Raw genomic sequence first — 115,343 nt, forward strand, 5'->3', positions numbered from 1 at the left:
TGACCCAACCAGCCGGCTTCATCTACGGCACCAGCCTGGCCCAGTTGCAACAGACCATCCGCCACGGTCGCCAAGGTCACATGCCTGCGCAGAGCGAACTGCTCGGCAATGACAAGGTGCAACTGCTGGCAGCCTACGTCTACAGCCTGTCCCACAACAGCAGCAACAAGCCTCAAGCTGCAAGCGACAAGTAAAAGATCAACGGCAAGCTGCGAGTCTTCACTTGCAGCTTGCCGCTTCAAACTTCCCCTCTGCTTCTTTGCGACCAAGTGTCGCACCCTCCTCCCCCGCCACGTTTGCACCGATCCGAATCAGGTCTAGGCTTATTCGCAAATGGGCTGGTACAGATCGCTCGCTGACCGATCCATTCGTGACATTCGAAAGCTTTTGTCCGATGACAGGCCGTAAGGGCTGGTTTATACCGGCTGTCGACTCGATGACCACCTGTCAGTTGATCAATGGGCTTCAACACACTCGGTTACAAGTAACTCGATAGCTCGAGTTTTTTACCCGCTGCGACATTTTGTCCGAGGGCATTTTTTGTCCCTACTCGGCATAGGGAAAGGCCGCAGAATCAGGCATGGAACGCATTGACGCAGGTCATGGCGCGTTGCAATGACCCCCTGCTTTCTCCATACTTGCGACCGATTTTTATCCCTAATAAAACACCCAAACCGTGGAACCTTAGAATGAGCACAGCAATCAGTCCGACTGCTTATAACTATAAGGTAGTCCGCCAGTTCGCCATCATGACGGTGGTCTGGGGGATCCTTGGCATGGGGCTCGGTGTCTTCATCGCCTCGCAACTGGTATGGCCGGAGTTGAACTTCGGCCTGCCGTGGACGACGTTTGGACGCCTGCGCCCGCTGCACACCAACCTGGTGATCTTCGCCTTCGGTGGATGTGCATTGTTTGCCACCTCTTACTATGTCGTGCAGCGAACCTGCCAGACGCGACTGATTTCCGACAGCCTTGCGGCCTTCACCTTCTGGGGATGGCAAGCGGTGATCGTCGGTGCCATCGTGACCCTGCCCCTGGGTTACACCACCACCAAGGAATACGCCGAACTGGAATGGCCCCTGGCTATCCTGCTGGCGATTGTGTGGGTCACCTACGGCCTGGTGTTCTTCGGCACCATCACCAAGCGCAAGACCAAGCACATCTACGTGGGCAACTGGTTCTACGGTGCCTTCATCGTGGTGACCGCGATGCTGCACATCGTCAACCACGCCTCCCTGCCGGTCAGCTTCTTCAAGTCCTACTCGGCCTACGCCGGTGCGACCGACGCGATGATCCAGTGGTGGTACGGCCACAACGCCGTGGGCTTCTTCCTGACCACCGGCTTCCTGGGGATGATGTACTACTTCGTACCCAAGCAGGCCGAGCGCCCGATCTACTCCTATCGCCTGTCCATCGTGCACTTCTGGGCGCTGATCACCCTGTACATCTGGGCCGGTCCGCACCACCTGCACTACACCGCGCTGCCGGACTGGGCCCAGTCCCTGGGCATGGCCATGTCGATCATCCTGCTGGCTCCGAGCTGGGGCGGCATGATCAACGGCATGATGACCCTCTCGGGCGCCTGGCATAAGCTGCGCACCGACCCGATCCTGCGGTTCCTGGTGGTATCCCTGGCGTTCTACGGCATGTCGACCTTCGAAGGCCCGATGATGGCCATCAAGACCGTCAACTCGCTGTCCCACTACACCGACTGGACCATCGGCCACGTACACGCCGGCGCCCTGGGCTGGGTAGCGATGATTTCGATCGGCGCCCTGTACCACCTGATCCCGAAAGTCTTCGGTCGTCAGCAGATGCACAGCATCGGCCTGATCAATACCCACTTCTGGCTGGCTACCATCGGTACCGTGCTCTACATCGCCTCGATGTGGGTCAACGGCATCACCCAGGGCCTGATGTGGCGTGCAATCAACGATGACGGCACCCTCACCTACTCCTTCGTCGAAGCGCTGCAAGCCAGCCACCCGGGCTTCATCGTTCGCGCCCTGGGCGGCGCGTTCTTCGCCGGCGGCATGCTGATCATGGCGTACAACGTGTTCCGCACCGTTCGCGCCTCTAACCCGGCTGAAGCTGAAGCCGCTGCTCAGATCGCTGTAGTTGGAGCTCACTGATGAAGCATGAAGTAGTCGAGAAGAACATTGGCCTACTGGCCTTCTTCATGGTCATCGCCGTCAGTATCGGCGGCCTGACCCAGATCGTCCCGCTGTTCTTCCAGGACGTCACCAACAAGCCGGTGGAAGGCATGAAGCCACGCACCGCGCTGGAACTGGAAGGTCGTGATGTGTACATCGCCAACGGCTGTGTCGGCTGCCACTCGCAGATGATCCGTCCGTTCCGTGCCGAAACCGAACGTTATGGCCACTATTCGGTCGCTGGTGAAAGCGTCTGGGATCACCCATTCCTGTGGGGTTCCAAGCGCACCGGCCCTGACCTGGCCCGCGTCGGCGGTCGCTACTCCGATGACTGGCAACGCGCGCACTTGTACAACCCGCGCAACGTTGTCCCCGAGTCGAAAATGCCGGCCTATCCGTTCCTCGTAGAAAACAAGCTCGACGGCAAAGACACCGCGAAAAAAATGGAAGTCCTGCGCACGCTCGGCGTTCCCTACACCGATGAAGACATCGCCGGTGCCAAGGATGCTGTGAAGGGCAAGACCGAAATGGACGCGCTGGTGGCCTATCTGCAAGGCCTGGGCACCATCATCAAAAGCAAACGGTGATCTAGATGGATATCGGGATGATTCGTGGCCTGGGCACCCTCGTCGTGATGGTGGCCTTCGTCGGCCTGGCACTGTGGGTATTCAGTCCCAAGCGCAAGTCCGAGTTTGAAGACGCGACCTTGCTGCCGTTCGCGGATGATCCCGACGCCATCAAGCACGTCGAGCAAGCTTCTAGGAGTAACAAAGAATGACTACGTTCTGGAGTCTGTACGTCACAGTCCTCAGTCTGGGTACCATCTTCGCCTTGACCTGGCTGCTGCTGTCGACCCGCAAGGGCCAGCGCGCCGAGCAGACCGACGAGACGGTCGGCCACTCCTTCGACGGGATCGAGGAGTACGACAACCCACTGCCCAAATGGTGGTTCATGCTGTTCGTCGGCACCATCGTCTTCGCCCTGGGTTACCTGGTGCTGTACCCGGGCCTGGGCAACTGGAAAGGCGTCCTGCCGGGCTACAACTATCTCGATAACGAGAAGCAGACAGCATTCGCCAACGGCCAGTCCGGCTGGACCGGCGTGCACGAGTGGGAAAAGGAAATGGCCCGCTCCGACGCCAAGTTCGGCCCGATCTTCGCCAAGTACGCTGCAATGCCGATCGAGGAAGTCGCCAAGGATCCGCAAGCCCTGAAAATGGGTGGCCGCCTGTTCGCGTCCAACTGCTCGGTCTGCCACGGCTCCGACGCCAAGGGCGCCTATGGCTTCCCTAACCTGACCGACGCCGACTGGCGCTGGGGCGGCGAGCCGGAAACCATCAAGGCCACCATCATGGGCGGTCGTCACGCCGTGATGCCGGCCTGGGTGGATGTGATCAAGGAACAAGGCGTCAGCGACGTTGCCGCCTATGTCCTGACCAACCTCGATGGTCGCAAGCTGCCGGAAGGCATCAAGGCCGACCCGGCCAATGGCCAGAAGCTGTTCGCCGCCAACTGCGCGGTCTGCCACGGTCCGGAAGGCAAGGGCACCCCAGCCATGGGCGCGCCTAACCTGACTCACCCCGCAGCGTTCATCTACGGCTCGAGCTTTGCGCAGCTGCAGCAGACCATTCGCCACGGTCGCCAGGGCGTGATGCCTGCCCAGGAACAACTGCAAGGCAATGACAAGGTTCACCTGCTGGCCGCTTATGTCTACAGCCTGTCCCACGGTGCCAAGCAAGCTGACGCCGAATAAGCGCCAAGCTTGAAGGCAACACCCGACGGCCCCGCCAATGCACATTGGCGGGGCCGTTTTTATTCAAGCGCTGCCCTTATCCGACATCGACCTGGACAATCGTCCGAACCAACAATTGCACCGCGCCATTGGCTGCTCCGCGCAAGATTCGAAAGGCACCGGGAACAAAACAGTCCATACTCCACAAGTCAATTGATTCAGGTCACTACACCATCGATTGATTTCCCCCAACGCGACCAAAGGTCGCACCATTGCAACGGAGCTAGAGGCGTATCATTGCGCCACTGCAACACCCTTCTGACCCCGGTCGGCACGTACTGACCGAGGCGTTTTTCCACTGCCGTGGGATGCAATGATGAGCAATCAGATTCCTGTACACGATGTAACCCCTCCTGCCAAAAACGCCAACAAAAGCGTCGACCTCTACGCCTCCAGGGAAAAAATCTACACCCGCGCCTTCACCGGCCTGTTCCGCAACTTGCGGATGGTGGGCGGAGCCGGCCTGTTCCTGCTGTATTTCGGCACCGTCTGGCTCAACTGGGGAGGCCACCAAGCCGTCTGGTGGAACCTGCCGGAACGCAAGTTCTTCATCTTCGGCGCCACCTTCTGGCCCCAGGATTTCATCCTGCTATCGGGCATGCTGATCATCGCGGCCTTCGGCCTGTTCTTCATCACCGTCTACGCCGGGCGTGTCTGGTGCGGCTACACCTGTCCGCAGAGCGTCTGGACCTGGATCTTCATGTGGTGCGAAAAGGTCACCGAAGGTGACCGCAACCAGCGCATCAAGCTGGACAAGGCGCCGATGAGCGCCAACAAGTTCCTGCGCAAGTTCAGCAAGCACAGCCTCTGGTTGCTGATCGGCTTCGTCACCGGCATGACCTTCGTCGGCTACTTCTCGCCGATCCGCGAACTGGTCATCGACTTCTTCACCGGCCAGGCCGATGGCTGGTCATATTTCTGGGTCGGCTTCTTCACCCTGGCCACCTACGGCAACGCCGGCTGGTTGCGTGAGCAGGTGTGCATCTACATGTGCCCCTACGCCCGCTTCCAGAGCGTGATGTTCGACAAGGACACCCTGATCGTGTCCTACGACCCACGCCGTGGCGAAGGCCGCGGCCCACGCAAGAAAGGCGCCGACTACAAGGCCCAGGGTCTGGGCGACTGCATCGACTGCACCATGTGCGTCCAGGTCTGCCCGACCGGTATCGATATCCGCGACGGCCTGCAGATCGAGTGCATCGGCTGCGCGGCCTGCATCGACGCCTGCGACAGCATCATGGACAAGATGGACTACCCTCGCGGGCTCATCAGCTACACCACCGAACACAACCTTTCGGGGCAGAAAACCCATAAACTGCGTCCGCGCCTGATCGGCTACGCCCTGGTGCTGCTGGCCATGATCAGCCTGCTGGTCACCGCGTTCTTCATGCGCTCCCTGGTGGGCTTCGACGTCAGCAAGGACCGAGTCCTTTACCGCGAGAACGCCGAAGGCCGGATCGAGAACGTCTACAGCCTGAAGATCATGAACAAGGACCAGCGCGACCATACCTATGTACTGGACGCCACCGGCCTGCCGGACCTGAAGCTGCAGAGCAAGCGCGAAATCCACGTGGTGGCTGGCGACATCGTCAGCATGCCAGCGGAGCTGTCGATCGCTCCGGACCAACTGCCATCGACCACCAACGAGGTGAAATTCATCCTCAAGGACATCGACGATGACAGCGTCCAGATCGAAGCCAAGAGCCGATTCATCGGCCCACAAATTCGTTAAGAGAAATGACCATGCCTACAGCCGTTGCCACAAACCCCTGGTACAAGCACCTCTGGCCCTGGATCATCATCGGCATCCTCGCCTGCTCGGTCACCCTGACCTTGTCCATGGTGACCATTGCCGTGAACAACCCGGACAACCTGGTCAACGACAACTACTACGAGGCCGGCAAAGGCATCAACCGCTCCCTGGATCGCGAACTGCTGGCCCAGACCCTGAAGATGCGCGCCAGCGTGCACCTTGACGAACTGACCGGCGAAGTCGAGCTGCGCCTGAGCGGCAACAGCCAGCCCAAGACTCTCGAGCTGAACCTGATCTCCCCGACCCAGCCGGAAAAAGACCGCAAGATCGTCCTGACCCGTAGCGAGACCGAGCATGGCCGCTATATCGGGCAGGTCAACGACCAGGTCGAAGGTCGGCGCTTCGTCGAGTTGCTGGGCGTCGAAGGCGACAAGACCTGGCGCATGTTCGAAGAAGAACAGGTCAGCCATGACAAGGACCTGCTGCTGGGCGACGAGCCCCTGCAAGGTGCTGAAGATCTGAACTGATCGACACCCGCCATACATCGCCGGCCTGACGCCTCCCTGCCCCCCGGGCAGGAGTCGACTGGCCGGCGATGAGTTTTTCCCAGAGCCAAAAGACTGCCGATGACCACGCCACTGCCTTGCTACCACTGCGCCCTGCCGGTTCCTCCCGGCAGCCGGTTCACCGCCGTCGTGCTCGGCGAATCCAGGGAGTTCTGCTGCCCGGGTTGCCAGGCGGTCGCGGAGGCGATAGTCGCCGGCGGCCTGGAGCATTACTACAGCCATCGCAGCGAAGCCTCGGCCAACCCCGAGGCCTTGCCGGTACAACTGGTGGACGAACTGGCGCTGTACGATCGCGCCGACGTGCAACAACCCTTCGTCCGCCATGAGGGCGAACTGGCGCAGACCACCCTGCTCATGGAAGGCATCAGCTGCGCCGCCTGTGGCTGGTTGATCGAGAAGCACCTGCGCAGCCTGCCAGCGGTGGCCGAGGCCCGCCTGAACCTGTCCAATCACCGCCTGCATGTGAGCTGGGCCGACAGCGAGCTGCCACTGAGCCAACTGCTCGCCCAACTGCGGCATATCGGCTACGCCGCCCATCCCTATCAACCGGACAAGGCCTCTGAGCAATTGGCCGGGGAAAATCGCCTGGCCCTGCGCCAACTGGGAGTAGCAGGCCTGCTCTGGTTCCAGGCAATGATGGCAACCATGGCCACCTGGCCGGAATTCAACATCGACCTGAGCCCGGAGCTGCACACCATCCTGCGCTGGGTCGCGCTGTTCCTCACCACACCCATCGTCTTCTACAGCTGCGCGCCGTTCTTCAAGGGCGCCATGCGTGACCTGCGCACTCGCCACCTGACCATGGACGTCTCGGTCTCTCTGGCCATCGGCGGCGCCTACCTGGCAGGCATCTGGACCTCCATCAGCGGAGTGGGCGAGCTGTACTTCGACGCGGTGGGCATGTTCGCCCTGTTCCTCCTCGCTGGCCGCTACCTGGAACGCCGGGCTCGGGAACGAACCGCAGCGGCCACCGCGCAACTGGTCAATCTGCTACCGGCCTCCTGCTTGCGCCTGGACACGAACGGCCAGAGCGAACGCATCCTGCTCAGCGAATTGCGCCTGGGCGACCGGGTGCTGGTGCATCCTGGTGCGGTCCTGCCGGCAGACGGCAAGATCCTCGACGGTCAGTCGAGCGTCGACGAGTCGCTGCTCACTGGTGAGTACCTGCCACAACCACGTAGCCAGGGCGATACCGTCACCGCCGGCACCCTGAATGTCGAAGGCGCGTTGACCGTCGAAGTCCTGGCGCTGGGCCAGGACACCCGCTTGTCCGCCATCGTGCGCTTGCTGGACCGGGCCCAGGCCGAGAAGCCGCGCCTGGCGGAAATCGCCGATCGCGCGGCACAGTGGTTTCTCCTGCTGTCCTTGATCGCAGCCGCCGCCATTGGCCTGCTGTGGTGGCAACTGGATGCCCCAAGGGCATTCTGGATCGTCCTGGCGATGCTGGTGGCGACTTGCCCCTGCGCACTCTCCCTGGCGACCCCGACCGCCCTCACCGCCGCCACCGGCACCCTGCACAAGCTTGGCCTGCTATTGACCCGCGGCCATGTGCTCGAAGGCTTGAACCAGATCGATACAGTGATTTTCGACAAGACCGGCACCTTGACCGAAGGACGCCTGGCCTTACGCACCATCCGCCCGCTGGGAGAGCTGTCCAGCGACGCATGCCTGAGCCTGGCCGCGGCCCTGGAGAATCGTTCGGAGCACCCTATTGCCCGGGCTTTCGGCCGCGCACCAGTGGCCGCCGAAGAAGTCACCAGCAGCCCAGGCCTGGGCCTGGAGGGCCTGGTGGAAAACCAGCGCCTGCGCATCGGCCAACCGGCATTCGTCTGTGAGCTCAGTGGCTGCCCGGTTCCGTCGATGCCTGATGAGGCCGGTCAATGGCTACTACTGGGTAACGAACAGGGCGCCCTGGCCTGGCTGGTGCTCGATGATCGGCTGCGTAGCGACGCACCAGCGCTGGTAGCGGCCTGCAAGGCTCGCGGCTGGCACACCCTGCTGCTATCCGGAGACAGCTCGCCGATGGTCGCCAGCGTTGCCGCCCAACTGCAGATCGACGAGGCCCGTGGTGGCCTGCGCCCGGACGACAAACTGCAGGTCCTGCAACAGTTGCACCAGCAGGGACGCAAGGTGCTGATGCTCGGCGACGGGGTCAACGACGTGCCGGTACTGGCCGCCGCCGATATCAGCGTGGCCATGGGTTCGGCCACGGACCTGGCCAAGACCAGCGCCGACGCGGTACTGCTGTCCAACCGCCTCGACGCCCTGGTGCAAGCCTTCAGCCTGGCACGCCGGACGCGCCGGGTAATCATCGAGAACCTGCTGTGGGCCGGGCTGTACAATGGCCTGATGCTGCCATTCGCCGCCCTTGGCTGGATCACTCCGGTATGGGCGGCGGTCGGCATGTCCATCAGTTCCCTGACCGTGGTGCTCAACGCCCTGCGCCTGACCCGCATGCCGCGCCAGGCCGACAGCGCCGACGCCCCAACAACCCGCCCGCTGCCGGCCTAAGCCGCCGGGCCTGGAGTCCAGATGCCTGCTCTCTACGTGATGATCCCGGCCGCGTTGCTGATCGTGGCCATCGCCATCTACATCTTCTTCTGGGCCGTCGATAGCGGTCAGTACGATGATCTGGACGGTCCAGCCCACAGCATCCTGTTCGATGACCAGGACCCCAGCCATACCGCCGCGGTCGACCAGGCCAAGAACCAGGTCGCGCAAGACGCCGACAGCCTCAAGAAGCCGGAGCCACCTCATGCTTGAACTGGCTCCACTCCTGGTCTCGGCGCTGATTCTTGGGCTCCTGGGCGCAGGGCACTGCCTGGGCATGTGCGGAGGCCTGATGGGCGCCCTGACCCTGGCCATTCCCAAGGAGCAACGCAGCCGCCGCTTTCGCCTGCTATTGGCCTACAACCTGGGACGCATTGGCAGCTATGCCCTGGCCGGCCTGCTGCTGGGGCTGGCAGGCTGGGCGGTAGCCAATAGCCCGCTGGCACTGTTCATGCGCACACTCGCCGGGCTGCTGCTGATCGCCATGGGCCTGTACCTGGCTGGCTGGTGGAGCGGCCTGACCCGCATCGAGGGCCTGGGCAAGGGGCTGTGGCGACACATACAACCAGTGGCCAACCGCTTGCTACCGGTCTCCAGCCTACCCCGTGCCCTGCTGTTGGGCGCACTCTGGGGCTGGCTACCCTGCGGCCTGGTGTACAGCACCTTGCTATGGTCGGCGAGCCAGGGCAATGCCCTGGACAGCGCCCTGCTGATGCTGGCCTTCGGCCTGGGCACCTGGCCGGTCCTGCTGGCTACCGGCCTGGCGGCGGAGCGGGTCACGGCCCTGTTGCGCCGCCGTAGCGTACGCCTGGCCGGCGGCCTGTTGGTCATCCTCTTTGGTATCTGGACCCTGCCAGGTCCACACCAGCACTGGTTGATGGGCCACTGAAGCCTTCGCGAAGCGCTACCCCAGCCGCCTGGGAACACCCTTGATACAAATCAAGATGGCTTCAGCCCCTACCCCCTAGACTCGCGAGCATTGCCAGCCTATCCGGGGGAATTCCCGCATGCTCGACGCCATTCGTTGGGACACAGATCTGATCCGCCGCTACGACCTGGCGGGCCCACGCTACACCTCGTACCCGACCGCTGTGCAATTCAACAGCCAGGTCGGCGCCTTCGACCTGCTGCACGCCCTGCGCGACAGCCGCAAGGCCCAGCGCCCGCTGTCGCTGTACGTGCACATCCCGTTCTGCGCCAACATCTGCTACTACTGCGCCTGCAACAAGGTCATCACCAAGGACCGCAGCCGTGCCCTGCCCTACCTTCAACGGCTGGAACAGGAGATGCAGTTGATCGCTTGCCACCTGGCCCCCAACCAGCGGGTCGAGCAACTGCACTTCGGCGGTGGCACCCCGACCTTTCTCAATCATGATGAACTGCGCCAGCTGATGGCCTTGCTGCGCAAGCACTTCAACCTGCTTGATGACGACTCCGGCGACTACGGCATCGAGATCGACCCCCGTGAGGCCGATTGGTCGACCATGGGCCTGCTGCGCGAGTTGGGCTTCAACCGAGTCAGCGTCGGCCTGCAAGACCTGGATCCGGCCGTGCAGCGAGCGGTCAACCGCCTGCAGAGCCTGGAGGAAACCCGGGCAGTGATCGAGGCGGCTCGCACCCTGCAATTCCGCTCCATCAACATCGACCTGATCTATGGCTTGCCCAAGCAGACCCCGGAAAACTTCGCCCGCACCGTGGATGAAGTGATCAGCCTGCAACCCGATCGGCTCTCGGTGTTCAACTATGCCCATCTGCCGGAGCGCTTCATGCCGCAACGCCGGATCAGCAGCACCGAACTGCCGGCACCCGCGGAGAAATTGCAGATGCTGCAACGCAGTATCGAGCAGTTGACCGCTGCCGGTTATCGCTACATCGGCATGGACCATTTCGCCTTGCCCGATGACGAGCTGGCGATTGCCCAGGAAGAGTCGACCCTGCAACGCAACTTCCAGGGCTACACCACTCACGGCCATTGCGACTTGATTGGACTTGGCGTATCGGCCATCAGCCAGATCGGCGATCTGTACTGCCAGAACAGCAGTGACCTGACGCACTATCAAAACGCTTTGGCAGGCGCCCAACTAGCCACTAGTCGCGGCTTGGTCTGTAATGCCGACGATCGTCTGCGCCGTGAAATTATTCAACAACTGATATGCAACTTTAGTCTTAAGGATGGTCTGAAGTAGCCATGTATTTCCCCGGCATACCACCTAGCGCAACTTTTAAACTCGCCAAATGATCAAAAAACAATCAATTCGACGAGTATTTCTTACGTTTTCGCCACCCGGACCCCACTCCGGTGGCCATTTCCCGCATTACAGGCGCACCTCTCCTGCATTCGTCAGTAAATGTCGGCGCGCCATCCACAGGTTCGACAGAGCGAACAGTGTCACCAGTTGCGCCGTGTTTTTGGCCAAGCCGCGAAAGCGCACCTTGGTGTAACCGAACTGGCGCTTGATTACCCGGAACGGATGCTCGACCTTGGCGCGCACCTGAGCCTTGGCCTTTTCAATCTTGCGCTTGGCTTTGTACAGCACGCTGCGCTTATCGAGTTTTTTGTAGGTGCTGCGGCGTGCCGCCACCTGCCAGATAACTTCACGTCCTTCATGCTCGGGCCGCTTTTCGACACCGGTGTAGCCTGCATCGGCGCAGACCACGTTTTCGTCGCCATGCAGCAATTTGTCCACCTGGGTGACATCCGCCACATTGGCCGCCGTGCCCACTACGCTGTGCACCAGACCCGATTCGTCATCGGCGCCGATGTGGGCCTTCATGCCAAAATAATACTGGTTTCCCTTCTTGGTCTGGTGCATTTCCGGGTCGCGCTTGCCGTCCTTGTTCTTGGTCGAACTGGGCGCATTGATCAGCGTTGCATCGACGATGGTGCCCTGGCGCAGCGACAGGCCGCGGTCGCCCAGATAGCCATTGATGACAGCGAGGATGCCGGCCGCCAGCTCGTGTTTCTCCAGCAAGCGGCGGAAGTTGAGAATGGTGGTTTCGTCGGGGATGCGCTCCAGGTTCAGCCCGGCAAACTGGCGCAGGATCGTGGTTTCGTACAGCGCTTCCTCCATCGCTGGATCGCTGTAGCCGAACCAGTTCTGCAGCAGATGCACACGCAGCATCGCCATCAACGGGTAGGCCGGACGGCCACCTTCACCTTTCGGATAATGTGGCTCGATCAAAGCAATCAAGCCCTTCCACGGCACCACCCGATCCATCTCGATCAGGAACAACTCCTTGCGGGTTTGCTTGCGCTTGCCAGCGTACTCGGCGTCGGCGAAGGTCATCTGCTTCATCGGGAAACTCGGTGGGTGGGGTCGCGGTATTTTGCCAAATCAGAAAGTCTTTTTCAGAGTTTCCTTAGCAAAAAAGCGGCGTACAAACCTAATCACAAGCGCGATTAAAACACTTCGACGAGCGATAAAAGATGTCATGCCTCCCTCGCCGGCAAATGCTCTAGTCCCTCAGGACTCGGCGGCTTGGGGCTTTTTCCTCGAGCCCTGGATCTGCGACAACTCGGCCAAGGTGGAGGTCAAGCGACAGATCGCATCCTGATCTTCCTTGAACAGGGCCCGATAACAATCAAGCACCTGTTCCTCCATCTGGCTCAACCTGCCAGCCACGACTGGCGTCCGTTCACTGGTCAGTACATAAAGAACATCCACTCCCTTTGCCGCTACCCGGGACAGATAATCTGCCTTGGGTGCGCGATCGCCACTTTCGTACTTACCCTGGGCGTTGGCTTCCACCCCGCCGATTTCACCAAAGACTCTCTGCGACAGTCCAAGGCGCTCCCGCTCCTGCCTCAACCGCAAACCGATTCCACTCATTTGGATGTATGATCCCATCAGATACACCCCAAGGGGTGTCATACTCTTCAAGCCTTGAACAAAATTGAACGGTTTTGAACTATGCCCGGTATCCGCACTGCCGCACAAGCCAAGGCCTGGCTGGAACATCAAGGAAAATCGGTTCAACAGTTCGCCCGCGAACATGGGGTTGATCCGGCCACGACCTACCAGGTGCTGGCAGGCCGCAAGAAAGGCAAACGAGGGGAAGCACACAAGGTTGCGGTGCTATTGGGAATGAAGGACGGCATCATTCTGGATGAAGTGCCAGTGGTGGACCCGGCCCTGATCTGAGCCGGCCTGCCGTTCAGCCCGGGCGGCTGTCGCCGGCTTCGCTGGAGACCGAGCGCTCCATGCGCCAGAAGCAATCGTCGTCGCCCACCACCTGTAATCCCATGCGCTCATACAGGCGTTGTGCCGGGTTGCCCTTGAACACGGTCAGGCGCAGCAACTGCCGGCGCTCCCGACACGCCATCTCCATCATCCGCTGCAGGCTCCATGTCCCAGCCCCCTGCCCGCGCCAAGCCGGCAGCACATGCAACTCACGGACATAGAGCGCCCGCAGATCACGACTCAGGCTGACGAAACCCAGCGTTTGGTGGTCCTGGCAGATCAACAGGTTTTCACGACCGGCCCAGGCCACATCGAAAGCCTCGTCAAGCCAGAGCAGCTCATGACGGATGTAATAACCCAGCATTGTGGAGCGGGTCAGCTCCCGGGCAAATACCAGGTCCGTCTCGGCGGCCGGACGCAGTTCGAATCGGCTCATTGCTCGAGCGGCAGCACTTCGGCCTGCCACCGCCCGGCCTCGCCACGAACGATCAGCAACGCCTCGCCAGTCCCCTCCACCGCTGCCAGCAGCTCCCCCGTGGGGCCCCAGGCCGCACTGCGCCCGGCACAGGTCCAGCCGCCACTGGGGCCACCATGATTGGCCATCAGCACCAGTAGTCCATGCTCCCCGGCATAGCCTTGCAGCAGTGCGCTGTCAACGGCATGGCCGCCCTCGCTGATCAGCACGCCCGCAGCATAGACATCGGCCCCAGCCTGCGCTGCCGCCTGCACATGGCTGGCATGGCTGAAGTCTGCACAAACCGCCAGGGCAATCTGGTGCTCGGCAAATGCCAAGGGAGCCCCACCACTGCCTGCGGCAAAAGCGCGCTCCTCCCCGGGATGCAGGTGCTGCTTGCTATAGACCGCCAGCGAGCCGTCAGCCCCCAGTACCAGCGCACCGATCAGTACCGGCCCGCCATCGACCAGGCGAATCGGCATCCCCACCACCGTAGTCATGTGCAGCTCCCGAGCCAGGTCGCGCACCGGTTGCAGTACCGGCGAATCCGGAGCCACCGCCAGCTCGGCCGCCAGTTGCGGCTCATAACCGGTGAGCGACAGCTCGGGGAATACCAGCAACTGCACGCCCTGCTGCGCCGCCAGGCACATCAAGCGCTGGTGCCCGGTGAGGTTGGCCGGCAGGTCGCCAGCAATGGATTCCGATTGGGCAGCGGCAAGGGTCAGCAAGGTCATGGACAGTCCTTTTTCGAGCAGCGACGGGGGTAACCAGGCAGGTGCCGCGAGTGTCGCACAAAACCCCCAGTGGATTAATCCATAGTCGCGAGTCCCCCTGCGCCATAGAAATTACTGATTGAATCGCCGCCCCAGCCTCTAGTAAGCTCGCTGCACTTCACGGAGAAACCCCATGCTGTCCCAGACCCTTTCCCTGCATCGCCACACCGCCTGCGCACTGCGCTCGGTTGCGGCTGCCTGGGTCACTGGCAGCGCGGCGGCGAGCTTTTATTTTGGGTATTGGTTTAGCCACTGGCGCGCCTGATACCCAACCGGCGCCCATAAAAACGGGTCGCCCACCAGAGAATTCTCAACCCCCGGTCGGCCTCCCGACCGGGGGTTTTGTTTTTCCGGGGCTTGGATCTTCAACCACGATTTTTTGCGACACACCGAACTTACCGAGGATTGCACCATGAACTACGCCACCTATTACCGTTACGACATGTTTTCCACCTGGCGATTTAGCAGCCTCCGCTCGGGACAGCCTGCCGCCTCCGATCGGTCACCTACCGGTGGCAATTGCACACTCATGGCCAGTACGGCCAATTGTCGAACACCCCAGTAGGGCCGCGCGCGGGACATCACCCGCCGCCCGCCCAGGAAGACCGCACATGAATTCGTCCGTATCCGCTCTGTCCCTGTCCGCTCAAGCCAGCGCCAACGAACCCCTGACCCAGCGCCTGCCCAGTTCCCTGGAACTCAAGCAGCACCTGCCGCTATCCACGGCCCTGAGCCAGCAAGTCAGCACCCATCGCCAAGCCATCCGCGCCATCCTCCAAGGCCAGGACCCACGCCTTCTGGTAGTGGTCGGCCCCTGCTCCATCCACGATCCGCAATCGGCCCTGGAATATGCCGCCAACCTGGCCCGGCTGTCCGCGCAAGTGAGCGACCAGATGCTCCTGGTGATGCGCGCCTACGTGGAAAAACCCCGTACCACCGTCGGCTGGAAAGGCCTGGCCTACGATCCGCACCTGGACGGCAGCGATGACATGGCCGGTGGCCTGGCCCTGTCCCGGGAGCTGATGCGCGAGATGCTGCGCCTGGGCCTGCCGATCGCCACCGAGCTGCTGCAACCCATGGCCGCTGGCTACTTCGACGACCTCTTGAGCTGGGTCGCCATCGGCGCACGCACCACCGAATCGCAGATCCACCGGGAAATGGCCAGTGGCCTGGAGATGCCAGTGGGCTTCAAGAACGGTACCGACGGCGGCGTCGCCATCGCCTGCGACGCCATGCGCTCGGCCGCCCATCCGCACCGCCACTTCGGCGTCGACAGCCAGGGCCATCCGGCGATCATCCAGACTGCAGGCAATCCCGATACCCACCTGGTGCTGCGCGGCGGCCACCGTGGACCGAACTACGACCGCCAGAGCATCGCCCAGGTCCAGCGCGACCTGCACAAGTTGAAGATCCCGGCGCGGATCATGGTCGATTGCAGCCACGCCAACAGCGGCAAGGACCCCGCGCGCCAGCCGGCAGTGTTCAACGACGTGCTTGAGCAGCGCCTGCAAGGCGACGCCTCGCTGATGGGCGTGATGCTCGAAAGCCATCTGTTCGAAGGCTGCCAACCGCTGAGCGGCAACCTGCGCTACGGCGTCTCGATCACCGACGGCTGCCTGGGCTGGGACACCACCGAGCAACTACTGGGCAACGCCGCCCAGCAACTACGAGCACAGGCCGCTAGCGCCTGAGCATCGGCGCAGCCACTGTCGCGAACGACGACAGTGGCTGCAGACGGCTTCGAGCGTCAAACCGGCGGTCGTGGCGGTAACGGCTTGAAGGAACTTTGACAGGAAATGGCCACCTGATTCCGGTAGTCTCTGCACTTTCTTGAAAGGAGCAATTCCCATGGCCAAAGCCACTGCCCGTCACATCCTGGTTGCCAGCGAAGCCAAGTGCAACGAACTCAAAGCCGAAATCGAAGCCGGCGCCGACTTCGCCGACGTGGCGAAGCAGCACTCCACCTGCCCTTCCAGCCGCGACGGCGGCAACCTGGGCTCTTTCGGCCCAGGCCAGATGGTCAAGGAATTCGACACCGTGGTATTCAGCGCCCCGGTCAATGTCGTGCAAGGCCCGGTGAAGACCCAGTTCGGTTATCACCTGCTGGAAGTCACCAGCCGCCAGGACTGATCCTCAGCCCAGCGTTCGTTCCAACGGCCTGCCTCTCGGCGGGCCGTTGTCTTTATGAAACCTGTACGCACCAAGACAGATGCGGCTGGCCAGTCACGCGCCGCTAGCGTAAAAATCGTGGTCAACGATCACCCGGCTCTTAAGGCTGACAATGCGACTGCTTTCCCCTACCGTACTGTTCATCGCCCTGCTGCTGGGCGCCACAGGTGCCCAAGCGGTACCGCAACATGCCATGACCGTCTACGGCGAACCCGCCAAGTATCCCCAGGGTTTCAGCCACTTCGACTACGTCGACCCCCAGGCCCCCAAAGGCGGGACCCTGCGCCGCTCGGCCATCGAGATCGGCCGCTTCGACCACGTCCTGCCCTATATCGACAAGGGCATCGGCGTATCCCAGCTGGACGGCCTGGTGTATGCCCCACTGGCCCTGCGCTCCCTGGATGAACCCTACACCGTCTATGGCCTGGTGGCCGAGAAGATGGAGCGCGCCGAGGACGGCCTGTGGTTGCGCTTCTACCTCAATCCCAAGGCCCGTTTCGCCGATGACACGCCGATCACCGCCGAAGACGTGCGCTACAGCTACGACCTGTTGATGACCCAGGGCAGCATGCGTTATCGCACCCAGTTCGCCGATGTCAGCGGCGTCACCGTGGAGTCGCCACGGGTGATCCGCTTCGACTTCAAGAACAACGAGAACCGTACCCTGCCCCTGGATATCGCGACCCTGCCGGTGTTTCCCGAACACTGGTGGAAGAGTCGCGACTTCGCTGGCGGTGGCGGCTATGAAGCGCCCCTAGGCAGCGGCCCCTATCGCGTGGGCAAGGTGGACTCCGGCAACAGCATCACCTTCATCCGTAACCCCGACTGGTGGGGCAAGGACCTGCCGGTCAGCCGCGGCCTGTACAACTTCGATCATTTGAGCGTCGAGTACTTCGGCGACATCGACGTCGCCCGCCAAGTGCTGCGCGGCGGGGCCTACGACTACAACCGCGAGTTCTCCGCCACCGGTTACTCCATCGGCTACGACAGCCCGGCCCTGACCGACGGGCGCCTGCAGAAGGCCCATCTGGCCCAGGCCGCACCGCAACCGGCCCAGGGCTACGTATTCAACCTCGACCGCCCGGTGTTCCAGGACCGCCGCACACGCCAGGCCCTGGCCATGCTCTGGGACTTCGAGTGGAGCAACCGGCAGATGATGCGCAACCTGTACATCCGCCAGCAGAGCTTCTTCTCCAACACCCCGCTGGCGGCCCGCAGCCTGCCGGACGCCGAGGAGTTGAAGATCCTCGAGCCATTGCGCGGGCAGATTCCCGACGAGGTCTTCACCCAGGTGTTCGAAGCACCGAAGACCGACGGCAGTGGCGTACTGCGCGACAAGCAATTGCAGGCCCTGTCCCTGCTGGAACAAGCCGGCTGGAAGCCTGAGGGCGACAAACTGGTCAATGCCCAGGGCGAGCCCCTGGCGTTCACTTTCCTGATCACCCAGGGCTCCATCGAGCGCCTGTTGCTGCCCTACAAGCGCAACCTGGCCCAGATTGGCATCACCCTGAACATCCGCCGCATCGATTCCGCGCAGTACGTCAACCGGCTGATGGCCCGCGACTACGACATGATCGTCACCGGCTACCCGGTGTCCACCTCGCCCGGGCTGGAGCTTTACAACTACTATGGTTCCGCTGCCGCCAACGACCCGGGCTCGAACAACCTCATGGTGCTCAAGAACCCGGCGGTGGATACCCTGGTCAACGGCCTGGTCAAGGCCACCAGCCAACCGGAAATGCTGCGCTACGCCCATGCCCTGGACCGGGTGCTGCAATGGAACTACTACTGGATCGCCAACTACTACCCACCCGGCACGTCCACCGTCTGGTGGAACCGCTTTGGCAGGCCCAAGGTACCGGCCAGCAACGACGAAGCCATCGAGACCTGGTGGGAAGTCAGCCCCACCCCGCTGACCAATGAACAGATGGCCGCCGAGCTCGCGCGCCGTAACAAACCCGGAGCACGCCCCTGATGCCGGCCTATATCCTGCGGCGCTTGCTGCTGATCATCCCGACCCTGCTGATCATCCTTCTGGTGAACTTCGTGATCGTCCAGGCTGCTCCCGGCGGCCCGGTGGAACAGGCCATCGCCCGCTTGCAGGGCATTGGCGGCGGCGGTGTCGGTGGCTCCGCCGACGCCATGAGCAGTGGCGGCTCGCGAGCCAGCCGCGGCCTGGACCCCAAGCTGATCCAGGACATCGAGAAACAGTACGGTTTCGACAAGCCGGCCCATGAACGCCTGTGGCTGATGCTCAAGAACTACGCCCAGCTGGACTTCGGTAAGAGCTTCTTCCGTGGTGCCACGGTCACCGACCTGATCCTGGAAAAGATGCCGGTGACCATCTCCCTGGGGCTGTGGGCAACCCTGATCACCTACCTGGTGTCGATCCCCTTAGGGATTCGCAAGGCGGTGCGCCATGGCAGCCACTTCGATATCTGGAGCAGCACCGCGATCATCATCGGCTACGCCATGCCGGCCTTCCTGTTCGCCATGTTCCTGATCGTGCTGTTCGCCGGCGGGACCTCGCTGAACTGGTTCCCGGTGCGCGGCCTGGTCTCGGACGATTTCGACCAGCTGAGCACCCTGGGCAAGATCGCCGACTACTTCTGGCACCTGGTGCTGCCCGTCAGCTCCCTGGTGATCGGCGGCTTCGCTACCCTGACCATCCTCACCAAGAACAGCTTCCTCAACGAAATTACCCGCCAGTACGTAGTCACCGCCCGGGCCAAGGGCCTGAGCGAACGCCGGGTGCTGTACGGCCATGTGTTTCGCAACGCCATGCTGCTGGTGGTCTCGGGCATTCCCCAGGCCTTCATCAGCGTGTTCTTCGCAGGCTCGTTGCTGATCGAGGTGATCTTCTCTCTCGATGGCCTGGGACGCATGAGCTACGAGGCCGCGGTCTCCCGGGACTATCCGGTGGTGTTCGGCTCGCTGTTCATCTTCACCCTGTTCGGGCTCTTGATAAAACTCATCGGCGACCTGTGCTACACCCTGGTCGACCCGCGCATCGACTTCGCCGCGAGGAACGCCTGATGCTCAAGCTTTCCCCTTTGGCGCGCCGACGCCTTGACCGTTTCAAGCAGAACCGCCGGGGCTGGTGGTCGCTGTGGCTGTTCATCGGCTTGTTCATCCTGACCCTGGGCGGCGAGCTGATCGCCAACGACAAGCCGCTGGTGCTGAGCTACCAGGGTTCGCTGTACTTCCCGGTGTTCAAGCGCTACACCGAGCAGGAGTTCGGCGGCCAGTTGCCGTTCCAGGCCGACTACCGCAGCGACTACGTGCAGCAGCTGATCCGCAAGGACGGCGGCTGGCTGCTGTTCCCACCCATCCCCTTCAGCGAGGACACGCCCAACTACGACCTGACCCGACCGGCCCCCAGCCCGCCCACGGCGACCAACTGGCTGGGCACCGACGACCAGGCCCGGGACGTCCTCGCGCGGGTGATCTACGGCGCCCGGGTGTCGATCCTGTTCGCCCTGGCCCTGACCGCCATCAGCGCCCTGGTCGGCATTGCCGCCGGCGCACTGCAAGGCTACTACGGCGGCTGGGTCGACCTCTTGGGCCAGCGCCTGCTGGAAGTCTGGTCGGGGTTGCCGGTGCTGTACCTTTTGATCATTCTGTCCGGTTTCGTCGAACCGAACTTCTGGTGGCTGCTGGGGATCATGGCGCTGTTCTCCTGGCTGGCCCTGGTGGACGTGGTCCGCGCCGAATTCCTGCGCGGGCGCAACCTGGAATACGTCAAGGCTGCCAGGGCCCTGGGCCTGAGCGATCGCAAGGTGATCCTGCGGCACATCCTGCCCAACGCCATGAACGCCACCCTGAGCTACCTGCCGTTCATCCTCACCGGCGCCATCTCGACCCTCACCGCCCTGGACTTCCTCGGCTTCGGCATGCCCGCCGGCAGCGCTTCCCTGGGCGAGTTGATCGGCCAGGGCAAGCAGAACCTGCAGGCGCCATGGCTGGGGCTGACGGCGTTCTTCGCCCTGGCGCTGATCCTCTCGCTGCTGGTGTTCATCGGCGAGGCGCTGCGCGATGCCTTTGATCCCCGATCTTGAAGCGGACTGTAGAAATGACTGAAAACCTGATCGAAATCCGCCAGCTCAATGTGGCCTTCGGCGGCCGCCCAGCGGTCCGCGACCTGTGCCTGGACATCCGTCCCGGCGAGTGCCTGGCGCTGGTGGGCGAGTCCGGCTCGGGCAAATCGGTGACGGCCCACTCGATCCTGCAACTGCTGCCCCAGACCGGCTGCAGCAGTAGCGGCAGCGTGCGTTACCGCGGCCAGGAGCTGATCGGAGCCGACAGCGCCACGCTGCAAAAGCTGCGGGGCAACCGCATCGCCATGATCTTCCAGGAGCCCATGACCTCGCTGAACCCGCTGCACAGTATCGAGAAGCAGATCGGCGAAACCCTGCTGCTGCATCGCGGCCTGGGCGGCAAGGCGGCCCAGGCACGCATCCTCGAACTGCTGGAGCTGGTGGGCATCCAGAAACCCCGGGAACGGCTCAAGGCCTACCCACATCAGTTGTCCGGCGGCCAGCGCCAACGGGTGATGATCGCCATGGCCCTGGCCTGCGAACCGGAGCTGCTGATCGCCGACGAACCCACCACCGCCCTGGACGTCACCGTACAGCGCAAGATCCTGCTGTTGCTCAAGTCCTTGCAGCAACGCTTGGGCATGTCGCTGCTGCTGATCAGCCACGACCTCAACCTGGTGCGGCGCATCGCCCAGCGCGTGTGCGTGATGAAGTCCGGGGAAATCGTCGAGCAGGCCGACTGCGACACCCTGTTCAACGCTCCGCAGCACCCCTATAGCTGCGAGTTGCTGCACGCCGAACCCGAGGGCCTGCCACTGTGCCGCGACACCCGCGACACCGTGCTGGAGGTGGACAATCTCTGCGTCGAGTTCCAGGTCGGCGGCGGCCTGCTGAGGCGCAAACAGTACCTGCGGGCGGTGGACGGTATCAGCCTGCGCGTGCAGCAGGGCAAGACCCTGGGCATCGTTGGCGAATCCGGCTCGGGCAAGTCGACCCTGGGCCAGGCGATCCTGCGGCTGCTGGATTCCCAAGGTGGCATCCGCTTCCAGGGCCAGGCCCTGGACGGGCTCAACCAGAAACAGCTGCGGCCCTGGCGCAAGCAGATGCAGGTGGTGTTCCAGGACCCCTTCGGCAGCCTCAGCCCGCGCATGTCGGTGGCGCAGATCATCAGCGAGGGGCTGGAAGTGCACAGCCAGTACGATACCCACCAGTGCGACGAGCAAGTGATCCGCGCCCTGGAGGAAGTCGGCCTTGACCCGGAAAGCCGCCATCGTTATCCCCACGAATTCTCCGGCGGCCAGCGCCAGCGCATCGCCATCGCCCGGGCCCTGGTGCTCAAGCCGGCGCTGATCCTGCTGGACGAACCCACTTCGGCCCTGGATCGCACGGTGCAGAAACAAGTGGTGACCCTGTTGCGCCAGCTCCAGGAGAAGTACGGCCTGACCTACCTGTTCATCAGCCACGACCTGGCGGTGATCCGTGCCTTGGCCCACGACATGATCGTGATCAAGGACGGCCAGGTGGTGGAAAGCGGCGCCAGCCACCAGGTATTCGCAGCCCCGCAGCACCCCTACACCCGGGAACTGCTGGCCGCCGCCCAACCCGGCTGAACCTGCGGCGATCGACGGCCCTCCCCGTTCGCGCCCGCTATGCGCCCATGCGCAGCCTGCGACAGCGGCTACACCAAGCCTCGCCCCTGTAGCCGCTGCCGAGCCTGCGAGGCTGCGCCAAGGTCCGCAGGACCTTGCGGCAATCTCCAGCCACCCCTTCCCTGGTCGCGCCCGGGAGGGGATTGTCGGCATAATCGGCGCCGCCAGCCCCAGGACCCCAGCCCATGAACGACAGCGAAAACCTCAAGGACTACCAGCGTGTGCGCCAACTGGCGATCCGCTCGCTGTTCGAGATCATCGAGCAATCCAGCGAAGGCACGGTGATCGTCGACCGCGACGCCAATATCGTCTGGATGAACGAGCGCTATGCCCGGCGTTTCGGCCTGGAGTCGGCGACATTCGCCATCGGCAAGCCCTGCGAGAGCGTGATCCCCGGCAGCCTGCTGCGTGAAGTGGTGCGCACCGGCCGGCCGATCCTGCTGGACATGCAGGACACCCCCAAGGAACCGCTGGTGGTCATGCGCCTGCCGATCCACGACGCCGCGGGCCTGGTGATCGGCGCCATCGGTTTTGCCCTGTACGACGAGCTGCGCAGCCTCTCGCCGATGCTCAAGCGCTACCTGAGCATGCAGGAAGAACTGGCCTCCACCCGCTCGCTGCTGCGGGCCCGGCAGACCAAGTACAACTTCGCCCATTTCATCGGCACCAGCAGCGCCAGCCTGGAGGTCAAGCGCCGGGCCCGGCGCGGCGCCAGCACTGAGTCGCCGGTGTTGCTGCAAGGCGAAACCGGCACCGGCAAGGAGTTGCTGGCCCAGGCCATCCACGCCGCCTCGCCACGGGCGCACAAGCCCTTCGTCAGCATCAACAGCGCGGCGATTCCCGAAGCCCTACTGGAAGCTGAGTTCTTCGGCACCGCCCCCGGCGCCTTCACCGGCGCCGACCGCAAGGGGCGCGCCGGCAAGCTGCAGATCGCCCAGGGCGGCAGCCTGTTCCTCGACGAAATCGGCGACATGCCGTTACCCCTGCAGAGCAAGCTGCTGCGAGTGCTGCAGGAAAAGGAGTTCGAGCCGGTGGGCTCCAACGAGGTGATCCACAGCGATGTGCGGATCATTGCCGCCACCTCCACCGACCTGGAGGCGGCGATCAAGCGCGGAGAATTCCGCGCCGACCTGTATTACCGCCTCAATGTACTGCCGATCCAGGTGCCGGCCCTGCGCGAGCGCCTGGACGACCTGCCGGCGCTGAGCGAAGGCATCCTCGAAGAACTGCGCAGCCAGCACGAACTGACACCCGAGGCCCTGGCGCTGCTGGGCCAGCACGCCTGGCCGGGGAACATCCGCGAACTGCGCAACGTGCTGGAGCGCGCGGCGTTGCTCAGCGACGACCTGCTGCTCGGTGCCGGGGATATTCGGGCGGCGATTGGCAACTTCAACCCACTGCCGCCCACGGCCATCGCCGCGTCCGCCGAGGCGTTGCCCCATGAAACCTTTGCCGCGGCGCGCGAGCGTTTCGACCGTCAGTTGATCGAGACGACTCTGGCGCAATGCGCCGGCAAAGTGGACCAAGCGGCGCGGCGCCTCGGCCTGGGCCGCTCGACGCTGTACAAGAAAATGGCAGCCCTGGGCATCGCTGAGTCTCAATAAAGAGACACATATCTCCATTTGGAGAAATAGCCAGCGCTTCGCGCTGATCGCGGGTAAGACCCATCCTTACAGAGACGTGCGTGGCTTTTGTAGGAGCGGGGCTTGCCCGCGATAGCACCCTCAGGCTCGAGAAAAGTCTCAAAACAGAGACAAAATTCCTTGCCGTCACTTAATAAATATAAAAACTCCTTATATTTCAATAACTTGTAAAAATGGCACAAAACTCGCTATAGCCCCTCTCCACACGCAGTACCCACAACAAGAACAATCCTGGAGAGACACACCATGAGTGTGATCATTGCCCTGGCAGCCCTGGCGCTGCTGATGCTGGCCGCCTACCGTGGCTACAGCGTCATCCTGTTTGCCCCCATCGCCGCCCTCGGCGCCGTCCTGCTCACCGACCCATCCGCCGTAGCGCCTGCCTTCACCGGGGTGTTCATGGAAAAGATGGTGGGTTTCATCAAGCTGTACTTCCCGGTGTTCCTGCTGGGTGCGGTGTTCGGCAAGCTGATCGAGTTGTCGGGGTTCTCCCGCTCCATCGTCGCCGCCGCCATCCGCCTGTTGGGCACCCGCCAGGCGATGCTGGTGATCGTGCTGGTCTGCGCCCTGCTGACCTACGGTGGCGTGTCGTTGTTCGTGGTGGTGTTCGCGGTCTACCCGTTCGCCGCCGAGATGTTCCGCCAGAGCGACATCCCCAAGCGCCTGATCCCGGCGACCATTGCCCTGGGGGCGTTCTCCTTCACCATGGACGCCCTGCCCGGCACCCCGCAGATCCAGAACATCATCCCCAGCACCTTCTTCAACACCACCGCCTGGGCCGCGCCCTGGCTGGGGCTGATCGGCACCCTGTTCGTGTTCTGCGCCGGCATGCTGTTCCTCCAGCGCCAACGCAGCAAGGCGCAAAAGGCCGGTGAAGGCTACGGCAGCGACCTGCGCAACGAACCGGAGACCGCCGCCGACCTCAAGCTGCCCAACCCCTGGGTGGCCCTGTCGCCGCTGTTGCTGGTAGGGGTCATGAACCTGCTGTTCACCCACTGGATCCCCCAGTGGTATGGCAAGACCCACAGCCTGGCCCTGCCGGGCATGGCGGCGCCGGTGACCACCGAGATCGCCAAGCTCACCGCCATCTGGGCGGTACAGGCCGCCTTGCTGGTGGGCATCCTGATGGTGCTGGCATGTGGCTTCGGCGCCATTCGCAGCAAGCTCGCCGAAGGCAGCAAGAGCGCGGTCAGCGGCGCCTTGCTGGCGGCCATGAACACCGCCTCGGAGTATGGCTTCGGCGCGGTGATCGCGTCCCTGCCGGGGTTCCTGGTGCTGGCCGACTGGCTCAAGAGCATCCCCAACCCGCTGGTCAACGAGGCCATCACCGTGACCCTGCTGGCCGGCATCACCGGCTCCGCCTCGGGCGGCATGAGCATCGCCCTGGCGGCCATGTCCGAGAGTTTCATCAGCGCCGCCCACGCCGCCAACATTCCCCTGGAAGTGCTGCACCGGGTGGCCGCCATGGCCAGCGGCGGCATGGACACCCTGCCCCACAACGGCGCGGTGATCACTCTGCTGGCGGTCACCGGGCTGACCCACCGCGAGGCCTACAAGGACATTTTCTGCATTACCCTGATCAAGACCCTGGCGGTCTTCGTCGTCATCGCCACTTTCTACGCCACTGGCATCGTGTGAGGTATTCATGACCACTCTTTCTGGCAAGACCGCCCTGGTCACCGGCTCCACCAGCGGTATTGGCCTGGGTATCGCCCAGGTCCTGGCCCGGGCCGGAGCCAACCTGATTCTCAACGGCTTCGGCGACGCCTCCCAGGCTATCGCCGAGGTTCGGCAGCACGGCGTCAAGGTTGGCCACCACCCGGCGGACGTCAGCGACCCGGCGCAGATCGCCGAGATGTTCGCCTATGCCGAACGCGAGTTCGGTGGCGTCGACATCCTGGTGAACAACGCCGGCATCCAGCACGTGGCCACCGTCGAGGCGTTTCCAGTGGAACGCTGGGACGCGATCATCGCCATCAACCTGTCGGCGGTGTTCCACAGCACCCGCCTGGGGCTGCCGGGCATGCGCGCCAAGGGCTGGGGGCGGATCGTCAACGTCGCCTCGGTGCACGGCCAGGTGGGTTCGGTGGGCAAGGCCGCCTATGTCGCGGCCAAGCACGGGGTGATCGGCCTGACCAAGGTGGTGGGCCTGGAGACCGCCACCAGCAACGTCACCTGCAACGCCATCTGCCCGGGTTGGGTGCTGACCCCGCTGGTGCAGAAGCAGATCGACGACCGCGCGGCCAGCGGCATCGACCCGCAACAGGCGCGCCACGACCTGCTGGCGGAAAAGCAGCCCTCCCTGGAGTTCGTCACCCCGGCGCAGCTGGGCGAGCTGGTGCTATTTTTGTGCAGTGATGCCGGAGCCCAGGTCCGCGGTGCGGCCTGGAACATCGATGGCGGCTGGCTGGCGCAATAACGGCAGCGGCAAGCTGTAAGCGGTGAGCCGCCAGCAACAGCAGATCAGAAGAACAACAAGAGAGCCCTTGCATGTCCGACATACTCTGGCAACCCAGCGCCGAGCGCATTGGCAAGACGCGCATCGACGCCTTCCGCCGCTTCATCAACCAGCGCCACGGCCTGGACATCGGCGACTACCCCGGCCTGCACCAGTGGAGCATCGACCAGCGCGAAGCCTTCTGGCAGGCCATCGTCGACTTCTTCGAGGTCAGCTTCCACCAAGGCGCCGAATGCGTGCTGCGCGAAGGGCCGCAGATGCCCAGCGCCCAGTGGTTTCCCGGGGCCACCCTGAACTTCGCCGAACACCTGCTCAAGCGCCGAGACGACAGTGTGGCGGTGGTCGCGATCGCCGAAGACGGCCAGCGCCAGCAACTGACCTACGCCGAGCTGGCGGCCCAGGTCGCCGGCCTGCAAGCCAGCCTGCGGGCCATCGGGGTCGGCCTGGGCGACCGGGTGGCGGCCTGCATGCCCAATACCTGGCAGACCCTGGTGGGCATGCTCGCCACCACCAGCCTGGGCGCGGTGTGGTCCAGTTGCTCGCCGGACTTCGGCACCCAGGGCGTGATCGACCGTTTCGGCCAGATCGAACCCAAGGTGCTGATCACCTGTGCCGGCTACCGCTACGCCGGCAAGGATGTGGACCAGGGTGAAAAGATCGACCAGATCCTCCAGCGCCTGCCCTCCCTGGAACAACTGCTGATCGTGCCCGGCACCCGGCCCCAGGCCCGCGCCGAGGACTACCGGACCCAGGCCCGGGTCAGCCTGTGGCAGGACTTCTACCGGAGCGGCGGCGACCCCGTGTTCGTCGCGGTACCCTTCGCCCACCCGCTGTACATCCTCTACTCCAGCGGCACCACCGGGGTGCCCAAGTGCATCGTCCATGGCACCGGCGGAGTGCTGTTGCAGCACCTCAAGGAACACGGCCTGCACGCCGACCTCGGCCCCGGCCAGCGGCTGTTCTACTACACCACCTGCGGCTGGATGATGTGGAACTGGCTGGTCTCGACCCTGGCCACCGGTGCCAGCCTGGTGCTCTACGACGGCTCGCCGTTCCACCCCCATAACGAGCGCCTGATCGACCTGATCGACAGCGAAGCGATCAACGCCTTCGGCACCAGCCCCAAGTACCTGGCCGCCCTGGAGAAAGCCGGTAGCCGGCCACGCCTGAGCCACCGCCTCGACACCCTCAAGACCCTGCTGTGCACTGGCTCGCCGCTGTCGCCCCAGAGCTACGACTACGTGTATCGGGAGATCAAGGCCGACCTGTGTCTGGCCTCGATGTCCGGCGGCACTGATATCGTCGCCTGCTTCGTCGCCGGCAACCCGGTGCAAGCGGTGCGCCGTGGCGAGATGCAGGGCAAGGGCCTGGGCATGGCCATCGAAGTCTGGAACGACCAGGGCCAGCCGGTACTCGGCGAGAAAGGCGAACTGGTCTGCACCCGGCACTTCCCGAGCATTCCGGTGGGGTTGTGGAACGACCCGGACCAGAGCCGGCTGCGCGACTCCTACTTCAAGTTGTTTCCCGGGGTCTGGGCCCAGGGCGACTACGCCGAACAACTGGCCGATGGCGGCTGGCTGATCCACGGTCGTTCGGACGCGGTGCTCAACCCCGGCGGCGTGCGCATCGGCACCGCGGAGATCTACCGCCAGGTGGAGAAGCTCGAACAAGTGCTGGAGAGCCTGGCCATCGGCCAGAGCTGGGAGCAGGACGTGCGGGTGGTGCTGTTCGTGCGCCTGCAGGAGGGCGTGGCGCTGGACGACGCCCTGCGCGAGCGCATCCGCCAGGTGATCCGCAGCAACACCACGCCACGTCATGTACCCGCCAGGATCCTTGCGGTGACCGACATCCCCCGGACCATCAGCGGCAAGATCGTCGAGCTCGCGGTGCGTAATGTGGTCCATGGCCTGCCGGTGAAGAATACCGACGCCCTGGCCAACCCCGAGGCCCTGGAACAGTTCCGCGACCGCGAGGAACTGCGCAGCTGATACACCGCACCGACCGCTCCTGCGGCCGCTGCGCGCCCGTGCGCAGCCTCGCAGGCTCGGCAGTGGCTACAGGCACCGCGCTGGATTGGCTGCGCTTGGTGTAGCCGCTGCCGCAGACTGCGTACGGCCCGGCACAGCCCCCAAACCTGACTCCCCGCCGCACCTGGCACACCGTGCCAAGCGAGATCGCGGCCGCTGTGCGATGCCCGGCGCTGGTCATCGAACGTCAATGCGGGTGAAAATGACCACGCCAGAACCACCTACACTCCATCCGTTTGCATAGGCAGCACGCTTCACAGGCTGCCGGTCATTGCGCCGTACCGCAGCGCCCAGGACTCCCTCGACATGAATGGCTCCCACCACGGCAGCGAAGCCGCCACCCTGATTGCCCGCCTGGACTGGGCGAGCACGGCCCTGGGTGACTCAGGGCAATGGCCGCAGAGCCTGCGCACCGCGGTAGACATCGTGATCCATTCGCCCATGCCGATGCTGTTGCTCTGGGGTGGCGAACTGACGCAAATCTACAACGATGGCTTCGCCCTGCTGGCGGGCAACAAGCATCCCAGGGCCTTCGGCCAGCCAGCGCACCTGATCTGGCCGGAGCTGATGGATTTTACCGACCCGGTTTATCGCGCCGTGCTCAACGGCCAGGTACGCACCTTCAGCGAGCAGCGCTTCAACCTGCAGCGCACCAACGGCACCGCCTACGAGCTGTGGCTGGACCTGACCTACAGTCCGATCCGCAATGAACACGGCGATGTCGCCGGGATCCTGGTCACCGCCATCGAAACCAACGAACGCCGGCGCATCGCCCTGGAGCTCAAGCAGCGCTCCGACGACAGCCTGCGAGCCCAGCACGAGACCGAAGAACGCCTGCAACTGGCCCTGGCCGCCACCGATGCGGTGGGTACCTGGGACTGGAACATTGGCGAAGATCGCTTCATTGCCGATGCGCATTTCGCCCAACTGCACAGTGTCGACCCACTGCGCTCGCGCCAACTGCCCATCAGCGAGTACCTCAAGGGCGTGCACCCTGAAGACCGCGGCATGGTGGCCCGCAGCATCAAGCACTGCATCAGCCATGGCAGCGAATATGCCGAGGAGTACCGCCTGCAACTGGCTGATGGCCAGATGCGCTGGGTCTTTGCCCGGGGCCGCTGCTACAAGGATCATCATGGCCGGCCGACGCGCTTTCTCGGCGCGGCCCTGGACCTCACCGAGCGCAAGCAGATGGAACAGGCGCTGCGCCAGGGCCAGACCGAGTTGCAGTTGATCATCAACGCCATGCCGGCATTGATCGCCTACGTCGATCGCGAAGAGCGCTTTCGCCTGAACAACAGCGCCTACCTGGACTGGTACGGCGTGACGCCCCAGGAGCTGTACGGCAAGACCATCCGCGAGGTGGTAGGCGAAGAAATCTATGCCTCGCGAGCCGAGAAGATCGCCCTCGCCCTGTCCGGCAAGCCGTGCAGCTTCGAGGCCAATTCCCCCCATCGCGACGGTCGCCCGCGCCATGCCTTGACCCGCTACCTGCCACGCCATGGCGCCGATGGCGCAGTCAACGGGTTCTATATCTTCGTCAACGACGAGACCGAGCGCCGGCAGACCGAGGAAGCCCTGCGCAACCTCAATGAAACCCTGGAGGAGCGGGTCAATCGCCGCACCGAGGCGCTGGCCACGGCCAACCAGCGCCTGCAGAACGAGATGTTCGAGCGCGAGCGCGCCGAAGACGCCCTGCGCCATGCGCAGAAAATGGAAGCGGTGGGCCAGCTCACTGGCGGTATCGCCCATGACTTCAACAACATGCTGACTGGCATCATCGGCAGCCTGGACCTGATGCAGCGCTACATCGACAACGGCCGCAGCGACCAGATCGGCCGTTTTACCGACGCAGCCATGTCGTCGGCCAAGCGCGCGGCCTCCCTGACCCATCGCCTGCTGGCTTTCTCCCGTCGCCAGTCACTGGACCGCCGCCCCCTGGACCCGAACCAACTGGTGCGCTCGCTCAATGATCTGTTCAACCACACCAAGGGCGAGCACATCGAACTGCACTTGCAACTGGCCGATGGCATCTGGTCGGTGAATACCGACGCCAGCCAACTGGAAAACGCCCTGCTCAACCTGGTGATCAATGCTCGCGATGCCATGCCCAACGGCGGGCGGCTGCTGATCGAGACCAGCAACAGCTACCTGGACGGCAGCGACATCAGCACCCTGGAGCCCGTCAAGGCTGGCGACTACGTCATGCTCGGCGTCAGCGACAACGGCGCCGGCATGAGCCCGCGGATCCTGGCCAAGGCCTTCGACCCCTTCTTTACCACCAAGCCCATCGGCCAGGGCACGGGCCTGGGCCTGTCGATGATCTACGGCTTCGCCCAACAGTCGGGGGGACACGTGACCATCAGCAGCGAGCCGGACCAGGGCACCTGCGTGCGCCTCTACCTGCCGCGCCTGCACGCCGCGCCCCAGGAGCACAGCGAACCCGGTGCCAGCGGCGAGCCGCCCCAGGCCATTGCCGGGGAAAGCGTGGTGGTGGTCGAGGACGATCCGGCGGTGCGCATGCTGGTGCTCAATGTGCTGAGCGAACTGGGCTACCGCGCTTTCGAAGCCGAAGACGCTCGTAGCGCCCTGCCCTTGCTGGAGTCGCCGATGCGTGTCGACCTCTTGGTGACCGACGTCGGCCTGCCGGGCATGAACGGGCGGCAACTGGCAGAAATCGCCCGCCAGCATCGCCCCGGGCTCAAGGTGCTGTTCATGACCGGTTATGCGGAAAAGGCCGCCGAGCGCCAGGGCTTCCTGGAGCCGGGCATGGACTTGATGGCCAAGCCGTTTTCCATCGAGGAGCTGGCGCAGAAGATTCGCCAGATGATCGGCCGCGAGCCTGCGAATCAGGCATAATCCGCGGCCGCCGATTTCCCGCGACAAGGTTACCCCCATGAAAGCCCAAGCCCGCCACATCCTGGTGAAAACCGCCGAAGAGGCCGAACAGCTCAAGCAGCGCATCGCCAAGGGCGAAGCCTTCGACGTGCTGGCCAAGAAGTACTCCACCTGCCCGTCCGGCAAGCGCGGCGGCGACCTGGGCGAAGTGCGCCCGGGACAGATGGTCGGCGCCATCGACCAGGTGATCTTCAAGAAACCCCTGCGCACCGTGCACGGCCCGATCAAGAGCAAGTTCGGCTACCACCTGGTGCAAGTCTTCTTCCGCGACTGACCTGTAGCCGCTGCTGCGCCAAGGCCCACAGGGCCTTCAGCGCCTTCAAGACCGACCCTGCGGCCCATACGCAGCCTGCGGCAGCGGCTACACCGCGTGGCGAGGAATCAGGGCACCAGGGTGCTGGATCACTCGTGCCGCCAGGCGATGCCCGGCTTCGGCGGCTGACACCACCCCCTGCCCTGACAAACGCGCAGCCAGGTAGGCGGCGCTGAACGAATCCCCCGCCGCCGTGGTATCCACCACCTTGTCCACCTGCTGCGTCGGCACCTGGTACAGGCCCTCGCCACAGCGCACCCAGCACGGCTGGGCGCCGCACTTGACCACCACTTCGGCCAGCCCGGGATAGGCCGCCAGCACCGCTTCAGCATTGGCATGGCCGAACAGCGCCTGTTCGTCATCCAGGGTCAGCAGCGCCAGGTCGACCTGCTCCAGCACCTGCTGGTAGGTCTGCCGCGCCTGCTCCACGGATGCCCAGAGCCTGGGCCGGTAGTTGTTGTCGAACACCACCTGCGCCCCTCGCCGACGAGCCTCGGGCAACAGTTCCAACAACCGGGCACGACCGGACTCGCCCAGCACCGCCAGGGTGATGCCGCTGAAATACAGCACGTCGTAGCCCTGCAACTGCTCCAGGATCGCCCCGGCCGCCGGGGTGTTGAAGCAGTCGCGCACCGCCGCCTCGTTGCGCCAATACAAAAAGCGCCGCTCACCACGCTCATCGGTCTGGATGCAATACAACCCCGGCAAGCGCCCGGGCAGGCGCTGGACCTTGTCCAGGCCGATCCCCTCGGCGGCCCAGGCCTGGCACATGGCTTCGCTGAAACTGTCGTCGCCCAGGGCGGTGACGTAATCGACCCGGGCGCCCTCGCCCAGCTCCCGGGCCAGGTACACCGCAGTGTTCAAGGTGTCGCCGCCGAAGCTCTGTTGCAGGCTGCCGTCGGCGCGGTGTTGCAGTTCGATCATGCATTCGCCGATCAAGGCGATGCGCGGGTTGGCGATGTTCATGATGAAGGCATCTCTGGCGAGTATTTGTGTTGTCGGGGAGGACATCATCACCTGCACAGCAGGTGCCAGAATCAGAAGCAGGTCTCGAGGTTTTCCAAGACCCGCAAGTGCTCGTCCACCAACAACCCGGTGCGCCACTTGTCGAACGTCAGGCATGGGTGGGAGGTGCCGAAGGAGAGGATGTCCCCCACCCGCAGCTGTACCCCAGGGGCGATGGTCAGGAACGCATGCTGGTCCATCACCGCGGTGACCTTGCAGCCACTGACGTCATCCCCTGCACTCGCCTCGGCCCCGGCCCGGTAGCGCCGCAACGGCAGCGGCAGGCCGGCGTCATAGGCCACGTCGCGCTTGCCCAGAGCCACCACCGCGAACCCCGGCTCCGGCAGCGACTGCACATGGGCCCAGACTTCCATCGCCGGGCGCAGGCCTTCGTCCAGGTCGCTGCGTCGGTCCAGCACGCAGCACTGGGCCTCTTTGTAGATCCCATGGTCATGAGCCACATAACTGCCCGGGCGCAGCACGCTGAGGAACCGGCCCTTGGCGTTATGGGTCTTAAAAGACTCGGCGATCAGGTCGTACCAGGCCGAGCCCGAAGCGGTGATGATCGGCCGCTCGATGGCGAACAGGCCGTCGTCTTGCAGGTCCACCGCCAGGCGCACCAGGGAGTCGGCGAATTGGCGAATGCCCGCTACCGCCTGGTCGCCATGGATCACCCCTTCGTAGCCTTCGATCCCGCACAGGGCCAGCGCCGGCTGGGCCTTGATCGCCCGGGCCAGTTCCACGACCTCCTGCTCGCTGCGACAGCCACAGCGCCCGCCCACCACGCCGTACTCGATCATCACCTTGAGGGTGACGCCGCGCTGGGCAAAAAACGCCCCCAGGTCGGCGACGTTGTCCGGGTGATCGACCATGCAATAGAAGTCGAAATCCCCAGCGGCCAGCAACTCGGCCACCAGCGCCATGTTCGGCGCGCCCACCAGTTGGTTGGCCATCAGCACCCGGCGCACGCCATGGGCATAGGCCGCCCGCGCCTGCACGGCGGTGGCCAGGGTGATGCCCCAGGCGCCGGCGTCCAATTGCCGCTGGAACAACCCCGGCATCATGCTGGTCTTGCCATGGGGGGCCAGCTCGGCGCCACTGGCGCTGACGAATGCCTGCATCCAGCGGATGTTGTGTTCCAGGGCCTGGCGATGCAGGACCAGGGCCGGCAGGCTGACGTCCTTGAGCAAGCTGGCGCCGGTGGCGGCCGCGCCCTTTTGCACCAGCGGCAGATTCGAAACAGAAGACATGTGGCTACTCCTTGGCAAAGCGGCCAGCGACGGCCGCGGGGTACACGTTAGTCGTTGATCCGCCGGGCCAGGCGATCGGCGCTGTCGAGCAGCACCTGGCGATAGTGGCGGTAGTTGGCCTGGGCATCGGCCCGGGGCGCGACGATGCACAGGGTACAGACGCACACCCCGTGCTCGTCGCGCACCGGCGCGGCAAAACAATGGGTGAAGGTGTCGGCGACGCTGTCGAAAGAGAAGAAACCTTCCTCGCTGGCCTGGCGGATTTCCTTGAGGAAAACCTCCAGCGACAAGCGCTGGCCATCGGGGAGGATGAAGTCCTGCTCGTCGATCAGCTCGACAATCTGCTCATCACTCAAGTGCCCCAGCAGCAAGCGCCCGGACGCGGTCCAGGGAATGGGCGCGTTCTCGCCGATGTCCGAGGAAATGCGAAAGTGCCGCTCGCCCTCCTTCATCAGCGCCACCGTGTACTTGCGCCCATTGAGCAGGCACATCTGCGCGGTTTCGCCGGTCTGGGCGACGATGTCCTGCAGGGCCTGGTCGGCTTCGCGGCTCAGGTCGAAATGCCGCAAGTGCGCCTGGCCGAGAAAGTACAACTGGCGCCCCAGGTACACATGCCCGTCGCGCCCCACCGGCTCCAGGATGCGCCGCTCCAGCAGGGATTCCACCAGCTCGTAGACCGTGGACTTGGGGCTCCCCACGCCCTTGGCGATATCGTTGGGACGCAGCGGCTGGCCGACCTCCTTGAGGAAGTCGAGGATGTCGAACGCCCGGTCCAGGCCCCTGGCCCGGCGCTTGATGTTGTCTTCGCTCATCTTCGAACCATTCCCCAAAGCACTCCCATTCACGCCTCGACTTGCCGCTTGCAGCTAGCCGCTTACCGCTGCTTGTAAGCCACGCAGTCGATCTCGACCTTGCAGTCCACCATCATGCTGGCCTGCACACAGGCCCGGGCAGGCGCGTGTTCGGGCTTGAAGTACTCGGCGAAGACCTTGTTGAAACTCCAGAAATCCCGCGGGTCTTCCAGCCACACGCCAACCCGCACCACATCCTCCAGGCCGTAGCCGGCCTCTTCGAGAATGGCCACCAGGTTGCGCAGGGTCTGATGGGTCTGCTCAACAATGCCGCCATGGATGATTTCGCCATCCAGCGCCGGCACCTGGCCGGACACATGCAACCAGCCATCGGCCTCCACGGCGCGGGCGAAAGGACGCGGCTGGCCACCGCCTGCGGTGCTGCCAGTGCCGTAACGGGTAATGCTCATGGGGTTTCTCCTGGTTGAAGGTGGCCATCCACGACCACGCCTGAGAGCTCCGGAACCCATCGCAGCAGCGACAGATCCCAAGTTAAATTCCGCTATAACGGAACTTAAATCGTAACAACGGAATATTTACGAAGTCTGCCACACAAACCAACGGCGACAACAGAGGAAAATCGAACGCGCCCTCTCGGCCCCTGTTGCCGCTGTCGAGCCTGGGCGAGGCTGCGACAAGGGCCAAAGGACCTTCAGCGGATTGACGATCCCAGCGGCCGCTGCGCGCCCGTGCGCAGCCTGCGACAGCGGCTACACAAGGCGATGCCAGGGCTTTCGCTCTGCTTAGATTTGCTTTGGCTTTTGATCCTGAGGGCCCCGTTAACCACGATGGCCGAACGCAGGCCTTGAGCCGTGGGTGACCCGGCAGGACGCCGGGTTAGCCGCATTGGCTATGGATCAATGCCGGAGAGAGGGCATGTCGAGCCTAGGCGAGGTACCAAGTGGAGGGACAAGCGTTTTTGCTTACTTTTTTGGCGAAGGCCTCAATCAAAGTCAGAAACGCACAACACCCACCAGAGATTCCGAGCCCCCTGACACACCACATAAGCAGAAGAAATCGTCGATCCCCGGGTCAATTCACACCAATCGAGGCTGTCAAACCGATACACCACAAGCTCGGAAAACGGCGCCGGAAACACGGCCTCCAACGCCTCTCCCACCAACTTCCGAGCATTCGCCAGGCTCAACCCGCGGGTCGAGTGATGACACCCGCCCCGCAGCACCACCGCCAGCAACGAGCCCTCGAACTCGTATCGATTCAACAGGGAAAAAGGCCCGAACTCAGGCTCGACCTGCCCGATCGCCGTCGCCCCGGCGAAGTCGCTGAAACGCTCCAGAAACTCGGCCAATCGCCGCCCCTCACCCAGTACCTTGATGCATGGATCTGGCTTGAAGAAGCTGGAAACCACCTCACCACACTGGGCAAGCACGGCCAGCAGTTCGGCAAGGGGCGGCTTGTCGACGACGAACTCGCTGGCAACGGTAAATGGCGCTACAGCATCGTGCTTCAGACGTTCATCTTGCTTCATGATCAAGCACCCGACTTTGTTCGCAAACAGGCAATCGCCCTAGCGGCTACTGCGCCCTGGGCTTCTGCGACCGCAAATAACCGCAACGGCACCGCTCAGAACGAACAGGCCAGAGGGGGCGACAATGTAGCGGCCGCCTACTTGAACGGCAAATCCGCAAGCCATCGAGCCCCGCGAGCCCACCGCTCTTACGCCTTGAAGGTCAACACCGGCGAAAACCGCGCAATCACCGACACCGTTTGCTCCTCCACCTGGGAACGAATCACCTGCCCGATCTCCTTGTACGCCCCCGGCGCCTCCTCGATCATCCGCTCCTCCTTGGTGGTGATGCACTCCACCCCCTGCAACCCCAGGAACGCCTTGTCCCGCTTGGCCCGCACGATCACGTCGCCACGCGACATCGAACGCCCGGCGCCGTGGCTGGCCGAACGCATCCAGCGCTCGTTGCCCAGGCCGGTCAGCAGGTAGGAATCGTGGCCCATGCTCCCGGGAATCAGCAGCGGCTGCCCGGCATAGGCCGGGGTCGCGCCCTTGCGGTGCACGTTGCCCACCTCCTCGCGCAACACGATGTTGTGCGGCACATCGACAATCAGCGGCGCCTCGATTCCCGCGCCGAACACCTGCCGGGTGCGCTGGCGCACCATCTCGGCGATCAGCGCGCGGTTGGCATCGGCGTAATGCGCAGCACTGTGCATCGCCAGCAGGTACTCGTCGGCCATCTCGCCGAACAGGGCGAAGATCTTCGATTGCGGATGCTTCAGCCCCGCCGGCCACAAGGCCTTGGCCTTGTCCATCCAGCGCCGCCCGACATAGAACCCGACATCCCGCGAGCCGGTGTGGATCATCATCACCACCTGCCCCACCGCCAGGCCGTGGGTAAAGCAGGCCTGGCGATCCACCAGCTCGGTGACCACCTGGATCTCGACGAAGTGATTGCCGCCGCCCAGGGAGCCCAGGCCCGGATCCCGCAAGACCTGCCGCGACCGGTCCTGCAAGGCCTCCGGGCCATAGGCGGCGCGACCACGGGCAAAGGACGATTCATGCAGGCCAGCCAGCTCACGCTGCAACTGAGCAAAATCCGCTCCGGCGAACAAGCCGACCGGGGCCTGCTGCCGGACCTGGGCCCAGAAGTCCCCCAGGCCCGCCTCGAACAACGCGCTCATGGCTTGCGGGCTGGTGGGAATGTTGCGCGTGCCTTCCAACAGGTCGCCACGCACCAGGGCGGTCCACTTGGCCTTCTGCGCCATGAACTGCTCGTAGTCCAGGCCCAACTTGTGCAGGCGCATGCCACAGTTGATATCGGTGCCAATGGCCTGGGGCACCACCAGGTCATGACTGGTGACGATCACGCTGCCCACCGGAATCGAACTGCCGGTGTGGAAGTCCGGCGTGGCGCACGCGCACTTGACCTCGCCGCCATGGGGGTGGGCAACCCGGGCGAAATCCATGAGTTGGGTGATGGCCTTCTCTTCGATGGCAAAACCTTCGGGCAACAGCAAATCCGCCTTGAGCCCGGCGTCATTGATCGAGGAGATGGAAAGGGAATTGGAATTCAGGCGTTCGATGGCCACCCCGGAACGGGCGAGCTTGTGCTGAATTCTCTTGAACGGTACTTGGGTCATATTCGACTGCTTTTTTGGACGCAACAAAACAACCACCCTTTTGGTGGCTGGAATTGTCTGGTCAGCAGCGAAACTTAGACGGCGCGTATGGTGAACAGCGCCAGGCCGGATGTAAATAGTGTCGAGCAAATATTTGCCAGCATGGTGGCCGACTTTCAGCCAGGTCGGTCCACCGGCAGATGAGAGGCCAAGCCAGCCTCGATGACCGCGAACAACTGGCGCAGCAGGTCGTCACCGGCCACCGACGTTGCGTAGAGGTAGTCACCGCTCCAGTGGTCCCAACCCGCCTCGAGCCCCCATCCATCACGGCAGAACGAGGGGTAAATGCCCTCGCCCAATCCCTGGATCACGCTGCCTTGCCGGTTGAAGCCCAGCTCCTGCTCCAGATAACGACAGGCCGTACGCCATGACGCACTGCCATGCTCCCGCGCCCATAGCTGATCGAGCGTTGCAGTGCAGGCCCGCTCCAGCCTACTGGAAACTGTGTTTCGACCAGGTCTTCCAGGGGGTGTACTCCAACTCGAAGAGAAATCGCTGGCCCACCGGCAGCGAGGTCAGGAAAACCGACATCTGTTGCAGATCCAGGGTTGCACAGCGCGCCTCCAGGCGCTGCACCAGACCGGAATCCGGCTTGAAGTCGGGCAGGCGCTCGTCAATGGCGACCCATTCCACCTGGCAGCGCGCTATCTGCCCCTGCTCGCTGACGACGCCGTGGAACCGAGCGATGCCGATGCTATCCAGGCGCTCGCCGACAAACAGCTGCCGCCAGAGATACCGCTCCTGATCCCTGTACTCACGGACCGTTGCGCGGACTCGTTGCTCCTCCATGGGGCGCGACCGGGGGGGCGAGAAAACCATCGGGATCACCACTTGCAGGTTTTCCCCCGGGTCGTTGGAGAACAGTTGTGGCCCAACCCTGGGAAACACCATGTTCCAGCAGATCTCCTCCAGCAGCGGCACCAGCTTGCGGTTGTCCGGAAATCGTTGCAGTGGGTAGTCGGGCAGAGCCTCGGTGGTACAACTGACCACCTCGTTGCGACGGTTGATCACCGCACGCAGTGCCAGCCCGCCGACCCAATCGTCGAAGTGATACCTGTTCACGCCCTGATCCAGGACCTGCTTGAAGTCGGCGCGAAGACTCGCCATCCGATCCTGAGCCTGTTGTTCCTCGCTCTGCACTGAGGAGCTCCTACAGCCAGCGATCATCAGCAGCCCTCCCAGCAGCAGGCTCCCAGCGGCAAACCGCATCAGGCATTCAAAAAGTCGGTAGTGCACGGTTCGCTCCATGGGAAAGTCCAGGCCCCGGGACCTGCAGCAGGTCGCATCATCCAAGGGCCGGGAGCATATAGGCTGGCGCGAAGACACACAAAAGCTGGTTTTCCCGAGCCGATCCCCTCAGGGCTGGCCGCCGTTGACGCCCAGCACCTGCTCCAGGCGCTTGACCTCGGCGTCCGACAGCGGCGGTGCCGCAAGCGCCGCGCTCGGCGGGTCCGAAGCCAGCCGAGCCGGCACCGCAGGCTTGGGCCTGGTTACCCGAGTGCGACTCGAGCTGCTCGAAGGATACAACGCCTCATCCAGGCACTTATCGCGCATACCCTGGCTGGACAGGCCCTGGCAGCCCTTGCCATTGGACAATGCACGAGCACCACAGGTGGCCTTGCTGTCCGGGTCCTGCAGGTCGATGCAGCTCAAGGAGCCAAAGCCATGCCCCAATACAGAAGCCGCGTCTTCTCCATGGGCAATGCTTGTGCATAGCAACAACGGGGTTAAAAACAGTATGGGGCGCATAGATACAAGCCTCCCTGGCGACAGGACACTCCACTGGAGCCCCCTGCCTGAACGAGTGAAGCCTTGTTCTAGCAGTTGAAGATGAAGATTTTCCGCTCCTTGGACACAAAGACCGACCCAATAGCCAGCGAGATGGCATTCTGTCGCCCCTTGTTCGACCCCGGAGGACGTGCCTTGAATCAACGCATCTATCTGATCGGCGCCTCGGGTGCCGGCGTCAGTACCCTGGGCGCGCTCCTGGCACAGCAATTGGGCCTGCCCCATGTCGACGTCGACGAACACTACTGGCACCCCAGCGATCCGCCCTTCCAGCAGGCGCGCCCCGTAGAACAGCGGCTGCTGGGCCTCAAGCAGGCCCTGGAGGACAAGCCCTGGGTACTCTCGGGCTCGATGGACGGCTGGGGCGATGCAATCATCGCGCAAGCCGACTGGGTGTTGTATGTCGATACCCCCACGCCTTTGCGCCTGCAACGCATCCGCTCACGGGAACGACAGCGTTTTGGCCCGCGAATCCTGCCCGGCGGCGACATGCATACCCAGCACCTGGCCTTTCTCGAATGGGCAGCGGCCTACGACGGCGGCTCTCGGGCAGGTCGCAGCCGCCCACGTCACAAGGAATGGCTGGCACGACTGGACCAGCCCCAAGGGCGCATCGAAGGTTCAGGTTCAATGCAACAAATGCTGGACCAGGCATTGGCAATCATCACCGGGCCCTGCTGAGGTCGAATGCGAGCTGGCGTCATCACGGGCCAAGGCATCGCTATTGGACAAAGACTTCCAAGCTCACTGGTTGGGCAAGCGCAAAGATTCGATACGCCACCGGGCGCTCAATGGAACAAAAAAGATACCGCCCAGGCAAAACACGTCAGGACCAACGTCATTCCCATTACATACAACGCCAACGCACGACCCACGGAACCACCTCGCAAAACAGAACACTTGCCCGGCCACCCAACGAGCGGCCAATGGCAGGCATTTTAACAGCGAGCGACATCATATTGACACATTCATACCGCGCTAATTTGAAAGCTCCCGATAAATGGCAATAGCGTCATTTTTATGACGAAAATGTAATAAACAATTGACTCTTGTGCGCCCGGCCGAAGCCTGTCGAAACATCATCTTGCATTTTCCAGACGGTTGGCCCGAACGTCTTTGGAACTTCGATTTGATCCCATTGCCAGACCCCCTCTTTTCTTCGCAACCGCGTGCTTGAGCGATAGCGCGCATTCCGGACCCTGGTTGGACAAGAGTGGATCCCACTGCTTTTATTCAGGATCAGAACCGGTTGCATCACACCCTGGAGGGGTCAATGCCTTTCAAAGTCATGATGGTTTTCGGTACGCGCCCTGAGGCAATCAAAATGGCGCCCCTGGCCCGGGTCCTGCGTCAATGGCCCGGAATCGAGCTGCATATCTGCTCCACCGGGCAGCACCGGGAAATGCTCAGGCAGGTGCTCGACTCCTTCGAGCTGAGTGTCGACGAAGACCTGCAGGTGATGACCCAGGGCCAGTCTCTCAATGGCCTTTCCCAGCAATTGCTGATCAACCTGGATGCCACCTACGAGCGCCTGCAACCGGACATCGTGCTGGTGCACGGCGATACCACCACCAGCTTCATCGCCGCCCTGGCCGCCTTCAACCGCCAGTTGCCCATCGGCCACGTCGAAGCCGGCCTGCGCACCGGCAACCTCAAGGCCCCCTGGCCCGAAGAGGCCAACCGCCGCCTGACCGGCGTGATCGCCGACCTGCACTTCGCCCCCACCGCCAAGTGCGAAGCCAACCTGCTGCGCGAAGGCGTTCCGGAAGCCAACATCGAGATCACCGGCAATACCGTGATCGATGCACTGCTGTGGATGCGCAGCCATCAGGAAGATCTCCACTGGCGCCCTTCTGCCGACTCGCCCCTGGCGGTGCTCGACGACAAGCGGCGCATGGTGCTGATCACCGGCCACCGCCGGGAAAACTTCGGCGATGGCTTCCAGCAGATCTGCGAAGCCCTGGCGGAACTGGGACAGCGCTACCCTGACGTGCAGTTCCTGTATCCGGTGCACCTCAACCCCCAAGTGCAGAACGCGGTCTACCGCCTGCTCTCGGACAAGCCCAACATCTACCTGGTCCCGCCCCAGGACTATCAGCATTTTGTCTGGCTGATGGGACGTTCGTACTTCATTCTCAGCGATTCCGGCGGCGTCCAGGAGGAGGCTCCGGCCATTGGCAAGCCGTTGCTGGTGCTGCGCGACGTCACCGAACGGCCCGCGGTGCTCGAAGGCGGCACCGTGCTGCTGGTGGGTACCGACCGTGAGCGCATCGTGCACCACGCCAGCCAACTGCTGGACGACGACAAGGTCTATGCCCGCATGAGCAGGGTCCACAGCCCCTATGGCGACGGCCATGCCAGCGAACATATCGCCCGCCACTTGAGCACCTGGTTGGAGGCTCAAGCCGCGGGTGGCCCGGCATGAACCTGGCCCTGATCGACGTCTTCATCTACATCCTCTACGGCCTCAAGTACCTGGCCATCACCCTGGCCCTGCTGATGTTCCTGCTGGGCCTGGATGACCTGTTCATTGACCTGGTGTACTGGACCCGCAAGCTGATCCGCCGCTGGCGCATCTATGAGAAGTTCAAGCCGGCGGACGAGGAGCGCCTGTTCGAAACCCCGGAAAAGCCCCTGGCGATCATGGTCCCGGCCTGGAACGAGGTCGGCGTGGTGGGCGAGATGGCTCGCCTGGCTGCCTCCACCATCGACTACCAGAACTACCAGATTTTCGTCGGCACCTACCCCAACGATGCCGAGACCCAGGCCGACGTCGACGCCGTCTGCCAGCACTACCCGAACGTGCACAAGGTGGTCTGCGCCCGCCCCGGCCCCACCAGCAAGGCCGACTGCCTGAACAACATCATCGACGCCATCCTGCGCTTTCAGAACGAGGCGAAGATCGAGTTCGCCGGCTTCATCCTGCATGACGCCGAAGACGTGATCTCGCCCATGGAGTTGCGCCTCTACAACTACCTGCTGCCGAACAAGGACCTGATCCAGATCCCGGTCTATCCCTACGCGCCGGAATGGCAGGGCTTCACCGCCGGGCACTATGTCGATGAGTTCGCCGAGAACCACGGCAAGGACGTGATCGTGCGCGAAGCCCTCACCGGCCAGGTGCCCAGCGCCGGGGTCGGTACCTGCTTCAGTCGCCGGGCCATCGGCGCCCTGCTGGAGGATGGCGACGGTATCGCCTTCGACGTGCAGAGCCTGACCGAGGACTACGACATCGGTTTTCGCCTGAAGCAGAAAGGCATGAAGTGCATCTTCGCCCGCTACTCCATCAACGATCCGAAACTGGCCCTGGACTATGAATGGGTCCCGGGCATGAATCGCCAGTTCGCCCAGGTGATCTGTGTGCGCGAACACTTCCCCCGGGACTGGCAGCACGCTGTCCGGCAAAAGTCGCGGTGGATCGTCGGCATCGTGTTCCAAGGCACCACCAACCTGGGCTGGAGCCGCAAGAACCTGCTCAACTACTTCCTCTGGCGCGATCGCCGCGGGCTGATCGCCTACCTGCTGAGCTTCCTGGTGAACCTGCTGTTCCTGGTGCTGCTGGACATGTGGCTGATCACCGTGCTGTCCCCGGATGCCTGGCACTTCCAGTCGATTCTCGCCGACAGCCCGCTGCTGGCCGCACTGCTCTGGCTCAACGGCCTGATGCTGGTCAACCGCCTGTTCCAGCGAGCCTGGTTCGTCACCCGTTTTTATGGCCTGGGCCAGGGCTTGCTCTCCGCGCCACGGATGATGTGGAGCAACTTCGTCAACTTCTTCGCCAACCTGCGGGCCCTGCGCCAGGTTCTGCAAATGGGTGACTCGCGACGCGTGGCCTGGGACAAGACCACCCATGAGTTTCCTGCCCTGACCAAGGCCCAGCGCACGCCCCTGGGCCATCGCCTGGTGGAAAAGGGCCTGCTCAGCGAAGAGCAGCTCGAAGCCGTCATCACCAGCCCGGTTCGCCGGCGCCTGGGCCGCGAACTGCTGCTGCGCGGCTACATCGACAGCACCCAACTGGTCCAGGAGCTGGCCGCGCAGTTCGAACTGGAGTGGACCCCGCTCAACCCATTCAAACTCGACCCGCAACTGATCGCCGCGGTCCCCCGGCGCATCGCCGTGCAGTACGGCGTGCTACCGCTCAAGGAAGAGGACGGCACGCTGATCCTGGCCTCCGAGGACCCGGTCAGCCAAGTTTCGCTGGGGACCATCAGCCGCCAGCTCAAGCGTCCGGTGAAATGTCGCCTGGCGCCCCAGGGACGGGTGACCCTGGGTATCCGCCACTGGTATCCGGGCAAACACCAGGGCGAGGAAACCCGGCACATGCTCGCCACGCTGGAACGCCATCAGGACGACGAGGCGCTGCTTGAGCGCGTCAGTCACCACCAGGTCCAGATCGGTCGCCTGTTGCAGGTGCACGGCCTGGTGCCACCGAGCCTGTTCAACCAGGCCATGATCGACTACGACGCCGATCGCAGCTCCCTCGGGGAACACCTGATCGAACGCGGCATGATCACTCCCGAGGTCTTGCAACAGGCCCTGGCGGAGCAGGCCGAGGAGCAACAGGCGGCCTACCGTATCGTCGCGGAGGTGGATGCATGAAGAGCCGTACTCCCTGGCTCCTGGGCAGCCTGCTGCTGAGCCTGTCCGGCCTGGCCCTGGCACAGGCCCAGGAACTGACCGAATTCGAGCGTTTTCGCAGCTACCCCTACCTGGATCGCAGCTACCGCGAGGCCCAGAAAGGCAACTGGAAGGAAGTCGAGCGCCTGACCCGCCACCTGCTACAGCAGGTTCCCAGGAACCAGGAAGCCCAAGGCCTGCTGGCCCAGGCCCTGGCCAAGCAGCGACGCTACAAGGACGCCGCCGAAACCATGGACAACGCCCCGCCAGACAGCGAGGCCCTGCTGGACCTGCGCCTGACCTGGATCGAGCAGGACCCGCCCGCCCCGCAGGAGGTGCAACGCTGGCTCGACACGACGCCCATGCCACAGCGCACCCAGCTGTGGCAGGCCTATAGCCTGAGCCTCGCCAAGCACGGTGGGGCCCGTCGGGCCTATGACTGGCTGGCACAATTGCCAGCCAAGGGCGACGACACCGAACTGCGCCAGGCGCGGGCCAACTGGTCCGAGCAGATGAGCAACACCGACGACACCATTGCCCAGCTCGAACCCCTGGCCGCCAGCCGGCAGCTGAACGCCGAAGACTGGCAGCGCCTGGCCAACGCCTACATGCAGCACCTGGACGAAGCCAAGCTGGAAACCCTGCTTGAACAGGCCCCAAGCCCCCAAGCGGCGCACCAGGTGCATCGGGCGATGATCCAGCGGGCCATTGCCCTGGGCCACAACAATCAGGCCCAACGCTGGATCCTGCGCCTGTCGCCGGCCGAGCAGGCCGACCCGGCCATTCGCCTGCAGCACTGGGAACTGGCCCGCGAGGAGAACGACAGCGACACCGTGCGCCGCCTCAGCGACGAACTGCAACGCCCTTGCCTGGAGACCACCGAGTGGCTGTCGCGGCACGATCCGGATGCGGCCCTCAAGCAACTGCGCCAGTGCTCGCCCAACGACGACCCCCAGGCCTGGCTGGTTCTGGCCCAACGCCTGCAAGCCAGCGACCTGCTGCAAAGCCAGCGCCTGCCCGAGCCCTGGGACAGTGCCCGACGCGAACGCCTGGTGGAGGTCTGGCAGAAACAGGGCCAGGGAGCCCAGGCGCTGCAATGGCTGAGCCTGCAACCACAAACCCCGGCCGTACAAAAAAAACGCGCCGAGCTGCTCCAGGCCCTGGGGCGCAAGCGCGAAGCAGGGGAGCTGTGGGAGCGCCAATACCGCCAGAGCGGCAATCTCGCGGCGCTGGACCAGGCCACCTACCTGGCCATGGGCGACGGTCGCCAGGCCCAGGCCCAAGCCCTGCTGGAACAAGCCTACGACCGCCACGGCGGCGCGTTGCCCGCCCCTTTGCTGCAGCGCCTGGCCGGACTCTATGCCGCCACGCCACAGCTGAACCCGCAGCAATTGCAGCGCATGGCAGGCTTGATCAAGCGGGCCGACCCAGCCACCCGCAGCCAGCTATTGGCCCAACTGGCCGAAAACGGGCGCTGCGATGTGGTACAGCAGAGCATTGGCCAGCAGCCCCGGGACGTCGCGCAGTACCGTGCCCTGGGCCGCTGCGCCATGCCTGCGCAACCAGGAGCCGCCGTGGCCTGGTACCAGGCGGCCGAGCGCCTGGGCGATCGTGGCAGCCGCCTGCCCCTGGCCTACGCCCTCGAGGCTGCCGGCGATTCAGCCGCGGCCCTGGCCATCTGGCGCAGCATCCCGGACGCCCAACTGAGCGATAACGCCCGGCTCACGGCCAGCCGCAGCGCCCTCAACGTCGGCGACAACGCCCGCGCCGAGCGCTACTGGCAGCAAAGCAGCAGCCGAGGCGCCAACGAGTGGGCATTGGGCGCGGCGATCGCCGAGCAGCGCCACGACTACCCGACAGCCCTGCAACGCCAGCGCCAGGCACTGACACAGGCACCCGACGCCGGGCACTACTACGCGGCCTCGGTCACCGCACAAAAAGCCGGCGAGCCGGAACAAAGCACCCAATGGCTGGCCGAGGCCGTACGCCAGCAACCGGATAATCCACGCTTTGCTGCCGACTACGGCATGCGCCTGGCCGCCACCGACACCCCGCAACAACGGCGCCTGGCCATTCCCCACCTGCAACAGGCCACCGGTGATTTCCCCGAGGACTATCGCCTGGGCGAAACCCTGGCCTGGCGTTACGCCGAAGTCGAAGACAGCGCCGCCGCCCGTAAGGAGCTGCGCCGGGTCATCGACCTGGAACAGAACCCGGTGGCCGCTGATGACGAGAGTGGCAGCCTGGAAGCGCGCCGCTATCGCCAGCGCCGCGCCCACGAGGCCCTGTCCCGACGCGACAGCGTGACCATCGCCAGTACCTGGTCGCCGGGTGGGGTCTCCACCAACAACAACCTGTTGCCCGATAGCGGGGTCAAGGGCGCTCGGCGCAGCCCGCAGTCGCAGAACGTACAGGTCGCCATGTGGGACCACGCCCTGGGCGAGGAGCCGAGCCGCAACGGCAGCACCCTGTCGGTCTATGGCCGTACTCTGCTGGGTGGCCTGGGACGCTCCTCCTACGCCGAATCGGCCGCAGCCGGGGTCGGCCTGCGCTACAAGCCCTGGGGCAACGCCAACGTCAACTTCTACGGCGAGATCTACAAGCAGAGCCAGTTCGACGACCGCGACAACCATGGCCTGAGCCTGGGCCAGATGCTCGATCCCGGGCGGCTGCTGGACCAGCTCAACGATCATCGCAAGCGCGGCCACACCAGCACCGACTACCTGCTGCGGGCCACTGCCTCGGTCCTCGACCAGGGCCGCTACCGTAACGACTGGCGCATCGACGAAAGCGACTGGGACGAACGCTTCCTCTATCTGGACGCGGCCTGGTGGACCAAGGCCGGCGACCACCAGTGGCTGTCGCGCTACCAGCAGGGCCATGCCTGGAAACTGCCGGTAAGCACCGCGCAGACCATCATGCCCTACGGCTTTCTCGAATTCGCCGCCCAGGACCCCAGCAACGACTGGCGCCAGGACCTGCGTACCGGGCTCGGCCTGCGCTGGCAATACTGGTTCGATGACGACAAATACAACGCCTACCGCTCGCGCCTGACCGTACGCACCGAGTACCAGCAATCCCTCGGCGGCAATCTGTATGAAGGTGGCAACGGCATCCTGGTGGGCGTGGAGCTGAATTTCTGATGAAACGACTGATGTACATCACCCTGCTGTGGCTGGTCCTGGGCCTGCCGGCCCAGGCCGAGGAGCGACTGTTCTACCAGCCCCTGAACAGCGATGCGGCCCTGGGCCGCGAACAGTGGCGCAAGATCTGGCAGGACAGCGCCCGCAACGGCGTAAAGACCCTGATCGTGCAGTGGACCGCCTACGGCGACTCGCATTTCGGCGACGCCCATGGCTGGCTCGCCGACAGCCTGCGCCAGGCCCGCGAACAGGGCCTGCAACTGGTGCTGGGCCTGTACATGGACCCGGCCTACTACCAACGCATCGAGCAACTGGACAGTGCCGGCCTGGAAGCCTACTGGCAGGCTCAGTTGGCCACCTCCCTGGACCGCCAGCGCAAACTGCGCGAAGACTGGCAATTGTCGGTCAGTGGCTGGTACCTGCCCATGGAGCTGGACGACCTGCACTTCCTCGATGCCCAGCGCCGGACCACCCTGCAACGTCAACTCGAGGACTTCGCCCGCCAGCTCGACGCGCCGCTGCACCTGAGCGCGTTCAGCGCCGGGCACCTGGCGCCCCAGGTCAACGGTGCCTGGCTCGGTGATCTGGCGAACGCCGGATTGCAGGTCTGGTGGCAGGACGGTGCCGGTACCGCGCGCCTGTCGCCGCTGGTGCGCGACAGTTACGCCAATGCCCTGCCCTGCGGGGTCGGCATCGTCCGCGAAGCCTTTCGCCAGACCAGCGCCGAAGGCCAGCCGTTTCAGGCCGAGCCGGCCCCCCCTGACACCCTGGCGGCCGGTTGCCATGCCACGGCCGTGTTCTCCCTGCGCTACCGACCCTGGGGCCAGGCCTTGCGCACTCCTTAGCTCACCCAAGGGCCGGCGATGTTCAGGACCATTGAAGAACAGGTACTCAGCCAGGCCGCCCCGGCGGCCTTGAAGAACGAGTTCGCCCAATACGATTTCGAACGCCTGCACAGCTTCTGCATCCTGACCTATATCGCCAGCCTGAGCATCTGGCTGATCTTCGACCTGATCGTCAGCTTTCCCGGCCAGCAGGGCTTCACCTTCCTTTCGCTGGTATTCCTGACATTGCTGGTGATCAACACCATCATCCTGGGCTTCACCCGCAGGGCCCGGCACTTCCAATGGGTCAACCTGCTGTTCGTGCTGGTCATCGCCCTGGCCGTGCGGCTGGTGATCGAAGGCCTGCCCATGGACCTGCACCCGGTCTGGCTGATCCTCGGCGCCTCGAGCATTCTCTACAGCGCCTCGGTGATGCCGTTGCGGCGCTGGTCGTTCTTCGTCGCGGTGCTGATCACCTGGAGCGTACTCAACCCCTACTGGATGACCCGCACCTCGATCACCGAACTCAAGGGCCTGATCGTCCTGGCCTACTCGCTGTTCCTCACCGCACTGACCCTGTACAGCTTCATCACCTTGCGCCAGGCCCGGCTGTACAACTACATCATGGCCAAGCGCTTGCTGGAGCAGGCCTATGTCGACGCCCTGACCGAGATACCCAACCGCCGCTCGTTCATGGCCCGCGCCGGCCAGCGCATCAAGGCACAGCCTCGCGAGCCCGAGCATTACCTGGCAATGATCGACATCGACAACTTCAAGAGGATCAACGACCGGTACGGGCACGATATTGGCGACGAGGTGCTCAAACGCATCGCCGCTGACATCCAGTCGGTCATGAAGGATTTCGACTACGCCCGGCTGGGGGGCGAGGAGTTCGCCGTCTACCTGTCGGGCGTGCACCACGACCACGTCGAGGCCCTCGCCGCACGCCTATGCCAGGTGGTTCGCGAACAACCGACCCGGCACCCGGCCACCATCAGCATCGGCCTGACCCGGATCGAGGACGATGACAGCCTGAACCAGGCACTGGTCAAGGCCGACCAGGCCCTGTACCAGTCCAAGCACGGCGGCAAGGACCGCTATACCTTCCACCCCTGAGGCCTGCGGCAATGCAGCGCCGCGACCGGTCGGTCAAATAAGATAGACTGCCGCCCTATCTTGTCCAGGCGCCCCCTTGATGCCCCCAGAGCACGCCCCCAAGCCCTATACCCTGCTGGCGATCGACGACGATCCACAATCCTTGATCGTGCTCTCCAAGACCCTGACGGCCGAATACGAAGTGCTGCTGGCCAAGGACAGCGAGCAAGGCCTGGCCCTGGCCCGCAGCGCCGCTCCCGACCTGATCATCCTCGATATCCTGATGCCCGGGATGGATGGGTTCCAGGTGCTCAGCGAGCTCAAGGGCCAGCCGGCGACCGCCGCCATCCCGGTGATTTTCCTGACCTCGCGCAGCAGTGTCGAAGACGAACGCCTGGGCCTGCTGCTGGGCGCCGCCGACTACATCGCCAAGCCGATTTCACCACCGGTGGTACTGGCCCGGGTGGCGGCGCAACTGAGCTATCGCGACAAGCCCCTGCACCGCCCGCAGCCGGTGGCCGAGCCTTCGGCCGGCAGCGACATGCGCGACGGTTTCATCGCCGCCCTGGCCTTGCAGCTGGCGGGCAACCCGAGGATCCGCCTCGATGCGCTGCTCGATGGCCTGTCGATCCTGCTCGACAACAGCACTTGCCAAGGTGAGCCAGCGATGCTGCGCAACGCCGCATGCCTGGCGCTGATGGGGCTCGGCCAAGCGACAGCCATCGGCCCGGCCCTGGCCCACGGCCAAACGCTGATCGAAGAGATCCTCGCCCACGCCAACCCGGAAGACCCCATCCTCAACCTCGCCTGGAACCTCACCCAGGCCCAGGCGCTGTTCCCGGATGGCTCGGCCCAGCCTCTGCCGGCCTCCCTGCCGCTCCCGGCCCGGCTGTTCGCCCTGGCCCTGGACTATCACCTGGAGCTCTTGCAACCAGGCACCGACCTTACCGGTCGGCATGCCCGGGCCATGGCGCGGATGCAGGCACAACCGGGGTTCGAGCAATGCATCGAGCGGGACCCGGAATCACTCTCGGCGGCCTTGTTGAGTTCGTCACAGACCTTTTTCGGCCTTTGAACGGACAGTGAACCTCGCCCATGCCTAACCTCGCTGACCTGGAACTGTTCGTGCTGATTGCCGAACTGCAAGGCCTGTCGCCCGCCGCACGCATTATGTCGATCACCCCGGCCGCCGCCAGCCTGGCGCTCAAGCGTCTGGAGAACCGCCTCGGCGTGCGCCTGTTCACCCGCTCCACGCGCACCCTGAAGCTCACCCCCGAAGGCATGCGCTACCTGGAAAGCGCACAGCACGCGCTGAAGATCCTGGCCAATGGCAAACGCTCGTTGACCCACGACGACGGCATGCTGGAGCTCACGGTGTCTTCCGACCTGGGCCGCAACCTGCTGCTGGACCTGCTCGCCCAGCTCAAGCAGGAACGGCCGCGCCTGTATATCAAGCTGGCCTTGAGCGACAAGGAAGAGGACCTGCTCAAGGGCCGCTTCGACGCCGCGCTGCGTTATGGCAAGAGCCTGGCCCTGGACCTGGTGGAACTGCCGGTACTCAAGCAGCACCACTTCATCGCCTGTGCCGCGCCCGACTACCTGGCCGCACACGGCACGCCCGAGGCACCCGAACAACTGAGCCAGCACGAATGCATCATCTGCCACAGCATCGGCCGGCCGGAGAGCCATTGGCGCTTCCATGCGCCGGGCCAGGTCGAGGACGTGCGGGTACAGGGGCACTTCTGCTGCGACGACGGCGACGCCGCGCGGCGCTGGGCGGTGGCCGGCCACGGTGTGGTCTATCTACCGTTGTTGAACGTGGTCGAGGACCTGTTGGCCGGGCGCCTGCTGCCCCTGCTTCCCGGCTGGCAGGCCGACGCCGCGCCCTTGAGCCTGGTGGTGTCCCATCGCTCGCAAATCACCGAGTCGCTGCGGGCCCTGCACCAGTGCCTGGCGCAACACTGTGCGCAGCGCATGGCGCGTTATCAGGAACTGATCCGGGCCGCCAGCTAGCCCTGGGCCATGCCCCGCTCGACCAACAGTTCATGGGCCTGCCGGAACTCCAGCCGGTAGATCCGCTCCTGCAGCGCGCGCAAGGCAGTGCAGCGGCTCTGCTCGCAGAGTTCATCGATCAGCCCCAGGGCCTGTGCGTTGTGATCGCGCAGCAACTCGGCCAGGCGCTGCAGCTTGAGCCGTTGCTGATGATCCAGCCGCTGGTGCGCCGCTGCCGGCGCAGCCACCCCGGGCAAGTTCGCCAGCTCCGCCAGCAGCGGCTCCAGGCACTGCGCCAACTGCTGGATCGACAGCGCCAGGTCGCCCCCTGCGGTGCACTGCGCCTCCAGGTGCCTGGCGGCCTCGGCCAGGGCCGTGGCGCCGATGTTGCCGGCGGCGCCCTGCAGGCCATGGGCGAGAAAGCCGATGCACTGCAAGTCGCCGGCGGCGTGGGCCGACCACAAGCGCTGGAGGGTTGGCCGCTGGTCATCGCGAAAATCCGCCAGCAGCTTGTGGTGCAGCGCCAGATCCTGGTTCACCACCGCCATGCCCAGCGCCGAATCGATGCCCGCATGATCCGGCGCGGGAACAGCCCCGGGCAACTCGCGCGCAAGCGCCTGCAGCGGCAACTCCCGGCGCTTGATCCAGCGCACCAGGGTCCGGTAGAACGCCATGACCTCCAGGGGCTTGCTCACCAGGTCATCCATGCCGGCAGCCATGACCCGGCCCTGGACATCGGCCTGGCTGCTGGCGGTCACCGCAATGATCGGCAGCGAACGCAGGTGGGCGTAACCGCGGATCTTGCGCGTGGTGCCATACCCGTCCATGACCGGCATCTGGCAGTCCATCAGCACCGCGTCGAAATGTGCGTCCTCAAGCAGTAGCCCCAAGGCCTCGGCACCGTTGGCAGCCAGCACCACCCGAGCCCCGGCACGCTGCAACAGGCCCTGCAACACATCCTGGTTCAGGCGATTGTCCTCGACCACCAGCACCCGCGATCCCGCCAGCAGTTGTCCGTGCTCGTTGTCCCTGAACAGCACCGCCGCGGGGCTCACCGAGGGCGCTGGCAATTGCACCTGCGCCGCTCGGGGCAGGATCAACTGCACATTGAACTTGAATACCGCCCCCTGCCCCGGCGTGCTGCGTACCCAGATATCGCCCTGCATCATCTGCACGAGCTTCTTCGCGATGGTCAGCCCCAGGCCACTGCCGCCGTAGCGCCGGCTGATGGAGCGGTCCGCCTGGACGAAGGCATCGAACAAGCGCAGCTGTTGCTCCTGGCTGATGCCCACACCGCTGTCGGTGACGCTGAAGCACAACAGCACCTTGTCGTCCCATTGGCGCACCAGGCACACACCGATACAGACATCGCCGACCTCGGTGAACTTGATCGAGTTGTCCACCAGGTTGGTCAGCACCTGGGCCAGGCGCGCGGGGTCGCCGAGGTAACAACGCGGCAGCGCGGCCGGAATGTCCAGGCGCAGTTGCAGCGCCTTCTCTTGCGCACGCTGGCGCACCAGCAGCAAGACATCGTCCACCAACTGCCGCAGGTCGAAGCAGACCTGCTCCAGGCCAAGCTTGCCGGCTTCGATCTTCGACAGATCGAGCACGCTGTTGATGGTGCCCACCAGGTGCCTGGCGGCGCGGTCGATCTTCTCGATGCAGTCGCGCTGCGCCCGCTCCAGGGGCATGTCCTGCACCAGGTGGGCCATGCCGATGATGGCGTTCAGCGGGGTGCGGATCTCATGGGACATGCTGTCGAGGAATTCCGACTTGGCCTGGGTGGCCAGCTCGGCATCGCGCCGCGCGCGCTGGACCAGGGCTTCGGCCGCCTTGCGCTCGCTGATGTCGAAGATCACCCCGTCCAGGTACTGCGGTACGCCATCCACGACGATGGTCTGGCCCTTGTCATAGACCCAGCGCACCTCCTGGCTGGCGGTGATGATCCGGTACTCCAGCATGTAGCTGGCATGGCCCAGGCAACGGTCGAATGCTTCCAGGTCATCGGGGTGGACCCGCTCGCGATAACTGTGCCCGGCCAGGAAATGCGCCGCCGTGAAACCACAGAGGCCGTCGATGGCATCGCTGACGAACACCATGGTCCGCGCGGCATCCGGCAGGCTGCGAAACACCACCCCGGGAATGTTGGCGATCATCGATTGCAGCTTGCCCTGGCTGTCGACGATCGACTGCTGCACTTGCACTGCCTCGCTGATGTCCTGCAAGACCCCGGTGACCCGGATCGGTGCGCCAGTGGCATCGCGCTGCATGACCCTGCCGATGTCCAGCACCCACAACCAGCGCCCGCTCTTGCTGCGCATGCGGTACTCGGCACGGTACTCGGGCGCTTCGCCGTCCAGGTGCGCCTGGAGCCGGGCCAGCACCGGCCCATGGTCCTGGGGATGGACCAGGCAGGCCCAGCGGTCCAGGCCATGGCCGAAGGCCTGGTCCAGTTCTTCCTTGCTGTAGCCGAGGATCCGCAACCAGACATCGTTGTTGATGACGATGCCCTGGCTGACATTCCAATCCCACAGCCCCAGCGCCCCGCTTTGCAGGGCCAGGTCCAGGCGCCGTTCGCTCTGCTCGATCCGCGCCAGGTCGGCCTTGTGCCGCCTGGCATCGCCCAGGCGCCGCACGCCGCCCCACAGCAACAACAGGAACACTGCGGCGCTCACACCCTCGATCAGCAGCACTTGCCCCACCGGCAGCACCCCGTCCAGATCGCCCAGGGTGACCAGGGTCCAGGGACCGCTGGGGTCGTTCCAATCGAACTCGACCCGGGACAGGCTGTAGCGTCGCCCATCCAGCTTGACCAGGGGCTCGTGGACATCGAATGGCAGGCGTTCGGGAACACCGTGGGCGAATGGGTAATCGCCGAACTGGCCAGCGGACTGCGTATTGAAGTCGGATAACGACCAGGCGCGGTCAGCCTTGAGCAGGAACTCTGGAGCGCTGGCGGCCACTACCACCCCACCGGGCGACAGCAGCATCTTCAGGTCGTCGCCATACTGCTTGCCCAGGCGGGCATCGAGCTGCTCGCCGTCGAAACGCACCACCAGCGCCCCGATCACCCGGTCCTGGCGGGTGCGCGACTCATAGACCGGAACCGCCATGTAGAACATCCGCGTACCGGTGCTGCGGCTGATCGCGCCATAGACACTGCTGCCCCCCGCCAGCGCCACCTTGAAGTAGGGCCGGAAGGCCACGTTCAACCCCAGCGGCGCCTGGCCCTGGTGATCATGGGCGGCCACCACCACGCCGTCCCGGTCAAGGACGAAGGCGTGATTGGCGCCCAGCACCATGGTCAGCGCCTTGAGCGGGATAGCCGCGCGCTCCAGCAGCTCGGCGCGGGGCTCGCGCTCCAGGATCACCTGCTTCAGCGAGGGGGTATGACGCCCGAGAATGGACAAGGCGCCAATGGCAAAGCCATCGGACTTCCATTGCTGCAGGTCCGCCGCGTACTCCCGGGCCTGCATCTGGCTGCCGGCCCGGTAGACGTCCTCGACCTGCAGGCGATAACCGTTGCCCAGAACCACGGCGGCAGCGACCGCGAGCACCACGCCCAGTGCATAGCAACAGCCCCTGTGGCTGTCGAAGAAGTTGGTCAACCTGTGCAACACCTCGCCCCTCTACCCCATGAACCCGTATCTGCTGGACCTGTGCCTGGCGAACCTGTACCTGGCGTCCGGCCCATGACCTCAGCGCGCCGCCAGCCGGCGTGGAAACTCCGGCGGCAAGAAATCGCGGTCAGGATCGTAGTCGGCCTTGAGGTAATCACAAAGCGCCTTGAGGTCCTCGGGCGACAAGGTTCCCGCCGCTTGCTTGAGCCGCAGGGTGTCGAGAATGTAGTCGTAGCGGCTGTCGTTGTACTGGCGCACGGCGTTGTACAACTGGCGCTGGGCTTCCAGCACATCGACGATGTTGCGCGTGCCGACCTGCAAGCCCAGCTGCGAAGCCAGCACCGCGCCCTGGTTGGAAATGATCGATTGGCGCCGGGCCCGGACCTGGTCGGCCCCGCTGTTGAGGCCGCGATGCAGGTTGCGGGTCTGCTCCACCACCTGGCGCCGCAGGTTGTCGTTGAGGGACTCGCGCTGGCTCATCCGCTGGTAGGCCTCGCGCACCTGGGAGGAGGTCTGGCCGCCACTGAACAACGGAATGTTCAATTGCAGGCCGACGGAACGCTGCTGGACATCGCCACCGTAGCCACTGCCACGGATATCGCTGTTGCCATAACCCAGGTTGTCGTTGTCGCCCACCTGGTAACGCAGCACCGCGTCCAGGGTCGGAGCGTGCCCGGCCTTGCGCGCCTTGAGGGTCTGCTGCGTCGCCTCCAGGGCGTACTGGCTGGCCTGCAAGGTGAGGTTCTGGCGTACCGCACTGTCGACCCAGCGCCGGGCGTCGTTGGGCTCGGGCAGCAGCACCGGCATGTCGTGCCGCAGGCCCTGGAGGGCCGGGTATTGCTGGTGCGTCAAGGTGTCCAGGGCCTCGAAGGCATCGTCGGTACGCTTGCGCGCAACAATCCGGTTGGCCTGCGCGGTGTCATGCCCGGCCTCGGCCTGGAGCACATCGGTGCGGTCCGACAGGCCCAGTTGCAAGCCCCTCTGGGCCAGCGCCAGCTGGCGCTTGAGCGCCGCCTCTTCGGCGGTGGCTGCGGCCAGGGCGTCCTGGGCCTTGAGCAGGCCGAAATAGGCCTGGGCGCTGTCGAGCATCAGTTTCTGCTCGGCCGCCGCCAGCTCCAGCATGGCCTGCTGGTCCTCGGCCTCGGCGGCCTTGAGGCCGAACCAGCGCTCGGCACGGAACACCGGCTGGTTCAGCACCGCCTGGTAGCTGGTGCCACTGCGCCGGGTGGCTTGCCGCGGCTGTTGCAGCGAGGTGCTGGTGCCGTTGTGCTCGGCGCTGGCCGACAGCGTAGGCAACAGCCCGGCACGGGCCTGGGGCACCGCCTCGGCACGGGCAGCCTGGTCGGCACGGGCCGCAGCCAGTTCGCTGTTGTTGTGCCGGGCATCCTGGTACACCCGCCACAGATCGCTGGGCATGGCCTGGGGCTCTGTCGCCCGGACCAGGCCGGCGAACGGCGACAACAGGATGAGCAAGCAGCCGGCCAGGGCTCGCGGCGATAAATGCATGGATTCGGTCATGGTCTGTTCTACGTAGGGAAAATCATTCGGCCGTAGCCGGGAAATGCAGCCACGGGACAGGAGAGGCATTGCGCCCCTCCTGTGGTCATTGCCGTGTCGTCAGGTCAGTGGTGGTGCCAGCAGCGCCTGGGTGGCCTGGCGGTTCTGCGGCAGGTGTTCACGAGCGCCACCGGTGTCGGCGAAGGCCGCCATGGCCCCGCTGAGCTTGGCCAGGCTCGGACCTTCGGCATCGACCAGTGCCGCCAGGTCATTGCTCTCTGGCAAGGCTGGGCGCTCACGCGACGCCAGCTCGAACAACCCGCCCTTGCTCGATCCGGTCTGGGCGAAGCCCTGCAACAGCTGCTCGACGCTGATCACCGCCGAATCGCCCTGCAGCTCGATCTGCAAGTGGCCATGCGCCGCGGCCTGGCTGCCCAGCACCTGGCGCAGCACCAGGGCCGAGCCTGTGCCGGCATCGGTCAGCAGCACATCGTCGCCCTGGCGGCTGACCAGGATGTCCTTGGCATCGGCCACCGGCATGATCAGGCGATCCAGGGCCTGGCCAGGGTCATCGTTGTCGATCACCACGGTACGGTAGTGCGCCCAGGTCTGCGCACTCAGGCGATAGGTATCGTCAGCGCTGCCGCCGTGCAGCACGACACTGTCGATCCCGGCGATCAACGGCGGCACCAGTTCATCCTGGCGGCCGTCGACACCGCCGCCTTGCAGCAGCAGCGAAGAACCCACTCGCTGGACGTTGCCGTAGTGGCCAAGCTTCTGCGCGCCCTGCGGCTGGACCTGGTACAGCGCCTGCTCCGCCGGGCTGTAGACGTAGGCCGAGTTCGGCGATTCGGCCGCCACGCCGATAAAGCGCAGGTCGCTGGCCGCGGCGATACCGTTACTGGCGAACATCTGCGCACTGGCGACATCGAACCAGCCCTGGGTGCCGTCACCTTGCAAGGTCAACACGCCCTGGGCCCGCCAATGCCCTGCCACCTCGGCCAGCGCCTGGGGCAAATTGCCCAGCCGCTCGCGCTGCCAGGCCTTGTCCAGCGCCACCAACTGCACCTCGCCCGCATTATTGCGCAGCAGCACCTCGCCCTTGGCCGTGGTCAGCCGCAACCCGGCATCCACCTGCACCGCAGAACGCAGCGGCACGTCGGACAGCAGCGCCGTGGCCGCCGGCACCTGCGCCGAGGCCACGAGGACCTGGTCTGCGGCGAATGCCGTCGCCAGCGCCTCGGCGGACATCGGTGCCTGCAGGTAAAGCTTGCCGCTCTCAGGCTCGAACAACCGGGCGCTGGCACTGGCGTCGTCGAAGCCGAGGAACTGCAGGGATTTGCCGTGCAACGCAGGTGAGGCCACCACCACCTGGCCATTGTGATACCAGACCGGCAACGCCCCCTTGCCATCGGTGGTCTTGGCCCCGAACACCGCCAAGGTCGCACTGCTGCCGTTGACGCTGGCCAGGTCTTGCCACCAGGTTGCTCGCCCCTTGAGCCAATGCTCGTTGACCGCCTCATAGGCCAGCTGGCCCGAGGCCTCGATGCGCGCCACGCGCCCATCTTCGGTCACGGCCACCAGGTGCCCGTTGAGCTCCAGCACGTTGGCCAGGGCCGGCAGGGCCAGGCGCAAGGCGCTCGGCTGGCTGCCGTCGAGGACCTTCTGCCCCGCGCCCTCCTGGCGGAACACCACCTTCTGCTGCTGGCTGTAGAAGAAAAACACCTCCGGGCCTGCGGGCTGCAACATGCTGCCAGCGAATACCAGATCCGGTGGAATCGGCCAGGCGCTGCGGGGCTGGCCCTGGGCATCCGGTGCGGGTTGCTCACCCTCGGGCGGGGCCAGGTTGGGCTTGATCAGGGTGCCGTCGCTGGTGCGTACCCAGTAGCGGTGCGCCACCTTCGCGTCGTCCAGGCCAAACACCGTCACCAGGGCCGCGGCGCTGGGCTCCAGCATCGGCGCACCGAGGCTGTAGACCGGCGTGGCACGCTCGGTGGCCTGCTCCTGGTAGCCCTGGAGCAAGGTCTTGAGCGTATCGCCATGCTGCTGGCTACGGGCCGACAGTTGCAGCAAGGCGTCATCGCCTACCACGCCCACCAGTTCCATGCGATCGCCGAGGATGCGGAAGTTCAGCTCGGCCTCGCGCTCCTTGAGCTGGTAGCGCCGGGCCAGGTAGACCGCGTCGCCCTCTTGCCAGAATCGGCTAATGCGTCCGGCGCTCTGGTTGAACGAGGGCGCGAACTGCGCGTCCACCTTGCCGGTGGCGATCTCGACACGCCAGGCCGCGGCGTTCTCGGCATCGACGAAGTAGGCATGGTCGCCGACCACCGCCCCCAACTGGGCATTGCGAGCCTGCTCCACCTGGGTGTCGGTGAACAGCATGCGCTCCTTGGCGACGTCGTAGAACGCCCGGCCGACATTGCGCCCGCCATGGCTGTAGTTTTCCACCGTCACATACTGGCCATGCAACTGGTGAGCCTTGGCCAACTCGCTCAGGTGCTGTTCGATACGCTGGCCCGGCACCTGCCATTTGCTCGCGTCTTCTTCCACCACCTGGGTGCTCAGGCTCGTGAAATCGACTTCACGCACCTCGCCCTTGGCGTTGACCAGCAGCACCTGGCCGTTGTGCGTCGGATCGAGCTTGACCACCACGCCGCCAACTTTCAGCTGGTCCTTCGCCACGCTGATGGACTGGTCCGCCAGTTGGCTGGTGTCGATGATCCAGCGCGACGCAACCGTGCCGGCCTCGCTGGCGAGTTCGACCTGGGCGCCTTCGTTGAGCCCCACCAGATAGCGCCCGCCGGAGCCCTTGACCTGGTAGTTCAGGTAGCCATGCAACTCCTTGGGCAACTCGGGGACGATCAACTGCCGGTCGCTTGAGTCCAGCAGCACCTCGACCGGGGTCCAGACGTACTCCTGGCGAATCCGCCGGATGGTCTCCTCGCTGGGGAAGATGTAGAAGTCGTAGTCGAAGCGCCGGTCCTCCTCGAGCCTTCGGATCACGTCGAAACCGGTGTCATGCCGGGTGGTGGCCCCGGGCAGGATCATGTACTCGTAGCTGATGTAGGACTTGGGCGTGCCCGGCAGGATCAGCGCCCTGCTGTCGCCATGCTCCAGGGCCTTGGTGTCCTGGCCGTAGCCGATGCCGCTGCGCACCTCGATCGCCTGGTCACGGTCGTGGATCATCCGCGGGAAGTCCCCGGCCCAGAAGAAGTAGTTGATCGCCCCGGAACCGGTGGAGCCATGGTGGGTACGGTAGATGTACTGGCTGTCGAAACCGATCTGGTTGTTGCGCAGGTCCAGGCGCTTGACCACAGCTCCAGCCAGCGGCACCAGCACCTGCTTGTCCGCATCGTAGCGATAGCCGTTGCCCTTGTAGGCCTGGTCCAGCGCGTCGAAGTAGCGCCCGACCGCCTTGGCGTCCTCGGCCACCGCGCCGAAGGCCTGGGCCAGCGCCGTGAAGCCCACCGCCAGGCCGCCGAGGATCACCCCCGCGCCACCCAGGGCCGCGGCCGCCGTCGAGGCGCCCAGCAGCCCGGCGCCGACCCCGGCGGCGCCGGTGACGAAACTGGCCGAATCGAACGCCAGCTGGGTGCCGAATACCGCCTTCTGCACATCGTTTTCGGCGTGGGCCAGCTCATAGGCATCGAGGCCGACCATGGCCCCGCCGAACAGCAGGCCCGCCCCTTCGTTGACCGTGTGGCCCAGGGTCGAGGCGAAGTCTCTGAGCGAGGTCTGGGCGGCCATGGCTTCGCCACGCAGCGCGGTGCGCACCAGCTCGGTGACCTTGGCCACATCCTGCAAGGTGCCATGGCCGATCTGCGCCAGGCCCAGGTAGCTGTGGATCTTCAGCGCAGTGGCCAGGTCCGGTGCGAGCGTTCCCTGGGCGGCCTCCTGGCGGTTCTTGTCGGCGAACCACTGGATCAGGGTCTGCACCGCGAACCCGGCGTTCAGGCCATCCACCGCCGGTGCTTCGCCGACGCCGGCACGGGGGCGGATCTGCCCGTGTTCCAGGGTGAAGTGTTCGTTGAACACGCGCATGTGCTCATCGACGAACCGGCGAAATTCGACGAAGGTGCCGTCCTCGGTGGCCAGCCAGCGGGGCTCCAGTTGCGGTTGGTCGCGGTTGATGAACTGCACCCGATAGCCGCCCTCCTTCGGCTCCTCGAGGGTGCCGATGATCGGTATCCAGTGACCGTCCAGCTGGTGCTCGGCGGCCAGGCGGATGCTGGCGGCCTCGAAGCGCGCGCCCCACTGTTCGGCGTCGAAGGTGGTCAATGCCGCGCCCAGGCGCAGGTCCTCGCTGACCCGCTGCTGGGCGCCCACCGCCTGCTCGACCTGGCGGCGCTGGCCAATGACCCCGGCCAGCTCCTGGGGACGGGACAGATCGGCGACATCCAGGCCGTTGCCCACCGGCACCTGGGCCATCTTGGCGGTGTCGATCTGTACCAGGTTGAAGGCCGGCTGCGACTGGCTGCCGAACGATCCGTAGTACGCGGCCAGCTTGCGCGTCACCAGGTGCTGTTGCATGGCACTGGCCAGCGCCTGGGTGGAATCGAAGGCAAAGATGCCCACATTCGGGTCGTAGAAGTAATAGCGCTGGCCTTCGGCCCCTTGTGTGCTGCCTACCATCATCGAGTGGTTCTGGGTATTGAGGGCGAACATCGCCGTGCCCTTGCTGGCGGCCAGCCGCGCCACCACCTCGGACAGCTTGAGTTGCCCCACCTCGGTCGAAGCCTGCACCGCGTCGACATTGGAGTGCAGGCGGATCAGGCTGTTCTTGAGCAGGGTCGAACTGCCCGCCTCGGGGTCGGCGGAGGCCAGGAACAGCTTCTGCACCAGGCTGTTGACGCCGGCCTCGCCGCCACTGGCCAGGGCCACGGCCATCGCCCGCACCAGCGGGTAGCAGCGGCCACCGGAGCGGTCGCCCACCAACGACAGGTAGAAATCCTGGGGCGCCAGCTGGCCGAAGACGCTGCCGGCCTTGTGGAAGTCTTCACTGAACACTGCGGTCTGGCGCAGCACCTTGTCGATGTATTCGGCCTGTGCGGTCTCGCTGATGCGTGCGCTCAGGGCACCGCGCTGCTGGGGCGTGAGCGAACCGTCGAGGAACAATCGCTTCATCTCCAGGGACGACATCTTGTCGTCCACCCCGGGAATCTTGACCTGGCGAAAATCCCGCAGGCCGTCGTTGAACGCCGTGCCCCGCGCACCGCGCTGGTAGGCCTCGGCAATGGCATAACGCTCACCGATGCTGCTGGTGCGCTCCTCGCCTCCGCCCTGGATCGCACTATCGTCGGTGCGCACCACCGCGGCGCTGCCCTGGCTGGCCTTGATCTGCTGCCAGAGCCAGGTCTTCTCCACCGAGCCGGCTTCACGCAGGACCGGGTCGTACTGCGCCCGGTAGTAATCCTGGGTGAGGTTGAGCTGCTTGATCTGCTGGTCGATCAGGCCCTTGTCGCTGGCCGTGCGCCGCCGATCCTGGAGCTCGAAGCGCTGGTCGACCACCTGCTGGATATCGGCGTTGACCTTGGCCTGGACCTCCTCGCGCAGCCGGTTCCAGGCGGCGATCGCCGGATGATCGGGAGCGAAGTCCCCGCCGCTGTAGACGCCGTCGGCCACCCCGTCGCTCGCCACCCCGAACTGGGCCGCGACCTTCTTCAGGTTCTGGTGCACCTGCTCGCGGTAGGCGGCGAACTCGCTGTGGTTGCGCGCCTGCACCTGGGCATCGGCGGTCTGGATCGCCAGGGGCTCGGCGCCCGCACGCAACTTCGGCCAGACCGTGTGGCCCTCGCGCTGGTACTCCTGACGCTGGAACACCAACTGCCACTGGCCATCGAGGTACTGCATGTAGGCCGCGGCCAGGCCTTCGGCGGTGCCGGCGACCTGATAGTCCTTGTAGTCGACCGCCATCACCACGTTGTCGTACAGCAACGAGCTGTTGACCCGGCCATCGTGGTAGACCCTGAAGGTATCGGCATCCAGGCTGGTCACCACCAGCGAGCAACCGGACAAGGTGCCGGTGAACAGGAAGCTGCCTGCTGCCGCGTGCTTGGGAATGTCCACATAGGCCGGCGCGGCATTGGCCTGGTTCGGCCCGTTGTAGCCGAGGAAGTACGCCGGCACGCTGTCGCCGCCGGCGGCGATCTCGTTGCTGCCATGCTCGGTATATTCGAGCTCGTACAGGTTCGCCGCGACCTTGACCAGTTGCACGTCGCCCTGGGCCGGCAAGCGCCCCGCCTTGACCAGCGCCTCGGCACTGAGGGCGTGGGTCTTGGCGAACTGCACGGGGTCGGCGGCGAACTGCTGGATGTCGGCGCTGCCCTGGCGCGGTTCGAAACCGCTGCCCAGCGATTCCAGCCCGGCCTTGAGCTGCAAGTCCTTGGCAGCCTGCCCCAGCAACGAGGGCATCGGGCCGATGCTGGTAAAGCGCGGAGGGTGGAACTGTTCGCTGGCGGGCAGGCCTTCGTTGACGATGGGCAGCACGCGGGCCATGACCCCGTCGTACAACTCGCCCTGCAATGCCTGCTCGTGGCCTTCGGCGCGATAGCGGTCGAACATCTGCAACATGTCCTGGCCGATGCTGTCCGCGCCCTGGGGCTCGTAGCGGGCGGCGACATACAGGGTCTCGAAGAACGAGTGATAGCCGTTGCGGATCATGAAGGCCGCATTGGCCATCTGGAACTGCCAGTACTGCTTGACGCTCAACGCACTACCGAACAGCTCCGGCAAGGCATTGCTGACGGTCTGGGTGGTGCCGGAAATCCCGCCCACGAACGGCGTGTCCAGGTCGTTCATGTAGCGGGTGGCGACATTCTCCGGGTCAGGACGGAACTGGTTGTAGCTGCGGTACTTGTCGTCCTCCACCAGCCAGGTGGCAGCGGCCTGGGCCTGCTCCGAGTGGGTATTGAGGATCAGGTAGGGATCGGGCTGGTTCAGCCGGTTGTTGATCACCACCTTGTCGGCGCCACCGGGTGGGGCCAGTTGGGCATGGGCATTGATCGGTGCCGCAGCCTTGCCCAGGCTGTCGGCCAGCGGGCGCAGGGCATGGAACAACGCCTGCTTGCGCAGGCTGCGGCCCTGCTCGCTGGCCAGCAACTGCTCGACCGCCGGGCGTAGCGATGCATCGATGGGTTCCAGGATCGCCGGGCCGCGTAACAGCAGGTCCAGCACCTTGCCGTCCAGGGCACGCTGCACCGCCACGGCATCGAACAACTGTATTCGCGGATTACCCGGATGCTGCGCCGCGTTGGCCGCGGCCACCCGCTGGTTCTCGGTATCGACCGCACGCGCCTGCCAGGGCTCGTACAGCGGCGCCAGCAGCAACCTGGCCTGGGCGATGTCGCTTTGCACATAACCACCGTCCAGGGCCTTGGCCAATGCCGGATCGTCCGCCAGGCGGGCTGCCAGGTCGAACAGCAGTGCGTCGCCGTCGGCGCTGTGCCAGGCCGACGCGGCGAACGCCTGCTCCCAGAGCACCTTGTTCAGGTTGTTGCCCTTGATATCGCGCAGGCTGGCGCGGCTGTGTTCCGGCTTCAACACCCCGGCCGGGGTGATGTGGTTGCGTTCGAGCAAACGGCCCAGTTGCTGGACGAAAGTCGCGCGTTCGCTGCTGCCCTCGAACAGGCGGCTGGCCTTGATACCACCGTTGCGCAATTGCTCCAGCTTGTCGAAGAACGCCGCGTTGTATTGATACAGGGCATCGGTCTGCGCCTGGCTCAGGTGGCTGCTGCTGACCTTGTCGCCCTCGACGGTGATCAGGGCAAACGGCGTTGCCGCGCGGTAGCCACCGTCCTGGGGCATTTCCAGCAGGTACTGGCGCTCGGTGAAACCCACCGAGCGCTCCAGCTCATGGATGTTGACGAAAACGCCGTCACGATCGGGGTGGTAGCCGTGCTGGCGATAGTCTTCAAGGCCAATGGTCTGGAAGCTGGCGATATCCGCGTTCTGGTTGATCAGCTCGCTCAAGGCGCTCCCCAGCGGCACTTCGCGGCTGACGCTGGTGCCGGGCGACTGGCCGGAAACCTGGATACCGACCTGGTTCGGCACCTTGCGATCGACCCCGGTCAGCAACAGTTTGCGGCCGTTACCCAGCACCTGGGCCTTGAAACCTTCACGCAGGGAGCTCTCCGACACCAGGTGGTTGGCGAAGTACTGCTCGACGAAGGCGGTCTTGACCAGCACCGAGCGGATCGGCGCGTAGGTCGGCGAACGCCGGGACGGCGGCTCGCTCTTCAGGCGGTACTGCTGCTGCCAGGCCAGGGAGCGGGCCGCGGTGCCGAAGGAGAAGTTCAGCACGCCGTCGGTGGGCACCACCAGCTTGCCGTGGTCGAGGAAGAAATCCTTGAAGCGCCCGTCGGTGCTGGGATTGACCAGCGCCACGTTCATGCGGATGTAGCCGGGACGTTCCTCCATCAGCAGCAGCGAGAGGTTCACCGGCAGCTCGTCGGAGCTGCGCGGCGGCTTGGCCAGCGCCGCCAGGCTCGCGGCCTGTTGCGCGGGCGCGGCGTCGAGCAGGCTCGCGTAGCGGGCACTGACGTCCTTGTAGGCCTGCAACTCGGAAAACAGGGTGACGTAGGACTGGCTGAAGGTGGAGTCGGCTACCTGGATGGCCAGCTGCTGTTCCAGGCGTTTGATCCGCCCCTTGAGCTTGTCCTGCTTGGCCTGGGCGCTGGCCACCAGGCTCTTGTGCTCCAGGCGCTTGGCGCCCTCGGGGCTGAGCACGCCCAGGGCCTTGAGCCAGGTCCGCTCATAGTGGCTGGTGGCCGTCTGCTGGCGGCTGTAGAGCAGGATGTCGCGGTCCAGTTGCTGCTTGTAGGCGCTGGTCGCCGGGGTGTCGGCAATGGCGTTCATCTGCTCGCGTCGTTGTTGCAGGGTCTTGAGCTGGTCACCGATCGAGACCGGGTTGTCCTGCATCTGGTAGTGCTGGGCGGCCAGCACGCTGAGGGTGCTCTGCTGCATGTCCAGCAGGCGCTCGCCGACCTCGGCGATGTAGCTGGCGCGCTCGTCGGCGCTCATGTTGAACCATTCGGTCTGCCTGCCGGACGCCTTGATGTGCTGGTCGACCAGGCTGTTGAGCAGGCGCGTGAAGTCCTTGGACATAAAAGCCATTGCGGTGATCCTCTGTCTGTTTTACGGCGGCCCTTGGTGTCGCCAAGGGCCCTCTAGGGAGATGCGGGGTGGGGAGACATGGCTGGTTGGTGAGCCCTCCTGCCGTCGGTGGAATCAATCGTTCATCTGCAAGGCCCATTGCCGGGCGTACAGGCCGTCCAGGGCGAGCAGTTGTTCGTGGGTGCCCTGTTCGAGTACCCGCCCCTGGTCGATGACCAGGATGCGGTCGGCGTGGCGCAGGGTATTGAGGCGATGGGCCACGCTGATCACCGTGCGGCCGCGGGCGATGTCCCGCAGGTTGGCCATCACCGCGGCTTCCGACTCGTAGTCCAGGGCGCTGGTGGCCTCGTCCAGCAACAAGATCCCGGGGTTGCCCAACAAGGCCCGGGCCAGGGCGATGCGCTGGCGCTGGCCGCCGGATAACTGGCCGCCCCGCTCGCCGACCTGGGTCTCGTAGCCCTGGGCCAGGGCCTCGATGAAATCGGCCGCGCCCGCCAGGCTGGCGGCGTGCCGGACCTCGGCATCGCTGGCCTGGGGCCGGCACAGGCGGATGTTCTCGGCCACGCTGCCGGCGAACAGCACGCTTTCCTGGAGCACCACGCTCATGTTGCGACGCAGGGCCACCGGGTCGGCGATGGCCAGGTCGATGCCGTCCACCAGCACCTGGCCGTGCTGGGGCACGTAGAGCCGCTGCAACAGGCGGGTCAGGGTCGACTTGCCGGAACCCGAAGGCCCGGTGACGCCGACGAACTCCCCCGGGTGGATCTCCAGGTCGAGGTTGCGCAGGATCTCCTGGCCGTCTTCCTCATAGCGAAAGCGCACGCCCTGGAACTTCACCGCGCCCTGCAACGCCGGCACTGAGGCCAGGCCGCCGCTGCCGCTCTCGCATTCGGTGTCGAGGATGTCGCCCAGGCGTCGCAGGGAAATCAGCGTGTGCTGGAAGTCCTGCCAGACCTGGGCCAGGCGCAGGATCGGCTCCACCACATGCCCGGCCAGCATGTTGAAGGCCACCAGTTGCCCCGGGCTCAGCCGCCCGTCCAGCACCAGCATCACCCCCCACCACAGCAGCAGCGCGGAACACAGCTTCTGGATCAGGCCAATGCCCTGCCCGGCCCAGATACCGACGATGCGGGTGTGGAACGCCGCACGTACATAGGCCGCCAGTTGCCGTTGCCACTGTTGCTGGAAGCCGCTCTCGATAGCCCCGGTCTTGATGGTCTCGATGCCGGTCACGGCCTCGGTAAGAAATGCCGTGTTGGCCGCGTTCAACTCGTACTCCCGCAGGGCCCGGCTGCGCAACAAGGGCCCCACGCACAACCAGAACAGGAAATACAGGGCCAGGGAGCCCACCACCACCCAGGTCAGCAGCGGCGCATAGGCGTACATCACGGCGATGAACAGCCCGCAGAAGGCCAGGTCCAGCACCAGGGTCAGGGCAGAGCCGGTGAGGAACTGGCGGACCTGCTGCATCTCGCCGACCCGGGCGATGATCTCGCCGGTCTGCCGGCCCTGGAAGTATCCCAGTGGCAGCTGGATCAGGTGCTGGTACAGGCGCGCGGACAACTCGGCGTTGATCTTGCTCGCCACGTTGCTGAACAGCCAGGAACGCAGCAGGCCGAACAGCGGCTCGAACAGCGCCAGGGCCAGCATGGCGATGCCCAGCACTTGCAGGCTGGACATACCGCGGCTGACCAGGACCCGGTCGATGATGTTCTCGAACAGCAACGGCGTGACCAGCGCCACCAGTTGCAGCATCAGCGAGACCAGCAACACGCTGCGAAACTGCCGTGCGTGCTTGAGGATCGACGGCAGGAACCAGCCGACTCCGAAACCCTGGGTCCGGGGCTCGACATGCCGCTCGGCCAGCAGCAGTACCCGGCCATGCCAGAGCCCGGCAAGCTCCTCGCCGGACAGGCTCTGGCACTGCCCCTGCAACGGCCAGAACAGCCGCAGCCGGTCACCGTCCACCGCGTCCAGCACCGCCCAGCCCCGGGTAGTCTCCAGCAATGCCGGCAACGGCAGGTTGTGCAGGCGCCCCAGGTGGCTGTGCACCGCCCGTGCCCGCAGGCCGATCCAACCGGCGCAGCGTCGCAGGTCGAGGCTGTCGGCCAGGCCCTCGACCCGGCCCAGACGATGCTGCAATTGCGCCACGCTGATGCTCAGGTCGAATCGTCTGGCGGCCCAAGCCAGTGCATGCAGGCCAGTATCGAGCATCGTCGGCGCCTGTTCGACGGCGGGATTGAAGGCTGTGCTCATGCTCAACGCTCCCGCAACGCTTCGGACTGGTACTCGCGGATCGGCCCCAGCAGGTAGTTGATCACCCGCCGTTCACCGGTGCGGATCTCACCCGTGACGCTCATCCCGGCTTGCAGGGGCATGGGCTGCTGTCCCTCGGCCAGCGTCTCACGCGCCAGGCGGATACGAGTCGGAAACACCAGGCCCAGCTGTTCATCCTTGATGGCGTCGCCGGAAACATGCTCCACCGTGCCGCGCAGGGTGCCGTAGCGGGTGTAGGGAAAGGCGTCGACCTTGAGCTCCACCGGCTGGCCGGCCCTGACGAAACCGACGTCCTTGTTCAGCACCATGACCTCGGCATCCAGCTCGGCGCCTTCAGGCACTATCACCAAGAGTTGCTGCGCCGGCTGTACCGCGCCGCCCAGGGTGTGTACCGCCAGTTGCTGGACCACACCGTCCACCGGTGCCAGCAGGGTCTGCAGGCGCTGGCGGTCACGGCCACGGATCAACTGCTGCTCGAGCACGGCGACATCCTGGCGGCTGCGGTTGAGCAACTCGTGCTGCTCGCGCTGGGTCCGGGCCAGGAAGCTGTCGCGCTGTTCCCGGCGGTTCTGCGCCTGGGCCTTGAGCACCTGCAGCTCGGCATGCTGCTGGGCCAGGGAGCGCTCGACCTCCAGCTGTTCCTTTTCCTGTTCGAGCAACTCGACCCGGGGCATCAACTGTTCGGCGGCCATCGCCCGGCGCGCATCGAGGCGCCGGCGCACGTTGCCGGCCAGTTTGCCCAGGGCGGCGATCTCGCCGTTGCGGGCCCGTTGGCTGGCCTGGTTGATGGCGATCTCGGCATTGAGGCTGTCGAGGTTGGCGCGGATCTCCTTCCAGCTGCTGGCCAACTGTTGCCGCGCCGCCGCGACCTGCTCCGCGTCCAGGCCCGCAGGTGGCTGGTAGCTAGCCAGCGGGTCCTCGCTCAGCAAGGCGCGGGCCCGGGCCAGCTCCAGGCGCTTGAAGGCCAGTTGCGCACGCAACTCGCCGAGCTCGGCATCGATGCCGATGGGGTTGAGCGCCACGAGCACGTCGCCGGCCTTGACCCGTTGCCCATCGCGTACGTGGATCGCACGGACTTCGCCGGCTTCGTGGGCCTGGATCACCTTGGTGTAGCTGGAGACCATCAGGCGCCCGGCGGCACTGGCGTGGATGTCGAGGAAACCGAGGATGGCCCAACCCAGGGCCAGGGCGATGCTCAGGATCAGCAGCAGGGCCGTGCCTCGCGCCCAGGGTGCGGGTGGGCGCTCGACGATCTCCAGGTAACCGGGCTGGAATTCGTATTCGTCGCGGCTGCGTTGCACCAGGGCCGGGGCCGCGCGCAACAGTTGCCAGGCGCGCCGCCAGGCAGTCAGCAGGCCTTGCATCATTCGCCCTCCTTGCGCAGCGCCTGTTGCAGCGCCCACAAGCGCGCATAGCAACCACCGTTGGCGAGCAATTGCTGATGGCTGCCCGATTCGCTGATGCGCCCGTGTTCCAGGGCGATGATCCGCTGGCAATGACGTACCGCGGACAGCCGGTGGGCAATGATGATCACGGTGCGCCCCTTTGCGATGCGCGCCATGTTGTCCTGGATCAGCGCCTGGGATTCGTCGTCCAGGGCGCTGGTGGCCTCGTCGAAGATCAACAGCCGCGGGTCGCCCATCAGTGCCCGGGCGATGGCGATGCGTTGCCGCTGGCCGCCGGACAGCGAGCTGCCGGCCTCGGCCAGTACCGTGTCATAGCCCAGGGGCAGGCGCAGGATGAACTCATGGGCACCGGCCAGGCGCGCCGCCTCGATCACGCTCTCCAGGGACGCGGTTGGCTGGCGCAGGGCGATGTTGTGCCGCACGCTGCGGTTGAACAGGTAGTTTTCCTGCAGCACCACGCCGATCTGGCTGCGCAACCAGGCCGGCTGCAACTGCTGCAGCGGTACACCGTCGATCAGGATGCGCCCGGCGTCCGGGGTGTAGAGCTTTTGCAGCAGGCGGGTGAGCGTGCTCTTGCCAGAGCCGGACGGCCCCACGATACCCAGGGTCTGGCCGGCGGCGATGTGCAAGTCCAGGCCCCGCAGCACCAGCTCCAGTTCCGGGCGATAGCGGAACGCGAGGCGCTCGATCCTTACCTCGCCGCGCAAGGCCTGCGCCGGGCGTCGATCGCCCTCGGCCTGCTCCACCGGCAGGTTGAGCATGTCGCCCAGCTTGTCCACCGACACCCGGACGCGGACGAACTGCTGCCAGACCTCGATCAGCTTGGCCACTGGCTGGCTGACGTGGGACAGCATCATGTTGAAGGCGATCAATTGACCGATGGTCATCTGCAGGTCGATGACCTTGCTCGCTCCCCAGCAGATCACCGCCACCGCCGTGACCTTCTGCAACAACGTCACCACCTGGCTGATGGCGCTGCCCAGGGTCTGGCTGGCAAACCCGGCCTCGACCATCTGCGCCGTCTGCGCCTCCCAGCGCCTTTGCATGCGCGGCTCCACCGCCAGGCTCTTGATGGTCTCGCTGCTGCTCACGCTCTCGTTGAGAAAGGCGCTATTGCGCGCCGCGCTGTAGAACTGGTGCTCGATGCGCTTCTCCAGCGCGCCGGTGCTGGCCCAGGCCAGGAGTGCGTAGAGCGGCAGGGTCAGCAGCACCAGCAGGGTCAGCGGCCAGGAGATCCAGGCCATCACCGCGAAGAACACCAAGGTGAAGGCCACGTCCACGCACAGGGTCAGCAGGGAGCCGGTGAGGAATTCGCGAATGCTGTCCAGCTCCTGCACCCGCGTGATGATCGCGCCTACCTGGCGCTGCTTGAAGTACAGCAGGGGCAGCCCCAGCAGATGGCGGAACAGCTTGACCCCGAGGCCGATGTCGATGCGGTTGGCGGTGTGCGCCGAGAGGTATTCGCGCAGCCCCTTGAGCAGCACCTCGAACAGGCCGACCGCCACCAGGGTCATCACCAGCACATCGAGGGTCGACAGCGCCCGGTGCACCATGACCTTGTCCATGACCGCCTGGAAGAACAACGGAGTCGCCAGGGCCAGCACTTGCAAGACCAGGGAACACAACAACACTTCGCCGAGTATCCGCCGGTGGCGCAGCAGTTCCGGCACGAACCAGGACAGGTCGAAACGCAGGCTCCCCTGGCGCAAGCGAATCACCTCGCCGCTCCAGGCCTCGGCCAACTCTGCGCGCTCGAGCACTTGCGGGGTCGGGGCAGTCGGGCGTTGTACCAGGGCCTGGGCTTCGCTAAGCCGGGCCAGCAGGACAAAGGCGCCGCTGCGGTCGCGCCAGACCAGGGGCAGCATCTTCGGGGTCAGGCGCTTGAGTGCCAGGCGCTCCAGGCGCAGGTCGACGCCAGCCTCCCGAGCGTAGCCCTTGAGCGCCTGGCGCAGGTTGTGCCCGCCTGCCGCGGCGCTGGCTCGTGGCGCGCGCTCCTGGGTCAGTTGCAGCAGCAATTGGCAACAGGCCAGGGCGCACTGGATGGTGTCCGTGGCGTCGGCCTGCGCCATCGCAGGACGTTCACCAAGAAGTGGCGATGCAGGGGTTTGGGGATTGACTGGCATAGACCGCTCGTTTCAAGACCCCGGGCTACAAGAACACGGGGACAGGGAGATTCGAGGCCAGTCTGCGGCAGCTATCCGGGAATGATAATCAGCCGCACGATTGAAAGCTTTCAAGCAAAACTTAAGCAATCAAAGCCTGCTTTCGAGGGTCGAACAGGCGCGCGCAGCGGGGGCCAGGCATGGACCGGGCAAAAAAAAGCCGGACTCGCGTCCGGCTCTGTCACCTCATGGATCTGGCGGATCCTGCCGGTGCATCCGCACCCGGGTCACCCGCCGTTCCTCGACCGTCATCACCTGGAGGCTCCAGCCTTGCCACTCCAGGCAATCGCCCTTGACCGGCAAGCGGTCCAGCAGGCTCATGACCAGCCCGGCCAAGGTCTGGTAGTCCTCGGTCGGCTCGGCGGCGAAGCCGGTGCGCTGGCGGATCTGCGCCAGGTTCAAGGCACCGCTGACCAGGAACCCGCCCTGCTCCTCGACGATGTCCGGACCTTCGATTTCGCTGGCGTCAGGCAACTCGCCAGCGATGGACTCGAGGATGTCGGTCATGCTCAGGACACCGACGAAATCGCCGAATTCGTTGATCACGAAGGCGATGTGGGTCGAGGCCTTGCGCATCTGCTCCAGGGCATTGAGGATCGTGAAGCTGTCCAGCAGGTTGATCGTGGTCCGCGCCAGGTGCGCAAGGTTCGGCTGGTTGCCGGCCAGGTACTCCTTGAGCAGTTCCTTCTTGTGCACGAAGCCCAGCGGCTCCTCCACCGCACCGTCGCGAATCAGCGGCAGGCGTGAGTAGGACGAATGCATCAGTTTCTCGCGGATGCTTTCGGCGTCGTCGGCCAGGTCGATGTAGTCGACGTCGGCACGTACCGTCATCAGGCTGCGGATCGGGCGTTCGGCCAGTTGCAGCACGCCGCTGATCATCACCCGCTCGCGGCGGTCGAACAGCTCGTTGGGCGCCATCTCGTCGCCTTCCACCAGGTCGGCGATATCCTCGCCCACCTCCTCCGCTGCCAGCTTGCGCCCGCCCAGCAGGCGCATCACCGCGTGGGCCGTACGCTCGCGCATCGGCCGCAGGCCCTGCATGGACTTCTTGCGCCGGGCCCGGGCGATCTGGTTGAACAGCTCGATCAGGATCGAGAAGCCGATGGCCGCGTACAGGTAGCCCTTGGGAATGTGGAAGCCCAGGCCTTCGGCGGTCAGGCTGAAACCGATCATCATCAAGAAGCCCAGGCACAGCATGATCACCGTCGGGTGGCTGTTGACGAAGCGGGTCAGCGGCTTGCTGGCCACGATCATCACGCCGATGGACACCACCACCGCGATCATCATCACTGCCAGCTCGTCCACCATGCCCACGGCGGTGATCACCGCGTCCAGGGAGAACACCGCATCGAGCACCACGATCTGCGCCACGATGGGCCAGAACAGTGCGTAACCGGCGTTGCTGGCCCGCTGGCTGACATGGCCTTCCAGGCGCTCGTGCAACTCCATGGTGGCCTTGAACAACAGGAACACACCACCGAACAGCAGGATCAGGTCACGGCCCGAGAAGCTCTTGCCCCATACCTCGAACAACGGCTGGGTCAGGGTCACCATCCAGGAAATACTGGCCAGCAGGCCCAGGCGCATCAACAGCGCCAGGGACAGGCCGATGATCCGCGCCCGATCGCGCTGATGAGGCGGCAACTTGTCGGCCAGGATGGCGATGAACACCAGGTTGTCGATGCCCAGCACCAGTTCCAGGACGATCAGGGTCAAGAGGCCAAGCCAGGCCGTGGGGTCTGCGATCCATTCCATACGATTCAGGTTCCTCAGGCGGCCAGGCGCGACACGGCGCCAAGGCGCAAGGCCTCGGGGACGTTCTGGCAAGGGTGGGAAGCGGCGGATGCCGGGAAAACGTGGCTACTGGCATGGCAGCCTGGGCGCCTGCGCCTCAGGATGACGCAGTGGCGTGGGAAAGCAGGGGGTAAGGCGGAATGAGAGCGCCGATTGGGGGGCTCCGAGAGCGTGTTCATGCAAGTCCTGAGTGAAAAAACGGATTTGGAGATTACAAGGCATGGGCCTCGTAGCCCCAGCGGCAAATCATTACAAGATTTTATCCGCCTCCAAGGACGCTGAGTGTAGCCGCTACCGCAGGCTGCGCACGGCTCGGTACGAGCCGTGCGAATGGGGTGCGCAGTTGGCCTGATCTACGCACCCGTGTGCAGCCTCGCAAGCCCGGCAACGGCTACACGAGGATTTGCCGGGGCAGAGCGGTTGCCCCAGTGGCGGTCAGCGACGGTATTCGCGGCGCACTTGCTCGATATAGCGAGTCACCGCCGGGGCCTGCTCGAAACGCCGATGGACCAGCGACAACCAGGAAGAGGCCGAGCTACCCAGGATCGGTCGGTACAGGACATGGGGCAGGCTGACATGGCCCACCACCGACTCCGGCACCACGGCGACACCCTGCCCCAGGGATACCAGGGCCAGCACTGCCACCAGGCCACCGGGCTGTACACCGAGCTTGGGGGCATAGCCGCCCTCGGCCGCCACCTGCAGGGTGCCGTTGATCTGCTCCGGCAGGATGAAGGTTTCATTGAGCAGGTGCTCGCAGGCGATCTGCGGCAAGCGGCACAACCAGGACTCGGCCGGCAGTGCCAGGACAAACCCTTCGGCATCCAGGCGAATGGCCTCGACACCCTCCGGCAGGGTCATGGGCGCACGGATATAACCCACATCCAGGCGCCCGTCGGCGATCCGCGCCGGCAAGGTGGCCATGGGGCATTCGCGCACGTTCAGGCTGACATCCGGGCAATCGCGGGCGAACGCCTGGACCTGCTTCTGCAGCAATCCCGAGTACATCGCCGAGGCCACGTAACCCAGCTCGATATGGCCGATCTCGCCACGTCCGGCACGTTGTGCATTGCGCTGGGCGAACTCGAACTGACGCACCGTGGCCTCGGCCTCCAGGAGCAACGTGGCCCCGGCCTCGGTGAGGCTGACCTCACGCTGCTGGCGCACGAACAAACGGGTCCCCAGCGCCTTTTCCATGTCCTGGATCTGCCGGCTCAGGGTCGGCGGCGCGATGCCCAGTTGCTCGGCGGCACGGGTGAAATTGCGCTGGCGGGCCACCGCCAGGAAGTAGCGAAAGTGACGAATGTCCATAAATGCATTAGCTCAAAGGTAATGAACTAGCGGTCAGTGGCTAACGAACCACGCCAACGACCGGGATAAGCTCGACGGACCTCCACACTAGAGAGAGCGTGCCATGCGCGTCAAACCCCTGCTTCTGGCAATGATCACCTGCTGCAGCCTGCAAAACGCCGTGGCCGCACAGACCCAACCCATTGTTGCCCACAAGGCAATCCTTACGCTGGAGCGCGCCCAGAACCTGCTCAAGGCCGCCCAGGAAACTGCCCAGGCCAAAGGCTGGCCTTGTGCGGTGGTGATTGTCGACGACGGCGGCTGGCCGATTATCGGTGCGCGCATGGACGGCGCCCCGGTAGTCGCCGGCATCGAACTGGCCCAGGGCAAGGCCCGCACCTCGGCGCTGTTCCGCCGCCCCTCGGGCGACCTGGAGAACGCGATCAACGGCGGGCGCCCGGCGGCCCTCAGCGCAGGCCTGCTGATGATGAAGGGAGCCCAGCCGATCATCGTCGATGGCCAGGTCATCGGCGCCATCGGAGTCAGTGCCGATACTCCGGCCCATGACGATGAAATCGCCCTGGCGGCACTGGCTACTCTCAACCGCCAGAGCGCGCCATGAACCGCCCACTGAACCCGCGCCTGACCCTGCTGACGGCGTCCGGGGTGTGCTCGCTGATCGTCCTGGACACCAATATCGTCGCGGTGGCCCTGCCCAGCATCGCCCGGGACCTGGGGGCCGATTTCGTCGATATCGAATGGGTTGTCAGCGCCTACATGCTGGCCTTTGCCGCACTCCTGCTGCCCGCCGGCAGCCTGGCCGACCGCTTCGGCCGCAAACGCACCCTGCTCTGCGGCCTTGGCCTGTTCATCCTCGCCTCCCTGGGCTGCGGCGCCGCGCCCAACGCCCTGGTCCTGGACATCGCCCGGGCACTCAAGGGCGTCGGCGCAGCCCTGCTGCTGACTTCGGCCCTGGCCACCATCGGCCATACCTTTCACGACGAGATGGAGCGCGCCAAGGCCTGGGCCTTCTGGGGCGGCTGCATGGGCCTGGCGATGACCGCCGCGCCCACGGTCGGCGGATTGCTCACCGAGTACCTGGGTTGGCGTTGGATCTTCTACTTCAACCTGCCGGTGGGTGCACTGCTGCTATGGAGCGTGCTGCGTAACGTCGAGGAGTCCCGCGATACACGGGCCGCCCGCCTGGACCCCTGGGGTAGCCTGGCCTTCAGCGCCAGCCTGCTCTGCCTGATCTGGGGCCTGATCGACGCCAACCGCATCGGCTGGAGCCATCCGGTCACCGTTATCAGGCTACTGGCCGGCCTGGTGCTGCTGGGACTGTTCGTATTGGTCGAGCGCATGCAACAACGCCCCATGGTGGACCTGCAACTGTTTCGCCATCCGCGCTTCATCGGAGCCTTGCTGGGCATGTTCGCCTACGCCGGTTGCGCCCAGGTGATGATGACCCTGTTGCCTTTCTACCTGCAGAACGGCCTGGGCTTCTCGGCCATCGCTTCGGGGCTGGGCATGCTGCCTTTCGCCTTGACCATGCTGGTCTGCCCACGGATCGGCGCACGCCTGGCCGGACACTATCCGCCCGCCACCTTGATGGCCGCCGGGTTGACCCTGGTGGGCAGCGGCAACCTGCTCAGCGCCTGGGCGGTGCATGCCGGGGGCTACCTGAACTTCGCCCTGGCGATTGCCGTGACAGGTGCCGGTGCCGGCCTGCTCAACGGCGACACGCAGAAGAACATCATGGCCTGCGTGCCCCGGGAACGTACCGGCATGGCCTCGGGGATGAGCACCACCATGCGCTTCAGCGCCATCATGCTGGCCATCGGCGTGTTCGGTGCCGTGCTGGGCAATCAGACCCGACAGCTGTTGCAAGACAGCCTCAGCCAGGTACCTGGGCCCTGGCTGGCGAAAGCACCGGGTATCGCCTCACGGGTAGTGGCGGGCGACATGCAAGGTGCCCTGGCCAACCTCCCGGACAGCGCCAGGGCACTGCTCGAGCCCCTGGCCCTACAGGCCTTTGTCGGCGGATTCACGCGGGTATTGGCGGTGGCCGGCGGCCTGGCCCTGCTGGGGGCGTTGTGCGTGGGCCGGTTGATGCGCAACCCCTTGCCCCAGGTCCAGGGCGTGGCCTTGAAGTCCTCCTGAGCAACGCCTGGCAACGGCTACAGGTGCGGTGCCAAAGGCGCCTGTAGCTCGCTTGCAATTTCATAACATTGCGCAAATTGCCCGGCTCACGCCCCGCGGTTAAGGTGCGCCCAGCCAATCCCCCTCCACCCCAGCGCCTGGAGACACCCGCCCATGAGCCCCGTACCACCTGCCGCCACGGCGTTGCCGGTGCCGATCAAGGTCGAGCTGCGCCCTCACGATCCGCAATGGGCCGAGCAGGCTTGCCGGGTCGCCGGCACCCTGCACGCAGCACTGGGCGACAATCTGCTCCAGGTCCATCACATCGGCTCCACCGCCATTCCCGGCATCGTCGCCAAGCCGGTGCTCGACCTACTGCCGGAAGTCCGCTCGCTGGCCGAGCTGGATGCCTGCCAAAGAGCCTTGCAGGAACTGGGTTATGCCTGGCGCGGCGAGCTGGGACTGCCCGGGCGGCGTTATTGCAGCCTCGACGATCCGGACAGCGGTCAACGTCTCGTGCAGTTGCATTGCTATGCCCAGGGCTCGCCGGAGATCGAGCGGCACCTGGCCTTTGCCGACCACTTGCGCCAACACCCGGGCATCGCCCAGCAATACCAGCAGGAAAAACTTCGCTGCCAGGCCCTGCACCCTGGCGACTCCCATGCCTACAGCGACTGCAAGGATGCCTGGATCCAACGGGTACAGGCCCAGGCATTGGCCGAACGGCAGCGCAACCACTGACCACAGGACGAGGTGAACATGAACCATCCACGGATCGTTGTACTGGGCGCGGGCATCGTCGGCGCCTCCATCGCCTACCACCTGGCCCGCCAGGGTGCCGAGGTGACCGTACTGGAGCAGTCCAGCCCCGGCTCCGGCGTCACCGCTCATTCATTCGCCTGGATCAATCCCCTGGGGGAGTTTCCTGCTGCCGCACGCCCCCTGCGCACCCAGGCCCTGGCCGACTACCGGCGCCTGGAGCAGGAACTACCGGACTTGCAGATCAACTGGTCCGGAGCGCTGTGCTATCACCCGGATGATGTCCCCTCGGCAGATGACCAGCAGCCCGGGCTTGCACGCCAGTGGCTGGATCAGGATCGGATCGGCCAATTGGAGCCCAACCTGCGCCAGCCGCCGGAACGGGCCAGGTTCGCCCCGGGCGAGGGCAGCCTCGACCCGCTAGCCGTCACCGACTGCCTGCTTGAAGGCGCTCGGCGCCATGGGGCTCGGATACTGCTCCAGACGGCGGCGCTGGAGTTACAAGTGCAGGGGCAGGACCCCGTCCGGGTCATCACCTCGACCGGGGTCCATCAGGCCGACCACGTGGTGCTGGCCACAGGCTGTGGCACGCCAGCCCTGCTGGCGCCCCTGGGCATCGAACTGCCGGTCCAGCCTTCACCGTCGATCCTGCTGCGCCTGGATGCCCCCCCAGGGCTGGTCAAGACCCTGGTTTCCAACGACCTGCTGGAGATACGCGAAGCCAGCGATGGCAGCCTGCTGGCGGCCGAGGACTATATCGACGCCCAAGGCCCCCAAGGGCCACAGGCCATCGCTGAACAGGCCCTGGCCAGCATCCGCCAGTCATTTCGCGGCGCCGAGTCGGTAACGCTGCGTAGCGTGGAGGTGGGCCAGCGCCCGATGCCTGTCGATCAACTGCCGGTTATCGGTCCATGCCACACGCATCCAAGGCTCTATCTGGCCGTGATGCATGCCGGCGTAACCCTGGCACCCACCGTCGGGCGCCTCATCTGCCAGGAGTTGCTGCAGGCGCGCCAGTGCGCCGAACTCGCCCCTTGCCGCCCGGACCGGTTCGGTCATTAACCCATCGCAGGACACCCGCAGCCGAGTCATCAGAACGCCGCCTTGGCGCTCAAGCGCAGGCTGCGCGGCTCGCCCCACAAGCCTTGGCTGTAGAAGCCGATCTGCTCGTAGTAGCGCTTGTCGAACAGGTTATCCAGGTTGGCACTGACCGACAGGTTGTCATTGACCTGGTAACGCGCCATCAGGCTGGTCAAGGCATAGGCGCCCTGCCCCACATCGGTCAGCCCCCCGGGGCTGGGTACCCGGTTGCGCGAGGTCCGGCTGTTCCAGGTAGTGCCACCGCCCAGGGTCAGTCGGTCCAGCACACCCGAGAGCCGATAGGTGGTGAACAGCTTGAACTGGGTCCTGGGAAACTCAGTGTTGATCGCCCGGCCATCGCCATTGCGCGCAATGAAGTGGGTATAGCTGGCGGACAGGTTCCAGTCGTCGCTCAGTTGGCCGCTCAGGTCCAGGTCGAATCCGTCGACCCGCGCCCCGGTGCCTGCCTTGTACGCCTGCTCGTTGGGTCGACCTTGCACGTTCACCCCGGGGATGGCCTCGGCGAGCCCCTCCTGCTGGGTACGGTAGACCGCCAGCGCGGCATTGAGCCGCCCCTCCAGGTAGGCCGCCTTGAGTCCCACTTCGTAGCTGTCGCCAGTCACTGGGTCGAGGATGCTGCCATTGGCCGTACGCGCGTTCTGCTGGTTGAAGATGCTGGTGTAGCTGGCGTAGGCGCTGTAGGTCGAATCGATGTCGTAGATCAACCCGGCATAGGGCGTGACTTCATTCTTGTAGCGGTACTGGCGCTGGGCGCCGTAGTAGTTCTGGTCGATCCGCCAGTCGCTGATCCGCGCGCCGAGGATCAAGTGCAACGGGTCGGCCAGGGACAGCCGGGTGACCAGGTAGCCGCCCGTCTGTCGGGTATGGGTGGCATCGCCAGAGGACCGGGTGCGTGACCACACCGGCTCGGGAATACGCCCGTTGCGCCAGTCAGTGAAGCTGCCGATCGCCGGAGTTTTGCCAGCGGGCTGGAACTGGTCGATGTTCAGGTCGTCGTCGATGCTCATCCAGCCCAGGCCCAGTTCATGCTCGCGCCCCAGTAACTGGAACGGGCCGCTGGCCGTCAGGTGCCAGGTATCGCGGCTGCGCTCGCCATCGTAATTGAGGAAGTTGACCTTCATGCCCAGGCCGGTGGCACGGTCCGGATAGCCCCCGCGAAACAGCGAGTGCATGCCGTAGTTGCCCTCGTAGCGGCTGTAGGCCGTACGCAGCTTCCAGTCGTTATCCAGGGTGTGCTCCAGGTCGACGAAGGCCGTGGTGGACTCACTGCCGGTACGGCTCCAACGGGTATTGTTGGCGGTCGAGCGGCCGAAGTCGGTGCGCGAGCCATCGCTGTAGAACAACGGAAAACCGCTGCCCATGCCCCGTACACGGTTGCGCTGGTACTCCAGGCTGGTGGTCAACCGGGTGCTGGGGGTCAGCTCGGCGCTGACGACCCCATAGAGCGTGCGTGAGTCATTTTCCAGAAAGCGGGTGTAGCTGTCTTTTTCCGAATAGGCCGCCACCACCCGCGCCGCCACTCTGCCGTCCGCCGCCAAGGGTAGCGACAGGTCGAAGTCGCCACGTCGCTCGCCCCAGCGTCCGGCCCCCGCTGAGCCGCTGATGGCGAAATCCGCCAGCGGTTTTTTGCGCACGAAATTCACCGCCGCCGAGGGATTGCCGGCGCCGGTCAGCAACCCCGTGGAACCACGCACGATTTCCACCCGGTCGTAGATGGCCGAATCCATGTCGGTGGCGCCGAAGTTCCACAGGTTGTTGATGGGCGATGCCAGGCCATCGAACTGGAAGTTGTCGATGGCGAAACCCCGGGCGGAGAACGCCAGGCGATTGCTGTCGCTGCGGGTATAGGAAATCCCCGGGGCGCTGGCCAGGATCTCGGCGGTGGTGGCCAGGCCCTGGTCTTCGATGCGTTGACGGGTGACGACGCTGACCGATTGCGGGGTCTCGCGGATCGACAGCGGCAGGCCGATGGCCGTGGACATGGCACCGGTGGTGTAGCTGCCAGAGTCTTCGGTGGTCTCGCCCAGCGCCTGCTCGCCCTGCACTTTCAGGGTGGGTAGCACCAATGAGGCGTTCGGCCTGGAACGGCTGTCGGGTTCTTCAGCCGAAGCCGAAAGGGACACCAGCAAGCCACCGAACACGGCGACGGGCAAGCAATGGGCACGACGCGGGAACGCGCGGGAGTCTGGGCAATACATAGGAATGGTTATCCGATGAATACTATTGTCGGATGCGCATTATTCACATCCGTACCCTACCCAGGTTTTGCCGGATGCCGAGGATGTTATGGGCGATGCCGGTTCCGACGCGAATCCGCGGCGCCAAGCCGTCGCTGGCGTTCAACCGCAACTGCCGGGGGCTATGCCGAAGCGCTGGCGAAAGGCCGTGGTGAAATTGCTGGCATGGCGATAACCCACGAAATGGGCGGCCTGCTGCACCGACCAGCCTTGCTGCAACTGCGCATAGGCCACATCCAGGCGGCGCCCACGCAGGTACCCGAACACCGTTTGCCCATAGGCCGCTCGGAACTTGCTGCGCAGCGAGCTGCTGCTCATGCACGCCAGCTGTGCCAACTCAGTGAGCGAGTGATCCTCGCCGGGAGCCTGGTACAGGCGCTCGCGAACCCGCTCCAGCAGTTGTCGGTCGCGGGGGGCCAAGGCGTCGCCCTGGGTCTCCCCTGCCGACAACCCGGCCAGGGTATGGGCCAGCAGTTGCAGGGCCACCCCCTGGCATAGCAGTTGTTGCAGGCTGCCATGCCAACGACCGTTGCCAAGGTCGTCGATGGCCTGGCGCACATGCAACGGCAGCGAGTGACAGGTCATCTGCGACCCACCGCGCCGCAAAGCGTCATGCAGCCGCTGGGCCAATTGCGCATCAGGCAGGTCTTCGGGGCTGTTGAGTGCAAGGTTCAGCCCGCGCAACCGGGGACCGGCAAAATGCAGCGCCGACAGTGGCCGGTCGTCGGCACACAGGGTCGCGATACAGTGGCCGGGTAACAGCGCCTGTTCCCGAGTGAAGCTCAGCGCGGCACGCCCTTCGAGCACCAGTGCCAGGCTCAGGCATGGCATGCGCAGCGAGTCGACCCGGTAGCTGTGGAACGGCAGCACGTCGGAATTCACCAGCACCAGCCCGCCAGGCAGGCGGTGTTCAGTGATAAGCCCTTGCATCAGGCAGATATCGTCGTGCTCGACGCTTAGCCCAGGCAGGCTGTAGTGCACGGCATGGCGTTCGCCGAGCTGGCGGAAGTCGCGCAGGAAGTAGCGCTGGTCCAGGTGGGATGGTGGGTGCAAGGCCGGCGCTCGCAGAGGAAAATTCGGACGCCGATATTAGCATTAATTCTCATTTACATAAGTTTCATGGAATCATCCGCCCTCACCCACTGTCCCCTGCTGATCACACTGTTTTCCCATCCGACGGCAGGAGCACGCCATGGCGAACATCAGCATTGCCCGACAACTGGCACAGACCCTCGAACAAGCCGGGGTCAAGCGCATCTGGGGGCTGACCGGCGACAGCCTCAACGGCCTCACCGATGCCCTGCACAGCATGCAGAGCATCCAATGGATGCACGTGCGCCATGAGGAAGTGGCGGCCTTCGCCGCTGGCGCCGAAGCGGCCATCACCGGACAGCTGGCGGTGTGCGCCGGCAGTTGCGGCCCGGGCAACCTGCACTTGATCAACGGCCTGTTCGACTGCCACCGCAGCCGGGTGCCGGTGCTGGCCATCGCCGCACAGATTCCGTCCTCGGAGATCGGCCTGGATTACTTCCAGGAAACCCACCCCCAGGAACTGTTCAAGGAATGCAGCCACTTCGTCGAACTGGTGAGCCATCCGGCGCAGATGCCCGAGGTGCTGCACCGGGCCATGCGCAGTGCGATCCTCCAGCGCGGCGTGGCGGTGGTGGTGATCCCCGGGGACGTGGCCTTGCAGCAGGTGCCGGCGGCCGGTAAGCCATGGCCACCGTTACACGCCCCACGCACCCTGCCGGCGCCCCACGACCTGGACCGCCTGGTGGAACTGCTCAGCCACAGCCAGGCCGTGACGCTCCTGTGCGGCAGCGGTTGTGCCGGGGCCCATGACCAGGTCGTGGCCCTGGCCGATGCCTTGGGCGCGCCGGTGGTGCACGCCCTGCGCGGCAAGGAACATGTGGAATGGGACAATCCCTTCGATGTCGGCATGACCGGCTTGATCGGCTTCAGTTCCGGTTATCACGCCATGCTCAACTGCGACACCCTGGTACTGCTGGGCACCGATTTCCCCTATCGCCAGTTCTATCCGACGGACGCTTGCGTGATCCAGATCGACCGCGATCCACAGGCACTGGGCCGGCGGGTGCCCCTGGACCTGGGCGTGGTCGGTGACGTCCGCGAGACTCTCGCGGCCTTGCTGCCACGCCTGCCCTACCAGGGCAATCGGCGTTTCCTGGAAACCTCCCTGGAGCACTACGCCAAGGCTCGCCAGGGCCTGGACGACCTGGCCCGCCCCGACGCGCCGGGACGGCCGGTGCACCCGCAGTACCTCACCCACCTGATCAGCGAACTGGCGGACGCCGACGCCATCTTCACCGCCGATGTCGGCACGCCCACGGTATGGGCCGCGCGCTACCTGAAGATGAACGGCCAGCGACGCCTTTTGGGATCGTTCAATCACGGCTCCATGGCCAACGCCATGCCCCAGGCCATCGGCGCCCAGGCCGCCTGCCCCGCGCGCCAGGTGATCGCCCTGGCCGGCGACGGTGGTTTCAGCATGCTGATGGGGGACTTCATCTCCCTGGCCCAGTTGAAGCTGCCGGTGAAGATCATCGTCTACGACAACGCCTCGCTGGGTTTCGTCGCCATGGAAATGAAATCCGCCGGCTACCTGGACACCGGCACCGACCTGCACAACCCGGACTTCGCCGCCATGGCCAACGCCATGGGCATCCTCGGCCTGCGGGTCGAGGACTCCGAAGGCCTGGAAGGCGCCCTGCGCACCGCCCTGGCCCACGACGGCCCGGTGCTGGTGGACGTGATCACCGCCACCCAGGAACTGGCCATTCCGCCGGCGATCAAGCTGGAGCAGGCCAAGGGCATGAGCCTGTACATGCTCAAGGCGGTGATGAGCGGCCGCGGCGACGAGGTGGTGGAACTGGCCCGGACCAACTGGCCCAAGGGCGGCTGGCTCAGCCGCAAGCTGGGCCTGGACGATTCTGGTCGCTAGCAGGTTGTACCGAAGGCCAAGTCTCCCAGCTCGACTTCGCTCACCGGCAATGCCGGCGGCACCAGCGGTTGCTGGATGAACAACTGCAACGCAGTCCAGCCGCTGGCGTCCGACTTGCGGACCTGGCGCCATATCGCCGCCTCCAGCAACAACACCGCCTGGTAGGTTCGCGCCATGCCCCAGGCCAGGCGCCGGCCATCCCTTTCTCCGGCTGCGCCTGCCAATTGCCGCAGTGCTTGGCAGGCCTGGCGAATCTGCCCTACAAAAGGCGCCGCCGCAGCAGCACCGACCGACACTAGGCGCCGCTCGATATCGGCCAGAAAGACCGCGCCAAGATCAGTACCGTGCAGGGCCCGCAGCACATCGTGGGCCAACACCGACGTGGTGCCTTCCCAGATGCAGTGAACGTGTACATTGCGCAGCACTCGGGCAATCCCCGTGTCTTCCAGGTAACCGGCCCCTCCGAAGCTCTCGACCAGCTCGCTGGTGGCCCAGATACTCTGCCTTGCACAGGCAAGCTTGCTCAATGGCGCCAGCAGGCGAGCCAGGCCGGATGCATCCTGGCCCTGCTCATGCCGGCCGAGGGCCAGCGCGGTTTCAAAATTCAGCGCGAGCATCGCTTCGTACTCGGCGCCGATCCGTGCGAGCCACTGGCGATGTAACGGCTGGTCCCGCAACCACTGGCCAAATACCCGGCGCTTGCCCGCATAGTCGCGAGCCATCATCAATAGATGCCCAACCCCCGCTGGGCCGCCCCAGGAAGCCCACAACCGCGCAACGTTGAGCAGGTCGGCGATCTTGCCCACACCTCGGTCGAGGCCGCCCACCGGCCGGGCGATCGTGCCCTGCAGATCCACCTCGGCGGTAGCCAGGGCGCGAGTGCCGAGCTTGTCCTTCAGGCGCCGGACATGAATGTGGTTCCACTTGCCATCAGGCTGGCGCAACTCCAGCAGAAATAGCGCCAGGGTCTTACTGCCGGGCGCTTCGCCTTCCGGGCGGGCCAATGCCAGCGCCACCTGCGAGGTCGCGGCCGAAGTGAACCATTTGGTGCCACTCAATGCCCAGGTGCCGTCGCCGAGGGGGCGCGCGATGGTGGAAGCCTGGCCGATGTCGGAACCGCCCTCCTTCTCGGTCATCCACTGGCCGCAGGTCCACCCCTGGTCACGGGCCAAGAGGTGCGGCAGATAGCGTGCGGCGAGATCGGCATCGTGCAGCGACAACAAACGTACCGCGCCATCGGTCATCACCAACGGGCACGCCGCTACGGCCCCGGCCCCTTCGTAGAGGTTGACCAGACCGGCCTGGACCACTCGCGAAAATTGCGCGTAGGGCGCCTCGTAGGGCAACGCTACCAACCCCTCTTCTTGTCCGATCGCCACCAGGCGATCCCAGGCGCCATCGACCTCGATGCGATCTACCCGATGTCCCCACGCGTCATAGGGCACATGGCGTGGTTCATTGCGCTCGGCCGCCTCGGCCAAGCGGGGGATCTCATCCACTGCCCGCTCGCCCATCCGCGCCAGGTCCGGACTCGCTTTGGCGAAGATATCCGGCGGTAGCAAGCGCTCCAGGGTATAGCGCAACGTGCGGTCGCTATGGAAACGGTTGGAAAAGACAGGGGAAGGCTGGATGAACTCGCACATGATGCTCTCCTTCACTGCACCAGCGCCGGACGCCAAGCGCCCGATGGTGTCAGCGGGTCAGGTCTTGCCGGGGTTCGTCTTGGAGGGCCGTGTCGCCCTTGTTTTGCCAGGTGTTGCCGGGGTGGATCGCGGCGCCTTCCGGGCACCGCTGGAACGGGTCGATGCGCCTTGCGTCGCGGCGCCGTGGCTCTGCACCGCCGCCAGGCAGAAGCCGACGATATCGTCGACCACTCGTTGAGCCGCGCGCCTGGAGAGAATACCCAAGGCCAAGGGCCCGATCATCGCTTCGGCCAAGGCGCCGACGATGGCTGCCGCGCTGGTATGGGCGCTCTGCACCCGAAACTCGCCGGTCTCGATGCCGTCCTCGATGACCGTGGCGAAAATCGCACGGTAGGGCTCGCGAAAGCGCAAGCGATCTTCATCGATCACCGGTGCCACCGGTTCCGCCAGCAGCGCCCACGCCAGGCGTGGGCGGCTCAACGCGCGATGGGAGAAGGTACGGATGACCGCGGCCAGGCGCTCGGCCGCCGCGCTTTCGGTAGCGGCAGCCGCTGCGCAAGCATCGATCTCACGCTGGGAGGCACGTCGGAAAACCTCGTCGAACAGGTCGGTCTTCGAGGGAAAGTACTGGTACAGCAGGCCGGTCGATACTTGGGCAAGCCCTGCCACCAACGGCATGGTGGTGCCGCCGTAACCATGCTCAGCGACCAGGTCGAGCGCCGCGAGCACGATGCGTTCCCGCGTCTGGGCCAGGCGCTCCTCGACCTTCGTTGTGCGTCGATATGACATGCAAGAATTGAATCACAGTTCATTTTTTGTAGCAATCGACGTCCCGCCCGCAGTACGCTGACTGTCCCCTTTATCCCGATGCAGTTGAACGCAGTTCCATTCCATGTGCCCGAAGCCCGGGCAAGGAGACGGTTTATGCGCAGATTCGGCGATGCAGCGCTCGGCTTTGGCTGGTTCCAGGCAGGCTATAGCGAAGATCTTCAACGAGGGGACGTTCGGCCACTACGAGCCATGGGGCGGGAGTTCGTCCTGTGGCGCGACGACAGTGGCCAGGCCCATGTCATGGATGCCTACTGCCCCCACCTTGGTACGCACCTGGGCCATGGCGGCAGAGTGTGTGGCGACACCTTGCGCTGCCCCTTCCATGGCTGGCGCTTCGACGCAGCGGGTGGCTGCCGTGAGATTCCCTACAGCAGTAATCCACGCCTGGAACGACACCGACTCACGGCCTGGCCGCTGATGGAGCGCAACGGGCTGATCATGATGTGGTGGCATCCAGGCGAGGCGCCTCCAACTTTCGACGTACCCCACCTGCATGAGCACCAGAACCCGGCCTGGTCACGCTACCGGCGCCAGCGCTGGGAAGTGGACACTATCTGGCAGGAGGTCCAGGAAAATATCGTCGATACCACCCACTTTCACTACCTGCACGGCGTAGCGACATTGGCGCGGCTCGAACGCTTCGATCCCATCGGCCCGACATTGCACGTCGATATACGGCATGAATTCAACACACCCCGAGGGAAACAGTCTGGCTTCTTGCAGACGTCACTGTATGGCCCCTACTTCGCCGTGGTGCGATTTCGCATCGGCGACCTTGCCGAAATTGTGTTCGTCGATTCCGTGGTGCCGGTCGAGCCCGGCCGTGTCACCGTCACGTTCAGCTTGATGGCACGCCTGCAAGGCATCGATGCACCTGACATGAGCCTGGCATTGGTGGATGAAGCCATCGACCAGGTCAGCCAGGATGTACCGATCTGGGAACACAAGGTGCGCTGGAAGCGCCCCGGTCTTGCCGAAGGTGATGGCCCGATCATGGGGTTCCGTCGTTGGGCGGCGCAGTTCGACCTGGCAGGACACATTCCACAAACGCCCTGCGAGATAGCCCATGCATGACATTCATCCCGACGATTGCATCTTCATCCAGGAGACCGGTTCAGCCTGGCGTGCCACCGAACTCGCCCGTGGTCCATGGGATTCGCGGGCCCAACATGGCGGCGCGCCTTGCGGGCTGCTGGCCCACCTGGTCGAGTCCGCACCGAGCGAAACCGGTTGGCAACTGGCACGGCTGACAGTGGAACTGCTCCGACCAGTGCCCATCGACAGGTTGGAGACGGACGTGACACTCGAAACCGGCCGAGCCAGTGCGCGGGTCGAAATCACCCTCCGCGCCAATGGCAAGCGGGTGGCCAGGGCCCATGGGCTACTGGTACGCGCCGGTACCCTTGCGCTGCCATCCGACCTGCCACGTGCCGCGATCGACAGGCTGCCGCCTCCCGAGGATTGCCCGCGCCCGTTGCGCATCCCCGGCCTGCCCGAAGTGCGCTCTTTCTACTACACGGCGATGGAAGGACGGGTCGCAGGTGGCGACCCTGCCCAGCCTGGCCCGGCAGCAGCCTGGCTACGCCTGAAAGTGCCGCTGGTGGCCGGTGTCGCGACCTCGGCGGCGATGCGGATCGCAGCGGCCGCCGACTTCGGCAATGGCCTGAGCTGGGTGCTGCCGGCGGACCGTTTTGCGTTCGCCAATGCCGACCTGTCGCTGCATCTTGCACGAGCACCAGCGGGTGAGTGGATCGGTTTGCAGGCCTCGACCTCGATCGTCTCCAGCGGTTTTGGCCAGACCATTACCCAGCTGTACGACATCCAGGGTCCCTGCGGTGTCGCGGTACAGAGCCTGCTGATCATGCCTCGCTGAAGGTTCACGGGCGGCCGTGCAGATTCGTGGCGATCTAAAGACTTCGTAAAAACTGCCGCACCCTGGCTGCCAGCCGGCCTTGAATACGCTTGAATGGAAGCTGAGCCGGGCCGCTGGCGCCCGGTCTTTCCTGGAGAAGCCCATGGGTAACTTGGCCATGCACCTGCAGGAGGAGGACATCCTCCTCGCCGTCAATCCGTCGAACAAGCATCGGTTGTTCCAGCAGATCGGCCAGCATATGCAACATACCTGGCAGTTGCCGGGCGACTGGGTGGCCGCAAGCCTGGCCCGTCGCGAGGAGGCCGGCAGTACCGCCATCGGCGCGGGCGTGGCCCTGCCCCATGCGCGGCTGGAGGAACTGGACGCGATCCACGTCCTGTATCTGCGCCCCCAGGCGCCCATGGCCTTTGCCGCCCCCGACCAGCAGCCGGTGCGCGACATCCTGGTGCTGCTGGTACCGGCCCCTGCCGAGCAGTCGCACCTGGACCTCTTGGCCGAAACCGCCCGGCTGTTCGCCGACCAGCGCTTCCGGCAGGCCCTGCACGACTGCCGTGAGGCGCGCCAGGTCAAGCAGTTGTTCGACCGCTGGTAGCCTGCCGGGCGCTAAGGCCCGGCGAGCCTACCGATGGGTGTTTCAGGCCGGTACGCCGAGAATGATGTGCGAGGCCTTGATCACCGCAGTGGCGCTGACGCCCGGGGCCAGGCCCAGTTCGTCCACGGCATCGCGGGTGACGATGGAGTAGACGCGGCTGCCACCGCTGAGCTCGACCACCACCTCGGCATTCACCGCACCGTCGGTGACGCTGATCACCCGGCCTTGCAGGCAGTTACGGGCCGACAGGCGAATGCCTTCGGCGTCGGTCATCAGCATCACCCATGGCGCCTTGACCAGGGCCAGGGCCTCGGTGCCCGGGGCGATCCCAAGGCTGCGCAGGCTTTGCAGGGTCACCACCGCCACCAGTTGCTCGCCGCCTTCGAGCGACAGCACCACCTCGGCATTCACCGACCCCTCTTCGACCTGGCTGACCCGGCCTTTGAACACGTTGCGCGCACTGACTTTCATCGAGACTTTCCTTGCTTGATTTCCAGGGTGGGTATTGGCCAGGAATGATCCGCGGCCCGTTGTGTAGAAACAACCATAGCGCGCTGTCATCCGGACCGTACCCCGCTTACCTGCCTGGCTTACCTGCCTGGCTTCAGCCTTGCTCCTGCAAGTGTTCCATGAAGGTGCTGGCGCTATAGCGCTCGCGGAACAGCCCGGCCTGGACCAGCAGCGGTACGACTTGCTCAAGGAAGATGTGCATCGAGCGGATCGAGCCGCCCGGGGCGGCGATGAAACCGTCCATGGCGCCGGCCTCGGCCCAGTCGGCGATCTGTTCGAAGGCATCCTCGGCGGTGCCGATCACTTGCCAGTGGGCTGCGGAAATCACCTCCGGGCGCAGCAACAGCTCGTCCAGGCGCAAGGTCTCGCGCTCGATCAAGCGCCGCAGCAGGTTGGTATGGGTACGACTGCCGGGGTTGGACGACAGCGGCGGCAGGTCCGCCGCGCTCACCAGGCGATCCAGTGGCCAGTCGCTGAGGTCCAGGCCGATGGTCTGCTTGATGGAGGCGAACTTGCGGCTGTTGTCCGGGTTGCCGTGGGTCTGCATGAACAGCTGGCGCGCCTCTTCTCGGGTCGGCGCCAGGTACAGGCTCAGGCCCGGCAGCAAGCGGATATCGCGCGGGTCCCGGCCATGGCTCAACGCCCGTCGGGACAGGTCGTGGCGCAGTTCCAGGGCGGCCTCCTTGTCCGGGGTCGGGGCGAACACCAGGTCGGCCACCGAAGCGGCGAAATCACGGCCGGTGTCCGAGGCGCCAGCCTGTACCAGGGGGATTCGTGGCCCGGGATAGGCCGGCAGGTTCAGCGGGCCACGCACTTTGAAATGCGCCCCCTCATGCTCCACCGGATGTACCTGGGAGCGATCGGCGTAGCGACCGTTCTCGCGGTCGATCAACAGCGCAGCGGACGGGTAGCTCGCCCAGAGCTCATGCACCAGGCTGGTGAACTCCGCGGCCCGGGCGTAACGCTCGTCAGCACCGGGCATGGCCTCCAGGCCGAAGTTCTCGTGGCCTTGCAGCGCGGTGACGATGTTCCAGCCCGCGCGGCCATTGCTCACCCAGTGCAGCGATTGCAACTGGCGCGCCACCACGTAGGGCGGGAAAAAGGTAGTGGACACCGTGGAGACCAGGCCGATATGCCGGGTCTCCCGGGCCACTGCCGCCAGCAGCACCGTGGGGTCGAGGCTGGCGAAACCCGAGCCGCTTTCCAGGCCGTCCATGTTCAGGTAGCTGACGTCCGGGCGAAACACGAAATCCAGGTGGGCGGCCTCCGAGCGCTTGGCGATGTCCACGGCGAAATCGCTGCTGTAGATGCCCTCGATGTTGCTGTCCGGCTGGCGCCAGGCATCGCCGCTGAGCCAGGTGGGCGCCAGGGACATGCCGATGTGCAGGCGTTTGCGGTTACTCATCTGTTGTCAATCTCCTGTAGGGGAATGAGGCCGGCGGCCCGGGCAGGCGCCGCCGGGGGCCGGGTCAGAAAGCGCCCTTGATACCGATACCGAGGGTGCGTGGTTGGGTCATGCTGGCTTCGGTGCCGCCGATGCCGCGGTTCTCTTGCATGTAGGTCGGGGAACGGTCGTCGAACACATTCTTGACGTAGCCGTAGAGCTGGACCTGATCGTTGAAGCGATAGCTCATGCGGGCGTCGGTGAGGGTGTAGGGCTTGACCGAGTAGCTGGAGGTGTTGGCCACGTCGGAGTAGTAGCCGTCCAGGTAGCGCACCTGGGCATTGAGGTTCAGGCGCTCGGTGATGTCCCAGCTGGGACCGAAGCTCAGGGTGTAGCCCGGCGAGCGGGCGAACTCGTTGTGGGCGTAACCGGCGTTGCTGGAAATCTTGTCGATGCGGGTGCGCAAGGTACCGGCACTGGCCTTGAGCCGCAGGTTGTCCAGCAGGCGGTAGTCGAAGTCCAGTTCCAGGCCGTAGGCATGGGCCTTCTCGGCGTTGATGGTGTAGGACTGCGCCACGCCCGGGGAGATCACCACCGGGATGTTGTACTGGGCATCCTTGAAATCCATGTAGAACAGGTTGGTGTTGATCAGCAGCCGGTCGTCCAGCAGGCTGGCTCGGCTGAACAGCTCATAGTTCCAGATCGACTCTTCCTTGAAGTACGCCCATTGCCGGGTACTCAGGTTCAGCGACACGCCGCCGGGGTTGTAGCCACGGCTGACCATGGCGCCCACGGTCCACTGCGCGGTGGCGGCGTAGGCCAGGGACACCTTGGGCAGCAGCGCCGAGAAGGTCTTGTCATAGTTCAGCGCCCGTGGCGCCAGCACCGAATTGCCGTCGCGCTCGACATGGTCCTGCTGGTAGCGCAGGCCGGTGCTCAGGGTCCACAAATCGCTCAGGCGGTAATGCAGCTCGCCGAAGATCCCGAGGTTGGTCTTGGTGTCATCGAAGATCGAGCGGCCACGCAGGTTCAGGCTTTCATCGGTGCGGGTGCGAGCGTAGTAGACACCTCCCATGCCGCTGAACACGTCCTGTTGCTCGCCGAAGCTCAGGCGGGTTTCGTTGGAGCCGTTCCTCTGGCGGATATCCGCATCGCCCTCGCCTGCCGCCCCGGTCACCCGGTGCACCGACGACAGCGAATACTGCGCCTGGTTGTGCAGCTTGAGGCCGCCGCCCAGCTCATAGGACACATCGAGGATGCTGGTGTTGGTGTCCTGTTCCCAGGACGGCATGGTGGTGGAGCGGTGGTTGAGCTTGTGGAACGGCGCAGTAGCCGCTTCCTGGGTCGGTCGGTTGCTGTCGGTGTGGGAGAAGGTGAACTTGCTTTCCAGGCCGGGGATATCCGTGGGCAACCACAACAGCTTGGCCCGGGCATTGAGGTTACGAAAATCCTGGTCGGTCTTGCTGCCCTGGAAACGCGGGTTGTCGTAGTCGATGAAGGTATCGCGAGCCGAGTAGTCCACCGCCAGGCGCCCGGCGAAATCTTCGGCCAATGGCCCGGACACCGCCACCGAGCTGCGACGCGAATGGTAGCTGCCGATCTCGGCCTGGTAGGCCGCCTCGGGGACGAAGGTCGGGTCCTTGGTGTTGACGATGATCGCCCCGGCGATGGCGTTGGCGCCCTGGGAAGTGGTCTGCGGCCCACGGAAAACTTCGATGCTGTCCACGTCCCAGACCGACGTCGCACCGAAGAACATCTCGTTGTAGTTCAGGTAGTGGCCATCGAGGTTGATGGTGGCCCGCGGCACGGTACCGCCCCAGAACACGTTCTGCCCGTTGTTCGGGCCCTGGGTGTCCTGGCCACGAATGACCGGCGCACCCACCGAGTCGGTGTAGATCACGTTGGGCGTGCCGTTGATCACCTCTGCCACCGACGCATCGCCGGTCTTGCTGCGCTCGATATCTCGGTCGGTGATCACCGAGACCGACGACGCGGTGTTCTTCAAGTCCCGCTCGAGTTTTTCCCCCGTGACCACCAGCGACTCCAGGGCCAGGCTGCCCTTCTGTTCGCCCTTGGCCTCTGTCTCGGCCAGCGCCGAGGGCGCCGCCAGCAGGCTCGACAGGGTGAGAACGCCAATACCGTGACTCAATGTGCGATGCGTAAGGGCCATCAAGGCCTCCCTCCAAATGAGAATGATCCTCTTTCACGATTAGGCTATCACGCTGATATCAAATTCCTCAATACAGAATTAATTCTGCAAAACGGAATGGACTGTGTTCGATGTCCAGGCACAACCCGCCCCGGCGACGCCAGGGAACCGCTATCATGGGCACCGCCGCGCGGCCCCGATCCGCGCAACACCCGCAGCCGGACAGTGGTGAGGAGACCAAGCCGTTGAACACTTCGCAGAACCCGCTGGATGACACCCAGGACCCGCCCTCGGAGAAACGCTCCGGGGTGATCCAGTCGGTTTCCATTGCCGCGCGCTTTCTCAATACCCTGGCCAACGCCGAAGGCGAGCTGGCCCTGGGGGAAGTCGCGCGCCGCACCGGTACCGGCGGTTCCACCGCGCACCGCTACCTGCAGAGCCTGGTCAAGGAAGGCCTGGCCAAGCAGGACCCGGCCAGTGGCCTGTACGACCTGGGGCCGGCGGCCTTGAGCATCGGCATCGGCGCACTCAAGCGCATCGACGCGGTGGATATCGCCGCCCGGCACATGAAGGCCCTGGCCCAGCAACATGCGGCCAGCGGTGGCGTGGCGATCTGGACCGATCGCGGACCAACCCTGGTGCGCTGGCATCGCAGCGCCTACTTCTCCATCAACCCCCTGGCCCTGGGGGACATCCTGCCCATCGACAACACTGCCTGCGGCCTGGTGTTCCAGGCCTTCCTGCCCAAGGCCGTGATCGATGCCGCACGCAAGCAACAGCCGGCGCACTTTCGTGGCACGCCGCCCACTGCCGCGGTGCTGGAACAAGTGCGCCAGGCGCACTGGGCCGAGATGACCAGCCACCTGCTGTCCAACGTCACCGGGCAGGCTGCGCCGGTATTCGATGCCCAGCAGGAAATCGTCTGCGTGATGACCACCGTCACTGACCTGGGGCAACTGCAGGCCCCCGAAGACCGCCAGGCGCTGTTCCACGAAGCCGCGCTGGTGAACCAGGCCACCGGTGGCCGCATGGTGCCCCAGGTGCCGCCCGCCCCTCGGCGCTGAAGCCGCCTCAGGCTCCGGACGAGTCCGGTGCCCCTGCCCGGCCCAGGGGCACCATCAGCGGTGTGCCGCTGACCGGGTCGGCGATGATCAGCGCAGGCAATCCGAACACCTCCTGTACCAGCGCCTCGGTGAAGATTCGTGCCGGTGCGCCCTGGGCGACGATGGCGCCGTCACGCAGGGCGATCAGGTGGCTGGCATAGCGGCAGGCCTGGTTCAGGTCGTGCAGCACCGCGACGATGGTGCGGCCCTGGCGATTGAGTTCGGCCAACAGTTCCAGCAGCTCGATCTGGTGGACGATGTCCAGGTACGTGGTGGGCTCGTCCAGCAGCAGGATCGGGGTTTCCTGGGCCAGGACCATGGCGATCCATACTCGCTGGCGCTGGCCACCGGACAACTCGTCGAGCAAACGTTCGGCCAGGGTGTCGACCCGGGTCGCGGCCATGGCCGCCAGTACCGCCCGCTCATCGTCCGGCGACCACTGGCGCAAGAACGACTGGTGCGGATAACGCCCCCGGGCCACCAGCTCGGCCACGGTGATGCCGTCCGGCGCCATGGCGCTCTGCGGCAGCAGGCCCAGGCGCCGGGCGACTTCCCGGGCCGGCAGTTGGCGAATGTCCTTGCCGTCGAGCACCACCTGACCCTTGGCCGGGGCCAGCAAGCGCGACAACGCCGCCAGCAGGGTGGACTTGCCGCAGGCGTTGGGACCGACGATGACGGTGAACGACCCATCGGGGATGGCCAGGGAAAGGTCCTGGGAAATGATTCGCGCGTCATGGCGCAAGGTCACGGCATCGGCATGCAAGCGGTGAGTCATGGGCAAGAAGATTCCTGGATACCTGGGGTGTGAAAGGTTGCAATTGCGGAATTGATTCTACAATATGGAACGCATTGCATGAGAAGCATTATCATATGCATCATGCGATCCGGACCCAGCAAGCTCCACCGAAGGCCCTGCCACTGCCACCCCATAACCCGACGGACCCATGATGAATCCACGTCTCGCCACTCGGCTGCTCAGCGCCGCAATCCTGGCCCTTTGCAGCCAACTGGCCTGCGCCGCTGCCGCCATGCCTGCGCGCATCGTCTCCACCAGCCCCAGCGTCACCGGGATTCTGCTGGCCATGGAGGCGCCCCTGGTGGCCAGCGCCGCCGCCACCCCCAGCCGCCTCACCGACTCGCGCGGGTTCTTTTCCCAATGGGCGCAAGTGGCCGAGCAACGGGGGGTCCAGGTGCTGTATCGGAACCTGCAGTTCGACATCGAGGCAGTGATCGCCAGCGATCCCGACCTGCTGGTGCTGTCCGCCACCGGAGCCGACAGCGTGATCGCCCAGCGTGGCGAACTCCAGGCCCAGGGCATCCGTACCCTGGTGGTGGACTACTCGAACCAGAGCTGGCAGGACATCGCCACCGAGCTGGGTCGGCACACCGGGCTTGAGCGACAGGCCCAGGCCGCGATCCAGCGCTTCGACCAGTACGCCGCGCAAACCGCCGCCGCCATCAAGCTGCCAGCGGGGCCGGTCAGCGTGGTGGGCTACAACATCGCGGGCAGCTACTCCATCGGCCGCCTGAACAGCCCCCAGGCGCGCCTGCTCGGCGCCCTGGGGTTCAAGGTCGCGCCGCTGCCCGAGGCCTTGGCGGCAAGCGTCACCCGCGCCTCGGACTTCCAGTTCATCTCCCGGGAGAACCTGCCTGCCGCCATCACTGGCGACAGCGTGTTCCTGCTCAGCGCCGATGAACAGGATGTGCAGGCGTTTCTTGCCGACCCGGTGCTGGCCAACCTGCCGGCGGTGATCCACAAGCGGGTATATGCCCTGGGCCCGAGTTCCTTTCGTATCGACTACTACTCCGGGCGCCAGATGATCGATACCGTCGCCGCGCAGTTTCGCTGAACCATGGACCTGTTCGCCCAGGGCGCTGCTCCAGCGCTGGCGCTTTCGCGGCGCCACAAGACGCGTCGCTGGGGCCTGCTGGCCGGGCTGGCGGTCCTCGCCGGCCTGGCCCTGCTGAGCTTGGCCAGCGGCTCGCGCAGCATCGCCCCGGAGGTCGTCTGGCAGGCTGTGTTCGCCTTCGATCCAAGCAACGACCAGCACCTGATTCTGCATGAGCTGCGCCTGCCGCGAACCCTGGTCGCGCTACTGGCCGGAATGGCCCTGGGTACCGCCGGAGCGCTGATGCAAGCCGTAACCCGCAATCCCCTGGCCGAACCTGGGCTGCTGGGCATCAATGCCGGCGCGGCCCTGGCGGTAATCAGCGGCGTGGCGCTGGGGCAGTTGACCAGCATGCTCCAATCGCTGTGGCTGGCCTTCTGCGGGGCCGGGCTGGCCGGGGCCTTGGTGTTCCTGCTGGGCCGGGCCCATGAGACCGGGACCAACCCGGTGCGCCTGGTGCTGGCCGGAGCGGGGTTGTCGGTGATGCTGGCCTCGCTGACGGGAATCATCGTGCTCAACTGCCCACCGCAGGTGTTCGATCATTTTCGTCATTGGGCCTCGGGCTCCCTGGCCAGCACCAGCCTGGCCCTGTTGCCGCTGCCGGCCATGGCCGTTGCCTGCGGGCTGGGGCTGGCCCTGGCCATCGGCCCGCGGCTCAATGCCCTGGCCCTGGGCCACGAGCTTGGCCGGGCCCTGGGTGTGAACCTGCGCCTGACCTGGCTGCTGGCCTGCCTGGCGGTGATGCTGCTGGCCGGCGCGACCACCGCCATGGCCGGCCCCATAGGCTTCATCGGTTTGGTGGCGCCGCACCTGGCGCGGATGCTGGTGGGTCCGGACTATCGCTGGATCCTGCCCTATTCGGCGCTGCTGGCGGCGAGCCTGCTGCTGGCCGCCGACATGCTCGGCCGCGTGCTGGTGGCGCCACAGGAACTGGCCGCCGGGATCATCACCCTGTTGCTGGGTGGCCCGTGCTTCATCGTCCTGGTCAGGCGCTTTCGCCTGAGCCGCCTGTGATGCGCCGCCACGCCCTGCGCCTGGGCTCGCTGTCGGTGGCTTGGCAACCGCGTACGCTGCTGGTCTGTTGCGCCCTGGTGCTACTGGCCCTGCTGCTCTGGACACTGTTGCTGGGCAGCGGCAGCCTGGCCCTGTCCCCCGGCGAAGTGCTGGCCAGCCTCCTGGGTCAAGGCCAGGACGCCACCGCCCAACGCGTCATCCAGCGGGTGCGCCTGCCCCGGACCCTGACGGCCACCCTGGTGGGCATGGCCCTGGGCATGGCTGGGGCAATCTTCCAGTCCATTTCCCGCAATGCCCTGGGCTCGCCGGATGTGATCGGCTTCACTACCGGTGCCGCCAGCGGCGCCATCGTGCAGATCATGCTGTTCGACTCCGGCCCGCTGGCGACTGCCCTCGCCGCTCTAGTTGCCGGGCTGTGTACCGCATTGGCAGTGGTGCTGCTGGCGCGCAAGGCGGGAACCACCGGGGGTTACCGCCTGGTACTGGTGGGGATCGGCGTCGGCGCTAGCCTCTCAGGGCTGAACAGCCTGCTGCTGGTGACCGGCAACCTGGACCAGGCGATGTTCGCCCAGCTGTGGCTGGCCGGCTCGCTCAACACCCGTACCTGGTCCCATGTGGTGCCCGCCGCCATCGGCCTGCTGGCGATCGCGCCGATCGCTTTGTACCACGCCCGACAAGTCGACCTGCTGGAGATGGGCGATGCCAGCGCGACCCAACTAGGAATCGCGGTGGAACGCACGCGGCTGACGATGGTACTGGTGGCCGTCGGCTTGACCGCCATCGCCACCGCCGCCGCTGGCCCCATCGCCTTCATCGCCCTGGCCGGCCCGCAGCTGGCCAGGCGCCTGACCCGTGGCTGCGGGGTGCCATTGCTGTCCGGTGCCTTGATGGGTGCGGTATTGCTCCTGATGGCCGATCTGCTGAGCCAGCGCCTGGCCGAGCGCGTCAACCTGCCCATCGGCCTGATGACCGGCCTGCTGGGCGGCTTCTACCTGCTCTGGCTGCTGGTGCGCAGCCGGCGCATCTGAGGGATGCGCCAGCAGGCAATACCCAGGATCACTTGGCCTCGGCGCGCACGAACCGCAGGTTGCGTGCCAGGCTGCTGGTCAGCACCTGGCCATCCTGCTCGAAGCGAATCACTCCCAGGTCCTGGGCACTGAATCGCTCTGCCGCCAGCGGCTGCATGGGATAGGTGTGTTTGCCGATGCGAATGTAGAGCTTGCCTTGCTTGGGGTAGACCTTGAGCTGCCCGGATGAGGTCTGCAACTTGTAGATCCCCACATACCGCTGGATATCCTGGGGCTTCCAGGGAGCGGCCAGGGTGTAGGTCGAGGCCGGGTTGGTGGACACGATGCGCGCTCCCGAAGTCGCAGCCAGGTAGATCGGCGAGCCTTCGTTATCGGCCGCCATCAGGTGCTCGCTCAGCCGGGACAGCGCCAGCGTGTCGGGGAAGGTATTGAGGGTAAAACGGTTGTCGCTGCGTTGCAGCTGGAACTGATGCCCCGAGTCGTCGAGGTAGGTACCGGCCACCAGGGTGTTCAACGGAGCCGGTGGAACGGCCTTGATACTGGGTACCGGTAGCGGGATATCGTGGCCCGGGGACGGATTGGGCGAGCCCAGTACCGTGTCCATCAATGCATAGCCACGCGCCGAAGCATCCGGGACCGGCGAATTGCACAGCACCACGGTGGCCAGGTCCATCTTCGGGTACCAGGCGACATGGGTGTTATAGCCGGCCCAACCACCGCTGTGGGACACCTCATCGAACCCGCGATAACGCGAGAGGCCAACACCCATGCCGTAGTAGCCGGGATCGCCGTCGGCCAACGGCTCGGTCTGGCGCATTTTGCCCACCAGCGCCCGGCCTCCTACCTGCCCGGTGGACAGGTTGCGCATCCAGCGCATCACGTCCACCACGGTGCTGTGCACCTGGCCATCACCGGTCTGTTCCCAGCGTACATCCACGAACTCATAGGCCTTGGTCTCGCTATCAAGCTCGTAACTCTCGGCCAGGTTCGGCAGTCGCAGCGGATACTGGTCGACGATACGCGTACGGGTCATGCCCAGGGGCTTGAATATCTGGGTTTGCGAGTAGGCCTTCAGGGGCATCCCCGACACTCGCTCGGCGATGGTGGAAAGCAACAGGTAGCCACTGTTGCTATAGCTGAACTCAGCGCCGACGGGGAACATCGTGGCGTTCTGCTTGAACAGCATCTGCAAGGCCTGCTGCTGGGTGAAAGGCTCGGAATAGCCGATGCCCGACAGCTCGGCCAGCAACATGTAGTCCTGTAGCCCTGAGGTGTGGTGCAGCAGGTGGCGGATCTTGATGTCCTGGGCGTAGGCCGGTAGCTCGGGGATAAAACGCCGGATCGAATCGTCCAGGCTCAGGCGCCCCTGGGCTTCGAGCTGGAGAATGGCAAAACCGGTGAACTGCTTGGACACCGACGCCAGGTTGAATAGCGTATCGGTCCTGATCGGGGCACCGGTCTGCAGGTTGGCGATGCCGTAGCCGGCACTCCAGACGACCTTGCCATCACGCATGACCCCCGCGGCGCAACCGGGCTGGTCCGGTTTCAAATCACGGAACACCTGGTCAAACGCCGGGGTCGCCGCGGCATTGGCCAGCGTCGTGCTCCCCAGGGAGATCAGCAAGGTTGCAAGTATTGAACGCATGGATGTCTTCCTCTTCTCACGTGGCGGTCCTTCATGCTCCTTCGGAGCCTGGCCAGTATCCCGAGGGCATCCGTTGCAATCTGTCGCAAGTCAGTGATTTTCTGTGAAGAAGAGTGCATCGATACGCAGGCCAGGCGCCGGCGCCTGGAACGGCCGCCCCCGGTCAAGCCTGGGTCTCAGCGCAGCAGGCGCCGCAGCCCGGCTTCGAAGGCCCCGGCAAGCGGTTGCGCGCCCTCCCCGGCCAAGGCCAGCGCCAGGGCGTGGCCGTGGGTGTAGTCCACCAGCAGATCGAACAACAGCTCGGGCTCGGCATCGAACTGCCGCACTTCATGGCGCAGGCGCTCGCTGAAGGCCGACAGCGAACCGCCGAACAACCGCGGGTCACCGAATACGCACAGGGTCAATGCCGGATAACGTCGTACCCGGGCCATGTAGTGCCCCAGCAATACCTGGACCCGCTGTACCGCCGGCATCGATTCGGCGGGCTCCTCCAGCGGCTCGCCGTGCACCCGCTCCACCAACAACTGCATCAGTTGTTGCTGGTCGCCCACGTGGTAGATCACCGACATCGGTGTAATCGCCAGTTTCCGCGCCAGGGCCCTGATGCCGAACCCCTGGGCGCCAAGCTCCTCCAGCAACTCCAGGCCGGCGTCCAGCACTTGATCCAGGCTCAGGGCATGACCGGCAGCCGGGCGACCACTGCGCTTGCGTGTTTCAGTCATGGCAGTGGCCCGGCTGCGCAGGCTCCAGGCGATAGCGGCTGCTGACCAAGCCGTTGGGGTATTGCCGAGTGTCGAGGCACTGCAGGCGCAAGTCCTGCTCCAGAAGGCCGAACAATGGCCGGCCACTGCCGATCAGCACCGGCACCCGGGTCAGGACCATCTCGTCGATCAGTCCCGCCCGGAGAAAAGCCCGGATCAGCGTACCGCCATCGATATAGGCCTGGCGCCAACCCTCGGCCTGCAACTGCGCCACCAGGTGCGCCGGCTCGGCGCCACTGATGCGCAGCCGATCAGCCAGGTGCTCCGGCACATCGGCGGGGTCCAGGGTGCGGCTCATCACCACCACCGGTTTGGTGAACGGCCAGGGCTCGAACCCCAGCACCGTGTCGTAGGTGCCACGCCCCATGACGATGCCATCCACCGAGGCCATGAAAGCCGCATAGCCATAGTCTTCCCCGGGCTCGCCGGGGGGCAGCCAGTCGATGCGGCCATCGTCGCGGGCGATGAACCCGTCTACCGAAGTGGCGATGAATACCTTGCCGAATGCCATGTCGCGGTGCCTCTGGGGAATAAACATACGGCGTATGATAATTCACTCCCGGGGCATCCTGGCAAGCAGAGACCTCAATTCAAGCTGTAGGACTGCAACACGCCTTGCTTGAAGTACAGCTGCAACATGTGCGCCGGGCCAGTGGGCTTGCCCATGAGCTGGTTGGTCATGCCGGCCACCACTCCATTGCCCCCCGTGGCCAGGTTGTATTCGTTGGCCGCGGCGCCGGTCACCTCATTGGACGGCACATGGCTCCAGGCCTTGGCGAGCATCTGCTGCATGGTCGAGCGTCCCGGTGCGTAGCCGCCGTTCGCATCGCTGCGGTAGGTCCAGTACTCGGTGCCATCGGAGGCGTAGCGTTTTTCCGGGGTATCGCCGCACAGGCGCTGCACATCGTCCGGCGAAGTCTTGCCCACCACGAAGTTGCGCTTGGCGAACGAAGCGTCATAGATCTGCGCCTGGGGACCTTGGCCCTGGGCCAGGCCGGGGAGATTCAGCCCGCCATTGCCGTTGCACGCAGAGACCAGGGCCAGGGTCGCGATGCACATCAGTCGAAGTTTCATAACATCCTCTTCACGTATCCAGGAGCCCTCATGTCCCATGAGTGGCTCGTCCAGGGGATTCCTTTCGCGGTCGACCGCTCGCGCGGCTCGGCCTGGAAATGGGCGAAAAAGATGCTATCAGCGGCCACCGGGGCCGATTGACCTGTGGGTCTCCAACACTGTGCTCAGCGTCTCAAACGCACCTGGGTGTCGAGTCGGTCAAGGACCTCGAGCAGCGACCCCGGACCTTCGACGCTCACGGCTCCAGCCTTGGCAGGTAGTGTGGCCGGGCGCCGGTCGCGGGCATCCCGGGGTGAATAGCCGAAGGCCTGGCGAAACACCCGGCTGAAGTGCGACTCACTCTTGAAGCCATGGTCAAAGGCCAGGGTCGAAATGCGCTGGTGGGCGCCAAGGGGGCTTTCCAGGATGCGCCGCACCCGGTCCAGGCGGCATTGCTGGATGTAGGCCACCACTCCGGCCTCCTGGGCGAACAAGCGGTACAGCTGGGCCCTGGAGATGCCGACTTCGCGACAGATCAGCGATGGGGTGAGTTCGGGGGAACGCAAGTGTGCCTCGATGAAACGTCGTACCCGCTGCACCAGCGTATGGTTGATCGGGGCCTGGGCCTCTGCCAGGGTCGCGGCACTGGGCGCTAGCGCCGCCGTGACCATGGCCAGGGTCGCCTGCTCGACCTCCACCAGCTCCTCGCCACGCAGCAGCGGCAACTGCCGACGCAAGCTACGCAGGTAGTCACCCAGCAGGCTGCCCAAGGGGCCCTGGACCAGGCTGCCGTGCAGGTTGGCCGCACGCAGACGTGGGCTGAGCAGGTCCCGGGCCAGGGTCAGGATCACCGTGTCGCCTGCAATGATCTGCGAGTCCAGCTCCCGGGCCAGGTCCAGCACATAGATGCTCGAAGGCCCGGCCTGCAATGGGGTCCGGCCAGCCATGCCGTGCAACGAATGGTTCAATCCCAGGCAGAGGTACAGGTGGTCCAGGCCATCGCGGCGAATCATCTGCTGCGGGCGGCGGACGCCATAGGCCACTGGCTCGCCAGCACCGGCCCAGGTACCACAACCCACAAGAATCGAGCCCACGTAGCCGGTGCTCAACTGGTAGTTGAAGCGCGAGGCCAGCGCCTGCTCGATGCTGATCTGGAAGATCGCATTGACCTCCTCGCGCCACATGTCGAAGCGGTGTGCGGGCGCATAGGCCTGGCTGGAGAACTGAAAGAGATGGGGATTCAAGGCCGGTCCCTGGCTGGACTACTCGGGCTGTCGCGCCTGGGATGCACCCCGGGACGCATCCAGTGCCGCCGCTTACCTTAAACCAATACCGTGAGCTTGCCGACAGGCCGCGACGTGCGGGCCTGATGCTGCCAGTGCCCATGGCGGGCCGACGCAAAGACAGGCCTGGGCAGATCGAAGGATGTGTCCAGCCCCCCAGCGAAGCACCGGCCGGGTATCCGCTGCAAGGCCCGAAAAAGGGCCTTGCAGGCATGACGGGACCAGGTGGGTGGAAGGCCCAGGTGCGAGCGCCAGGGCGGGCGCGTGGTTATGGATTGGCCAGCAGCGGTGACGCTGGGAGTTCCTGGTGCCGAGCGTCGCGGCTGCAAGCCACGAAGTCCTCCTTGCGCAGCACCACCAGGGCCAGCAGCGACGCGACCCCAGTGGCTACATAGAAGTACCAGGGCGAGGAGATATCACCGGTGAGCTTGATCAGCCAGGTGGAAATCAGTGGAGCACTGCCACCGAACGCGGCGACAGGGATGTTGTAGGCCACGGCAATACCGGTGGAGCGAATGCGGGTCGGCAGCAGTTCGCTCATCAGGGCATAGGTCGAGGACGCATAGAGTCCGAACAGGATCGCCACCGCCATCAGTGGCCAGAACAGCGTGGCCGGCGTGGCAGTGGGCGCGACCTTGAAGAACCAGTACATGGCCAGGGTCGCCAGGACACCGATCACCATCAAGAACGGCTTGCGCCCATAGCGATCGGTGAACGCGCCGCCAAAGGGCATCACCACCGCCGCCGAAAGGCTGGCGACGAACACATAGAGCAAGGTGGTGCCACTGTCGAACTTGAGGGTGTTGGACATGTAGGTCGAGGCGAAGGTCAGCACCAGGTAGAAGATCGAGCTATGCAAGGTAATGATGAAGAACACCAGGGCGATCGAGCGCTTCCACTGCCAGACTTCGCGCAAGGGTGCCTTGGAGGTCTCTCCGGCATGTACCAGGGCCAGGAACTCCGGGCTGTCTTCCAGCTTCAGGCGGATGTACATGGAGATGAAACCCAGCGGCCCGGCGACCAGGAACGGGATTCGCCACCCCCAGTCCTGCATCAGTTCGGCGCCCAGGACCCAGGTCATGCCATTGGCCACCGCGCCGCCCAGGAGCAGGCCGAGCACCGCAGTGACCATCAGCCAGCAGGTGGCGAAGCCCCGGCGTCCGGGGCCGGCGTATTCGGCAATGAAACTGGTGATGGTGCCGATCTCGCCGCCGGCGGAGAACCCCTGCACACAGCGAACCAGAATCAGGATGATCGGTGCGGCGATGCCGATGCTGGCATAGGTCGGTAACAGGCCCAGCAGGCAGGTGGAGCCGGCCATCATCACCAGCACGGTGATCAGGGTCCGGCGCCGGCCGATCTTGTCTGCCAGGGGACCAAAGAACAGGCCGCCCAGGGGACGGATGAAAAAGCTCAGGGCAAAGGCGGCAAAACTGGCCAGCAGGCTGCTGGAGGGATCATCGGAGACGAAGAACGCCTTGCCGATATACACGGCCAGGAAGCCGTAGACGCCATAGTCGTACCACTCGATCAAGTGGCCGGAAGTCGCGCCGATAAAGGCCCGGCGCCGCTGGCGCTGGGGGTTGGTGTGTGACAAGCCCATGCTGGGAACTCCTGTTGTACTGCTTCCATGGAAAAACGGCTCAGAGGTTGCCGACCTCCACTGGGTCTTGCAAGCTCTGGCGCAAATGGGTCTTGAGAATCTTGCCGTAGCTGTTCTTCGGCAACTCGGTGCAAAACAGGTATTTCTTCGGTTTCTTGAACGACGCCATATGCGCCAGGAACCACTCGTTAAGTGCCTGGGAGTCGAGGCTTCCAGGGGAACGCAGGACCACGAAGGCCACCACCGACTCCCCCCAGTGGGCATCCGCTTCGCCCACCACGCAGGCTTCGAACACCTCGGGGTGCTGGACCAGTACCTCCTCCACTTCCCGTGGATAGATATTGCTGCCCCCGGAGATGATCACGTCCTTGGAGCGATCGGTCAGGGTCAGGTAGCCGCGGGTATCCAGGAAGCCGATATCGCCGGTGAGCAGCCAGCCACCCACCAGGGCCGCCTGGGTGGCTTGGGGATTGTCCCAGTAGCCGAGCATCACCGGGGCGCCACGCACGGCGATTTCCCCCGCTTCGCCTGGTGCCAACACACGCCCCTGGGCGTTGATCACCTGCACCTCCACGCAAGACTGCGCACGGCCCACGGAAGCCGCAATGGCCGGCCAGTCGGGATTGTCACGGTCGGCGATGGCCTCCCGGGCCAGGGCACTGATGCTCATCGGACACTCGCCCTGGCCGTAGATCTGCACCAGGCGCGGGCCGAAGGTTTCCAGGGCCTGGTCCAGGTCTGCCAGGTACATGGGAGCGCCGCCGTAGACGATGGTCTTGATCCCCTCGCCGGCATACCCCTGCTGCCGGGCCTGCTCCACCATGCGCTTGACCATGGTCGGCGCGGCGAACAGGCTGACCGGCCCCAGCTCCTGCGCCAGCTCGAACAGCTCCGCTGCCTGGAACCCCCGCGACGCCGGCAGTACGTGCCGGGCACCACAGCGCACATGAATGAAGTTGTAGAGCCCGGCGCCATGGGACATCGGCGCGGCATACACCACCGCATCGCCGCCATCCACAGGATCGACATCCAGCGGGTAGCACAGCGACATGGCCATCAGGTTGCCGTGGGACAGCATCACGCCCTTGGAGCGACCGGTGGTGCCGGAGGTATAGAACAACCAGGCCAGGTCCGTGTCCTGGCGTGGCCATGGCTGCGCCAGTTCCGCCACTGCGGACTCAGGAGCAGCCGACAGCTCGTAGCCGCAGATCTCGCGACAGTCGCCGGGCAGGTTTCCCGAGCCGAAGACCTGGCCGTCATCGGTATAGATCAACCGGGCGCCGGCATTGCCCGCGATCCAGGCCGCTTCCAGGCCGTGCAGCTTGCTGTTGATCGGCACCGCTACCGCCCCGCTCCACCAGATGGCATAGAGCAGTTCCAGGTAGTCGCAGCTGTTTTTCATCAGCAACGCCACCCGGTCTCCCGGGGCGATGCCCTGCTCGTGGCGCAGCTGCAATGCCCGCTGGCGAACCCGTGTGGCGAATGCCTGGTAGTCGGCCACCTGGCGGTTGCCGTCGAACAGTGCCGCGCGCTGCGGCCAGCGTTGGGCGGCGTCGAGCAACCAATGGGCGATGTTCATCCTCAGGCCCGGACGGCTTGCAGGACCGAGGCATAGTTGGCCACCGCCATGCCTCCCATGTTGAACAGCAAGCCGAACTCGGCCCGGGGGACACCCAGGCCAATGGGCTGGCCGATCAGTTGGCGAAAGCCCAGGGCATGCATCGATACGCCGGTGGCCCCCACCGGGTGCCCCTTGGCCTTGAGGCCGCCGGACAGGTTCACCGGCAGGCGACCGCCGTGGCGTACGGTGCCGTCATCCAGGGCTCGATGCCCTTCGCCCTTGGGCGCCAGGCCCATGGCTTCGTAGATCAGCAGCTCGGCAATGGTGAAGCAGTCATGCACCTCGGCAAAGCTCAGGTCGCCCAGGGTCACTCCCGCTTCGCGCATGGCGCCGTGGATAGCCCGTTGCGGCCCTTCGAAGGCCAGGACGTCGCGGCTCGACAGGGGCAGGAAATCGTTCACCTGGGTCATGGCCCGGATCGCTACCTGGCGTTGCATGGAACGCGCGCGCCGTGGCGAGGCCAGGATGACCGCCGCCGCACCGTCGCTGATCAGCGAGCAGTCGGTAAGCCGCAGGGGCTGGGCGATCACCGGGTTGCTCTGGGAGATGTTGTTGCAATGCTCGAAATCCATGACCCGGTGCATCTGCGCCAAGGGATTGGACATCGCATTGGCATGGTTCTTCACCGCGATCGCCGCCATCGAGGCCAGTGGGCTGTGATAGCGCTCGGCATACTGCTGGGCCACTTGGCCAAAGAGCTGCGCAAAGCTCAGGCCGGCCTCCCGCTCATCGTGCTGGTAGCCGGCACCCGACAGGGCCCGGGTCACGTCGGCGGTGCTGTTGCTGGTCATTTTCTCTGCGCCGACCACCAGCACCAATTCTGCCGCGCCACTGCGGATTGCATTGATCCCGGCCTGGATCGCCGCCGACCCCGAGGCACAGGCGTTCTCGCAGCGGGTCGCAGGCTTGAAGCGCAATTGCGGATCGGCCTGGAGCATCAGCGATGCGGCAAAACCGTCGGCCACCAGGCCGGAATTGAAGTGACCGAGAAACAGGGCGTCGATCTCGGCGGCATCGATGGCGGCGTCCGCCAGGGCGTCACGGGTGACCTTGACGATCAGGTCCTCGAGATTGATGCCATCCAGGCGCCCAAATGGGCTGTGGGCGGCAGCGACAATGGATACGGAATCATGGGTCATGGTGATTTTCTTCTGTCCTTGAAGCAGGTATTCCATACAATGATCCAGCGCCCGAATCACACGCTAGTTGGGGCAACTACGTACATCAGTAAGTAGTACCTACACGTACCAGAGCGTCTCAATGACCACGAGGCAGGATGCCCAATGACCGTACATGCCCAACAACTCCAGGATCTTGAGTGCCTGGCCTTCCAGGTCTCGCCGGCACCGCAACTGATCACCGGGCACCGGCACATGCTCGATTGCAACCAGGCCTTCGAGCGCCTGTTCGGTTATGAACGCAAGTACCTGCAGAGTCACCTGACCCTGTTGCTGTACCCCTCCCAGGCCGATTACCAGAGCATTGGCGAGCGCAGCGAACACTGGCTGCGCAACGGCCCCAGTGCCTCGTACTCCGACGAACGCTTCATGCAGCACCGCAATGGCGAGGTGTTCTGGGCCCGGGCCCACGGCTTTTCCCTGACCCCACAAGACCCGTTCAAGCTGATGGTCTGGCATTTCGAGCGCCTGGATCGCCAGCCGGCGCCGACGATCCAGTTGACCCCCCGCGAGCGTGAGATCTCGCTGCATATCGTCAACGGCCTGACCTGCAAGGAAATCGCACGCAAGCTGGGTATCTCCCACCGTACCGTGGAGGTGCACCGCGCCCGGCTGATGAAGAAGCTTCAGGCCAAGAACAGCGCGGAGCTGGTATCCAAGATCATCTTCATCAGTTGAATGCCTAGGCCAGCATGTCGCTGGCGCTGATGCGCAGCAACTGCAACGGGCCCACCGTCGCCCCTTCCACCGTGCCGCCCTGCGTCAAGATCTGGTCCACCGCATTCATCTCGGCGCTACGGCCGGCAATCATCTGGTAAGTGCTACGTGGCAACTCATCGGTGAATCCCTGCTCGACGGTCCAGTAGGCCAGCGTCAGCGCGGCGGTGAAGTAATGCTGGCTGGAGACCGGGATCTGCACTTCTTCATCGTTATCGTCATAGGCGATGAAGTGCCCGACGAAAGACTCCACGCCCAAGCGCTTGAGCATTGGCCAGCTCAGGGCCGCAGGCACGAAGGCATTGAGCTTCTCGGCAACGATTGGCGAATAGCCGCGCTCCTGCAGCAACTCGACGATCCTGTCCTCATCGGCCTCGGGGTGGGCCGCAATGACGCTCAGGGCATCGAGCACCGCCTGGTGGGCGGTTTCATGATCGACGTCGGGAGAACAATGGGCGCAATCTGGTGGGCAGGTATCGGTCATGGGAGGTCGAAGGTCCATATCGGTCGTGGAAAACGGGCGGCAGGGTAACCCTGAGCCTGCCCAGGCGCCAGTCCCGTGTCAGCCGACTACCGTGTCCAGCAGGTCGCTGGCGCGAATGCGCAGTACCTTCAACGGCCCGAGCGTGCCCCCCTCTACACTCACGTCCTGGGCCAGGGCCTTGTTCACGGCGTTGATTTCGGCACTGCGCCCGATGACGTGCTCATAGACCTGGAGCGGCAAGTCTTCGCTGTAGCCGTGCTCCAGCGTGCAGTAAGCCAGCTTCAATGCGGCGATGAAGTAGTGCTGGCTGGACACCGGGATCTGTACCTCTTCATCAGCCTCGTCATAAGCGATGAAGTAGCCACCGAAAGGCTCCACGCCCAGGCGCTTGAGCAGTGGCCAGCCCAGGGCCGTGGGCACGAAGACATTGAGCTTTTCGGCAACGCTCGGCGAGTAGCCACGCTCCTGTAGCAGTTGGACGATTCGATCTTCGTCGGCCTCGGGGTGGGCACCCATGATCTGCAGGGTGTCGAGGACGGCCCGGTGGGCGCTTTCATGATCGGAGGAAGAACAGTAAGGACAGCCTGGCGAGGAGATATCGGTCACGGGAGGTCGAAGGTCCATATCGAGCGTGGAAAACGGGCGGCAGGGTAACCCCTTTGGCCGCCCGGATTCCAGCAGGCTATCGGCCTCGCGCTCCTGCGTGCCCCTCTACTTGATCACCACCGGGTTCACCGGGGCCCCGCTGCCACCGACGATCTTCAACGGCGCGGCGGTGTAGAGGAAGGTCCACTGGCCATCGGCCGCGCAGTCCTCGGCCAGGTCCTCGAGCAGCACGATCTCGGTGAAGGCGATACCCAGGTTGCGCATCAATGCACAGTGCAGTGGGATCTGCACTCCCGACGACGGATCGGTGATCACCTCGTTGGCGATGGTATCGGTCACCAGGTTGGGGATCTCCATCTGGTCGAACCACTCCACCAGCTCGCGACTGTAGGTCAGCCCCGGCTCCACCAGGTCCTTGAAGAACTCAGTCTTGCCGTACTCGTAGAAGGCACCCATGGAGCCGGTGCGAATGATCAGGATGTCGCGCTTCTCGATGGCCACTCCCTGGGCCTTGGCCGCGGCCATCAGGTCCCGATGGTCGAAGGTCTCGCCACGGCCCAGGTACTTCTTGCCCCGATGACGGGCCATGTCGATCAGCACCGCTCGCCCCACCACCCCGCGTTCGGCGATCGGCAGTACGCTGGCCTTGGCCATGCCACCCACCGTGGTATTGGCGTCGTAGCCGTTCCACAACTGGTTGTCGTACCAGGCATGCCCCAGGGCGTCGTACTGGGTCGAGCCTTGCAACTGCATGAAGATCACATCGTCGCAGTACTCGGCGCCACCAGTCATCGAGGGCTGCTTGCCGGCCTGGTAGTGGCTGCGGTCCAGGGTGTTGAAGCGCATGGACGGACTGCGCGCCGGCCACATCGGATCGCCACCTGGATGGCCGATCTGCACTTGCAGGGTGAAGGTCTTGCCCTGGCGCACCGCGGCAACGCCACGCAACACCTCGGCCTGCTGCAGGTAATTGAGGGCGCCGACTTCGTCGTCAGGCCCCCACTTGCCCCAGTTCCTGGGTAGGCCTTCGAGGAGTTTCGCGGTGTTGGGCTGGTTGTTGTGGTCGATCCCGCACATGTCGATTGCACTCCGTAGCTTGGGTTGGTACCGCCGGATGCTCTCTATACACAACGTCCGCCATCGACTTCAAGGCAGGTGCCGGTAATGAAGGCTGCCTCATCGCTGGCCAAGTACAGGCAGGCATTGGCCACGTCCTGGGGCGTGGAGAAGCGTCCCAGGGGGATGCCGGCCATGAATTTCTCGCGGTTCTGCGGGGTGTCCGGCACGCCCATGAACTCACTGAGCAACGCCGTGGCGCCGACCACCGGGTTGACGCAATTGACCCGGATATTGTCCGGCCCCAGCTCAGCGGCCATGGTCTTGCTGATCACCACCACCGCGCCCTTGCTGCCGTTGTACCAGACCAGCCCGGGCCGTGGCCGGACCGCCGCGGTGGAGGCAATGTTGACGAACACCCCGCCACCCTGCCCGCGAAAATGCGGGACGAAGTGCCTGGCACTCAGGAAGATGCTTTTGACGTTGACCGCGAACACCCGGTCGAACTCGGCCTCGTCCACCTCCAGCATCGGCCGGTTGCGGTGGGTGGTGCCGGCGTTGTTGACCACGATATCCAGGCCCCCGTACTGCTCCAGGGTGTCGCGCAACAGCGCAGCGACGCTGGCATCCTCGGCCACATTGACCTGGACAAAATGGGCCTGGCCCCCGGCGGCACGGATCTCGTCCGCCACTCGTTGGCCGCCCGTGGCATTCAAGTCGGCGACGATCACTTGCGCCCCTTGCTGGGCGAAGGTCTTGGCGATGCCTTCGCCGAAACCGGAACCGGCGCCGGTGACGATGGCTGTCTTGTTGGCTAGACGCATGGGAGTGACTCCTGATCTTGTTGTTGTCTGCCGCGGTGGCGGCTTTCAGTCGTGACGGATAGCGATGGTCTTCAAGGTGGTGAAGCCCAGCAGTGCCTCGAAGCCCTTTTCCCGGCCATAACCGCTGGCCTTGACCCCTCCGAAGGGCAACTCGACGCCACCGCCGGCGCCATAGTTGTTGATGAACACCTGGCCACAGCGCAGCTTGTGGGCCATGCGCATCTGGCGCGCGCCATCACGGGTCCAGACCCCCGCCACCAGGCCGAAGGCGCTGTCGTTGGCCAATCGGATGGCATGGGCCTCATCCTCGAAAGGCATCACCGCCAGCACCGGGCCGAAGACCTCCTCCCGGGCCAGGCGGCTGTCGGCCGGTACATCGCGAAACAGCACGGCCTGCTGGAAGAAACCAGCATTGCCCGCCTCGGGCACTACCACGCCACGGGCCGCCACCGGAATCCCCGCGGCCTCGGCTTCGCGCACGAACTCACGTACCTGTCGCAGCTGCTTCTGGTTGATCAGCGGCCCCATGTCCAGGTCCAGCTCCGAGGGGCCGGCGCGCAACTGGCTGAAACCCTGGGCCAGGCGCTCCAGCAGCGGCTCGTAGAGGCTGCGCTCCACCAGCAGGCGACTGCCGGCGGAGCAGGTTTGCCCACAGTTCTGCACGATGGCGTTGATCAATACCGGTAATGCGCGATCCACATCGGCGTCGGCGAAGACGATCTGTGGCGACTTGCCGCCCAGCTCCAGGGTCACCGGGCAATGGCGCTCGGCAGCGGCCTTGGCTACCAGGGCGCCGGTACCGGTGGAGCCGGTGAAGGAAATATGCGCTACCCCGGGATGAGCGCACAGGGCTGCGCCGGCCTCATGGCCATAACCGCTGACCACGTTCACCGTGCCCTTGGGAAACCCGACCTCGGCGGCCAGTTCCGCCAGCCGCAGCAGGGACAGGCTGGCGTCCTCGGCCGGCTTGATCACGCAGGCATTGCCTGCGGCCAGGGCCGCGCCGACGCTGCGCCCGAAGATCTGCATCGGGTAGTTCCAGGGAATGATGTGCCCGGTCACGCCATGGGGCTCGCGCACGCTCAGCACGGTGTAACCGGCCTGGTAGGGCAAGGTCTGGCCGTGAAGCTTGTCCGCAGCGCCGGCGTAATACTCGAAGTAGCGCGCCAGGGCCGTGGCATCGGCCCGGGCCACCTTGAGCGCCTTGCCGGTATCCCGGGCCTCGATCTGCGCCAACTGCTCATGGTGCTCCAGCACCGCGGCACCGAGACGGGCCAGCAAGCGCCCGCGCTCCAGGGCCGAAAGAGCGCCCCAGGGGCCGTCGAAGTTCTCCCCCAGGGCCCGCTGTGCTGCGGTCACCGCCAGGTCGATATCTTCGGCGGTGCCCCGGGCGATGCGGGCATAGGTGGCGCCGCTACTGGGGTCCAGTACCGGGATGTCCTCGCTCCAGGACGAGGCCTGCCATTGGTTGTCGATGTAGTGTCTGTGCTGCATGTTCAGCTCCCCTCCAGGCATTCGGCGATGGCACGCCCGACTTCCACGGTGCTGGCGGTACCGCCCATTTCCCGGGTACGCGGACCGTCTGCGAGTACGGTCTCGATACTCTGTACGACGGCGGCGGCCGCCCGTTGGTAAAGCTCGTTGCCCTGCCCCAGGTGCTCGATCATCAAAGCTGCCGACCAGATCTGGCCGATAGGGTTGGCTACGCCCAGCCCGGCGATGTCCGGCGCCGAGCCGTGCACGGGTTCGAACAGAGACGGATACAGCCGCTCAGGGTTGAGGTTGGCCGAGGGGGCGATACCGATGGTGCCGGTACAGGCCGGGCCAAGATCGGAAAGGATGTCGCCGAACAGATTGGAGGCCACCACCACATCGAACCAGTCCGGATGCTGGACGAAGTGCGCGCAGAGGATATCGATATGGAACTTGCGGCTGGCGACCTCGGGATAGGCCTTGGCGATGGCATCCAGGCGCTCGTCCCAAAACGGCATGGTGATGGCGATACCATTGGATTTGGTGGCCGCCACCAGGTTGCGCCGAGGCCGGCGGCTGGCCAGTTCGAAGGCGTACTTGAGCACCCGGTCGACGCCATGGCGGGAAAACACCGACTCCTGCAAGGCGATCTCCCGAGGCGTGCCCGGCCACATGCGCCCGCCGACACTGGAGTACTCGCCCTCGGTGTTCTCCCGCACCACGATGAAGTCGATGTCGCCCGGCACCCGCCCGGCCAGCGGACAGGGCACGCCGGGCATCAGGCGCACGGGGCGGATGTTGACGTACTGGTCGAACTGGCGACGGATCTTGAGCAGCGAGTCCCAGACCGCCACATGGTCGGGAACGATATCCGGGGCTCCCACGGCGCCGAAGAAGATCGCTTCGTGATTGCCGATCTGCTCGGCCCAGTCCTCGGGCATCATGCTGCCGTGGGCCTGGTAGTGCTCGCTGCACCAGTTGAAATGATCGAAATGCCAGTCGATGCCGAAGCGCCGACCGACCGCATCGAGCACCCGCAGGCCTTCGGGCACCACTTCGCGGCCGATACCATCACCGGCGATCACCGCGATGCGGTGGACGGGTTTTACAGGGGGATTGATCCTGGACAAGCCATATCTCCTGGTCTGACGTGTTGTTGTTATCGAGGCAGGTCAAGCGGACAGGCGCGCCCATTCTGGCCACAGAGCCGGGCCAGTGGGAATTGCTCATTACGGAAACCGCCTTCGAAAAATTCGAAGGCCGGATGAGCGATTGCTGCTACTGATCGCCCTCACGGGCCACTGCCCCGTCCTGCTGGAAGCCTGCCAGGTAGTCAAACAGGGCGTGACTGGCCAGGGACGGCGGCTCACGGCGGCGACACAAGTACATCTGGCGATCGGCCCAGGGGTCATCGATTTCGATAAAACGCAAGTCCATTTCCTTGCGGAAGATCTGTACCGCACCCTGGGGCAACACACCGACCCCCTGCCCTGCGGCAATCAGCCGGCACACGGCCTCGAAGCTGCGGACCTGCACCCGCAGGCGCAAGGGCATGCTCACAGCGGCAGCGGCCTCGGTAATCAGCGGGGTAATGGCGGCGTTGTCCTCCAGGCCGACGAAGTCGTAGCCCAACAGGTCCTCGAAACGTGCATGGCTCATCTTGAACGGATGCCCCTGGGGCACGATCAGGCACAGGCGGTCGCGACAATACGCCTTGAAATACAGGTCCCGCGCCTCAGGCAACGTGGTAACGATGCCGACGTCGGCCACCCCGTCACGCACGGCCAGGAGAATCTCGCGACTGCGCTCCTCGCGAATGTCGATGCGAATGCCAGGATGCAGCTCGCTCCATTGGGTCAGCTGCCTGGGCAGTTCCTGGCTCATGGCCGAACTGTTGGCGTAGAGACTGACCCGGCCCGTGGCCCCCTTGGCGAAGTCGGCAAGGTCGGCATGCATCACATCCACGGCCCGCAGGATGCTCCGCGCGTGATCGGCCAGGGCCTGGCCCGCTGGCGTGGGCTGCACCCCGGTGGACGTACGCACCAGGAGCGCCACCTTGAAATGCTGCTCCAGCAAGGACAACCGGCGGCTGGCGGCCGACAGCGACAGATGCGACTGCTCGGCAGCCCGGGACAGGTTGCCCAGGGTCAGGGCCTTGAGGAACAACTCGATGGAGGTCAGGTCCGGAGACATGGCGGGGTCCTTGTGCGCAGTCGCTGAAACCTACGCAGTCACCCGCCGATGTGCAACCTGCGCAAGCTTCTCGCCAAGCTGGGCACCTTGCTTCAACGCCCAGAGAAGCGCAGGCGCGAGAGCATGCGCAAATCGCCTGCGAGGTAGTAATCGTTGCTCCAGCTATCGTCCGCCGCCAAGGGCTGGACCTGCTTGAGCGCCAGTTGCCTGGCAAAGTAGCGGAACCGGTAATGCTCGTAGAAACGCAGCAGCTCCAGGCCGTAGCGATCCGCCAGGTCGGTGTCGCCACGGATGATCAGGAAGTTCTCATCGTTGCTCTGGCTGGCGCCGACGCTGAGGTTGTGGCTGCCGCTGATGATCACCGGGGCGTCGCTGGTGAAGTCGGTGACCACCGCCTTGGTATGCACCAGCAAGTTGCCCTTCTGCCCCTTGAGGCCTTCCTTGAGCCAGCCTTCCAGGCCGTTGTTGAGCAACGCGGTAGCGGCGAACTCCGCCGTGCGGTCGGCATGGAAACCGGTGATGCGGCTGGCGGTGTTCTGCAGGCCATAGCGCAACACATCGTCGTGGGGCTGGCCGAGCAAGGCATCGAGGATCCGGTCGGGCAAGGCGAAGGCGGTGACGAACAGCAAATCGCGACGGGCGCCGTTGATGATCCCCACGAACTCGTCGAGATCCCCCTGGCCACTGCGTGGGGAAAAACCGGCGAACAGCGCCGCCTCAGGCTGCATGGGGTTGGTCTGGGTCAACCATTTGCGAGTGGCACCGACATCCGCCGGGGCGGCCCAGATCTGCTCGAACACCTGTAGGTAGCGGTTGGCGATGTCCGGGTTGTCCAGGCAATGCAATACGTTGGCCTGGCGGTAGACACCGTTGCCCGTGAAGTTGGTGCTGCCACAGAGCACCGCGACGCTCTGGCGCCCACCGCCCTGCTCCAGGCGGCTGAGGACGATGAACTTGTCGTGGAAGATGGCATGGGTCACCCGTCCACGTTTGCTGTCTTCGGGCAGGTGCTGCAGGCTGGTCTGGTTCATCGTGGTGTCGGCATCGCCGGGGGCGGCGTGGTACAGCACCCGGACCTTGGCCCCGCGATCGAAGGCCGCGTTGACCGCATCGACAATAGCTGGCAACTGGTACTCGTAGATGGCGATATCCAGGCTCCAGCTGGCGTCGCTGGCACGTTGGATGAAACCCAGCAACTGCTCCAGCAGGCCGTTCTCCAGCCATTGCCGGGGCGCCTCTGGCCAGGCCTCGATGGGCAGGTTCTTGTTGGCGCTGAGCAAAGTGTCCAGTTCGGGAAACTTGCGCGAGAACGCCTGGCTGGCGGCCACTGCACGATTGAAGATCA

90 protein-coding genes and 1 pseudogene (2 of these 91 running past the window's edge) are annotated in these 115,343 nt (G+C 64.9%); 46 read left to right on the forward strand and 45 right to left on the reverse strand.

Annotated features, from left to right (window positions below; translation table 11 throughout):
- From ccoP (ATY02_RS22940) to hemN, 11 genes and pseudogenes are all read left to right on the forward strand, one after another.
- Positions 1 to 194: the final stretch of a cytochrome-c oxidase, cbb3-type subunit III gene (gene ccoP / locus ATY02_RS22940; RefSeq protein ID WP_124346255.1), read on the forward strand. It extends 754 nt beyond the left edge of the window; the window shows 194 of its 948 coding nt (coding positions 755–948); its start codon lies beyond the left edge, outside the window; its stop codon occupies positions 192 to 194.
- 495 nt (positions 195 to 689) lie between these two features.
- Positions 690 to 2,132 carry a cytochrome-c oxidase, cbb3-type subunit I gene (gene ccoN / locus ATY02_RS22945; protein WP_124346254.1) on the forward strand — a complete coding sequence of 481 codons (1,443 nt, stop codon included), beginning with the start codon at positions 690 to 692 and terminating at the stop codon, positions 2,130 to 2,132.
- Complete coding sequence (ccoO, locus tag ATY02_RS22950; RefSeq protein WP_011060240.1) at positions 2,132 to 2,740, forward strand: cytochrome-c oxidase, cbb3-type subunit II; 609 nt, start codon at positions 2,132 to 2,134, stop codon at positions 2,738 to 2,740. Before ccoN ends, ccoO begins: the two co-directional genes overlap by 1 nt.
- Before the next feature lie 5 nt (positions 2,741 to 2,745).
- Positions 2,746 to 2,931, forward strand: a complete 186-nt coding sequence (locus ATY02_RS22955) for a CcoQ/FixQ family Cbb3-type cytochrome c oxidase assembly chaperone (RefSeq protein WP_025128824.1) — start codon at positions 2,746 to 2,748, stop codon at positions 2,929 to 2,931.
- Positions 2,928 to 3,905, forward strand: a complete 978-nt coding sequence (gene ccoP / locus ATY02_RS22960) for a cytochrome-c oxidase, cbb3-type subunit III (protein ID WP_068588102.1) — start codon at positions 2,928 to 2,930, stop codon at positions 3,903 to 3,905. The genes ATY02_RS22955 and ccoP (ATY02_RS22960) overlap by 4 nt, the downstream gene beginning before the upstream one ends.
- 355 nt (positions 3,906 to 4,260) lie before the next feature.
- Entirely contained in the window at positions 4,261 to 5,676 is a 1,416-nt protein-coding gene (gene ccoG / locus ATY02_RS22965) for a cytochrome c oxidase accessory protein CcoG (RefSeq protein WP_068588098.1), read from the forward strand.
- An 11-nt stretch (positions 5,677 to 5,687) separates the two neighbouring features.
- A complete protein-coding gene (locus ATY02_RS22970) occupies positions 5,688 to 6,224 on the forward strand; it encodes a FixH family protein (RefSeq protein WP_068588105.1) in 537 nt (178 codons plus the stop codon).
- 99 nt (positions 6,225 to 6,323) lie between these two features.
- On the forward strand, positions 6,324 to 8,774 hold the full coding sequence (locus tag ATY02_RS22975) for a heavy metal translocating P-type ATPase (RefSeq protein ID WP_068588095.1): 2,451 nt from the start codon (positions 6,324 to 6,326) through the stop codon (positions 8,772 to 8,774).
- A 21-nt stretch (positions 8,775 to 8,795) separates the two neighbouring features.
- Entirely contained in the window at positions 8,796 to 9,026 is a 231-nt protein-coding gene (ccoS, locus tag ATY02_RS22980) for a cbb3-type cytochrome oxidase assembly protein CcoS (protein ID WP_068588092.1), read from the forward strand.
- Positions 9,019 to 9,702 (forward strand): sulfite exporter TauE/SafE family protein, encoded by a 684-nt coding sequence (locus ATY02_RS22985; RefSeq protein WP_068588089.1) that lies wholly within the window; start codon positions 9,019 to 9,021, stop codon positions 9,700 to 9,702. The genes ccoS and ATY02_RS22985 overlap by 8 nt, the downstream gene beginning before the upstream one ends.
- Before the next feature lie 118 nt (positions 9,703 to 9,820).
- Positions 9,821 to 10,981, forward strand: a pseudogene (hemN, locus tag ATY02_RS22990) (oxygen-independent coproporphyrinogen III oxidase); the annotation flags it as partial.
- Between the two features lie 147 nt (positions 10,982 to 11,128).
- Here hemN and ATY02_RS22995 read toward each other — a convergent pair.
- Both ATY02_RS22995 and ATY02_RS23000 read right to left on the reverse strand, forming a co-directional pair.
- On the reverse strand, positions 11,129 to 12,109 hold the full coding sequence (locus ATY02_RS22995) for an IS5-like element IS1384 family transposase (RefSeq protein ID WP_010466230.1): 981 nt from the start codon (positions 12,107 to 12,109) through the stop codon (positions 11,129 to 11,131).
- Positions 12,110 to 12,277: 168 nt separating this feature from the next.
- Positions 12,278 to 12,643: a helix-turn-helix domain-containing protein gene (locus ATY02_RS23000; protein ID WP_068581472.1), complete on the reverse strand. Its 366-nt coding sequence runs from the start codon at positions 12,641 to 12,643 to the stop codon at positions 12,278 to 12,280.
- A gap of 81 nt (positions 12,644 to 12,724) precedes the next feature.
- On the opposite strand from ATY02_RS23000, the gene ATY02_RS23005 reads away from it, so the two are divergent.
- Complete coding sequence (locus tag ATY02_RS23005) at positions 12,725 to 12,955, forward strand: DNA-binding protein (protein ID WP_068581210.1); 231 nt, start codon at positions 12,725 to 12,727, stop codon at positions 12,953 to 12,955.
- 13 nt (positions 12,956 to 12,968) lie between these two features.
- Here ATY02_RS23005 and ATY02_RS23010 read toward each other — a convergent pair whose 3' ends face one another.
- Positions 12,969 to 13,430 carry a GNAT family N-acetyltransferase gene (locus tag ATY02_RS23010; RefSeq protein ID WP_068581213.1) on the reverse strand — a complete coding sequence of 154 codons (462 nt, stop codon included), beginning with the start codon at positions 13,428 to 13,430 and terminating at the stop codon, positions 12,969 to 12,971.
- Positions 13,427 to 14,182 (reverse strand): carbon-nitrogen hydrolase family protein, encoded by a 756-nt coding sequence (locus ATY02_RS23015; protein ID WP_068581216.1) that lies wholly within the window; start codon positions 14,180 to 14,182, stop codon positions 13,427 to 13,429. The genes ATY02_RS23010 and ATY02_RS23015 overlap by 4 nt, the downstream gene beginning before the upstream one ends.
- Positions 14,183 to 14,354: 172 nt before the next feature.
- On the opposite strand from ATY02_RS23015, the gene ATY02_RS36395 reads away from it, so the two are divergent.
- From ATY02_RS36395 to ATY02_RS23075, 13 genes are all read left to right on the forward strand, one after another.
- Positions 14,355 to 14,486 (forward strand): hypothetical protein, encoded by a 132-nt coding sequence (locus ATY02_RS36395; RefSeq protein ID WP_265582640.1) that lies wholly within the window; start codon positions 14,355 to 14,357, stop codon positions 14,484 to 14,486.
- Between the two features lie 346 nt (positions 14,487 to 14,832).
- Positions 14,833 to 15,912, forward strand: coding sequence for a 3-deoxy-7-phosphoheptulonate synthase (locus ATY02_RS23020; RefSeq protein WP_068581219.1), 1,080 nt, complete (start codon positions 14,833 to 14,835; stop codon positions 15,910 to 15,912).
- A gap of 157 nt (positions 15,913 to 16,069) precedes the next feature.
- The gene (locus tag ATY02_RS23025; RefSeq protein WP_068581222.1) at positions 16,070 to 16,351 is read left to right on the forward strand and encodes a peptidylprolyl isomerase; all 282 of its coding nucleotides are present in this window, start codon (positions 16,070 to 16,072) and stop codon (positions 16,349 to 16,351) included.
- A 151-nt stretch (positions 16,352 to 16,502) separates the two neighbouring features.
- Positions 16,503 to 18,365 carry an extracellular solute-binding protein gene (locus ATY02_RS23030; RefSeq protein WP_068581225.1) on the forward strand — a complete coding sequence of 621 codons (1,863 nt, stop codon included), beginning with the start codon at positions 16,503 to 16,505 and terminating at the stop codon, positions 18,363 to 18,365.
- Positions 18,365 to 19,426 carry a microcin C ABC transporter permease YejB gene (locus ATY02_RS23035; protein ID WP_068581229.1) on the forward strand — a complete coding sequence of 354 codons (1,062 nt, stop codon included), beginning with the start codon at positions 18,365 to 18,367 and terminating at the stop codon, positions 19,424 to 19,426. Before ATY02_RS23030 ends, ATY02_RS23035 begins: the two co-directional genes overlap by 1 nt.
- Positions 19,426 to 20,448, forward strand: a complete 1,023-nt coding sequence (locus ATY02_RS23040) for an ABC transporter permease (RefSeq protein WP_068581232.1) — start codon at positions 19,426 to 19,428, stop codon at positions 20,446 to 20,448. The genes ATY02_RS23035 and ATY02_RS23040 overlap by 1 nt, the downstream gene beginning before the upstream one ends.
- A gap of 14 nt (positions 20,449 to 20,462) precedes the next feature.
- A complete protein-coding gene (locus ATY02_RS23045) occupies positions 20,463 to 22,037 on the forward strand; it encodes an ABC transporter ATP-binding protein (protein WP_068595770.1) in 1,575 nt (524 codons plus the stop codon).
- Positions 22,038 to 22,261: 224 nt separating this feature from the next.
- Positions 22,262 to 23,680 (forward strand): sigma-54 interaction domain-containing protein, encoded by a 1,419-nt coding sequence (locus ATY02_RS23050; RefSeq protein WP_068581235.1) that lies wholly within the window; start codon positions 22,262 to 22,264, stop codon positions 23,678 to 23,680.
- A gap of 285 nt (positions 23,681 to 23,965) precedes the next feature.
- Positions 23,966 to 25,357 (forward strand): GntP family permease, encoded by a 1,392-nt coding sequence (locus tag ATY02_RS23055; RefSeq protein ID WP_068581239.1) that lies wholly within the window; start codon positions 23,966 to 23,968, stop codon positions 25,355 to 25,357.
- 7 nt (positions 25,358 to 25,364) lie between these two features.
- A complete protein-coding gene (gene hbdH, locus ATY02_RS23060) occupies positions 25,365 to 26,138 on the forward strand; it encodes a 3-hydroxybutyrate dehydrogenase (RefSeq protein ID WP_068581241.1) in 774 nt (257 codons plus the stop codon).
- 71 nt (positions 26,139 to 26,209) lie between these two features.
- Entirely contained in the window at positions 26,210 to 28,165 is a 1,956-nt protein-coding gene (locus ATY02_RS23065) for an acetoacetate--CoA ligase (protein WP_068581243.1), read from the forward strand.
- A gap of 345 nt (positions 28,166 to 28,510) precedes the next feature.
- Positions 28,511 to 31,063, forward strand: coding sequence for a hybrid sensor histidine kinase/response regulator (locus ATY02_RS23070; protein ID WP_068581246.1), 2,553 nt, complete (start codon positions 28,511 to 28,513; stop codon positions 31,061 to 31,063).
- 37 nt (positions 31,064 to 31,100) lie between these two features.
- On the forward strand, positions 31,101 to 31,376 hold the full coding sequence (locus ATY02_RS23075) for a peptidylprolyl isomerase (protein WP_011061856.1): 276 nt from the start codon (positions 31,101 to 31,103) through the stop codon (positions 31,374 to 31,376).
- Between the two features lie 87 nt (positions 31,377 to 31,463).
- On the opposite strand, the gene ATY02_RS23080 is transcribed toward ATY02_RS23075, so the two are convergent.
- From ATY02_RS23080 to ATY02_RS23120, 9 genes are all read right to left on the reverse strand, one after another.
- Positions 31,464 to 32,381 (reverse strand): sugar kinase, encoded by a 918-nt coding sequence (locus ATY02_RS23080; protein ID WP_068581249.1) that lies wholly within the window; start codon positions 32,379 to 32,381, stop codon positions 31,464 to 31,466.
- Between the two features lie 71 nt (positions 32,382 to 32,452).
- Positions 32,453 to 33,670 carry an amino acid deaminase gene (locus ATY02_RS23085; protein ID WP_068581252.1) on the reverse strand — a complete coding sequence of 406 codons (1,218 nt, stop codon included), beginning with the start codon at positions 33,668 to 33,670 and terminating at the stop codon, positions 32,453 to 32,455.
- A gap of 47 nt (positions 33,671 to 33,717) precedes the next feature.
- A complete protein-coding gene (locus ATY02_RS23090; protein ID WP_068581255.1) occupies positions 33,718 to 34,482 on the reverse strand; it encodes an IclR family transcriptional regulator in 765 nt (254 codons plus the stop codon).
- Positions 34,483 to 34,544: 62 nt separating this feature from the next.
- Positions 34,545 to 34,931 carry a RidA family protein gene (locus ATY02_RS23095; RefSeq protein ID WP_068581257.1) on the reverse strand — a complete coding sequence of 129 codons (387 nt, stop codon included), beginning with the start codon at positions 34,929 to 34,931 and terminating at the stop codon, positions 34,545 to 34,547.
- A 533-nt stretch (positions 34,932 to 35,464) separates the two neighbouring features.
- Complete coding sequence (locus tag ATY02_RS23100) at positions 35,465 to 36,010, reverse strand: hypothetical protein (protein WP_068581260.1); 546 nt, start codon at positions 36,008 to 36,010, stop codon at positions 35,465 to 35,467.
- 188 nt (positions 36,011 to 36,198) lie between these two features.
- Entirely contained in the window at positions 36,199 to 37,632 is a 1,434-nt protein-coding gene (locus ATY02_RS23105; RefSeq protein WP_068581262.1) for an RtcB family protein, read from the reverse strand.
- Between the two features lie 155 nt (positions 37,633 to 37,787).
- Entirely contained in the window at positions 37,788 to 37,982 is a 195-nt protein-coding gene (locus tag ATY02_RS23110) for a hypothetical protein (RefSeq protein ID WP_068581264.1), read from the reverse strand.
- A 121-nt stretch (positions 37,983 to 38,103) separates the two neighbouring features.
- Positions 38,104 to 38,778 carry a hypothetical protein gene (locus ATY02_RS23115; RefSeq protein ID WP_141698235.1) on the reverse strand — a complete coding sequence of 225 codons (675 nt, stop codon included), beginning with the start codon at positions 38,776 to 38,778 and terminating at the stop codon, positions 38,104 to 38,106.
- Between the two features lie 249 nt (positions 38,779 to 39,027).
- Positions 39,028 to 39,324 (reverse strand): hypothetical protein, encoded by a 297-nt coding sequence (locus ATY02_RS23120; protein ID WP_228022215.1) that lies wholly within the window; start codon positions 39,322 to 39,324, stop codon positions 39,028 to 39,030.
- Between the two features lie 270 nt (positions 39,325 to 39,594).
- On the opposite strand from ATY02_RS23120, the gene ATY02_RS23125 reads away from it, so the two are divergent.
- The 8 genes from ATY02_RS23125 (at position 39,595) to ATY02_RS23160 (ending at position 51,151) form a co-directional block, all read left to right on the forward strand.
- Positions 39,595 to 40,140, forward strand: a complete 546-nt coding sequence (locus ATY02_RS23125; protein ID WP_083235750.1) for an adenylate kinase — start codon at positions 39,595 to 39,597, stop codon at positions 40,138 to 40,140.
- Between the two features lie 592 nt (positions 40,141 to 40,732).
- A complete protein-coding gene (wecB, locus tag ATY02_RS23130; RefSeq protein ID WP_068581272.1) occupies positions 40,733 to 41,884 on the forward strand; it encodes a non-hydrolyzing UDP-N-acetylglucosamine 2-epimerase in 1,152 nt (383 codons plus the stop codon).
- A complete protein-coding gene (gene nrfB / locus ATY02_RS23135; protein WP_068581275.1) occupies positions 41,881 to 44,058 on the forward strand; it encodes a cyclic di-3',5'-guanylate-activated glycosyltransferase NrfB in 2,178 nt (725 codons plus the stop codon). The genes wecB and nrfB overlap by 4 nt, the downstream gene beginning before the upstream one ends.
- Positions 44,055 to 47,219: an NfrA family protein gene (locus tag ATY02_RS23140; protein WP_068581278.1), complete on the forward strand. Its 3,165-nt coding sequence runs from the start codon at positions 44,055 to 44,057 to the stop codon at positions 47,217 to 47,219. The genes nrfB and ATY02_RS23140 overlap by 4 nt, the downstream gene beginning before the upstream one ends.
- Positions 47,219 to 48,064 (forward strand): DUF4434 family protein, encoded by an 846-nt coding sequence (locus ATY02_RS23145; protein WP_068581281.1) that lies wholly within the window; start codon positions 47,219 to 47,221, stop codon positions 48,062 to 48,064. The genes ATY02_RS23140 and ATY02_RS23145 overlap by 1 nt, the downstream gene beginning before the upstream one ends.
- Before the next feature lie 18 nt (positions 48,065 to 48,082).
- Positions 48,083 to 49,159 carry a GGDEF domain-containing protein gene (locus ATY02_RS23150; protein ID WP_068581284.1) on the forward strand — a complete coding sequence of 359 codons (1,077 nt, stop codon included), beginning with the start codon at positions 48,083 to 48,085 and terminating at the stop codon, positions 49,157 to 49,159.
- A gap of 79 nt (positions 49,160 to 49,238) precedes the next feature.
- Positions 49,239 to 50,213, forward strand: a complete 975-nt coding sequence (locus ATY02_RS23155; protein WP_068581287.1) for a response regulator transcription factor — start codon at positions 49,239 to 49,241, stop codon at positions 50,211 to 50,213.
- Between the two features lie 20 nt (positions 50,214 to 50,233).
- Entirely contained in the window at positions 50,234 to 51,151 is a 918-nt protein-coding gene (locus ATY02_RS23160) for a LysR family transcriptional regulator (RefSeq protein ID WP_068581288.1), read from the forward strand.
- Here the strand turns inward: ATY02_RS23160 and ATY02_RS23165 are convergent.
- The 8 genes from ATY02_RS23165 to ATY02_RS23200 form a co-directional block, all read right to left on the reverse strand.
- A complete protein-coding gene (locus ATY02_RS23165) occupies positions 51,148 to 54,747 on the reverse strand; it encodes a PAS domain-containing protein (RefSeq protein WP_228022216.1) in 3,600 nt (1,199 codons plus the stop codon). The genes ATY02_RS23160 and ATY02_RS23165 overlap by 4 nt on opposite strands.
- Before the next feature lie 81 nt (positions 54,748 to 54,828).
- Positions 54,829 to 56,256: a TolC family outer membrane protein gene (locus ATY02_RS23170; RefSeq protein WP_141698231.1), complete on the reverse strand. Its 1,428-nt coding sequence runs from the start codon at positions 56,254 to 56,256 to the stop codon at positions 54,829 to 54,831.
- A 111-nt stretch (positions 56,257 to 56,367) separates the two neighbouring features.
- Positions 56,368 to 65,358, reverse strand: coding sequence for a TcdA/TcdB pore-forming domain-containing protein (locus ATY02_RS23175; protein ID WP_068581291.1), 8,991 nt, complete (start codon positions 65,356 to 65,358; stop codon positions 56,368 to 56,370).
- Positions 65,359 to 65,472: 114 nt separating this feature from the next.
- Complete coding sequence (locus ATY02_RS23180; RefSeq protein ID WP_068581294.1) at positions 65,473 to 67,614, reverse strand: type I secretion system permease/ATPase; 2,142 nt, start codon at positions 67,612 to 67,614, stop codon at positions 65,473 to 65,475.
- 2 nt (positions 67,615 to 67,616) lie between these two features.
- Complete coding sequence (locus tag ATY02_RS23185) at positions 67,617 to 69,002, reverse strand: HlyD family type I secretion periplasmic adaptor subunit (RefSeq protein ID WP_068581298.1); 1,386 nt, start codon at positions 69,000 to 69,002, stop codon at positions 67,617 to 67,619.
- A complete protein-coding gene (locus tag ATY02_RS23190; RefSeq protein WP_068581301.1) occupies positions 68,999 to 71,110 on the reverse strand; it encodes a type I secretion system permease/ATPase in 2,112 nt (703 codons plus the stop codon). Before ATY02_RS23190 ends, ATY02_RS23185 begins: the two co-directional genes overlap by 4 nt.
- Before the next feature lie 279 nt (positions 71,111 to 71,389).
- Positions 71,390 to 72,958, reverse strand: coding sequence for a TerC family protein (locus ATY02_RS23195; RefSeq protein ID WP_068581305.1), 1,569 nt, complete (start codon positions 72,956 to 72,958; stop codon positions 71,390 to 71,392).
- 474 nt (positions 72,959 to 73,432) lie between these two features.
- The gene (locus tag ATY02_RS23200) at positions 73,433 to 74,308 is read right to left on the reverse strand and encodes a LysR family transcriptional regulator (RefSeq protein ID WP_068581307.1); all 876 of its coding nucleotides are present in this window, start codon (positions 74,306 to 74,308) and stop codon (positions 73,433 to 73,435) included.
- Between the two features lie 103 nt (positions 74,309 to 74,411).
- Here ATY02_RS23200 and ATY02_RS23205 point away from each other — a divergent pair, with 103 nt between their 5' ends.
- From ATY02_RS23205 to ATY02_RS23220, 4 genes are all read left to right on the forward strand, one after another.
- Positions 74,412 to 74,909 carry a GlcG/HbpS family heme-binding protein gene (locus tag ATY02_RS23205; RefSeq protein WP_068581310.1) on the forward strand — a complete coding sequence of 166 codons (498 nt, stop codon included), beginning with the start codon at positions 74,412 to 74,414 and terminating at the stop codon, positions 74,907 to 74,909.
- Positions 74,906 to 76,447, forward strand: coding sequence for an MFS transporter (locus ATY02_RS23210; RefSeq protein WP_068581313.1), 1,542 nt, complete (start codon positions 74,906 to 74,908; stop codon positions 76,445 to 76,447). The genes ATY02_RS23205 and ATY02_RS23210 overlap by 4 nt, the downstream gene beginning before the upstream one ends.
- A 153-nt stretch (positions 76,448 to 76,600) precedes the next feature.
- Positions 76,601 to 77,167 carry a GrpB family protein gene (locus tag ATY02_RS23215; protein ID WP_083235753.1) on the forward strand — a complete coding sequence of 189 codons (567 nt, stop codon included), beginning with the start codon at positions 76,601 to 76,603 and terminating at the stop codon, positions 77,165 to 77,167.
- An 18-nt stretch (positions 77,168 to 77,185) separates the two neighbouring features.
- Complete coding sequence (locus tag ATY02_RS23220; protein WP_068581317.1) at positions 77,186 to 78,247, forward strand: NAD(P)/FAD-dependent oxidoreductase; 1,062 nt, start codon at positions 77,186 to 77,188, stop codon at positions 78,245 to 78,247.
- A gap of 29 nt (positions 78,248 to 78,276) precedes the next feature.
- Here ATY02_RS23220 and ATY02_RS23225 read toward each other — a convergent pair whose 3' ends face one another.
- Together ATY02_RS23225 and ATY02_RS23230 are read right to left on the reverse strand one after the other, a co-directional pair.
- On the reverse strand, positions 78,277 to 80,439 hold the full coding sequence (locus tag ATY02_RS23225; protein WP_228022217.1) for a TonB-dependent siderophore receptor: 2,163 nt from the start codon (positions 80,437 to 80,439) through the stop codon (positions 78,277 to 78,279).
- A 186-nt stretch (positions 80,440 to 80,625) separates the two neighbouring features.
- Positions 80,626 to 81,576, reverse strand: a complete 951-nt coding sequence (locus ATY02_RS23230; RefSeq protein WP_068581322.1) for a helix-turn-helix transcriptional regulator — start codon at positions 81,574 to 81,576, stop codon at positions 80,626 to 80,628.
- Between the two features lie 139 nt (positions 81,577 to 81,715).
- Between ATY02_RS23230 and poxB the strand changes: the two genes are divergently transcribed.
- Complete coding sequence (gene poxB / locus ATY02_RS23235; protein WP_068581326.1) at positions 81,716 to 83,485, forward strand: ubiquinone-dependent pyruvate dehydrogenase; 1,770 nt, start codon at positions 81,716 to 81,718, stop codon at positions 83,483 to 83,485.
- Here poxB and ATY02_RS23240 read toward each other — a convergent pair.
- Positions 83,482 to 85,128 carry an acyl-CoA dehydrogenase family protein gene (locus ATY02_RS23240; protein ID WP_068581327.1) on the reverse strand — a complete coding sequence of 549 codons (1,647 nt, stop codon included), beginning with the start codon at positions 85,126 to 85,128 and terminating at the stop codon, positions 83,482 to 83,484. The genes poxB and ATY02_RS23240 overlap by 4 nt on opposite strands.
- A 57-nt stretch (positions 85,129 to 85,185) precedes the next feature.
- The gene (locus ATY02_RS23245; protein WP_068581330.1) at positions 85,186 to 85,917 is read right to left on the reverse strand and encodes a TetR/AcrR family transcriptional regulator; all 732 of its coding nucleotides are present in this window, start codon (positions 85,915 to 85,917) and stop codon (positions 85,186 to 85,188) included.
- Positions 85,918 to 86,052: 135 nt separating this feature from the next.
- Here ATY02_RS23245 and ATY02_RS23250 point away from each other — a divergent pair, with 135 nt between their 5' ends.
- The 3 genes from ATY02_RS23250 (at position 86,053) to ATY02_RS23260 (ending at position 88,424) form a co-directional block, all read left to right on the forward strand.
- Complete coding sequence (locus tag ATY02_RS23250) at positions 86,053 to 87,033, forward strand: Rieske 2Fe-2S domain-containing protein (protein ID WP_164823709.1); 981 nt, start codon at positions 86,053 to 86,055, stop codon at positions 87,031 to 87,033.
- Entirely contained in the window at positions 87,026 to 87,832 is an 807-nt protein-coding gene (locus ATY02_RS23255; RefSeq protein ID WP_083235758.1) for a thioesterase family protein, read from the forward strand. The genes ATY02_RS23250 and ATY02_RS23255 overlap by 8 nt, the downstream gene beginning before the upstream one ends.
- A gap of 142 nt (positions 87,833 to 87,974) precedes the next feature.
- Positions 87,975 to 88,424, forward strand: a complete 450-nt coding sequence (locus tag ATY02_RS23260) for a PTS sugar transporter subunit IIA (protein ID WP_022639380.1) — start codon at positions 87,975 to 87,977, stop codon at positions 88,422 to 88,424.
- Positions 88,425 to 88,466: 42 nt separating this feature from the next.
- On the opposite strand, the gene ATY02_RS23265 is transcribed toward ATY02_RS23260, so the two are convergent.
- From ATY02_RS23265 to ATY02_RS23275, 3 genes are all read right to left on the reverse strand, one after another.
- Positions 88,467 to 88,895, reverse strand: coding sequence for a TOBE domain-containing protein (locus ATY02_RS23265; protein WP_068581339.1), 429 nt, complete (start codon positions 88,893 to 88,895; stop codon positions 88,467 to 88,469).
- Between the two features lie 133 nt (positions 88,896 to 89,028).
- Positions 89,029 to 90,339: an NtaA/DmoA family FMN-dependent monooxygenase gene (locus ATY02_RS23270; protein ID WP_068581340.1), complete on the reverse strand. Its 1,311-nt coding sequence runs from the start codon at positions 90,337 to 90,339 to the stop codon at positions 89,029 to 89,031.
- A gap of 64 nt (positions 90,340 to 90,403) precedes the next feature.
- Positions 90,404 to 92,491 (reverse strand): TonB-dependent receptor, encoded by a 2,088-nt coding sequence (locus ATY02_RS23275; RefSeq protein WP_124347950.1) that lies wholly within the window; start codon positions 92,489 to 92,491, stop codon positions 90,404 to 90,406.
- Positions 92,492 to 92,712: 221 nt separating this feature from the next.
- Here ATY02_RS23275 and ATY02_RS23280 point away from each other — a divergent pair, with 221 nt between their 5' ends.
- Positions 92,713 to 93,531, forward strand: coding sequence for an IclR family transcriptional regulator (locus tag ATY02_RS23280; protein WP_031320051.1), 819 nt, complete (start codon positions 92,713 to 92,715; stop codon positions 93,529 to 93,531).
- Between the two features lie 7 nt (positions 93,532 to 93,538).
- Here ATY02_RS23280 and ATY02_RS23285 read toward each other — a convergent pair whose 3' ends face one another.
- Positions 93,539 to 94,345: an ABC transporter ATP-binding protein gene (locus ATY02_RS23285; protein WP_068581343.1), complete on the reverse strand. Its 807-nt coding sequence runs from the start codon at positions 94,343 to 94,345 to the stop codon at positions 93,539 to 93,541.
- A 169-nt stretch (positions 94,346 to 94,514) separates the two neighbouring features.
- Here ATY02_RS23285 and fepB point away from each other — a divergent pair, with 169 nt between their 5' ends.
- From fepB to ATY02_RS23300, 3 genes are read left to right on the forward strand one after another with little or no spacing between them, the layout of a single operon-like run.
- Positions 94,515 to 95,420 (forward strand): Fe2+-enterobactin ABC transporter substrate-binding protein, encoded by a 906-nt coding sequence (fepB, locus tag ATY02_RS23290; RefSeq protein WP_068581344.1) that lies wholly within the window; start codon positions 94,515 to 94,517, stop codon positions 95,418 to 95,420.
- Between the two features lie 3 nt (positions 95,421 to 95,423).
- Positions 95,424 to 96,473: a FecCD family ABC transporter permease gene (locus ATY02_RS23295; protein WP_068581347.1), complete on the forward strand. Its 1,050-nt coding sequence runs from the start codon at positions 95,424 to 95,426 to the stop codon at positions 96,471 to 96,473.
- Complete coding sequence (locus tag ATY02_RS23300) at positions 96,473 to 97,501, forward strand: iron chelate uptake ABC transporter family permease subunit (RefSeq protein ID WP_068581350.1); 1,029 nt, start codon at positions 96,473 to 96,475, stop codon at positions 97,499 to 97,501. Before ATY02_RS23295 ends, ATY02_RS23300 begins: the two co-directional genes overlap by 1 nt.
- Positions 97,502 to 97,529: 28 nt before the next feature.
- Here ATY02_RS23300 and ATY02_RS23305 read toward each other — a convergent pair whose 3' ends face one another.
- The 8 genes from ATY02_RS23305 to ATY02_RS23340 all read right to left on the reverse strand — a co-directional run bounded on the left by ATY02_RS23305 (position 97,530) and on the right by ATY02_RS23340 (position 106,606).
- Positions 97,530 to 99,146: a serine hydrolase domain-containing protein gene (locus tag ATY02_RS23305; RefSeq protein WP_068581353.1), complete on the reverse strand. Its 1,617-nt coding sequence runs from the start codon at positions 99,144 to 99,146 to the stop codon at positions 97,530 to 97,532.
- A 176-nt stretch (positions 99,147 to 99,322) separates the two neighbouring features.
- Complete coding sequence (locus tag ATY02_RS23310; RefSeq protein WP_068581356.1) at positions 99,323 to 99,868, reverse strand: TetR/AcrR family transcriptional regulator; 546 nt, start codon at positions 99,866 to 99,868, stop codon at positions 99,323 to 99,325.
- On the reverse strand, positions 99,861 to 100,418 hold the full coding sequence (locus ATY02_RS23315) for a dihydrofolate reductase family protein (RefSeq protein WP_068581358.1): 558 nt from the start codon (positions 100,416 to 100,418) through the stop codon (positions 99,861 to 99,863). Before ATY02_RS23315 ends, ATY02_RS23310 begins: the two co-directional genes overlap by 8 nt.
- Positions 100,419 to 100,492: 74 nt before the next feature.
- Positions 100,493 to 100,981, reverse strand: a complete 489-nt coding sequence (locus ATY02_RS23320) for a hypothetical protein (RefSeq protein WP_068595757.1) — start codon at positions 100,979 to 100,981, stop codon at positions 100,493 to 100,495.
- A 164-nt stretch (positions 100,982 to 101,145) separates the two neighbouring features.
- Positions 101,146 to 102,204 carry a helix-turn-helix domain-containing protein gene (locus ATY02_RS23325; protein WP_068581361.1) on the reverse strand — a complete coding sequence of 353 codons (1,059 nt, stop codon included), beginning with the start codon at positions 102,202 to 102,204 and terminating at the stop codon, positions 101,146 to 101,148.
- A gap of 307 nt (positions 102,205 to 102,511) precedes the next feature.
- Positions 102,512 to 103,846, reverse strand: a complete 1,335-nt coding sequence (locus tag ATY02_RS23330) for an MFS transporter (protein WP_068581364.1) — start codon at positions 103,844 to 103,846, stop codon at positions 102,512 to 102,514.
- Between the two features lie 40 nt (positions 103,847 to 103,886).
- Entirely contained in the window at positions 103,887 to 105,425 is a 1,539-nt protein-coding gene (locus ATY02_RS23335; RefSeq protein WP_068581367.1) for a class I adenylate-forming enzyme family protein, read from the reverse strand.
- 2 nt (positions 105,426 to 105,427) lie between these two features.
- Positions 105,428 to 106,606 (reverse strand): acetyl-CoA acetyltransferase, encoded by a 1,179-nt coding sequence (locus ATY02_RS23340; protein WP_068581487.1) that lies wholly within the window; start codon positions 106,604 to 106,606, stop codon positions 105,428 to 105,430.
- A gap of 144 nt (positions 106,607 to 106,750) precedes the next feature.
- Here ATY02_RS23340 and ATY02_RS23345 point away from each other — a divergent pair, with 144 nt between their 5' ends.
- Positions 106,751 to 107,323 carry a LuxR C-terminal-related transcriptional regulator gene (locus tag ATY02_RS23345; RefSeq protein WP_068581371.1) on the forward strand — a complete coding sequence of 191 codons (573 nt, stop codon included), beginning with the start codon at positions 106,751 to 106,753 and terminating at the stop codon, positions 107,321 to 107,323.
- A 4-nt stretch (positions 107,324 to 107,327) separates the two neighbouring features.
- Here ATY02_RS23345 and ATY02_RS23350 read toward each other — a convergent pair whose 3' ends face one another.
- The 8 genes from ATY02_RS23350 to ATY02_RS23385 all read right to left on the reverse strand — a co-directional run.
- Positions 107,328 to 107,846, reverse strand: coding sequence for a hypothetical protein (locus ATY02_RS23350; RefSeq protein ID WP_068581374.1), 519 nt, complete (start codon positions 107,844 to 107,846; stop codon positions 107,328 to 107,330).
- 78 nt (positions 107,847 to 107,924) lie between these two features.
- Positions 107,925 to 108,452, reverse strand: a complete 528-nt coding sequence (locus ATY02_RS23355; protein WP_228022218.1) for a hypothetical protein — start codon at positions 108,450 to 108,452, stop codon at positions 107,925 to 107,927.
- 105 nt (positions 108,453 to 108,557) lie between these two features.
- Positions 108,558 to 109,529, reverse strand: coding sequence for a cyclase family protein (locus ATY02_RS23360; protein ID WP_068581382.1), 972 nt, complete (start codon positions 109,527 to 109,529; stop codon positions 108,558 to 108,560).
- A gap of 44 nt (positions 109,530 to 109,573) precedes the next feature.
- Entirely contained in the window at positions 109,574 to 110,332 is a 759-nt protein-coding gene (locus tag ATY02_RS23365; RefSeq protein WP_068581384.1) for an SDR family oxidoreductase, read from the reverse strand.
- 45 nt (positions 110,333 to 110,377) lie between these two features.
- Positions 110,378 to 111,826, reverse strand: a complete 1,449-nt coding sequence (locus tag ATY02_RS23370; RefSeq protein ID WP_068581387.1) for an aldehyde dehydrogenase family protein — start codon at positions 111,824 to 111,826, stop codon at positions 110,378 to 110,380.
- 2 nt (positions 111,827 to 111,828) lie between these two features.
- Positions 111,829 to 112,935 carry a tartrate dehydrogenase gene (locus ATY02_RS23375; protein ID WP_068581390.1) on the reverse strand — a complete coding sequence of 369 codons (1,107 nt, stop codon included), beginning with the start codon at positions 112,933 to 112,935 and terminating at the stop codon, positions 111,829 to 111,831.
- 148 nt (positions 112,936 to 113,083) lie between these two features.
- Positions 113,084 to 113,998 (reverse strand): LysR family transcriptional regulator, encoded by a 915-nt coding sequence (locus ATY02_RS23380; protein ID WP_068581392.1) that lies wholly within the window; start codon positions 113,996 to 113,998, stop codon positions 113,084 to 113,086.
- A gap of 92 nt (positions 113,999 to 114,090) precedes the next feature.
- Positions 114,091 to 115,343, reverse strand: the 3' portion of a protein-coding gene (locus ATY02_RS23385; RefSeq protein WP_068581395.1) for a phospholipase D-like domain-containing protein. It continues 394 nt past the right edge of the window; only the last 1,253 of its 1,647 coding nucleotides appear in the window; its start codon lies beyond the right edge, outside the window — the gene reads right to left on this strand; the stop codon is at positions 114,091 to 114,093.

Source organism: Pseudomonas sp. BIOMIG1BAC (assembly GCF_001705995.2).
Taxonomy (GTDB): Bacteria; Pseudomonadota; Gammaproteobacteria; order Pseudomonadales; family Pseudomonadaceae; genus Aquipseudomonas; species Aquipseudomonas sessilinigenes.

Excerpts from the sequence above, each read along its gene's own strand:
- ATY02_RS23255 (WP_083235758.1), top strand. The coding sequence starts at position 87,026 with ATGCATGACATTCATCCCGACGATTGCATCTTCATCCAGGAGACCGGT.
- ATY02_RS23080 (WP_068581249.1), bottom strand. The coding sequence starts at position 32,381 with ATGAACATCGCCAACCCGCGCATCGCCTTGATCGGCGAATGCATGATC.
- poxB (WP_068581326.1), top strand. The coding sequence starts at position 81,716 with ATGGCGAACATCAGCATTGCCCGACAACTGGCACAGACCCTCGAACAA.
- ATY02_RS23320 (WP_068595757.1), bottom strand. The coding sequence starts at position 100,981 with ATGAAACTTCGACTGATGTGCATCGCGACCCTGGCCCTGGTCTCTGCG.
- ATY02_RS23285 (WP_068581343.1), bottom strand. The coding sequence starts at position 94,345 with ATGACTCACCGCTTGCATGCCGATGCCGTGACCTTGCGCCATGACGCG.
- ATY02_RS23000 (WP_068581472.1), bottom strand. The coding sequence starts at position 12,643 with ATGAGTGGAATCGGTTTGCGGTTGAGGCAGGAGCGGGAGCGCCTTGGA.
- ATY02_RS22985 (WP_068588089.1), top strand. The coding sequence starts at position 9,019 with ATGCTTGAACTGGCTCCACTCCTGGTCTCGGCGCTGATTCTTGGGCTC.
- ATY02_RS23190 (WP_068581301.1), bottom strand. The coding sequence starts at position 71,110 with ATGGCGCAGGCCGACGCCACGGACACCATCCAGTGCGCCCTGGCCTGT.
- ATY02_RS23345 (WP_068581371.1), top strand. The coding sequence starts at position 106,751 with ATGACCGTACATGCCCAACAACTCCAGGATCTTGAGTGCCTGGCCTTC.
- ATY02_RS23155 (WP_068581287.1), top strand. The coding sequence starts at position 49,239 with ATGCCCCCAGAGCACGCCCCCAAGCCCTATACCCTGCTGGCGATCGAC.
- ATY02_RS23370 (WP_068581387.1), bottom strand. The coding sequence starts at position 111,826 with ATGCAGCACAGACACTACATCGACAACCAATGGCAGGCCTCGTCCTGG.
- hbdH (WP_068581241.1), top strand. The coding sequence starts at position 25,365 with ATGACCACTCTTTCTGGCAAGACCGCCCTGGTCACCGGCTCCACCAGC.
- ATY02_RS23350 (WP_068581374.1), bottom strand. The coding sequence starts at position 107,846 with ATGACCGATACCTGCCCACCAGATTGCGCCCATTGTTCTCCCGACGTC.
- ATY02_RS23065 (WP_068581243.1), top strand. The coding sequence starts at position 26,210 with ATGTCCGACATACTCTGGCAACCCAGCGCCGAGCGCATTGGCAAGACG.
- ATY02_RS23040 (WP_068581232.1), top strand. The coding sequence starts at position 19,426 with ATGCTCAAGCTTTCCCCTTTGGCGCGCCGACGCCTTGACCGTTTCAAG.
- ATY02_RS23250 (WP_164823709.1), top strand. The coding sequence starts at position 86,053 with ATGCGCAGATTCGGCGATGCAGCGCTCGGCTTTGGCTGGTTCCAGGCA.
- ATY02_RS23365 (WP_068581384.1), bottom strand. The coding sequence starts at position 110,332 with ATGCGTCTAGCCAACAAGACAGCCATCGTCACCGGCGCCGGTTCCGGT.
- ATY02_RS23175 (WP_068581291.1), bottom strand. The coding sequence starts at position 65,358 with ATGGCTTTTATGTCCAAGGACTTCACGCGCCTGCTCAACAGCCTGGTC.
- fepB (WP_068581344.1), top strand. The coding sequence starts at position 94,515 with ATGATGAATCCACGTCTCGCCACTCGGCTGCTCAGCGCCGCAATCCTG.
- ATY02_RS23380 (WP_068581392.1), bottom strand. The coding sequence starts at position 113,998 with ATGTCTCCGGACCTGACCTCCATCGAGTTGTTCCTCAAGGCCCTGACC.
- ATY02_RS23300 (WP_068581350.1), top strand. The coding sequence starts at position 96,473 with ATGCGCCGCCACGCCCTGCGCCTGGGCTCGCTGTCGGTGGCTTGGCAA.
- ATY02_RS23315 (WP_068581358.1), bottom strand. The coding sequence starts at position 100,418 with ATGGCATTCGGCAAGGTATTCATCGCCACTTCGGTAGACGGGTTCATC.
- ATY02_RS23170 (WP_141698231.1), bottom strand. The coding sequence starts at position 56,256 with ATGCATTTATCGCCGCGAGCCCTGGCCGGCTGCTTGCTCATCCTGTTG.
- ATY02_RS22975 (WP_068588095.1), top strand. The coding sequence starts at position 6,324 with ATGACCACGCCACTGCCTTGCTACCACTGCGCCCTGCCGGTTCCTCCC.
- ATY02_RS23220 (WP_068581317.1), top strand. The coding sequence starts at position 77,186 with ATGAACCATCCACGGATCGTTGTACTGGGCGCGGGCATCGTCGGCGCC.
- ATY02_RS23055 (WP_068581239.1), top strand. The coding sequence starts at position 23,966 with ATGAGTGTGATCATTGCCCTGGCAGCCCTGGCGCTGCTGATGCTGGCC.
- ATY02_RS23245 (WP_068581330.1), bottom strand. The coding sequence starts at position 85,917 with ATGTCATATCGACGCACAACGAAGGTCGAGGAGCGCCTGGCCCAGACG.
- ccoP (WP_068588102.1), top strand. The coding sequence starts at position 2,928 with ATGACTACGTTCTGGAGTCTGTACGTCACAGTCCTCAGTCTGGGTACC.
- ATY02_RS23045 (WP_068595770.1), top strand. The coding sequence starts at position 20,463 with ATGACTGAAAACCTGATCGAAATCCGCCAGCTCAATGTGGCCTTCGGC.
- ATY02_RS23200 (WP_068581307.1), bottom strand. The coding sequence starts at position 74,308 with ATGGACATTCGTCACTTTCGCTACTTCCTGGCGGTGGCCCGCCAGCGC.
- ATY02_RS23095 (WP_068581257.1), bottom strand. The coding sequence starts at position 34,931 with ATGAGCATTACCCGTTACGGCACTGGCAGCACCGCAGGCGGTGGCCAG.
- ATY02_RS22970 (WP_068588105.1), top strand. The coding sequence starts at position 5,688 with ATGCCTACAGCCGTTGCCACAAACCCCTGGTACAAGCACCTCTGGCCC.
- ATY02_RS23105 (WP_068581262.1), bottom strand. The coding sequence starts at position 37,632 with ATGACCCAAGTACCGTTCAAGAGAATTCAGCACAAGCTCGCCCGTTCC.
- ATY02_RS23330 (WP_068581364.1), bottom strand. The coding sequence starts at position 103,846 with ATGGGCTTGTCACACACCAACCCCCAGCGCCAGCGGCGCCGGGCCTTT.
- ATY02_RS23205 (WP_068581310.1), top strand. The coding sequence starts at position 74,412 with ATGCGCGTCAAACCCCTGCTTCTGGCAATGATCACCTGCTGCAGCCTG.
- ATY02_RS23090 (WP_068581255.1), bottom strand. The coding sequence starts at position 34,482 with ATGAGCGAAGACAACATCAAGCGCCGGGCCAGGGGCCTGGACCGGGCG.
- ATY02_RS23100 (WP_068581260.1), bottom strand. The coding sequence starts at position 36,010 with ATGAAGCAAGATGAACGTCTGAAGCACGATGCTGTAGCGCCATTTACC.
- ATY02_RS23020 (WP_068581219.1), top strand. The coding sequence starts at position 14,833 with ATGAATTCGTCCGTATCCGCTCTGTCCCTGTCCGCTCAAGCCAGCGCC.
- ccoO (WP_011060240.1), top strand. The coding sequence starts at position 2,132 with ATGAAGCATGAAGTAGTCGAGAAGAACATTGGCCTACTGGCCTTCTTC.
- ATY02_RS23310 (WP_068581356.1), bottom strand. The coding sequence starts at position 99,868 with ATGACTGAAACACGCAAGCGCAGTGGTCGCCCGGCTGCCGGTCATGCC.
- ATY02_RS36395 (WP_265582640.1), top strand. The coding sequence starts at position 14,355 with ATGCTGTCCCAGACCCTTTCCCTGCATCGCCACACCGCCTGCGCACTG.
- ccoS (WP_068588092.1), top strand. The coding sequence starts at position 8,796 with ATGCCTGCTCTCTACGTGATGATCCCGGCCGCGTTGCTGATCGTGGCC.
- ccoN (WP_124346254.1), top strand. The coding sequence starts at position 690 with ATGAGCACAGCAATCAGTCCGACTGCTTATAACTATAAGGTAGTCCGC.
- ATY02_RS23025 (WP_068581222.1), top strand. The coding sequence starts at position 16,070 with ATGGCCAAAGCCACTGCCCGTCACATCCTGGTTGCCAGCGAAGCCAAG.
- ATY02_RS23260 (WP_022639380.1), top strand. The coding sequence starts at position 87,975 with ATGGGTAACTTGGCCATGCACCTGCAGGAGGAGGACATCCTCCTCGCC.
- ATY02_RS22955 (WP_025128824.1), top strand. The coding sequence starts at position 2,746 with ATGGATATCGGGATGATTCGTGGCCTGGGCACCCTCGTCGTGATGGTG.
- ATY02_RS23010 (WP_068581213.1), bottom strand. The coding sequence starts at position 13,430 with ATGAGCCGATTCGAACTGCGTCCGGCCGCCGAGACGGACCTGGTATTT.
- ATY02_RS23075 (WP_011061856.1), top strand. The coding sequence starts at position 31,101 with ATGAAAGCCCAAGCCCGCCACATCCTGGTGAAAACCGCCGAAGAGGCC.
- ATY02_RS22995 (WP_010466230.1), bottom strand. The coding sequence starts at position 12,109 with ATGAAGCAGATGACCTTCGCCGACGCCGAGTACGCTGGCAAGCGCAAG.
- ATY02_RS23150 (WP_068581284.1), top strand. The coding sequence starts at position 48,083 with ATGTTCAGGACCATTGAAGAACAGGTACTCAGCCAGGCCGCCCCGGCG.
- ATY02_RS23140 (WP_068581278.1), top strand. The coding sequence starts at position 44,055 with ATGAAGAGCCGTACTCCCTGGCTCCTGGGCAGCCTGCTGCTGAGCCTG.
- ATY02_RS23215 (WP_083235753.1), top strand. The coding sequence starts at position 76,601 with ATGAGCCCCGTACCACCTGCCGCCACGGCGTTGCCGGTGCCGATCAAG.
- ATY02_RS23145 (WP_068581281.1), top strand. The coding sequence starts at position 47,219 with ATGAAACGACTGATGTACATCACCCTGCTGTGGCTGGTCCTGGGCCTG.
- ATY02_RS23240 (WP_068581327.1), bottom strand. The coding sequence starts at position 85,128 with ATGTGCGAGTTCATCCAGCCTTCCCCTGTCTTTTCCAACCGTTTCCAT.
- ATY02_RS23295 (WP_068581347.1), top strand. The coding sequence starts at position 95,424 with ATGGACCTGTTCGCCCAGGGCGCTGCTCCAGCGCTGGCGCTTTCGCGG.
- ATY02_RS23115 (WP_141698235.1), bottom strand. The coding sequence starts at position 38,778 with ATGGCGAGTCTTCGCGCCGACTTCAAGCAGGTCCTGGATCAGGGCGTG.
- ATY02_RS23035 (WP_068581229.1), top strand. The coding sequence starts at position 18,365 with ATGCCGGCCTATATCCTGCGGCGCTTGCTGCTGATCATCCCGACCCTG.
- ATY02_RS23015 (WP_068581216.1), bottom strand. The coding sequence starts at position 14,182 with ATGACCTTGCTGACCCTTGCCGCTGCCCAATCGGAATCCATTGCTGGC.
- wecB (WP_068581272.1), top strand. The coding sequence starts at position 40,733 with ATGCCTTTCAAAGTCATGATGGTTTTCGGTACGCGCCCTGAGGCAATC.
- ATY02_RS23160 (WP_068581288.1), top strand. The coding sequence starts at position 50,234 with ATGCCTAACCTCGCTGACCTGGAACTGTTCGTGCTGATTGCCGAACTG.
- ATY02_RS23180 (WP_068581294.1), bottom strand. The coding sequence starts at position 67,614 with ATGAGCACAGCCTTCAATCCCGCCGTCGAACAGGCGCCGACGATGCTC.
- ATY02_RS23030 (WP_068581225.1), top strand. The coding sequence starts at position 16,503 with ATGCGACTGCTTTCCCCTACCGTACTGTTCATCGCCCTGCTGCTGGGC.
- ATY02_RS23085 (WP_068581252.1), bottom strand. The coding sequence starts at position 33,670 with ATGTCTTCTGTTTCGAATCTGCCGCTGGTGCAAAAGGGCGCGGCCGCC.
- ATY02_RS23340 (WP_068581487.1), bottom strand. The coding sequence starts at position 106,606 with ATGACCCATGATTCCGTATCCATTGTCGCTGCCGCCCACAGCCCATTT.
- ATY02_RS23305 (WP_068581353.1), bottom strand. The coding sequence starts at position 99,146 with ATGCGTTCAATACTTGCAACCTTGCTGATCTCCCTGGGGAGCACGACG.
- ATY02_RS23210 (WP_068581313.1), top strand. The coding sequence starts at position 74,906 with ATGAACCGCCCACTGAACCCGCGCCTGACCCTGCTGACGGCGTCCGGG.
- ATY02_RS23265 (WP_068581339.1), bottom strand. The coding sequence starts at position 88,895 with ATGAAAGTCAGTGCGCGCAACGTGTTCAAAGGCCGGGTCAGCCAGGTC.
- ATY02_RS23335 (WP_068581367.1), bottom strand. The coding sequence starts at position 105,425 with ATGAACATCGCCCATTGGTTGCTCGACGCCGCCCAACGCTGGCCGCAG.
- ATY02_RS23195 (WP_068581305.1), bottom strand. The coding sequence starts at position 72,958 with ATGGAATGGATCGCAGACCCCACGGCCTGGCTTGGCCTCTTGACCCTG.
- ATY02_RS23050 (WP_068581235.1), top strand. The coding sequence starts at position 22,262 with ATGAACGACAGCGAAAACCTCAAGGACTACCAGCGTGTGCGCCAACTG.
- ATY02_RS23185 (WP_068581298.1), bottom strand. The coding sequence starts at position 69,002 with ATGATGCAAGGCCTGCTGACTGCCTGGCGGCGCGCCTGGCAACTGTTG.
- ATY02_RS23270 (WP_068581340.1), bottom strand. The coding sequence starts at position 90,339 with ATGAGTAACCGCAAACGCCTGCACATCGGCATGTCCCTGGCGCCCACC.
- ATY02_RS23005 (WP_068581210.1), top strand. The coding sequence starts at position 12,725 with ATGCCCGGTATCCGCACTGCCGCACAAGCCAAGGCCTGGCTGGAACAT.
- ccoG (WP_068588098.1), top strand. The coding sequence starts at position 4,261 with ATGAGCAATCAGATTCCTGTACACGATGTAACCCCTCCTGCCAAAAAC.
- ATY02_RS23360 (WP_068581382.1), bottom strand. The coding sequence starts at position 109,529 with ATGTGCGGGATCGACCACAACAACCAGCCCAACACCGCGAAACTCCTC.
- nrfB (WP_068581275.1), top strand. The coding sequence starts at position 41,881 with ATGAACCTGGCCCTGATCGACGTCTTCATCTACATCCTCTACGGCCTC.
- ATY02_RS23070 (WP_068581246.1), top strand. The coding sequence starts at position 28,511 with ATGAATGGCTCCCACCACGGCAGCGAAGCCGCCACCCTGATTGCCCGC.